Source organism: Nocardia stercoris (genome assembly GCF_003696265.1).
Taxonomy (GTDB): Bacteria; Actinomycetota; Actinomycetes; order Mycobacteriales; family Mycobacteriaceae; genus Nocardia; species Nocardia stercoris.
This window is the reverse complement of record NZ_RFFH01000014.1, coordinates 56,996-166,434: the sequence shown is the minus strand read 5'-3', so window position 1 is coordinate 166,434 and position 109,439 is coordinate 56,996. Positions and strand designations below refer to the sequence as shown.

The 109,439-nt window shown below is 69.8% G+C and carries 91 protein-coding genes and 2 tRNA genes (1 of these 93 cut by a window edge); 70 read left to right on the top strand and 23 right to left on the bottom strand.

Annotated elements, in window-relative coordinates; all coding sequences use genetic code 11:
- Positions 1-1,127, top strand: a 1,127-nt coding sequence (locus tag EBN03_RS26070) for an NlpC/P60 family protein (protein ID WP_147471710.1), incomplete at its 5' end; no start/stop codon positions are given.
- A gap of 10 nt (positions 1,128-1,137) precedes the next feature.
- Here the strand turns inward: EBN03_RS26070 and EBN03_RS26065 are convergent.
- The 3 genes from EBN03_RS26065 to EBN03_RS26055 all read right to left on the bottom strand — a co-directional run bounded on the left by EBN03_RS26065 (position 1,138) and on the right by EBN03_RS26055 (position 6,126).
- Positions 1,138-3,456, bottom strand: a complete 2,319-nt coding sequence (locus tag EBN03_RS26065; RefSeq protein WP_122190774.1) for a hypothetical protein — start codon at positions 3,454-3,456, stop codon at positions 1,138-1,140.
- A 402-nt stretch (positions 3,457-3,858) separates the two neighbouring features.
- On the bottom strand, positions 3,859-4,863 hold the full coding sequence (locus tag EBN03_RS26060; protein WP_122190773.1) for a transglycosylase SLT domain-containing protein: 1,005 nt from the start codon (positions 4,861-4,863) through the stop codon (positions 3,859-3,861).
- A 99-nt stretch (positions 4,864-4,962) separates the two neighbouring features.
- On the bottom strand, positions 4,963-6,126 hold the full coding sequence (locus tag EBN03_RS26055; protein WP_122190772.1) for a transglycosylase SLT domain-containing protein: 1,164 nt from the start codon (positions 6,124-6,126) through the stop codon (positions 4,963-4,965).
- Positions 6,127-6,302: 176 nt separating this feature from the next.
- On the opposite strand from EBN03_RS26055, the gene EBN03_RS26050 reads away from it, so the two are divergent.
- The 13 genes from EBN03_RS26050 to EBN03_RS25990 all read left to right on the top strand — a co-directional run bounded on the left by EBN03_RS26050 (position 6,303) and on the right by EBN03_RS25990 (position 21,498).
- Positions 6,303-7,031, top strand: coding sequence for a hypothetical protein (locus EBN03_RS26050; protein WP_122190771.1), 729 nt, complete (start codon positions 6,303-6,305; stop codon positions 7,029-7,031).
- Complete coding sequence (locus EBN03_RS26045) at positions 7,028-8,809, top strand: hypothetical protein (protein WP_122190770.1); 1,782 nt, start codon at positions 7,028-7,030, stop codon at positions 8,807-8,809. Before EBN03_RS26050 ends, EBN03_RS26045 begins: the two co-directional genes overlap by 4 nt.
- A 22-nt stretch (positions 8,810-8,831) precedes the next feature.
- A complete protein-coding gene (locus tag EBN03_RS26040; protein WP_122190769.1) occupies positions 8,832-9,191 on the top strand; it encodes a YbaB/EbfC family nucleoid-associated protein in 360 nt (119 codons plus the stop codon).
- 25 nt (positions 9,192-9,216) lie between these two features.
- Positions 9,217-11,148 carry a type VII secretion target gene (locus tag EBN03_RS26035; protein WP_122190768.1) on the top strand — a complete coding sequence of 644 codons (1,932 nt, stop codon included), beginning with the start codon at positions 9,217-9,219 and terminating at the stop codon, positions 11,146-11,148.
- A gap of 185 nt (positions 11,149-11,333) precedes the next feature.
- Positions 11,334-12,806, top strand: coding sequence for a PPE domain-containing protein (locus EBN03_RS26030; RefSeq protein ID WP_158675744.1), 1,473 nt, complete (start codon positions 11,334-11,336; stop codon positions 12,804-12,806).
- Positions 12,807-12,819: 13 nt separating this feature from the next.
- Positions 12,820-13,167 (top strand): YbaB/EbfC family nucleoid-associated protein, encoded by a 348-nt coding sequence (locus tag EBN03_RS26025; protein ID WP_233608645.1) that lies wholly within the window; start codon positions 12,820-12,822, stop codon positions 13,165-13,167.
- Positions 13,164-13,856 carry a hypothetical protein gene (locus tag EBN03_RS26020; protein WP_122190766.1) on the top strand — a complete coding sequence of 231 codons (693 nt, stop codon included), beginning with the start codon at positions 13,164-13,166 and terminating at the stop codon, positions 13,854-13,856. Before EBN03_RS26025 ends, EBN03_RS26020 begins: the two co-directional genes overlap by 4 nt.
- A gap of 7 nt (positions 13,857-13,863) precedes the next feature.
- Positions 13,864-14,217 carry a hypothetical protein gene (locus EBN03_RS26015; protein ID WP_122190765.1) on the top strand — a complete coding sequence of 118 codons (354 nt, stop codon included), beginning with the start codon at positions 13,864-13,866 and terminating at the stop codon, positions 14,215-14,217.
- 18 nt (positions 14,218-14,235) lie between these two features.
- Entirely contained in the window at positions 14,236-14,544 is a 309-nt protein-coding gene (locus EBN03_RS26010; RefSeq protein WP_122190764.1) for a hypothetical protein, read from the top strand.
- Positions 14,545-14,548: 4 nt separating this feature from the next.
- Positions 14,549-17,074: a hypothetical protein gene (locus EBN03_RS26005; protein ID WP_122190763.1), complete on the top strand. Its 2,526-nt coding sequence runs from the start codon at positions 14,549-14,551 to the stop codon at positions 17,072-17,074.
- A gap of 120 nt (positions 17,075-17,194) precedes the next feature.
- A complete protein-coding gene (locus tag EBN03_RS26000; RefSeq protein ID WP_122190762.1) occupies positions 17,195-17,524 on the top strand; it encodes a hypothetical protein in 330 nt (109 codons plus the stop codon).
- 113 nt (positions 17,525-17,637) lie between these two features.
- Positions 17,638-19,425, top strand: a complete 1,788-nt coding sequence (locus EBN03_RS25995) for a type VII secretion target (RefSeq protein WP_122190761.1) — start codon at positions 17,638-17,640, stop codon at positions 19,423-19,425.
- A gap of 42 nt (positions 19,426-19,467) precedes the next feature.
- A complete protein-coding gene (locus tag EBN03_RS25990) occupies positions 19,468-21,498 on the top strand; it encodes a hypothetical protein (protein ID WP_122190760.1) in 2,031 nt (676 codons plus the stop codon).
- 436 nt (positions 21,499-21,934) lie between these two features.
- Here the strand turns inward: EBN03_RS25990 and EBN03_RS25985 are convergent, their stop codons facing one another.
- Both EBN03_RS25985 and EBN03_RS25980 read right to left on the bottom strand, forming a co-directional pair.
- Complete coding sequence (locus EBN03_RS25985; RefSeq protein WP_456093818.1) at positions 21,935-23,863, bottom strand: WXG100-like domain-containing protein; 1,929 nt, start codon at positions 23,861-23,863, stop codon at positions 21,935-21,937.
- A 78-nt stretch (positions 23,864-23,941) separates the two neighbouring features.
- Positions 23,942-24,856, bottom strand: coding sequence for a C40 family peptidase (locus tag EBN03_RS25980; RefSeq protein ID WP_233608644.1), 915 nt, complete (start codon positions 24,854-24,856; stop codon positions 23,942-23,944).
- A gap of 176 nt (positions 24,857-25,032) precedes the next feature.
- On the opposite strand from EBN03_RS25980, the gene EBN03_RS25975 reads away from it, so the two are divergent.
- The 13 genes from EBN03_RS25975 to EBN03_RS25910 all read left to right on the top strand — a co-directional run bounded on the left by EBN03_RS25975 (position 25,033) and on the right by EBN03_RS25910 (position 40,675).
- Positions 25,033-26,232, top strand: coding sequence for a hypothetical protein (locus EBN03_RS25975; RefSeq protein ID WP_147471709.1), 1,200 nt, complete (start codon positions 25,033-25,035; stop codon positions 26,230-26,232).
- Between the two features lie 136 nt (positions 26,233-26,368).
- Positions 26,369-27,637 (top strand): hypothetical protein, encoded by a 1,269-nt coding sequence (locus EBN03_RS25970; RefSeq protein ID WP_147471708.1) that lies wholly within the window; start codon positions 26,369-26,371, stop codon positions 27,635-27,637.
- 1 nt (position 27,638) lies between these two features.
- Entirely contained in the window at positions 27,639-27,950 is a 312-nt protein-coding gene (locus EBN03_RS25965) for a hypothetical protein (RefSeq protein ID WP_122190755.1), read from the top strand.
- A 152-nt stretch (positions 27,951-28,102) separates the two neighbouring features.
- Positions 28,103-29,371, top strand: coding sequence for a hypothetical protein (locus tag EBN03_RS25960; protein WP_147471707.1), 1,269 nt, complete (start codon positions 28,103-28,105; stop codon positions 29,369-29,371).
- A 2-nt stretch (positions 29,372-29,373) separates the two neighbouring features.
- A complete protein-coding gene (locus EBN03_RS25955) occupies positions 29,374-29,673 on the top strand; it encodes a hypothetical protein (protein WP_122190753.1) in 300 nt (99 codons plus the stop codon).
- A gap of 151 nt (positions 29,674-29,824) precedes the next feature.
- Positions 29,825-31,585: a type VII secretion AAA-ATPase EccA gene (gene eccA, locus EBN03_RS25950; protein ID WP_122190752.1), complete on the top strand. Its 1,761-nt coding sequence runs from the start codon at positions 29,825-29,827 to the stop codon at positions 31,583-31,585.
- Positions 31,548-33,146 (top strand): type VII secretion protein EccB, encoded by a 1,599-nt coding sequence (eccB, locus tag EBN03_RS25945; RefSeq protein WP_233608643.1) that lies wholly within the window; start codon positions 31,548-31,550, stop codon positions 33,144-33,146. Before eccA ends, eccB begins: the two co-directional genes overlap by 38 nt.
- The gene (gene eccCa, locus EBN03_RS25940; RefSeq protein ID WP_122190751.1) at positions 33,143-37,141 is read left to right on the top strand and encodes a type VII secretion protein EccCa; all 3,999 of its coding nucleotides are present in this window, start codon (positions 33,143-33,145) and stop codon (positions 37,139-37,141) included. Before eccB ends, eccCa begins: the two co-directional genes overlap by 4 nt.
- 158 nt (positions 37,142-37,299) lie before the next feature.
- Positions 37,300-37,569: a hypothetical protein gene (locus EBN03_RS25935; RefSeq protein ID WP_122190750.1), complete on the top strand. Its 270-nt coding sequence runs from the start codon at positions 37,300-37,302 to the stop codon at positions 37,567-37,569.
- A 34-nt stretch (positions 37,570-37,603) separates the two neighbouring features.
- Positions 37,604-37,915 (top strand): WXG100 family type VII secretion target, encoded by a 312-nt coding sequence (locus EBN03_RS25930; protein ID WP_147471706.1) that lies wholly within the window; start codon positions 37,604-37,606, stop codon positions 37,913-37,915.
- Positions 37,916-38,139: 224 nt separating this feature from the next.
- Positions 38,140-38,466, top strand: a complete 327-nt coding sequence (locus tag EBN03_RS25925) for a PE domain-containing protein (RefSeq protein ID WP_158675743.1) — start codon at positions 38,140-38,142, stop codon at positions 38,464-38,466.
- Positions 38,467-38,529: 63 nt separating this feature from the next.
- Positions 38,530-39,729 carry a hypothetical protein gene (locus EBN03_RS34325; protein ID WP_158675742.1) on the top strand — a complete coding sequence of 400 codons (1,200 nt, stop codon included), beginning with the start codon at positions 38,530-38,532 and terminating at the stop codon, positions 39,727-39,729.
- A 43-nt stretch (positions 39,730-39,772) separates the two neighbouring features.
- Positions 39,773-40,675 carry an ESX secretion-associated protein EspG gene (locus tag EBN03_RS25910; RefSeq protein ID WP_122190746.1) on the top strand — a complete coding sequence of 301 codons (903 nt, stop codon included), beginning with the start codon at positions 39,773-39,775 and terminating at the stop codon, positions 40,673-40,675.
- A 108-nt stretch (positions 40,676-40,783) separates the two neighbouring features.
- On the opposite strand, the gene EBN03_RS34320 is transcribed toward EBN03_RS25910, so the two are convergent.
- Entirely contained in the window at positions 40,784-41,464 is a 681-nt protein-coding gene (locus EBN03_RS34320) for a hypothetical protein (RefSeq protein ID WP_158675741.1), read from the bottom strand.
- Positions 41,465-41,546: 82 nt separating this feature from the next.
- On the opposite strand from EBN03_RS34320, the gene EBN03_RS25900 reads away from it, so the two are divergent.
- The 8 genes from EBN03_RS25900 (at position 41,547) to EBN03_RS25865 (ending at position 54,544) form a co-directional block, all read left to right on the top strand.
- Entirely contained in the window at positions 41,547-42,884 is a 1,338-nt protein-coding gene (locus EBN03_RS25900) for an AAA family ATPase (RefSeq protein WP_233608642.1), read from the top strand.
- Positions 42,881-44,401, top strand: a complete 1,521-nt coding sequence (eccD, locus tag EBN03_RS25895; RefSeq protein WP_233608641.1) for a type VII secretion integral membrane protein EccD — start codon at positions 42,881-42,883, stop codon at positions 44,399-44,401. The genes EBN03_RS25900 and eccD overlap by 4 nt, the downstream gene beginning before the upstream one ends.
- 11 nt (positions 44,402-44,412) lie before the next feature.
- Complete coding sequence (mycP, locus tag EBN03_RS25890) at positions 44,413-45,822, top strand: type VII secretion-associated serine protease mycosin (RefSeq protein WP_233608640.1); 1,410 nt, start codon at positions 44,413-44,415, stop codon at positions 45,820-45,822.
- A complete protein-coding gene (gene eccE / locus EBN03_RS25885) occupies positions 45,819-47,495 on the top strand; it encodes a type VII secretion protein EccE (protein ID WP_122190743.1) in 1,677 nt (558 codons plus the stop codon). The genes mycP and eccE overlap by 4 nt, the downstream gene beginning before the upstream one ends.
- A gap of 15 nt (positions 47,496-47,510) precedes the next feature.
- The gene (locus tag EBN03_RS25880) at positions 47,511-47,864 is read left to right on the top strand and encodes a helix-turn-helix domain-containing protein (RefSeq protein WP_233608639.1); all 354 of its coding nucleotides are present in this window, start codon (positions 47,511-47,513) and stop codon (positions 47,862-47,864) included.
- Positions 47,865-47,965: 101 nt separating this feature from the next.
- Entirely contained in the window at positions 47,966-48,982 is a 1,017-nt protein-coding gene (locus EBN03_RS25875; protein WP_147471704.1) for a discoidin/SUN/FTP domain-containing protein, read from the top strand.
- Between the two features lie 2 nt (positions 48,983-48,984).
- Positions 48,985-49,680: a hypothetical protein gene (locus tag EBN03_RS25870; RefSeq protein WP_122190740.1), complete on the top strand. Its 696-nt coding sequence runs from the start codon at positions 48,985-48,987 to the stop codon at positions 49,678-49,680.
- A 115-nt stretch (positions 49,681-49,795) separates the two neighbouring features.
- The gene (locus tag EBN03_RS25865; RefSeq protein ID WP_122190739.1) at positions 49,796-54,544 is read left to right on the top strand and encodes an NAD-glutamate dehydrogenase; all 4,749 of its coding nucleotides are present in this window, start codon (positions 49,796-49,798) and stop codon (positions 54,542-54,544) included.
- A gap of 264 nt (positions 54,545-54,808) precedes the next feature.
- Here EBN03_RS25865 and EBN03_RS25860 read toward each other — a convergent pair whose 3' ends face one another.
- Positions 54,809-56,074: an SPFH domain-containing protein gene (locus EBN03_RS25860; RefSeq protein ID WP_233608638.1), complete on the bottom strand. Its 1,266-nt coding sequence runs from the start codon at positions 56,072-56,074 to the stop codon at positions 54,809-54,811.
- Between the two features lie 178 nt (positions 56,075-56,252).
- On the opposite strand from EBN03_RS25860, the gene EBN03_RS25855 reads away from it, so the two are divergent.
- Both EBN03_RS25855 and EBN03_RS25850 read left to right on the top strand, forming a co-directional pair.
- The gene (locus EBN03_RS25855) at positions 56,253-57,791 is read left to right on the top strand and encodes an amino acid permease (RefSeq protein ID WP_122190785.1); all 1,539 of its coding nucleotides are present in this window, start codon (positions 56,253-56,255) and stop codon (positions 57,789-57,791) included.
- Between the two features lie 144 nt (positions 57,792-57,935).
- Positions 57,936-60,326 carry a serine/threonine-protein kinase gene (locus EBN03_RS25850; protein WP_122190738.1) on the top strand — a complete coding sequence of 797 codons (2,391 nt, stop codon included), beginning with the start codon at positions 57,936-57,938 and terminating at the stop codon, positions 60,324-60,326.
- A 3-nt stretch (positions 60,327-60,329) separates the two neighbouring features.
- On the opposite strand, the gene EBN03_RS25845 is transcribed toward EBN03_RS25850, so the two are convergent.
- Positions 60,330-60,683 carry a DUF1707 SHOCT-like domain-containing protein gene (locus EBN03_RS25845; protein WP_122190737.1) on the bottom strand — a complete coding sequence of 118 codons (354 nt, stop codon included), beginning with the start codon at positions 60,681-60,683 and terminating at the stop codon, positions 60,330-60,332.
- A 179-nt stretch (positions 60,684-60,862) separates the two neighbouring features.
- On the opposite strand from EBN03_RS25845, the gene EBN03_RS25840 reads away from it, so the two are divergent.
- Positions 60,863-61,594 carry a MerR family transcriptional regulator gene (locus EBN03_RS25840; protein WP_122190736.1) on the top strand — a complete coding sequence of 244 codons (732 nt, stop codon included), beginning with the start codon at positions 60,863-60,865 and terminating at the stop codon, positions 61,592-61,594.
- Between the two features lie 6 nt (positions 61,595-61,600).
- Here the strand turns inward: EBN03_RS25840 and EBN03_RS25835 are convergent, their stop codons facing one another.
- Positions 61,601-62,125, bottom strand: a complete 525-nt coding sequence (locus EBN03_RS25835) for a hypothetical protein (RefSeq protein WP_122190735.1) — start codon at positions 62,123-62,125, stop codon at positions 61,601-61,603.
- 254 nt (positions 62,126-62,379) lie between these two features.
- On the opposite strand from EBN03_RS25835, the gene EBN03_RS25830 reads away from it, so the two are divergent.
- Positions 62,380-62,452: transfer RNA gene (locus EBN03_RS25830), tRNA-Asn, on the top strand.
- A gap of 193 nt (positions 62,453-62,645) precedes the next feature.
- On the top strand, positions 62,646-63,968 hold the full coding sequence (locus EBN03_RS25825) for a hypothetical protein (protein ID WP_122190734.1): 1,323 nt from the start codon (positions 62,646-62,648) through the stop codon (positions 63,966-63,968).
- 628 nt (positions 63,969-64,596) lie between these two features.
- Here EBN03_RS25825 and EBN03_RS25820 read toward each other — a convergent pair.
- The gene (locus tag EBN03_RS25820; protein ID WP_122190733.1) at positions 64,597-64,935 is read right to left on the bottom strand and encodes a histone-like nucleoid-structuring protein Lsr2; all 339 of its coding nucleotides are present in this window, start codon (positions 64,933-64,935) and stop codon (positions 64,597-64,599) included.
- A 412-nt stretch (positions 64,936-65,347) separates the two neighbouring features.
- Here EBN03_RS25820 and EBN03_RS25815 point away from each other — a divergent pair, with 412 nt between their 5' ends.
- Together EBN03_RS25815 and car are read left to right on the top strand one after the other, a co-directional pair.
- Positions 65,348-66,379, top strand: a complete 1,032-nt coding sequence (locus EBN03_RS25815; RefSeq protein ID WP_407671238.1) for an alpha/beta hydrolase — start codon at positions 65,348-65,350, stop codon at positions 66,377-66,379.
- Positions 66,380-66,421: 42 nt separating this feature from the next.
- A complete protein-coding gene (gene car / locus EBN03_RS25810) occupies positions 66,422-69,913 on the top strand; it encodes a carboxylic acid reductase (protein WP_122190731.1) in 3,492 nt (1,163 codons plus the stop codon).
- A gap of 141 nt (positions 69,914-70,054) precedes the next feature.
- Here car and EBN03_RS25805 read toward each other — a convergent pair whose 3' ends face one another.
- Positions 70,055-71,551, bottom strand: a complete 1,497-nt coding sequence (locus EBN03_RS25805) for a PucR family transcriptional regulator (RefSeq protein ID WP_122190730.1) — start codon at positions 71,549-71,551, stop codon at positions 70,055-70,057.
- 317 nt (positions 71,552-71,868) lie between these two features.
- Between EBN03_RS25805 and EBN03_RS25800 the strand changes: the two genes are divergently transcribed.
- The 10 genes from EBN03_RS25800 to EBN03_RS25755 all read left to right on the top strand — a co-directional run bounded on the left by EBN03_RS25800 (position 71,869) and on the right by EBN03_RS25755 (position 83,204).
- Positions 71,869-72,744 carry an FAD binding domain-containing protein gene (locus EBN03_RS25800; RefSeq protein ID WP_122190729.1) on the top strand — a complete coding sequence of 292 codons (876 nt, stop codon included), beginning with the start codon at positions 71,869-71,871 and terminating at the stop codon, positions 72,742-72,744.
- Positions 72,744-73,226: a (2Fe-2S)-binding protein gene (locus tag EBN03_RS25795; RefSeq protein ID WP_122190728.1), complete on the top strand. Its 483-nt coding sequence runs from the start codon at positions 72,744-72,746 to the stop codon at positions 73,224-73,226. The genes EBN03_RS25800 and EBN03_RS25795 overlap by 1 nt, the downstream gene beginning before the upstream one ends.
- Positions 73,223-74,584 carry an 8-oxoguanine deaminase gene (locus tag EBN03_RS25790; RefSeq protein ID WP_199742962.1) on the top strand — a complete coding sequence of 454 codons (1,362 nt, stop codon included), beginning with the start codon at positions 73,223-73,225 and terminating at the stop codon, positions 74,582-74,584. Before EBN03_RS25795 ends, EBN03_RS25790 begins: the two co-directional genes overlap by 4 nt.
- Positions 74,581-76,914 (top strand): molybdopterin cofactor-binding domain-containing protein, encoded by a 2,334-nt coding sequence (locus EBN03_RS25785; protein WP_122190727.1) that lies wholly within the window; start codon positions 74,581-74,583, stop codon positions 76,912-76,914. The genes EBN03_RS25790 and EBN03_RS25785 overlap by 4 nt, the downstream gene beginning before the upstream one ends.
- Entirely contained in the window at positions 76,907-78,052 is a 1,146-nt protein-coding gene (locus EBN03_RS25780) for an XdhC family protein (RefSeq protein WP_122190726.1), read from the top strand. Before EBN03_RS25785 ends, EBN03_RS25780 begins: the two co-directional genes overlap by 8 nt.
- Positions 78,053-78,239: 187 nt before the next feature.
- Positions 78,240-78,644 carry an SSI family serine proteinase inhibitor gene (locus tag EBN03_RS25775; protein WP_147471703.1) on the top strand — a complete coding sequence of 135 codons (405 nt, stop codon included), beginning with the start codon at positions 78,240-78,242 and terminating at the stop codon, positions 78,642-78,644.
- 92 nt (positions 78,645-78,736) lie between these two features.
- The gene (locus EBN03_RS25770; protein WP_147471702.1) at positions 78,737-79,171 is read left to right on the top strand and encodes a hypothetical protein; all 435 of its coding nucleotides are present in this window, start codon (positions 78,737-78,739) and stop codon (positions 79,169-79,171) included.
- Positions 79,172-79,276: 105 nt separating this feature from the next.
- Entirely contained in the window at positions 79,277-80,185 is a 909-nt protein-coding gene (locus EBN03_RS25765) for a metal-dependent hydrolase (RefSeq protein ID WP_122190723.1), read from the top strand.
- A complete protein-coding gene (locus tag EBN03_RS25760; protein WP_122190722.1) occupies positions 80,182-81,321 on the top strand; it encodes a PDR/VanB family oxidoreductase in 1,140 nt (379 codons plus the stop codon). The genes EBN03_RS25765 and EBN03_RS25760 overlap by 4 nt, the downstream gene beginning before the upstream one ends.
- A 50-nt stretch (positions 81,322-81,371) precedes the next feature.
- On the top strand, positions 81,372-83,204 hold the full coding sequence (locus EBN03_RS25755) for an SDR family oxidoreductase (protein WP_122190721.1): 1,833 nt from the start codon (positions 81,372-81,374) through the stop codon (positions 83,202-83,204).
- Positions 83,205-83,267: 63 nt separating this feature from the next.
- Here EBN03_RS25755 and EBN03_RS25750 read toward each other — a convergent pair whose 3' ends face one another.
- Positions 83,268-84,275 carry a TerC/Alx family metal homeostasis membrane protein gene (locus EBN03_RS25750; RefSeq protein ID WP_233608637.1) on the bottom strand — a complete coding sequence of 336 codons (1,008 nt, stop codon included), beginning with the start codon at positions 84,273-84,275 and terminating at the stop codon, positions 83,268-83,270.
- A gap of 247 nt (positions 84,276-84,522) precedes the next feature.
- Between EBN03_RS25750 and EBN03_RS25745 the strand changes: the two genes are divergently transcribed.
- The 3 genes from EBN03_RS25745 to EBN03_RS25735 all read left to right on the top strand — a co-directional run bounded on the left by EBN03_RS25745 (position 84,523) and on the right by EBN03_RS25735 (position 86,501).
- Positions 84,523-85,500, top strand: a complete 978-nt coding sequence (locus EBN03_RS25745; RefSeq protein WP_122190720.1) for a zinc-binding dehydrogenase — start codon at positions 84,523-84,525, stop codon at positions 85,498-85,500.
- Between the two features lie 160 nt (positions 85,501-85,660).
- Positions 85,661-86,020 (top strand): hypothetical protein, encoded by a 360-nt coding sequence (locus EBN03_RS25740; RefSeq protein WP_122190719.1) that lies wholly within the window; start codon positions 85,661-85,663, stop codon positions 86,018-86,020.
- A gap of 121 nt (positions 86,021-86,141) precedes the next feature.
- Positions 86,142-86,501, top strand: coding sequence for a hypothetical protein (locus EBN03_RS25735; protein ID WP_122190718.1), 360 nt, complete (start codon positions 86,142-86,144; stop codon positions 86,499-86,501).
- 21 nt (positions 86,502-86,522) lie between these two features.
- On the opposite strand, the gene EBN03_RS25730 is transcribed toward EBN03_RS25735, so the two are convergent.
- Positions 86,523-87,050, bottom strand: a complete 528-nt coding sequence (locus EBN03_RS25730; protein WP_122190717.1) for a hypothetical protein — start codon at positions 87,048-87,050, stop codon at positions 86,523-86,525.
- Positions 87,051-87,268: 218 nt separating this feature from the next.
- On the opposite strand from EBN03_RS25730, the gene EBN03_RS25725 reads away from it, so the two are divergent.
- Together EBN03_RS25725 and EBN03_RS25720 are read left to right on the top strand one after the other, a co-directional pair.
- Positions 87,269-87,342: transfer RNA gene (locus EBN03_RS25725), tRNA-Ile, on the top strand.
- A 124-nt stretch (positions 87,343-87,466) separates the two neighbouring features.
- On the top strand, positions 87,467-87,961 hold the full coding sequence (locus tag EBN03_RS25720; protein ID WP_122190716.1) for a DinB family protein: 495 nt from the start codon (positions 87,467-87,469) through the stop codon (positions 87,959-87,961).
- Between the two features lie 15 nt (positions 87,962-87,976).
- Here EBN03_RS25720 and EBN03_RS25715 read toward each other — a convergent pair whose 3' ends face one another.
- Together EBN03_RS25715 and EBN03_RS25710 are read right to left on the bottom strand one after the other, a co-directional pair.
- The gene (locus tag EBN03_RS25715; protein WP_122190715.1) at positions 87,977-88,435 is read right to left on the bottom strand and encodes a MarR family winged helix-turn-helix transcriptional regulator; all 459 of its coding nucleotides are present in this window, start codon (positions 88,433-88,435) and stop codon (positions 87,977-87,979) included.
- Positions 88,422-89,174 carry an alpha/beta fold hydrolase gene (locus tag EBN03_RS25710; RefSeq protein ID WP_122190714.1) on the bottom strand — a complete coding sequence of 251 codons (753 nt, stop codon included), beginning with the start codon at positions 89,172-89,174 and terminating at the stop codon, positions 88,422-88,424. Before EBN03_RS25710 ends, EBN03_RS25715 begins: the two co-directional genes overlap by 14 nt.
- 137 nt (positions 89,175-89,311) lie before the next feature.
- Here EBN03_RS25710 and EBN03_RS25705 point away from each other — a divergent pair, with 137 nt between their 5' ends.
- Complete coding sequence (locus EBN03_RS25705; protein ID WP_122190713.1) at positions 89,312-89,725, top strand: YjbQ family protein; 414 nt, start codon at positions 89,312-89,314, stop codon at positions 89,723-89,725.
- Between the two features lie 6 nt (positions 89,726-89,731).
- On the opposite strand, the gene EBN03_RS25700 is transcribed toward EBN03_RS25705, so the two are convergent.
- Entirely contained in the window at positions 89,732-90,355 is a 624-nt protein-coding gene (locus tag EBN03_RS25700; protein ID WP_233608636.1) for a TetR/AcrR family transcriptional regulator, read from the bottom strand.
- A 175-nt stretch (positions 90,356-90,530) separates the two neighbouring features.
- On the opposite strand from EBN03_RS25700, the gene EBN03_RS25695 reads away from it, so the two are divergent.
- The 10 genes from EBN03_RS25695 (at position 90,531) to EBN03_RS25650 (ending at position 99,436) form a co-directional block, all read left to right on the top strand.
- A complete protein-coding gene (locus EBN03_RS25695) occupies positions 90,531-92,135 on the top strand; it encodes an MFS transporter (protein ID WP_122190711.1) in 1,605 nt (534 codons plus the stop codon).
- Between the two features lie 209 nt (positions 92,136-92,344).
- Positions 92,345-92,896 carry a hypothetical protein gene (locus tag EBN03_RS25690; protein WP_147471701.1) on the top strand — a complete coding sequence of 184 codons (552 nt, stop codon included), beginning with the start codon at positions 92,345-92,347 and terminating at the stop codon, positions 92,894-92,896.
- A gap of 160 nt (positions 92,897-93,056) precedes the next feature.
- Entirely contained in the window at positions 93,057-93,479 is a 423-nt protein-coding gene (locus EBN03_RS25685) for a hypothetical protein (protein ID WP_147471700.1), read from the top strand.
- A 110-nt stretch (positions 93,480-93,589) separates the two neighbouring features.
- Positions 93,590-93,943 (top strand): ACT domain-containing protein, encoded by a 354-nt coding sequence (locus EBN03_RS25680; RefSeq protein ID WP_122190708.1) that lies wholly within the window; start codon positions 93,590-93,592, stop codon positions 93,941-93,943.
- A 111-nt stretch (positions 93,944-94,054) separates the two neighbouring features.
- Entirely contained in the window at positions 94,055-94,471 is a 417-nt protein-coding gene (locus tag EBN03_RS25675; RefSeq protein ID WP_122190707.1) for a hypothetical protein, read from the top strand.
- A 120-nt stretch (positions 94,472-94,591) separates the two neighbouring features.
- On the top strand, positions 94,592-96,076 hold the full coding sequence (locus EBN03_RS25670) for a glutamate decarboxylase (protein WP_122190706.1): 1,485 nt from the start codon (positions 94,592-94,594) through the stop codon (positions 96,074-96,076).
- 33 nt (positions 96,077-96,109) lie between these two features.
- A complete protein-coding gene (locus EBN03_RS25665) occupies positions 96,110-97,114 on the top strand; it encodes a hypothetical protein (RefSeq protein ID WP_147471699.1) in 1,005 nt (334 codons plus the stop codon).
- A 53-nt stretch (positions 97,115-97,167) separates the two neighbouring features.
- Positions 97,168-97,686 carry a hypothetical protein gene (locus EBN03_RS25660; protein ID WP_122190704.1) on the top strand — a complete coding sequence of 173 codons (519 nt, stop codon included), beginning with the start codon at positions 97,168-97,170 and terminating at the stop codon, positions 97,684-97,686.
- A gap of 47 nt (positions 97,687-97,733) precedes the next feature.
- Positions 97,734-98,789 (top strand): phosphotransferase family protein, encoded by a 1,056-nt coding sequence (locus EBN03_RS25655; protein WP_233608635.1) that lies wholly within the window; start codon positions 97,734-97,736, stop codon positions 98,787-98,789.
- A gap of 68 nt (positions 98,790-98,857) precedes the next feature.
- The gene (locus EBN03_RS25650) at positions 98,858-99,436 is read left to right on the top strand and encodes a DinB family protein (protein ID WP_122190702.1); all 579 of its coding nucleotides are present in this window, start codon (positions 98,858-98,860) and stop codon (positions 99,434-99,436) included.
- A gap of 21 nt (positions 99,437-99,457) precedes the next feature.
- On the opposite strand, the gene EBN03_RS25645 is transcribed toward EBN03_RS25650, so the two are convergent.
- Entirely contained in the window at positions 99,458-100,648 is a 1,191-nt protein-coding gene (locus EBN03_RS25645) for a serine hydrolase domain-containing protein (protein ID WP_122190701.1), read from the bottom strand.
- 45 nt (positions 100,649-100,693) lie between these two features.
- Between EBN03_RS25645 and EBN03_RS25640 the strand changes: the two genes are divergently transcribed.
- Together EBN03_RS25640 and EBN03_RS25635 are read left to right on the top strand one after the other, a co-directional pair.
- Positions 100,694-101,506 carry a serine hydrolase domain-containing protein gene (locus EBN03_RS25640; protein WP_122190700.1) on the top strand — a complete coding sequence of 271 codons (813 nt, stop codon included), beginning with the start codon at positions 100,694-100,696 and terminating at the stop codon, positions 101,504-101,506.
- A gap of 84 nt (positions 101,507-101,590) precedes the next feature.
- Positions 101,591-102,109 carry a DUF3145 domain-containing protein gene (locus EBN03_RS25635; RefSeq protein WP_122190699.1) on the top strand — a complete coding sequence of 173 codons (519 nt, stop codon included), beginning with the start codon at positions 101,591-101,593 and terminating at the stop codon, positions 102,107-102,109.
- 773 nt (positions 102,110-102,882) lie between these two features.
- Here EBN03_RS25635 and EBN03_RS25630 read toward each other — a convergent pair.
- The 6 genes from EBN03_RS25630 to aceE form a co-directional block, all read right to left on the bottom strand.
- Complete coding sequence (locus tag EBN03_RS25630; RefSeq protein ID WP_122190698.1) at positions 102,883-104,313, bottom strand: acyl-CoA carboxylase subunit beta; 1,431 nt, start codon at positions 104,311-104,313, stop codon at positions 102,883-102,885.
- Between the two features lie 100 nt (positions 104,314-104,413).
- Positions 104,414-105,664, bottom strand: coding sequence for a KasA/KasB family beta-ketoacyl-ACP synthase (locus EBN03_RS25625; protein ID WP_122190697.1), 1,251 nt, complete (start codon positions 105,662-105,664; stop codon positions 104,414-104,416).
- 11 nt (positions 105,665-105,675) lie between these two features.
- Positions 105,676-105,978 carry a meromycolate extension acyl carrier protein AcpM gene (gene acpM, locus EBN03_RS25620; RefSeq protein WP_122190696.1) on the bottom strand — a complete coding sequence of 101 codons (303 nt, stop codon included), beginning with the start codon at positions 105,976-105,978 and terminating at the stop codon, positions 105,676-105,678.
- A 112-nt stretch (positions 105,979-106,090) separates the two neighbouring features.
- Positions 106,091-107,005: an ACP S-malonyltransferase gene (locus tag EBN03_RS25615; RefSeq protein ID WP_122190695.1), complete on the bottom strand. Its 915-nt coding sequence runs from the start codon at positions 107,003-107,005 to the stop codon at positions 106,091-106,093.
- A 127-nt stretch (positions 107,006-107,132) separates the two neighbouring features.
- On the bottom strand, positions 107,133-108,404 hold the full coding sequence (locus EBN03_RS25610; RefSeq protein ID WP_233608647.1) for a PucR family transcriptional regulator: 1,272 nt from the start codon (positions 108,402-108,404) through the stop codon (positions 107,133-107,135).
- Positions 108,405-108,646: 242 nt separating this feature from the next.
- Positions 108,647-109,439 carry the 3' end of a pyruvate dehydrogenase (acetyl-transferring), homodimeric type gene (gene aceE, locus EBN03_RS25605; protein ID WP_407671237.1) on the bottom strand. Its footprint extends 2,084 nt past the window's final position, so 793 of the gene's 2,877 nt are visible here — the last part of the coding sequence; its start codon lies off the right edge, out of view; it ends in the stop codon at positions 108,647-108,649.

Below are 109,439 nucleotides of genomic sequence, written 5' to 3'. Positions count from 1 at the left end.
CGGCGCCCGCCGCCCCCGCCCCGGCGCCCGCCGCCCCCGCCCAGGCCCCGCCGAGCGCTCCGGCCGCCGTGGCTCGCGACCGCGCACCCGGAACCCACGATGCGGCACAACAACCGGACCAGCTGATCGCGCAGATGCTGCCGCAGCTGCTCCAATCCGGGCTGCTGATGCTGGCCATGCTGCCGCAACTGACCGGTTCACAGAACGGCGCCGACGGATCCGGCGGGACCGGCGGCCTGTCACCGCAGGCTCAGCGCACTCTGCAGGTCCTCGAACAGCTGAAGCAGGCGTACGGCAACGGGACCCTCGGCGGCCCCGACACCGGCGGCCTGGGCACCGGACAGGATTCCGGTGCGGACGGGGGTTCGGCTACGGCACAGGGGCTTTCGAACGCGCAGCTGTACCAGAAGATGAAGGCCCAGGCCTACGACAACCTGGACAACCAGCTCGCCCACTACCTCACCGGCATCGCCGGCTCGCAGGGCATCGATCAGAAGGCCATGAACCAGGTGATCCAGCAGGTCGATGTCGATCTGGCGCACCTGGGCACCAGCGTCTACACCAAACAGGGCGAGCAGCAGGTGCACGACATCCTCGCGGCCGCCCTGCAGAAGGCGCAGGGACTGATCTCCGGGTCCGCGGTGACCGCCGACGAGACCGCCGCCGCGATCGACGCGCTGACCGGGCAGTACCTGTACAACATTCACGGTCTGAGCTATCCGGGACCCTCGGACACCGGTTCGGCCGGTTCGACGGCGGGCAGCTCGGCGGCCGTGCAGCAGGCCGTCAACGTGGCGCTGTCCGAGATCGGCAAGCCGTACGTCCACGGCGGCAACGGTCCCGACGTCTTCGACTGCTCGGGCCTGACCTCCTTCGCCGCGCGCGCGGCCGGGGTGGAGATCCCGCGCACCGCGGCCGAGCAGTACCAGCAGCTGCCGCACGTGAACCCCGCCGACATCCAGCCGGGTGACCTGATCTTCCCGGGCGCCGAATTCAACGGCGGCGCACCGGGGCACGTCATGATGTACCTCGGCAACGGGCAGTGCGTGGCAGCCCCGTACCCCGGCCAGTACGTCCGGGTGGAGCCGCTGCCCTCCAGCTACGCGGCCAGCCGCTGGGCGGTCTGAGGACGACGGTTCAGCGCCGCCACGGCGGGGAGCCCGCGGTGGTGAGCGGGGCGTCCAGGTGGTCCAGCTTGGTGGCCGACAGGATCAGCTTGTGCCGGGTTTCCTCGATCAGGTGGGCCTTGGCCGGGTCCTCGACCGCCTCGGCGTACTCCTTGGCGAACGCTTGGTGCTGGACGGCGAGTGTGTTGCGAATGTGCAGGCGGGTGTCGCGGCCTGCTGCACGCCACTCGCTCGGTTTGATCGCCGCAACCGCGGAGTCGCTGTGTGCGGCCGCCATGACGCGCTCGACGAAGCGGTGGTTGATCTTGTTCGGGTTGGTCGGCAATGCCGAGTGCCGCCGGAAGTTGTCGGCTGCCACCGACGCCTGGGCCGCGAACGCGCCGAGCGGGTCGCCATCACGCAGGTGGTTCTGCACGGCGAACGCGGAGGCGATGGCCTTCTGTTGCGGCAGAAAGCCGTCCAGCGACTTCGACACACTGGCGTTCTGTACCGCCAGCGCGCGCTGCGCGTCGATGACCGACTGATGCTTGGCCTTCCCCGCTCGCAGCACACCCGCGACGTACGCGTCGGGAACCTTGCTGTCGCCGAGTCCGTCGAGCGCGTTCGCGACACCGAGCGCGGTGCCCATACCGCCCTTCCCGTCGGCGCGGGCGAGCGCCTTGAGCAGCCAGTTCGCCCGGCCCTCCTGATTCCACATGTGCGTTTCGTGGTTCATCGGCGCGATGCCGATGTTGTGCCGGTCCATCCGGGTGCGGCCGCGGGCCAGCGGATTGAGCGGGTTGATCACGCCGCCGGCGAGCCAGGCGGTCACCGGGTTGGCGTTGAACGTGTTCAGCAACGCCATCCGCGCGATCATGCCCTTGCTCGACATCGAGCCCGAGGCGCCCATGGTGCCCATGCCGATCGCGGTGCCGCCGCCACCGCCGCCGCCGGTACCCGACTTCGCCATCCCGTTCTGCACGGCCAGCGCGATGCGGTTGGCGACCCAGTCGTTGCCGCGAGTCAGGCTGGCGCTCAGGTGTTTCAGCTGCGAGATCGCGATCACCTCGACGGTGCCGGAGATGACGATCACCGGCATGACGTGGCCCTGCGCCTGTTTGAACAGGTTGCCGATGAACAGCATGTAGACCCCGAGGAACACGGTGAACAAGACCATTCGGCCGGCGGAGATCACGGTGTGCACCAGGTTTCGGATCAGGCCCGTCTGCGGAGCGCCGTAGATGAAACCGCCGGCGGCGAAACCGATGATGGTGCCGAAGGCGTGATAGATCGCGTCGAGCGCGCACTTGATGATCTTCACGGCCAGGTAGGCGGCGAAGACCAGTAGCACGGTGCTGCAGATGAGCAGGATCAGCCCGGTGGCGACCTGCCCCATGCTCGGATTGTCCACATGCGCTTTGGCCGCGGCGTCCCCGCAGCTGCGCAGCCCGTTCTTCACCTGGCCGTCGTCGTCGGCCATGATGCCGGCCGACCAGGCCGCGCGACAGGCCGGTGCGGTATCGACGACATGACCGAAGTTCCAGACCTGCAACGGAGTTCGGGCGAAGTTGTCGGCCAGACTGCCCTGCATGGTGGCGACCAGCTGGTTGGGGTTCGGGCTGGAGTCGCCGTTGAGACCGGCGGCGACCGCGATCCCCACATTGCGGCCCTGGGCGAGCAGGCCGTCGGCGGACAGCACGTCCGCCAGCGGCTCGGCCAGGAACAGCGGGCCGAGGATCGCGACCATGAGCATGGTGGCGACCTGGGTGGTGGCCTTGGCGTGGTAGCCGCGCAACCAGAACCAGGCCACGAAGAACGCCCCGATCGTGGCCGCGGTGAGCAGCATGATCGGCGTGGCGATCTGGCCGGTGAACGCCTTGGCGACCCCGTTGAGCGCGGTGCCGAAATAGCCCAGCCACTGGAAACTCAGGGCGTAGCCGATGAGCCAGATCGCGCTGATCACGATGACGATGTAGCCGACGAACTCCAGGCTCAGCAGCGTCCACAGCACCGTGGTCCACGGGCTGAAGATCCCGCCGTGGCTGGCCACGAACTGGTAGTTGGCCAGCGGCACGCCGGACGAGTCGCGCACGTTCATCCAGCTCAGGCCGTCGATCTCGGAGCTGCCGGTACCGGTGGTCGAGCCGTCGACCAGCGTGCTGCCGTTCTGCGCGGTCGCGACCACCCCGATGATGCCGGGAAAGACGAAGAGCGCGAACAGGATCAGCGCGGTCCAGCGCACCCGGCGGCGCAGCTTCGCGTCACCGGCACGGTCGGCGAGCCGGCGCAGCACCGGCGGCACGGACGGCAGCGCCGGACGCTTCTCGGCCGTCGACTCGACTGTGCCCATTGTTCGCTCCCTGCCCAGGCTCCCGGGTGGACCCGGCCACGGCCGGTCACCGGTCCAATACGTCCTCGTCGCTGTGAGTTTCGAATTCGGTAACCTGACGATAAGCGGGGGTTCCGGGGGCGCCCCTCTCATCGGTGGGAAGCCGGTCAGGGGCTCGCGCGCTACCGTTGGGGGGAGCGCATATTCGGCCGCTCGGAGCTCGTAGCGTCCGCCGGTCCGGTATCGATCGCGCCCGCCGATCGCCGCCCTGGCATAGCTCAGGGTTTGCGGGAGGGGAGCGGACGCGGCCCGAGCCGGCCGCTCGGGCGACGGCGATTATGCTGCCGCACTGCCTGTTGCGGTATGAGACCCGCTGCGTCGGCGGCGATCGGAATCGGCTCGCCCGTCGACGTGCCGCACAGGTCAGTAGCCGCGCGGGGACCGGCTGGGGTCCGCCTGCTGGACGTTCGAGGCGAGGTTCGCCCCGTCGCGGGAGACATGATAGGTGTGCATCACGTAATTCATGCTGGCCGCGATATTCGCCGTCGGATCGGTGATCACGTTCGACGTTCCGGCGACATGGTATTCGTTGAACGTGCTGGGAATGGTTTGGGTGAGACCCTGGGACGGATGCCCGGCGACAGCATTCGAATCGGTCAGGTTGATGGCCCCGACGTTGCCGCCCGACTCCCGCTGGATCAAGGTCAGATATCCGTCGATCCAGCGCTGGCGTGCGACCGGATCATCGATGTGGAGAGCGTCGAGCGCCGCTCGGATATAGCCGACGAGCTGGTAGGTGCTGAGCACCTGACGGGTGGTGCTGCCACTCACGCTCTGCACCTGCTGGGTGTAACTGCTGTCGTAGCCGCCCGAGCTGTCCACCGGAACGAAGCTGCTGGACGGCGCGGCACCCGACGTGACGGTGTCACCGAGGTAAGCCGGCGTGACTGTCGACGCCGCATGTGCGACGAACTGGTCGTGCGCGTCCGTCACTGTCGTGTCCGCCTCACCGATCGCCTTGTCGATGCTGTCGATGACCGCCCACTGCTGTGCCGGCGACGGTTTGTGGGGGGTGGCGTCGAGGATCGTGGTGACCCGATCGACGAGCGCGGTGATGGTCGATTGCGTCGTATTGGCGACATCCGCCGAATTCGTGGCGATCTCCGCGATCTTCTTGTCGAGGCCGTCGAGGTCGCCGTGATACTTCTGCACCACATCGGAGTGTTCGCCATAGCTTTTTGCCAGCGCGCCGTCGGCGGCGGTGATGGCCGAGGGCTGCATCTTGCCCAGGCTGCCGATCGAAACGGTCGAGGCGGTCCCGTCGCCGAGGGTGTCGACGAGCAGTTGCAGCGCGAATTCCACGTGACCGGCATACGCGTCCACGAACGGCGCGTCGGCGGGCCGCGGGAGCTTCACCGGGGTTGCCATGGGCCACCTTTCGAGCGCCGGGCGTGGAAGTTCCACCGGAACACCAGATTATCGGGGGCCTGCTGGGGTTCCCGTCGATGGGAAGCGGCTGGTCGCCGCTCAGTAGCCGACATACCCCTGACCCGAATGCAGGTGTGCGATTCCGGGAACGGCGTCGAGCGAGCCGTAGCGGTGGATCGCGTAGCGCACCCCGGCGATGATGTTGTCGACCGGATCCCAGATGTTCTGGTGGCCGGGCAATGCGTAGGCGTTGAACGTCGAATCGATGGTCTGCATGAGACCTTTCGACGGATGGCCCGCGGCCGCGTTGCTGTCCCAGTTGTTGATGGCGTTGGGATTGCCGGCCGATTCGTGCGCGATGATCGTCGCCACCGCTGCCGGGTCGAGCTGGCGCGGGTCGTATCCGTTGGCGGCCAGGATGTTCAGCGCGCTGCCGATCCACTGGCCGACCTGTCCCGACGGCCGGGTCAGCGGCGGGCCGCCGCTGTGGACGGTGGTCGCGGATTGCGGGTTGACCGCACCGGATTCGCGCTGGAACCGTTCGGCCAGGGCATTGATCTTGGCCGCCGTCAGCGCGGACCCCGCCTGCCCGTGATTCAGCACGGTTCCGGCGCGCTGTAGCGCCTGGTCGAGTGTGTCGATCAGCAGTTGCTTTCCGGCCGGGGTGTTCTGGATGGGTCCCAGCGCGGTGAGCGCGGCATCGACATCGGCGGTGATCGCCGCCAGGGTGGTCCGGCCGCCGACGGTGGCGTCGGCCGCACCGCCGAGCAGTTGCGCCAGTTCCGCATTCAGGTCGGACATGGCCGTGGCCCGCAGCGAGCTGCCACTGGCGGCGGCCGTGTAGCCGGTGCCCAGATGGCCGTCCATCTGCATCGGACCCGTCGGCCGGTCCGATCCGATCCACGGTGCCACGACCGGCTGCCCGGTGTCGGTCGAGGGGGCGTTGGTGCCCAGCTGCGCGGTCAGAGCCGAGAGCGCGGCGACCGCGGACACGGCCAGGCCGGCATCCGCGCCGGCACCGGCTCCCGACGCGGTGATGCGCGAACGATTCGGCGCGGCAGCGGCTTTCGTTCCGGCCTGGGTGTTCGCCGCACCGCTTCCAGCTTCGGCCTCGCCCGCCGCCCGTCGTCCGGTGCGCGGCGGGGTGGGGACCGGCTTCGCCCGCGCGGGAGTGGTGGTGGTCGTACCCGGACGGCTCGAGGTAGCCGCGCCGGCGAGCTGCTGCGGCGGCTGTCGTTTCGCTCGAGCATCCGAGTCGGTCATCAGGACTCCATGGTGCCGGGTAGTGCTCGGCGGCAAGGGAACCCACCTTCCCCACCGGTGGGAACACCAGAGAATTGGGTTGTCGTGGGCTCCAGCGGGATCGGACCAGTGCCGACCACCGCCGGCCCGCCCGGCGCGACGAGAGTTCCGGGCCGCACCGAAGAAGGGTTCTGCTGATGTGGGGTTGGCTCAAGAAGGCCGCGAGTGTCACCGTCAGCTTCGCCCTCCCGGCGGCCACGAGCTTCATCCTCCCGCCGCTCGGGGGCATGGTCGGTGGTGCGCTCGGTACGTACCTGGCCGACGGCATCGAGGGCAAGGGCTGGAACCCCGGGGACAACTGGAAGGACATCGCGCTGGGCGGCGCGATGGGCGGGCTGGGCGGTGGCGGCGCCGCCAAGCTCTTCGGCAAGACCCTCGGTGAGGGCAGTCTATTGTCGAAGTTCGCGCCGAAGGTATTCGGCAAGACGCCCTGGGGGAAGGCAGCCGCGGCGCAGGCGGACAAGGACCTGGCCGCTGCCGCGGCCAAGGTCACCCCCAACCAATTATCGAAAGCCCTTGGCAATCTGACCAAGGACGAGGTGAAGCAGGCGGAAAAGGAAGCGGCCGCCACGGCCGGCAAGTCATCCGGGAAAGCCTACGACAAGGCATTGAAGGACGCGAAAGAAGCTATCGCCAAGCAGAATGCCGCCAAAGCAAGAGTGGCGGCGGCCGCCGCGAAGAATGCGGCAAATGCGAAGCCGTGGTACAAGAACACCTTCGATTGGAGTACCGGCAAGGCACTGGGGGCCGGTGGGCTGACCGCTGCTGCCAATATGGGGCAGCCGGATCTTCCGGTTCCGGTCAGGCTGGTAGCCAGACCGGACAACAAGTACCCCTACAAGCCTGACGAGATCGAGGTCGCATGACCGACGACTCGCCGCTTCGGATGGTCATCCAGGACAACGGCAGTTCGGCCTGGCCGTACTACCTGGACCATCCGGACGATACCTTCCTCACCAATTCGGTCGACGCCACCTGGGCGCCGGACGGATCACCGCTGGGTCTGGCCGCGCTGGTTTACACCGACTGGCACAACCTCGGTAAAGGCGATCCCAAGGCGGTACCGAAGTCGTACACGTTCGAACAGGTCAGCCCCATCTCCGGCTCGGATAATTCGACCACGCTCGCGGAGTACATGCAGAAGGCGACCGCGCTCCGGGACGCTTTCAACGCGTTCCAGGGCAGCTACGCCACGATGGTGCAGACGGTCAGTGACACCGACACCAAACTGCAGCAGGCCAAGACCAATTATCGACTGTTCGTCGAATTCCTCAACGAACGCGCCAAATTCGCGCCGCCGGACGGTGACGAGCAGAGCTACATCACCCACTACGTCGGCGAAGCCATCCAATCCGAGGTCCAGGCAATGGGCACGCTCTCGGGGCAGGTGGACAACGGCAGCGGCGGTGTCGACAAGTCCGCGCAGGCACTCAAGGACGCCCAGGACAAGCTGAACGCGGCGAACGCCACCAATACGGACCTTTCCAATAAGCTTGATGCCGCGAACGCGGCCGCAAAAGCCGCGGCCGACAAGGCGGCCGCGGATCAGGCCGCCATGCAGAAGGAGATCGAGGCGCTGAAGAACGGGACGGGGAATCCCCCGGGTGTCAACCCGTTCACCCCCGGGCAGAACCCGTATCAGCCGAGTACGATCAACACCCCGAACAAGCCGGGTGCGTTCCCCTGGGATACCTCTGCGCAGAACGTGCCCAACACCACGGGCAACGACACCACGGGCAACGACACCACGGGCAAGAACACGATCGGTAACATACCTGGTTCCACCGCCGACGATCCCAACGCCTCACTGATCAAAGCGATCAACGATGCGGCCGGAACCGCGAGCCAGACCCCGAATCCGGCGTCGACCGCGGGCCTCGGGTCGTCGATGGGCGGGATGTCGGACCTGATGAACGGCCCGCTCGGCCAGATGATGATGATGAACTCGCTGGGCCGGCAGAACCAGATGGGCTACCCGAACCAGTACCAGGATCCCACCCGGCCACTGGGCACCCCGCTGACCGCACAACCGGCGGTGGCGACGACCGCCGCTCCGGCGGCCGCGCAGCCCGCGCAACCGGCACCCGCGCAGCCCGCGCAACCGGATTCCGGGCAACCGGCCGGCCCGAACAACCAGGCCACCTCGACGCAGCCCGCTGCGGCCCCCGGCCGGGTCCCCGACGCCGACGGCAGCATCACCTATCCCTTCCCGGACGGCAAGACGCAGAAGGTGTCACCGCTGGTCGCGCAGGCGCTGGATGCGGCATTCGGCGACCACAGCAAGACCGACGCGCAGTCCGCCTACGGCAAGACCACGGCGAAGTGGTCCGATACCAAGCACATCGGACCCAGGGTCGACCCGTCGCAGTTGATGACCGGTGACGTCGCGACCTGGCAGAGCGACGACGGCACCGACCACACGGCGATCCTGCGCGTGATCGGGTCCGGGCCCGATGCCACGCTCGACGTCGTGATCAACGGTGATCTGAAGCCGTTCGACCAGGTCCCGACCGACTTCGGCACGTTCGCCGGCTTCGCGCACCCCAAGGGCATCGAATTGGGTTCGGCGGGAAGCCAATCCGATACCGGGATGGCGTTGGCCGGCGACCCGTCGACCGCGGCGCCGTCGGTGGTGCCGACCTGACCACGGTGGATCGGAGGTTGTGATGGCCCGCGAAATGCATCCCGACGTGCTTCGGGCACGGATGGGTGCTCGGCGACTGCGCGACAAGATGATCGAGGTCCAGGAGCGGCTCGCCGCGATCCGCGCGCGCCGGCCCTCACCGAGCGGGGCGGTGGTCCCGGAGGTCGACGTGAAACGGCGATTGACCGGCCTGTACCTGGCTCCGGGCACGGTCGACCGGTTCGGCAACGCCGAGCTGGCGGCCGAGATCGTGGCGGCGATCCGGGAGAGCGTCGCCGATGCCCAGCGGCAACAGCGGGCGCTGTTCGCCACCGATCTGTGGGCCGCGGACCGGGCAGCCTGGGCCGAACTCGCAGATCGGTCCGAGTCGGAGCCGGAGTGACTGTGCGACAAGGAGTTCGGTGTAGGTGAATCCCACTATCCTCGATCCCGCCCTGCTGCGCCGGCTCGCCGCCGAGCACATCCGGGTGCAGGGTGCGCTCGAACAGTGGTCGCTGGTCCCCAAGGATTGGCTCGACGACTACAAAATCACCCGGGGCAAGATCGCCGACCAGCTCCACGCGTCGCTGGTCGACTATTACAACATTCGGCACGATGCCGGAATGGCGCTCGCGGCACAGCACAAGGAGACCGCTGACGCCCTGAACCAGGCCGCCGACGACATCGAGAAGGCCGATCAGGAGGGTGGCGCGGCGATCCAGAACCTGGGACTCGGCGATCACGGCACCACCCCGCGGCATCCGGCGCCGACCACACCCGGTCACCCGGTTCAGCCGCCCGGCCCGGTGACCACCGGTGGTCCGGAGCATCCGGTGGCCCAACATCATCCGGTCAGCGGTCCCCCGCCGAGTGCGGGTGTGCCGACCGGAGCCCCGCACGAGCCGGGAGCAACACCGGATGCCGGTGGCCCGGCGCAGGCGCGGCCCTCGGCGCCACTCGACGCCGGTCCGGTCGTGCAGCACGAGACACCGGCCCTCGGTCAGGTTCCGCCCGGCGGCGTGGTCGGGCAGCAATCCTGGCCCGGCAGCGTGCCCGGTATCGCGCCGGATATCGCCGGCCCGCCCGGTGGCGGCCCGGTGCCTTCGCTGCCCGGTGGACCGTTGGCAGCCGGTCCGAGCGTCGGCGATGTCCCGGCCATGGTCGATCCGTACGCGAACGCGGTCGCGCCGGGCGCGGCCGACGGTACCGCCACCGCGGACGCGACCGTCGACGCCGACTCGGACCTGGCGCTGGCGAAGGCGCTGCTCGGGGCGGTGCTGGCAGCGGCGGAGTCGCCGGTCGGCCTGGAGTGGGCGGTGTCGGCGATGCGTGGCCCGTTCGGGCTGCGGCTGTTCTTGACCTCGACCGAGGGCCGGGGCTGGCTGCCGGCGGGACTGCATGTGCCCCGGTCGGTGTCGATGCCGTGGCAGTGGGACGAGTTGCTGGGCAGCGGCCGGACGTCGGCATGGGAGGGAATCGCCGATCCCGCAAGGGTTCTCGCGGAGTTCGGGTTGGTGTGGGGGCCGCGGGTGCAGGGGCGGGTCACCGCGGTGGCGTCGTCCGCGCCGATCGACTCCGGCCTGGAACAGGGTCTGGGGGATGCCGCGGTCGCGGGCCTGGTCGGGCCCGCCTACGACCACGATCTGCGGGTCGCGACCGCGGGATCGGTGGACCGCCTCGGCCTGACCGGTACCCCGCAGGCGCTGGACAGTGTTGCCGCCGTGGCGGATTCGATGGTCGCGCCGGTGCTGCAGGCGCTGGCGGCCGATGCCCATGCCGCGGTGGGTGGTGCGGTGTCCACGCCCGCCGAGGCGCGGCCGGCGCGGGTCTTGCGCGAGCAGATCCTGACCACCCTGCAGGCGGGCATGGCGGTGCCGCGCCAGCTCTGGGACGACCTGCGGTCCTTGGACGAGTTGCTGGCCGCGGCCATGCTCTCGCGCCGGGTCGACGCCGGCCGGGTGGATCTGGGTGCGCTCACTGCCGACGAGGGCTCGGAGGTGTTGCGGGCCATGGTCTTCGAGCGTCGCTGTACCGAACTGGCCCTGCTGCTGGCCGGGGAGCCGGATCAGCAGAGCCTGCGCGACGCCATGTACGCCCACCAGCAGATCGCGGCGCATCCGCAGTTCGCCCCCGCCGAGGCCGGGGCGACCACCGAGATCGCCGCTCCCGGTGGAACTTCCGTGGCTCCCGCGACCGCCGGCGGTCCGCCCGGTGGCGTATCGGTCGCGCCCGCGGCTGACCGTGCACCGCGCCCGGCGCCGACCGGTGCCGTGGTACCGCCCACGATTTCGGTTGCACCGGCCGGAGTTTCGGCCCCCGCGACCGACCTGCCCCCGGCGGTGGTGCCGAGGCAGCACTGAAACGTGCCGGACCGGTGCCGCGTGCCGGTCCGGCACTCCGGCGGTCCCGGACATCGAATTCCCAGTCCTGGGAAGCTCGGACAATGATGGGGTCGACTGGTGCTCCGACCCGGGTGACAGATCGGGGTGATATCCGGACGCGGCCCGGAGCGTGCCGACAGGGAGAGGAGACCGTGGTGGCGGGGATGAACGTGGACCCGGGGGAGCTGGCAGCGCTGGCGTCGGCCCTGTCGGACCTCGTCCATGCCACGCACGGCGGACTTCCCGGCGGCTGGGTGCATCCCGCAGGCGCCGAACCACATTCGGCGTTCGCCGCGACCGCGCACAACGCCCGCGGCGCCGAACTGCTCAACCAGATGATCGACGCCTTCAACGGCCTGCACCCCAACGCCTACGACATCGGCGCCTCGGCATCCGATTACAGCGCCGCCGACGACGAGGGCGGCCGGACGATCGCCGGTGGCGGGGGCCCGATCCTGGTGAATCCGGTGTCGATGGTGCCGCAGTTCCCGGCCCGGCAGGCGCCGGCCCATCCGGTGGCCGAGATCTCGCCCGATCCACTGGTATTCGCCGAGCAGCTGCACTCCGGGCCGGGCACCGGACCCGCTCGGGCCTACGCCCAATCGCTGCGCCAGTTCCTCGCCGGACCGCACGCCGACGCTCTCGACGGCCTCGACTCGACCATCCAGGGACTACAGAGCTGGACCCCGGTCGGTGATCTGGCGGCCGCCAATATCGTCCAGCACCGCAACCGGCTCGCGGCCGCCGGTCAGGATCTCGGGGATCTGGCGACCTCGGTGGACGGCTACGCCGACGCCTACAACCAAGCGCGGGCGAAACATCCTACGCCGCAAGAGATCCAGGCCGCGCGCAAGAAGCTGCTCGCGGCGATGCGCTCGAAGAACCCGGCCGCCATCGCGGCGGCGATGAAGGAGTTCGAGGAGATCAACGCCCGGTCCCTGCAGACCGTCGGCGACTACACCACGACGGTCACCGACAACACCAAGAAGCCGGTGAAGACCGATCCGACCGATCCGACCGATCCGACCACCGGCAAGCCGACGAAGCAGAACGGCAGCACGGGGGACAGCTCGATGGCGCAGATGCTGCCCGCGCTGATGAGCATGATGAACCAGAACAGCCTCGCCGGGCAGAACCAGACCGGCCTGCAGGATCCGAACTTCACCGACGGCCAGTACCCGGACTACGGTCTGCCGTCCATTCCGTCGGTGGTGGGCGGCGGCGACCCGACCGGCGGGCTGCCCGAGATGCCCAGCGTCGAGACGCCCACCGTCACGGTCGGGGCGCTGCCGGCCGACGGTTCCATCGCGGCGGCCACCGCGGCCTCGCAGCTGCCGCGCACCCCGGTCATCGAGCCGTTGTCCTCGCCCTCGCTCGCCGCGGCGGCGGGCCGGGCCGGCGCTCCCGGTGGCGGCATGCCCTACATGCCGATGATGCCGGGCGCGCACGGCGCCGGCGCGGGCGGCGGCGGCGAACGCAACCGGGTCGTCGCCTGGCATCCCGACCGGTTGATGTATGTCGACGACACCCCGTATACCGAGGCGGTGATCGGCGAGAAGCCGACGATCGCGCCGACCGTCACCCCGCCGACGCCGGCCCCGCCCCAGCCCCCGAGCAACACCGGAGGAGCGGTATGAGAGAGCGTGCGCTGTGAGCTATGACATGCATCCCGATGTGAAGGCCGCGCTCGACGCGGCCCGCGATCTGCGGCACAAGATCGCCGATCTGCGCGAGCAGATCGACTCGATCCGGGCGCGGCGGCCGTCCCCGAGCGGCGCGGTCGTTCCCGAGGTCGACGCGATGGGCCGGCTGACCGCGCTGTATCTGGCGCCGGGTACCGCCGCGCAGTACGACAATCAGGAACTCGCCGCCGAGATCATGGCCGCGATCCGGGAGAGTGCCGCCGATGCGGGCCGCCAGTACCGCCATCTGATGGATGTGGACCCGTGGGCGGAGATGAAGGCCGAGGCGGAAGCCCGAGCGCAGGTGGAGCAATGACCGAACCCGGGGAGGTGACCTTCGCCGACACGGTGCGCTGGCTGCACGACGAGGGCCTGGTGCGCCTGGCGGCGGTGGGGGTCGGGGCGCCGAGCCCGATCGCGGCCTTCACCATCGAGATCGCCACCGGTACCGTCACCGCGTTCCCGGCGGCCACGGTGGGGGTCGGCTCGGACGTGCTGGAACTGGCCGCCGACGACCTGCCCGAACCGTCGGGCACGGCCGGCCGGCTGGTGATCGTCGGTGTCACGATGACCGATTCGGTGCTGGTCGTGAATCTCGCCGCGTGCCCGGCGATGTCGATCACGGCCGACCATCCGGAGCGGACCGCGCGCGCCTGGGTGCTGCAGTTGTTGCTCAACTCCGAGGTGTCGATTACCACCAACAGCGCGGCGTTGGCGATCGAGGCGGGGGATCGGTTGCGGCAGGCCTTCATTCCCGGTGGGACGAAACTGTTCTCGGTGGACGACCGGCATCCGCCGGTGGCGACGGTGAGCATGAATCCGGCCGTGGCCGGCGAGGATCGCCTCGACGTGATCGGTGACGGCACCGCCGACATGTATCTCGGCACCCGGTTCTGGCAGCTCGGGCACGCGCTCGACGTCGCCGACGCACGCTGGGAGGCGCTGACTGAGCAGCTGGAATCGGCTGTCGCCGAAGATGATCCGTACTCCACACCCCGAATCTAGGACTGTGATGAGTGATTACGACGAGCCCGACCTCGAAGACGCTGCGGTGCAGCCGGACTGGGCGACCCGGATCTACGAGGTCTTCAACCCCGACGAGACGGTCGGGGTGGCCTGCGACCGCAGCGGCGAGATCGTCGGGCTGCACCTCACCGACGAGGCGCGCGACAACGGGGACGAATGGCTGGCTGCCGAGATCGTGCGCCTGGGCAAACTGGCGCACCTGAAGTCCCGGGTCGGGTTGCGGGAAGAGATGCTGCACAACGGAACCCGCCCCTACACGGTCGACTCGTTCGGCCTGCCCACCGAGGCGGCCTACCGCGCCCAGGAGGCCGCGGAATTCGGTGGCACCAGCCACTTCTGACCGGATCGGAGTACCGCCATGGCCGACGCTCTCGACATAGACGCACCCGACGAGGTGATCAGCGCCTCGGGCCGGGTGCACGCCGCGGCCGGTGACGCGCGCGACCACGTCCACGGGGCGCTCGCCGCGATGACCGGTGGCGGCGCCGGCGGATCGCTGCTGGACCAGGAACTGGTCGACAAATTGCGTTGGATCACTTCGTCTTTCGGCCGGGCGGTGACCGCACACGCCGAGCGCTCGGAGGCACTGCACGATTACACGACGCAGGCCGCGCAGGATCTGCGTCAGACCGACATCGACGGCGGCGGCCCGACCGAGACCGTGTGACCCGATGCCGCTGGATCCGGAACCCGACGCACCGTACTGGCCCGATATCGTCGGCGACCGGTGGCCCACCCTCGGGCCCGACTACTGGTATCGCCTGGGCCACGCGGCGACCACCGGCGCCGACGCGCTCGACATCGGTTCGGTCGACACCGCGATGGCCGGATTCGATGCCAGCGTCCGGGTCAGCGCGGCGCTGGATCCGGTGAAGGCGGCACTGCTGACCCACCGAAATCGCTTGCAGGACTTCTCGGACGTGCTGCGGATCACCGGGGAGGTCTTCGACCGCTTCGGGTCCCTGGTCCACGATACTCAGAACGATCTGATGGACCTCTACGAGACCACGATCGGTCAGGTGAACGCCGTACCGGTCGCCGATCCCGAGGACGCGGCGGCGCGACAGCAGGCGGCGGACCGGATCCACGGCATCGTCGAGCAGGCGGCACACCGCGCGGACGGCATCCTGACCCGGGCTCGGGCCCGGCTCGGATCGTCGGAGTTCCGTGGGCTGCAGGCGATCGCGGATCTGCTCGGCACCGACGATCCCTTGAACCACCGTGCGAGCGGACCGGGCAACAGCGGCGGGCATCCGGGCCACCCGAGTGGGCGGTGGCCCGGCGGATCACCGCAACTGCCGCCGTATCCGCAGGATCTGGTGCTTCCCTTGATGATCCAGGCCGGATTCCGTGGTCTCGTGACCGACCCGACGGTGCCGATCCCGCTGCCGGGCCTGGCGGCGCTGGCGGACGCGCTGGGGCTCGGTCACCTGCCGGGCCTGCCCACCCTCGACGACCTGCCGGCTGGTCCGGGTGGTCCGGGCGGTGCGGTGCTGCCGCTCGGGCCGCCGTCCCACGCCGCCCCGGCCGGACCGGTCGGCGGATCACCTTCCACCGGTGGGACATTCGACGGTGCCTACCCGGGGGCCTTCGGTGCCGGGCCGCCGCCCGCCGGCAATCCGGGACCGGGCTGGCACGGCAGCGGGCCACCGGCGCACGACGACGGTCCGCCCTCGGATACGGCACCGGACAACGGGTCCCGGCCCGATCTCGGTGGCGACCCGACGGACGGATTCGGCGGCCCGGTCGGTGTCCACCGCAGCGGCGACGACGTGGATCAACCCGCGTCCGGCAGCCCGCTCGGCGGTACATCTGGTGTGCCGCAGTTCGATTCGGACGCCTCCGGGGTCGCGCTGGGCCATGTGGCCGGTGCGATCCCCGGACCGGATCCGGTGGCCGCGGCCGCCGCCGCGCTGGCCGTCCCGATGGTCACCGCCCCGCAAGCCGGTCCGGCACCCGCGATCTCGTCCGAAGGTGTTGCGGCGCAAGCGTCGTCACCGGCCCCCGGTGGTGCGGCCGGGCACGCCGGGTCGCCCGCGCCCGGCCCGTCGACCGCCGTTCCCCGGGTGAGTGTGGGCACGCCCGGGCATCCCGGACCGCCGGTGGCGGGCAAGCCGCCCGCGACTAACACGCAGCCGGAACATCACAGCGAATCCAGCGCGGACCTGGTCCGGGACGCGGTCGGTGCGGCGATGGCGGCCGCCACCCCGGCCTTCGTGCTGGGGGAGCGGGTCGACGGTGATCTGGTGCTGGCCCGAACCCTGTTGCGCAGCATGCTCGCCGTGGTCGACACCTCCCCGGTCGCGCCGGGATGGGCGGTGGCAGCCCTGCGCCATTCCCAGGGGGTGAGTGCCTTCCTCACCTCCACGGAGGGGCGCGGCTGGCTGCCGACGGGGCTGTATCTGCCGCGGGAGGCGTCGATTCCGTGGGTGTGGGAGGTGGCGCTGGAATCCGGGTGGGAGGGAGTGGCCGACCCGGCTCGCATTCTGGTGGAGTTCGGGCTGGCTTGGCGGGCCCAATCCGGGGCCCGGCTGTCGGCCGTGGTGTCGTCCCGGCCGCTGCAGGCGGGGCTGGCGGATCTGCTGCCCGGAGTGGCGCTGGAAGGCGACGTGACCGCCGCACCGGAACTCGACCTGTCCGCGCCCCGGCCGGGCCTGGTCGACCGGCTGGGCGTGGTGGCGGCGCCGCAGCTGCTGGAGCAGGTGGAAGCCTTTCCGGCGGAGCAGATCTCGGCGCGCTGCCTGGAGCTCGCCCTGACAGCGCACGGTTGGCTGAGCGCGTTGCCGGACGCGCTGGGCGTGGTGCCGCTGCGGGCCCGGATCCTCGCCGCCTTGCGGCAGCGCCGGCCGATCCCGGACGGCTGGTGGGCCGAGTTGCGCGACGCCGACGACCTGCTGGCCGCCACCGCGTTCCCGCTGTTGACCGACGCCTCGCGAATTCCGCTGCGGGAGTTGCGTTCCGCGGGCCGGGAGAACGCCGCGCTGCGCACGCTGCTGTTTCAGCGGCGTGGTAACGAACTGGTGCTGCTGCTGGCCGCCGAACCGACGCGCCAGGTGCTTCGGGACGTCACCTACACGCACGCCCATCTCACCTCGCATCCGGCGTTCGAGCGGGCTCCGGTGCCGCCGGAGCGGGGGCGCCCGGGACCCGGGCCGGGCGGGCGGCCGACCATCACGGCCGGACCGGACCGCCGCTGATCCACACTCGCACCATGTGATCCGCCGCACGGCTAGATCGTGCCGCTGAATAACGGTACAATATTTGGTGTCACGTCCGGCGCGTGAGTCCGCCGGATCCCTTGCGATTCAGGAGATGTCATGTTCGGAGAATCCGTCGCCACCCGGACCCGGCGCACACTGTCGGCGGTCTGCGTCGCGGCCGCGCTCGTGGTGCCCGCCGGGCTCGCTGCCACCGCGGCCGCCGACCCGATCGCGCAGGCCGACGACGTCCACGGGGTGTATCCGCGGCCGTGGTGCCCGCCGCAGTTCGGTGGCTGGCAGCCGCCGCCGCGCTTCGGTGGCTGGCAGCCGCCCGTATTCGGTGGCTGGGAGCCCCCGTTCTACGGCGGTGGCTACGACGACTGGTACGACGGTCCGCAGTACCCCGCGCTGCCGCTGATCGTGCTGGGTAGCGCGGCCCTGTCCTAGGCGCCGATCATGGTGTGGCCCCGGTGATCTGCCGTCCCAGGTGTGGGAAGGCTCGACAATGTCCTTGTCGGGGATACCCCCTCGTCGGGGTGCGGAGAGGAGTCGGAGACACCATGGCTGACGGCCTGAACCTGGACCCCGCGGAACTTCGCCGACGGGCCCTGGACCACCAGCGGATGTCCGAGCAGACCCGCGAGTGGTCGAAGCCGCCGTCGGCCTGGCTGGACGCGTTCCAGCACAACTACGGCACCATCGCCGAACCGGTCCGCGCCGCCCTGAACAACTACTACGACGCGCGGGAGCGGGCCGGGAACCATCTCGCCGACCAGCACGCGCAGACCAGTGCCGCACTGCATTCCGCGGCCGACGACCTGGAAGGTGTCGACCTGCAGGGCGGTTCGACGGTCAGCGGCTCCGGCGGTCAGGTGCCCGACGGCCCGACCCATGCCGGACCCGGCGGACCCGGCGACCCGGTCCCGGCCGGTGGGCCGACGACCGGCGATCCGGTCGATGCCGGACACACCGACACGCGGCTGGTCAACGCGACCACCGGCGCCGCACCGACGCTGTCGACGCCCATGCTGCCCGACTTCGGCAGCATGGGCGGTCACGGTGGCGACGGGGGTTCCGGCGGCGCCCTGCCCGGTGGCGACGGATTCACCGCGACCGGCGCCTTGCACGGCACCCCGAACCCCGACGACGCCCTGCTCGGGCTGCCCGGCGCCGGCGGCGACCTCTCATCCGCCGGGCAGCACAACGGCCAGCGCTCCGACGACCAGCCGCCGATGCTGGTGCCGCCGATGCTCAGCCCGTTCGCCAGAGCCGTTGCGGCGGCGAAGGATTCGGCCACCGAGACCGCGGTCGTGAACGGCGGGCCGGACGACGACCTGATCCTGGCCCGCACGCTGCTCGGCGCGGTGCTGGCGGCCGTCGACTCCCCGGCCGTCGGACTCGCCTGGGCGGTATCGGTGATGCGCGGGCCGTCCGGGGTCCGGGTGTTCCTCACCTCCACCGAGGGGCGCGGCTGGCTGCCCGCCGGACTGTTCCTGCCGCAGGAGGTTTCGACCCCGTGGCAGTGGGACGAGTTGCTGGGCGGCGATGCCGGTGCCGCCTGGGAGGGAATCACCGATCCCGCCCGGATTCTCGCCGAATTCGGCGCCGCCTTGGGACCACGGGACGATACCCGCATCACCGCCCTGGTGTCCTCCGCGCCGATCGACGCCGGCCTGAAGGTGAGCCTGCCCGACGCGTCCGTCGAAGGGATGGTCGGCCCCGCCTACGACCTGGACCTGCGGGTCAGCACCCCCGACACCCTGGACCGGCTGGGGCTGACCGGGACCGCGCAAGCCCTGGAAAGTGTCGCCGCCGTACAGGAGCCGGCGATCCGGCTCGGCTGCCTCACCCTGGCCGCCGACGCCCACGCCGCCGTCGGGCGGACGGTGCCCACGCCGGCCGAGGCGCTCTCGGCCCGCAACCTGCGCGAACGCATCCTGACCACACTGCAAGCGGGACAGTCCGTTCCGCGTCAGCTGTGGGACGACCTGCGCGACGCCGACGACCTGCTGTCGGCCGCCATGCTGTCCCGCCGCGTCGACGTCGGCCGGGTCGAGCTGGGTGGCCTGCGGCTCGACGACAACGCAGATGTGTTGCGCGCCATGGTCTTCGAACGCCGCTGCACCGAACTGGTGCTCCTGCTGTCCGGCGAGACCGACCAGCAGACACTGCGCGACGCCGTGTACGCCCACCAGCAGATCGCCGCGCACCCGCAGTTCGTGCCGCCGGTGGCACGCCCGGCGGCGACCGCGCCGGCCGCGGGCCCCGTCGTCACCGCCGGACCCCCGAGCGTGGCCGTGGCGCCGCCGGTGGACGCGCCGCCCGTCGTCGCACCGCTGTCGAACTGAGTGGCCGATGCGTGAAATTCGAACCTGGCGGCCGGAGATCTGATGGCCCCTACCGATCTAGGTCCGACGCTCAAGGCCGGGCAGACTCTCGGCGAGGGCCAGGAGCTGACCTCGCCCGACGGTTCGGGCTACAAGATGACGGTCGAGTCCGGGAACCTGATCCTGCGCGACTCGTCCGGCAACACGATCTTCGAATCGGGGACCGACAACAGTCAGGGCACCCTGGTCGCGACGGTCGACGGCAACAAGCTGGTTCTCAAGAACGGCGACAAGACGGTATGGTCCCGCGACTTCGCCGACACCAGCGGCCCCGGATCCAAGGCGGATGGGTTCGGGCTGACCAGCAACGGCATCGTCGTCGGATACGACGGGGTCCAGCAAGTCGGCAGTATCTTCCCGAACACCAGCGGTCACTGGTTCGTCGTCGATCTCATACCGTCACCCGGTTCACCGGAGGACAAATTATGGCCGGATGCGCTGAAGTTCGTGGTCGCGATGGCGCAATATAATCTCCAGGATATCGTCGACTCGATCGGCGCCCAGGCGGACCGGCCACCGAGTCTTTCTGATATGTCGCAACAGCTGGGCGGAACCGCGATCAACGGCTGGTCCGACATGCTGGACATGTACAAGAATGACAAATCGGTTCTGGAGCGGATCAGTTCCGCGCTCCAGAACGGGGACGGCAATGTCGGCGACATCAGCAGTGACGTCGCCGCGAAGCTCGCCGACACTCGGTACCGCGTTTCCATGGACATCAGTCAATTACATGACACGCTGTTCTCTCCCGCCTGGCACGCGCACCACGACGCCGTCCAGGCACTGGGCAATTACAACCGAAATGCGAAGAACGAGCTGTACGACACTCGTGACATGAGCCAGGCCGATGTCGACAAATTGAAAACCGATATCGACGACGGACGAAAGAAGCTGATCGCAGCGGAGGGGACGACGGCTGCCCTCGCGAACGACTTCACGAAGGACGGCAAGTACGGTCCGGACATCGTCAAGTACCTCGGCGACCAGATCATTTCGACCGTGACCTCGGTCTCGAACGAAGCGAAGGCCATGCACGACGGCATGGTGGACGCGAAGAAGTTCATCGACGGCAATGCGCCGACCTACAAGCCGAAACACAAGCCCGACCCAGGCGACGGTGAGAAGCCGCCACCGGGTGACGGTCAGAAGCCGCCACCGGGCGACGGTCAGAAGCCACCGCCGGGCGACGGCACGCCGCCGCCGGGCACCTCGAAGATCGGCGGCCACGTCGACTTCCCGAAACTGTTCGGCGACATGCTCGGCACCGACACCGGCACTGACGGTTCGACGACCGGTACCGGCAAGAACGGCAGCACCGGCGATCCGGTGCTCGACGCTGTCAATGCGGCGATCGACAAGATCAAGAACAGTGGTGCCGACGCGTCGAGTTCCGGCGGGGGCGGTCTGGGTGGACTGTTGCCGCTGTTGATGATCGGTGGAATGGTGCTGGCGCCGGTGATCAGCGCGTTCGCGCCCACGGTGCTGAAACAGCTGCAGCCCAAGGACGGCAAGGACGGCAAGGACGCTCAGGGGAATCCGGCCGATCCGAACGCCCCCGACCCGAACGCCGCACCGGCGCAGCCGGGTGTGGTCCCGGCCACGGTGACCGCGCCGAATGCCGGAACACCGCCGCCCACGGCCGCGCCCGCCGCGCCGGACCCGACCGCGCCGGTGGACATGAAGTTCGACGGCACCACCCAGAAGGTGCCCGCCGTCGTCGCGGACGCGGTGAGCCGGGAAGCCAACAACCCCAACGGAAGTGATGCCTCCGCCGCGTATCGCGGCACCGTCGCCGACGAACGCACGTGGGTGCACATCGACCCGTCCCAACTGCGCACCGGCGATGTGATGCGCTGGGATCATCACAGCGCTCTGATCGTCGTCGACCAAGCCGGTCCCCAGATGGTGGTCGACGGCCACCCGGTCAGCCTGGACACGTCGAACCCCCCGGACGGCCACGGCACCTACGGCCAGTTCCACGGCTACTTCCACCCCACCGGTCTCGACCCGAAGCCGGCCGGCACCACCGTCTGACCGGCCGGGGTTCAGGGGCGGCCGGTTCGCCGGAGGTGACTCGGCGTGATCACGGGCCGGTATGACGTCGCGGCCGCGTGGATCTCCGTGGTCGAGCCGGGCCGGGTCGTGGGCCACGTGTTCGGCGTGTGAGTCGGCCGCTCCCGCATCCGGTCACGCGGATCCGTGGCCGGGCCGGGGCGTCGACTGTGTGCTCGGCGCGTGCGCCGAGCGGTCGCGCATCCGGCCGCGCGGAGCTCCGTGGCCAGCTGGCTGTGTGCTCGGGGCGCGAGTCGGCTGGTCCGGTATCCGGCCGTGCGGAGCTCGGTGGCCGGGCCGGCCGGGGATGGCGCCCTCGGCGCGTGAGTCGGCCGGTTATGTACGTGAGTCGGCCGGTCATGTATCTGCCCGTGCGGATCTCCGTAGCCGGGCCGGGCCGTGGGCCGTGTTCGGCGCGTCAGTCGGGCGGTCCTGCATCCGGCCGTGCGGCGTCGGCCGGGCGCATCCGTTCGGCCGGTGCCTGGACGCGTGGTGGATTCCGGCGCGGAGTCGTCCGGCCAGGCGGAATCTCCTGCGTCGCAGTCGGTTCGGCGGCAGAGTCGAATACGGTGGCGGGTTGCGGGGCGTCGGCTGGGCGCAGGAGTTCGGCCGGCACCTGGACGCGCGGTGGATTCGGGGGCGGAGTCGCCGCGGCCCCGGGTGGAACGGTCTGCGTGGCGGTGGATTCGGTGTCGAGGGTGGTGGGGGAGCCGGTTGCCGGATCCACCGTGTCCGGTGGCGTGCCGTCGGTGGTCTGCGCCGCGATCCGGGGTCCGGGCTCGGCTGTCGGGGTGACCGATACCCGGGCGGGCGGTGCGGTGGTGGGTGCCGGACGGGACCAGGGGGTGGCGGCGGTGCCGCCCGCGGTGGGGGTGACCTCCGGGCGGCGGGGGCGGGCAGCCTTGCGCCAGGGGTTGGTGCGGCGGCGGCCGGAACGGCCGGGGATCGTGCGGGGCGGGCGCGGCGTGCTCGGGGATTCCGGATCCTGCTGCGGCGCGGTGGATCCCGTGGTTGTGCCGGTGCCGGTGGCGGAGTTGTGGTCCCAGGGAGTTCCGGAGTTCGGCGTCGGACCGTCCGACGCGGCCCTGACGGCCGGGTCGGCGCCGGTCGCGGAATCGGCGTGGTTCTCCGGTGTGCTGTGCGCCGGGTGGGCCGGGGTGCCGGTCGTCTCCGAACGGGGCGCGACAGGTGCAGCAGCATGCTGGTTCAGGTCCGTGGTGGTCGCCGCGGTGCCGGTAGAGTTCGGCGTTGTGGCGCTGGGGTTTTCGGTCGCCGCGTGCTGGTTCGCGGAGGTGAGGTCCGGTGCGGTGGCCGCGAGGTGTGCGGGGGCCGTCACCTGCGGGACGACGGGGGCGTGGGCACCGGGAGTGGGGCCGGGAACCGACTGTGCCGGTTGGTGGTCCGGGGTGGAGCCGTTCGTTCCGGACCAGGGGGAGTTCGTGGCGGCCGGTGTGCCCGCGTGTTGCGGATCGGCGGAAGGTATACCGCCCCACGGTGTTCCGGTGCGAGCGGACACGGTGTTCGCGGTCGGGGTGCCGGTATCCGTCGTCGGTGCCGGGTCCACGGACGGCAGCGGGTCCGGCGTGGCGCCGGAGGGCGGCAGTGTTCGGTCGGGGGTGGTGCCGGGGACGTCCGGTAGCGGCCGGTGGGGTGCCGGGCCCGGTTCGTCCGGCAGCGGCAGGTCGGCACCGCCGTGCGTCTGGAAGTCCAATGCGCCAGCGTCGGTAGCGAATTGATTCGCGTGCCGGAGGATGTCGTCGGCGTACTGGTCCAGCAGGCCGGCGTAGCGCAGGACCTCGTCGGGTTCGATGCGCAGCGGCAGGTCCGGGGAGGGCTCACCCAGCAGTTCGCCGGCGGCATGGTGGAGCGCGTTGTTCACCATGTTCGCCACCACATGCTCGAGCGGCGCGATCGCCTTGTCGATGACCTCGGTGGCCACGTAGGTGATGAGGGCCTGCTCGAGTGCGGTCACCAGCTTCTGTGCGGCCATGCGGGTCGCCTGGGCGATCATGAGCGACATGCCGTCGGTGACGGCGGTCGCGGCCATGGCGCTCGCGAACGTCGCTGCCTGGACCGCCAATTCGCTGAGCACCGCGATCTTCATCGTGGTGATGACCTCGGCGGCGACGTCGAGCGCGGTCGCCACCACTTTGCAGGCCGCGTCCAGGTCGGCCAGATGGCCCGCGCTCATGCGGCCCCACGCCGCCAGCAACTGCTCGTAGGAATACCCGGAATAGACCGCGTTCATATCCTTGACCGCACCGGTCGCCGCGGAATGGGTATCGGCCATATTGGTGGCGAAAGTCCGAACGTGCCGCCCTAATTCGCGAACATGGTCCTCGTTGATATCCGGGTACGGAACACCGACGTAGTTGAGGAACAGCGCGACGTCGTGTGGGATCTCGATCGGCAGACGATCACCTCCTCACAGCACGCGGACGACTATCGCATCGCGCGGCATTCGTGACATCTGGACCGTCGCACCGGAATGCGGAGCTTCGATGACCATACCGTTGCCCGCGGCCAACTGGACGTGTTCGGGTCCACGCGCACTGAACGAACTGGCGGGAAACACCAGATCGCCGGGCCGTACATCCTGTACTGGAATCCTTGTGCCGCTGTGGATTTGCTCGTAGGTAGTCCGCGGCAGCACCACGTGGCCGTCCGAGGCCTGCGCGATCGCGTACTGGGTGAGGCCGGAACAGTCGAAGCCGCCACCGGTCGGGCCGCCAGCCGTGCCGCCACCCCACACATAGGGCGTACCCAGCCACGCCCCCGCGGCCTGCACCGCGTTACCTCCGGCCGTGCCGTCGGTGACCGGCATGCCACGCCGCCGGGAACGCGGCCGCCGGCGCGGGCGGGTGTTGCGGCCGGTGATCAACGTCGGCGTCGCCGGCGGCATGATCCGGGCCGCCTGATGGGTCGCTGCGGTAGTGTCGGCGGCGACCTGCTGGGTGGTCTTGGTGATGGCGGTGTGGGCGGCGGCGAGGACGGCCGGGCCGCTGAGCCGGATGTCGGAGATCGTCGAGATCGCTTGCAGCTGGGTGCGGAAATCGTCCAGGTAGCCGACTACTTGGCGGCGCCCGGTGGCGGTGATGTCGGCCGAGGTGGCGACCGCCTCCCGGACCGCCGAATCGCGGTCGGAATGGGCTGTGGCCGTTGCGGAGTGCTCGTCGGCCCGGTCGCCGTACCGGTCGGCCAGTGTGCCGAGATGACCGTTCTGCGGGCCGACCCGGGCGAGGTCGGCCACGGCCTCGAGCGGATCGGGGTGGCCGGCGCCGTACAGGTCGAGCAGCGACTGCAGTGCGCGGTACGCGTCTGTGGCCTGTGTCTCGGCCATCCACCCCCCTGCCGTGCCCCTCAGGCTGCCGTACTCCATTTCCGATTCCCACCATTCTGCGGTCTCCGGGCACGGACCCATTCCCACTGCTGGTAGCCATAGTGCCGCGAAACGGGTTCCCACCGTGGAGAACACCGGACAATCGGAGGCACACGACAGGGAGGCAGGTGCTGGGCATGGCGGTCGGGACTGATGCCCAGGGTACGACGGACGGCCAGCCGATCGACCCGAACGCGGCCGGACCGCTGCCGGTCGATCCGGCCCAGGCCGCGGCTCTCTACGCCGCCGCGGCAGCGTCGGCGACCGGCCCGACGGCGACGGACGCCGAACTCGGCGACACCGGCCTGCCCAGTGCCTCCGATCTGCTGAATCCGCCGGCTCAGACGGCGTCCATCGACGGCAAACAGCACTTCTGGAACGTGCCGCAGCTGTTCACCCCGCCGGGTGCGTCGCCGCGGCTGAAGGCATACATCGTCAACGTGGACAAGGCCATCCAGATCGCGGTCGACCTACTGGGATTGGGCGTGTGCGAAGCGCCGCCGACCCCGGCCCAGCTGGATCTCCCGCCCGGCATGGAGTACGTCGACTCGTCCGCGGTCAGCAAGGGATACACCGCGGTGTCGGCTCGGTCGCGGGCCACTGCGGATTCGCTGGTCGCCGCACACGAGCAGATCGTCAAGGTCACCGATGCGGCGGCGGACGGAAAAGGCCAGGCGCTGATCAGGATTCAGGACGTGGTGTCGGTGCTGCAGTCACTGCTGCACTCGGTGGCCGCGATCCCGAAGCTGTCGGCGCCCGACGAGACCCAGCTGATGAAGATCCTGGGCGAGGCCGTGACCGCCATCTACGACAAGATCCAGAAGGTGGCCACCGACAACCAGACGATGGCCGGCACCGGCACCACGGACGGAACGGGTGGCACCACCGGCGGCACGGGTGGCACCACCGGCGGCACGGGTGGCACCGATTCCGGTACCGGCGCAACCGATGTCTCGGCCGGCACGAGCGCCGGTGGCGGTTCGGGGCTGAGCGGCATGCTCCCGCTGCTGCCGATGCTGGCCATGCCGATCGAGCAGGTGATCCAGTCGGTCCTGCCGGCGTTGCAGGGCAAAGACGGCAAGGACGGTAAGCCCGCCAAACCCGGCGATCCGCAACAGCCCGGCGTCCAGGCAACCGACCCGCAGATCCAGCCCTTCCTCGGCATGCAGACCATCACCCAGCCGGTGGACCACGCCCAGATCGTCGACGGCAGCCAGGTGGCACCGGCCACCGCGACCGTGGCGGCCCCCGCGGGGACCGTGGCTCCGGTCTCCGACCAGTCCGGCACCCAGCAGTCCACGGACCAGTCGCCGCCCGCGTCGAGCGTCCTGCTGTAGGCCGCCACCGCCCGTTTCCCAATGGTGGGAAACGGGCGGTTTCCGTACCTCTTCTAGCCTTTCGAATCAGGCAGTAGCGGAAGGGATTCAAGTTGTTCGTGGCGGGTGACGCCACGCCACCGCGTGGAGTGTCATCGTGGCAGAACCCTTGGTCCAGGACTTGGTCCGGGCGGCGGAACGTCTGGCGGCGGGCCTGGGCGACGGGGGCAACGTGCTCGCTGCGCGGGCTCGTGCGCTGGCCGAGGAGACCGGGGGGCACGCCCGGCGACTGCTGCTCGAGGATCGGCTGGCCGCCGAAGAGCGGTTCGCCCCAGCCTCTTCCGGCGTACACCCCGAACCGTTCGCGCCCGGATTCACCGCCGAGCACCTCGAGGACGGACTTCCCGATACCCGCAATACCTTCCTGTACGAGGACTACAAGCGGATGTACGAGCAGCGGCTCGGGCGTTCACTGACCGCCGCCGAGGACGGGACGTTGCGCGAGGGCTGTATCGGGATGACCCGGCTACGGCTCAATAATCCCGTGGCCGTGCCGATGCACGTGGCGATCGGCGATCCGGCCGCGCACGGGCTGGCTGCGGAGACCGAGCACTTGCTGGCCAAGGGTGAGGCGGCGGCGAAGGCGGCCGTGCACTACTACGACGGCTATATACGGACCCGGCAGCAGATCTACCAGCTGCGGCGAGCGATGGCCGACGGTCGGGGTGGGCGCGACGTGCTCGGGCGGATTCGTGCACTGGAGCAGACCTCGGATCGGTGGGAAGCGGCACTGAACACCAGCCGTGCCGAGGGCGCGCGGGCCTGGGCCAAGGTGGGTGAGCACCAGGCCGAGGCGCAACGGCTGCGGTCGATGGCGAAGATCGTCGAGGGCCGCCGCGGCTTCGAGCTCGCGTCCGGTTACGCCGAGCGCTACGACGCGATTCTGCGGTCCGGGCCCAGGGACGCGCTCGAGCTCCAGCAGCGCATCAAGGGCGACCCGGTGCTGTCCCGACTACGCAACGCCCACATGCCGATCCAGCCCGAAGTCCCCCCGTCGAAGCTGGAAACGGTGATCTACGCCAAGCACTTCTGGACCGGTCAGGAACTCACGGTCGACGCGGCGGGCGTGCAGACCCCGACGAGCTGGATCGAACCACGTCCGCTGCGGTTCGCGCCCGACCCGGCGACCGGGCAGGTCGACATGAGTCACGACTACTACCAAGGCAAGATCGGATACACCAACTTCGACTACGGCTGGTACGACCGCGGCTCGAATACCTGGTGGAACGCCAACCATCGGGTCATCCCGGAAGATCCCAGCCGGCCGATGCTGGTATACCAGAACACTCCCGATACGTTCTTCCGTAGCCACCACGACTTCGACGCGCAGGTCTTCGGGCTCGCCCTGGTAGAGAAAGTGATCTGAGATGTCCGTGCCCGGCCCCGTCCCTCCGGGACCGCTGGACCTCGCCGACTACGTCGGGCGGCCGGTCCTGCTTCTCGGTGTGGCCGACAATCTGCTCGCCGGTGCGATCCTGGTGTGCGGCAGGAATTCTCATGTCTATATCGACGGCCTGGATCGGTGGCCGGAGGAGCAGTGCAACCGGCCGTTCGAAGTGACCGGTGTGCTCGCCGAGCGCGACAGCGACGCCGATCTGCGCGGACCGGACGGCAGGCCGCGGCAGGGGATCGGCCGGCACTACGTGGTCCGCGACGCCACGTGGACACCGCTGCACTAGCTGTTCCGCCGAGGGCCGTCCGCCCACGGCTTCCCGCTGCTGGGAAGGCGCATGGTGGCGGCATCTCTTCTACCCTGTCGAATCAGGCGGTAGCGGAACGGGATCCGAGCTGCCGGCGGCGGGTGACCCACGCCACCGCGTGGAGTGTCATCGTGGAAGAACCACTGGTCGAGGAACTGGTCCGGGCGGCGGAGCGACTGAGCGCCGATCTGGGTGATGCCGGGGAGATCCTCGCGCGGCGGACCAGAGCGGTGGCGGCGGAAGCCGGTGGCACCGGTGCGCGAATGGGCGCGCTGGACCGCGAGATCGCCGCCGAGCCACGCTGGATCGGCGAATCCGCCCGCACCGCAGAGCCTTTCGCGCCCGGATTCGACGCGGAGACCTGCGACGCGCACGGACTGCCCGACACCACCCGCGTGTATTCGGCCGCTGCCTATCAGCGCATGTTCGAGGACCGGATCGGCCGGCGGCTCACCGATCAGGAGGAGGAACTGCTCGCCGACGGCTGCATCGGGATGACGGCCCTCCGGCTGGGGCTCACCGACACGTACCCGACGATGAGCTACGCCTTCGGCGATCCGAGCATCCACGCACTCGCCGCCGAGACCGAGCGTCTGCTGGCGCCCGGTGAGGTGGCCAACGAGATGCTGAACGAGCTGGCCTACGGAGCCCATACGCGCTGGGAGGAACTGACTCGACTGCGGGCCTTCGCCGAACGTGGCGCGGGTGGTCCCGACATCGCCGCGGAGATCCGGGCGGCCGAGGCCGAGCACAGCGAGTGGGCCAAGGCCACGGCCGAACAGCTGCGGCACACCCGGGACCTGTGGGCTCGGATCGGCGAGCACCGATCCGAGCTGGAACGGGTCCGGTCGATGGCGAAGATCGAGGAAGGCCGCCGTGGCTTCGCCCGGGTATCGGCCGTCGCGGACCGATTCGGCCGGATCCTGGCCGACGCGCCCGCGAACGAGCGCGAACTGCTCGCGCGGATCCGGGCGGACCCCGTCCTGTCCCGGCTGCGCCCGGAACCGCTGGAGATGACCCGCGGTGTGCCGCCCGCGCAACTGGAGCCGGTGATCTACGCGAAGCGCTTCTGGACCGGCCAATTCCCGAATCTCACGGGCGAGGGTCCGGAGACGCTGTCGATGGCCGAGCCCAATCCGTGGAGTTTCGCCCCGGATCCGGTGACCGGCCAAGTGGATATGACCGCCGACGATTTCGTCGGAAAATACGGTTACGGCAATTTCGACTACGGCTGGTACGACCGCGGATCGAATACGTGGTGGAATGCCGACCACGGTGTCGAGGAGGGATCGGATAGGCCGATGCTGGTGTTCCAGAAGAGTCCGGATGCGTTCTTCCGCAGCCAACCGGACTGGGATGCGCAGGTCTTCGGGTTGGCGCTGGTACGGAAGGTGTTCTGACCGTGAATCTTTCGTTATACGTCGGCCGCCCCGTCGTCCTGTGCGGTCTCGCGGAGAATGCGAAGTCCGGCGCGATTCTGGTGTGCGGCCCCCGATCCCATGTCTATGTCGAGGGTGTCCGGCGCTGGCCCGACGAGCACGTGCACCGGGCGTTCGAAGTGCGCGGGGTGCTCGACGAGGTAGGTGACGATGCCGCGCCGAGCGCACAGGGTGAGCGCCGCCACCGGCAGGGGGTGCGCCGGTATTTCATCGTGCGGGACGTCACCGTCGATCTTGTTCCGCGCCCGTCCGAGGGGCGGTGACGGGTCCGGGCCGGGCAGTCCGTGCCGTTGCCCAGCGGCGCGTGCACCGACGGCATGATCGTCGCGACCGCGCTTCCCATTGGTGGGAAGCGCGCCGTGTTCGTACCTCTTCTAACCTTTCGAATCAGGCGATAGCGGAAAGGGATCCGAGTTGTCAGCGGCGGAGGACGCGTTCTACACAGGAGTTCAGAGTCTCGGGCTGGTGGCCGGGAGTGGACGCAACAACCAGCATGCGCTGGCCGCGTTCCGGGCCGCGACCGACCTCGATCCGGATATGTGCGATGCCTGGCTCGGCCGGGCCATGGCCGGTGAGGTGAACGCGGAGGTCGTCTACGGCGCCTACCGCTCGGTTCACAATCTGTACCGGGATCAACAGCGCGCGGGCCTGCCCGACCGGTCGCTGTGGTGCCAGGTCGAGATCGGCATGTTCGGCCTGCAGGTCGCCATGGCCGACCGCGACCAGATCGCGATCGCCCAGGTCTGCCAGTACGCCGGTGACGGCGAATGGGACGAGGCGCTCGCCATCCTGGACCAGGTGCCACGCGACGACGTCGCCGAATTCGTCCGCATGACACTGTATTTCCGCACCCGCCGCTGGCCCGACGTGCTCGACGCGCGTGCCGCCAAGCCGCTGCTCGACGACGGGCTGCTCGACATCGCCGCCGAACTCATGGCCGCCCAGGCCCTGGCCCACCTGGGCCGGTTCGGGGAGGCCCTGCCGCGGGCACAGCGGATCGTCGAGGACAGCTCCTCGGGCAGCCTGTCCTACATCTGGGCCGACGCCCACTACCTGCTCGGCATGGTGCTGCGGCACAACGGCGACAACGAAGCCGCGGACCGAATCCTCAAGGGGCTGCAGGGATCCGCGCTGTACTCGCAGCGCCCCGACTGGCAGCGCGCGGTCACGGACAAGACCTTCAAGCTCGAGGTCACCACCAGCGAGGTGCTGGCCACCCGCACCGACCGCTGGGACCCGCGCTCGGGCGCCGACCCGGCCGAGGCCGCCGCCACCGCCGCCCGCACCGAACGCGAAACGCAGCTGGCCGAGGCCTCCGACCTGCTCGCCGCGCAGATCGGCATGGTGTCGGTCAAGGAACAGGTCGACCGGCTGAAGTCCGGTGTGCTGATGGACCAGGTCCGGGCCAAGCGCGGCCTGGCCGTCGACTCCCGCTCGCACCACCTGATCTTCTCCGGCCCGCCCGGCACCGGTAAGACCACCATCGCCCGCGTGATCGCGAAGATCTTCGCCGGTCTCGGCGTGGTGGAGAACGCCGACGTCATCGAGGTCTCGCGCAACGACATGGTCGGCACCCACCTCGGGCACACCGCGCCGAAGACCAACGCGCTCATCGACTCCGCGCTGGGCGGCGTGCTGTTCATCGACGAGGCCTACACCCTGGTGCAGGAGGGCCTGTCCGGTGGTGACGCCTTCGGCAAGGAGGCCGTCGACACCCTGCTGGCCCGGATGGAGAACGACCGCGACAAGCTGGTCGTGGTCATCGCCGGCTACGAGGACCAGATCGACCGGTTCCTGGCGTCCAACGACGGTCTGGCGTCCCGGTTCACCAAACGGGTCCGGTTCTCCAGCTACGAGGCCGACGAGCTGGTGCAGATCGCCGATCATATTGCGCAGAAGAAGGATTCGATCTTGTCCGACGGCGCCCGCGAGGTGCTGCGGGCCCGGTGCGAGCAGCTGTCGGGGCAGACCCGCAACGGCCGCCGCCTCATCGACCTGGCCGGCAACGGACGTTTCGTGCGCAACGTGATCGAATCCGCGGAAGCCGAACGCGACTACCGATTCACCCGCGACAACATCGACATCCTGTCGCTGAGCAACGAAGACCTGATGACGATCTCGGAGTCCGATATCGCCAGTGCCCTGGACGGTTTGGCTCCCACGGCAGCCGGCTGACCAGGTGGCGCGCTTCCGGGTGGTGACCAAACACCAGGTGTCGGGCTGGCGCTTCCTGTTCCGGCGCATCGATCACGCACTGGTGCGGCGCGACGCCTCCATGATCGACGACCCGCAGCGCGGCCGGTCCACCGCGCTGTCGGTGGGAATCGCGCTGGCCTGCGTCCTGGTGGCCGCCTCGGCGGTACTGGCCTTCTTCAAACCCGCCAAGCAGATCACCGACAGCACCCACATCGTCGCCGAACAGGGCACGGGCGCGCTGTACGTGTTCATCGGCGGTCGGCTGTATCCGGCACTGAACCTGACCTCGGCTCGGCTGGCGGTCGGGGATGCCGAGAACCCGACCAATGTCACGCGCGACGAGCTGGCCCGCTTCCCGCGCGGGCCACTGATCGGGATCTCCGGCGCGCCGGGTGTGGTCGCCGATTCGGGGGTGCGGGACTCGTCGTGGGCGATCTGCGACACCGCCACCATCGGCCCGGCCGCGCCGGTCGACCAGTCCACCGGCCTGCCCACCACCGGCCTGTCCTCGGTGCACACCACGGTGATCGGCACCCAGCTGCGCACCGACCCGGATTCGGTACGCCCGATCGCCGCCGGTGAGGCGCGGTTGCTGCGCGACGACGCCACCACCTGGCTCGTCTATCCCGACCGTGATCACGGGGTGGTCCGGGCCGCACTGAATCTCGGTGACTCCGCGGTCATGCTGGCGCTCGGAATCGACGCCACCGCACCCGTCGCCCCGGTGTCGAAGGGCCTGCTCAGCGCCATCCCCGAGGTGCCGCCGATCAAGGTGCCGGATGTGCCGGGCGCGGGCAGCACCGTGACCCTGTCCTCCGGTATGACGGTTCCGGTCGGCGCGGTGCTGGCCGTGTCGACCGTGGATCAGACCGCCGCGTACTACCTGGTGTCGCAATCCGGTGTGGTGCAGATCAGTTCGGTGCTGGCGGCGATGGTGCGCAACGCCGACGCGCACGGCACCATGACCACCATCGCCGTGCGCCCGGACGTGATCGCGGCCAACCTACGCCCGGGCGGCTGGCCCGGCACCGCGTCCTTCCCCGACCATTCCGTGCACATCGTCGACCCGGAACGGTCCGGCGTGACCTGTTTCCACTGGTCGCGCGCCAGCACCGACCCGAGCGCGGCCACCACACTGCTGGTGGGCCGGCAGCTGCCGCTCAGCGTGGAGGAACAGCGCCGGACCGTGCCGCTGGTGACCGCGCAGACCTCGCACGGCGCGACCGCCGACGCGGCCTACATGCCCAGGGACACCGGCAGATTCGTGCAGGTGACCGGCATGGACCCGGTGTCGCCGCGCCGCGAGACCCTGTTCTGGATCTCCGACTCCGGGGTCCGCTACGGCATCGACGCCAAACTGGGCGACAACGGCGACCCCACGCTGAACGCGCTCGGACTGAAGGTTCCGGTGCCGGCGCCGTGGAGTGCGGTGTCGCTGTTCGCGGTCGGGCCGACCCTGTCCCAGGCGGACGCGCGCATCCTGCACGAGGGGCTGCCCGTCGACAAGTCCGCCGTCGGGCTCCCGGGAGGAAACCCGTGACCACCACCAAGCGTTTCGTCCGCCCCGCGCGGGCCGTGCGCGGCCCGAAGGCGCCCGCCGTCACCGAACTGCGCCTGCAGCCACCGACCGAACTGCCGAAACCCGTTCCGCCGTCTCGGCTCAAGCTGATCATGCCGGTCGTGATGATGGCCGGTACCGGCGGCATGATGGTGATGATGTTCCGCGGTGGCGGTCAGATGTCGCCGATGTCGATGATGTTCCCGATGATGATGATCGTGTCGATGTTCGGCATGATGGGCGGCTCGATGGGCGGGGGCGGCTCGGGATCGCTCGACGAGGAACGCAAGGACTACCTGCGCAGCGTCGCCGAGAACCGCCGTACCGTGCGCGCCGCCGAGGTGGAACTGCACACCTACCTGCGCCACGCCCATCCCGGACCGGCCGAGTTGAGCCGCCTGGTCGGCGGCACCCGGATGTGGGAGGTGCAGGTCGCGGCCCAGCAGTTCCTGCGGGTCCGGGTGGGCCGCGGCCGGATCGCCAACCAGGTCCGGGTGATCGTGCCCGAGGCCGCGCCGCTGGCCGACCTGGACCCGGTCGGCGTGGTCGAGGTGACCCGGTTCGCGAAGGCCTACTCGACGGTGGGCGGCATGCCGGTGGCGATCAACCTGCTGTCCGCGCCCGAGGTCGGGCTCGACGGCGACGAGGTCGCCGTCGCCGGGCTGGTCCGCGCGATGCTCGCCGAGATCGTGGTGCTGCACGGACCGGACCAGGTCGCGGTTGCGGCGGTGGTGAACGACCCCGACGCACCGCAGTGGGCGTGGCTGAAATGGTTGCCGCACACCCAACATGCGAGCGACACCGACGGCGTCGGCCCGACTCGCATGGTGTACCGGAGCGTGGCGGAACTGCGCACCAAGGTGCTGGCCGGCCTCAACCGCGGCCCGTTCACCGCCAACAGCACGCCCAGCCTCGAGCGCAAGCACTTCATCCTGGTGGTGGCGGCCGGTGGCGCGGCCAACGACCGCGACATCTCCGGCCTGGACGGTGGCACCTGGCTGCGGCTCGGGCCCTCCGACCAAACGCTCCCGCGCGCGCTGAAATTCACCGTCGACGCGGATCGCACACTGCACGAGATCAATTCGCGCGGCAGCCGCCGGGTCGGGCTCGCCGACGCCATGACCGTGCCCGCGGTGACCGCGCTGGCCCGCTCGCTGTCGCCGTACCGGTTGTCCACCGTGATCGAGGCGGTGGTGGCCGACCAGGCCGGCGGCGGAACCACCTGGGAGGATCTGGTTTCGCTGACCGACCCGGGCAGTATCCGGATCGACCGGCAGTGGGCCCGGCGGCGCGACGCCGACCGGGCCCGGCTCAACATCCCGTTCGGCTACGACCCGGCCGGTGCCCCGGTGTACCTGGACATCAAGGAGTCGGCCGAGGAGGGCATGGGCCCGCACGGCATGTGCATCGGTGCCACCGGTTCCGGAAAGTCGGAATTCCTTCGCACCCTTGTGCTTTCGGCGGTCGCCACACACTCGCCGGATGTGTTGAACCTGCTGCTGGTCGACTTCAAGGGTGGTGCGACGTTCCTCGGGTTCGACCGGCTCTCGCACGTCACCGCGGTCGTCACGAACATGGAGGAGGAGGCCGATCTCGTCACCCGAATGGAGGACGTGATCAACGGCGAGATGGCCCGGCGTCAGCGCGTGCTGCGTGAAGCCGGGAACTTCGCCAGTGTCGCCGACTACGAGCGGGCGAGAGAGCAAGGCGCGCAGCTGGATCCGCTGCCGACCCTGCTGATCGTGCTCGACGAGTTCGCCGAACTGCTCGAACAGCACCCGAACTTCACCAAACTGTTCGTCGCGATCGGCCGGCTGGGCCGCTCGCTGCGTGTGCACCTGCTGCTCGCCTCGCAGAAGGTTCCGGCCAACCGGATGGGTGAGCTGGAGGCGCACCTGTCCTACCGGATCGCGTTGCGCACCAACCAGACCAGCGACTCCCGCGACGCCATCGGCACCGCCGACGCCTACCACCTGCCCAAGAAGCCGGGTGCGGGCTACCTGCGCGCCGGATCCGGTGACCTGCAACGGTTCCAGGCCGCCTACGTCGGATCCCCTTATGTCGCACCGCAAACGACCACCAACGCCGGTCCCGCGCGGTCCCGGCGGGCGGGCAGCGGTTACCGCCCGCCGCAGCTGTTCACCTCCGCGCCGGTCGCCGATCTGCGTCCCGCCGTCGTCGAACCGCAGCAGGCCGCGGTCACCGAAGCCGAGGCCGAGGGCGAACCGATCTCGGTGATGGAGACGGTGCTGCAGCAGCTGGCGGGCCGTGGCCGTCCGGCGCACAAGATGTGGCTGCCGCCGCTGAACACCCCGCCGACGCTGGACCGGCTGATCTCCGCGGTTCAGCCGGGGACACTGAACATTCCGTGGGCCCTGGTCGACCGCCCGGCCCAGCAGCGCCAGGACGTCTGGTCGGTGGACCTGTCCGGCGCGGGCGGGCACGTCGCGGTGGTCGGTGGCCCGCAGTCCGGCAAGTCGACCGCGCTGCAGACGCTGATTCTCGGGACCGCGCTGACCCACACCCCGGAGCAGGCGCAGTTCTACTGCCTGGACTTCTCCGGTGGTCTGACCGGAATTCGCAATCTGCCGCACGTGGGCTCGGTGGCCTCGGCCCGCGACGGCGACCGGGTGCGGCGCACCTTCGCGCTGATCACCAACCTGCTGGCGAACCGGCAGACGATGTTCGCCGAACTCGGCATCGACACCATGCGCGAGTTCCGCCGCCGCCGGGCTTCCGCGGCGGAGTCGGCGCAGCTGGCCGCGCGCGGCGACATCCACGGCGACGTCTTCCTGGTCATCGACGGATGGGACATCGGATTCTCGGTCAGCGGACCGTATTTCGACGACTACCTGTCGGTGGTGGAGTCGATCGCCCTACAGGGCCTCAACTACGGCATCCACCTGGTGCTGTCCAGCTCGCGGTGGGCGGCGATCCGGCCCGCCGTGAAGGACCTGCTGCAGACGCGCCTGGAGATGCGCCTCGGTGACCTGACCGACACCGTCTTCATGTCCAATCGCGCTGTGGTGGCGGCAATTCCGGCGAACCGCCCCGGCCGCTGTCTGTCGGTCGAGGGGCTGCACATGCTCACCGCGTTGCCGCGTGTGGACGGCAACGGCGACCCCGAATCGGCGGCCGCCGGACTGGCAGCGGCCACCGAACAGCTCAACCACACCTACCCGGGACGGCGGGCGCCGGAGGTCAAACTGCTGCCCGCTCGGGTCACGCTCGACGAGATCATCGCCGGCCGCCCGCATCCGACCACGCACGCGCAGCGCATGGTGCTGCCGTTCGGGGTGCGCGAATCCGACCTGAGTCCTGCCGCGATCGACTTCGGCGTCTCGACCCACCTGATCGTGGTGGGTTCGTCGGGGTCGGGCAAGTCGACGGTGCTGTCCGCGCTGATCGCCTCGGTCTGCCGGCAGTTCACCCCGGAACAGGCCCGCATCCTGCTCATCGACTACCGCCGCCAGCACATGGAGGCGGTGCCGCCGGAGATGTCGGTCGGCTACCTGAGCAGCGAACGCGACCTGATCGACAGCCTGCCCGACTTCGCCGGCCGGATGCGGGCCCGGCGCGCACCCGACGGGGTGACGCCCCAGCAGCTGCGGGAGCGCTCCTGGTGGTCGGGACCGGAGATCTTCGTGTTCATCGACGACTACCACATGGTGGCGCAGCGCGGCGCGATGAACCCGCTGGATCCGATCAAGGACATCATCGTCGACGGCCGCGACACCGGTCTGCACATCATCGCGGCCCGCAATATCGCGCAGGCGGACACCGCCATGTACGACAACGTGCTCGGCCAGATGAAGAACCTGAACTCCTCCGGATTCATCATGGACGGCTCGAAACTCGACGGCATCCTGATCGGTGACGTCAAGGCGACCAAACAGCCCGTGGGCCGTGGCATCCTGGTGGAACCGCTGCACAGCCGCCGAGACCTGGTGCAGGCAGCCTGGATTCCCGAGGCATGAATCAGTTCCCATGTGCGGGAATGACTTAGCGTTCTAAGTAACAGCGGGCCGGACGCACCCGGTGCCGGTGTCCTCCACGCTCGAGAAAGGGACCGGAAATGGCTACTAACGGCTACGCCGGTGATAGCGGCAGTATTCAAAGCTCACACGGCAATCTGATGACGGCCCATCAGACCAAGATGGGCCACATCTCCACCCTGCAAGGCATCCAGTCGGCGCTGAACGAGGCCTTCCAGAGCCCGATCGCCGCGGCGCGGGTGCAGGACGCGCTCAACAACTGCATCCAGTCCGGTCAGAAGCTCGCGCAGCGGCTGTCCGACCACGCCCAGGCGCTCAAGGACGCGGGTATCTCGATCGACAACGCGGACATGGAAGCCGCCGCGAAGGTCGAGATGAACTCGGGCAGCAAGATCACTCCGTTCGTCTGACTCGTCACCCGAACATCACGAAAGGAAGATGAAAATGGCAGGCGGAGGCATGATCAAGGTGCCGTTCGGTGTGGTCGACGACCACCTGGCGCACCTGGCCACCACGGTCGACGAGATGGTCGACAACCACACCTACGTGCAGGCCGTGGTCGACAAGCTGATCCAGAACGGTTACACCGGTGCCGGTTCCGACGCGCTCGACGTCGCCACCCGGGAGCTGAAGAAGGCCCTGGACGAGGACACCGCGAACCTGCTGGCCCTCAAGCAGGCCACGGCGTCGGTCGCCGGTTCCGGCGGTATGTTCCAGGTCTCCGACATCGCGAGCGGTAAGCGTTTCGTGCTGTAGGTGCCGCGGATCGCAACGGTAATCCGATCTTTCGCCGGGCCCTCGGGCCCGGCGAAAGTCGTTTCCGGGGCACGGTATCCGGCGCGCGCCGCGGCCCGCTCGAGCGGCTTCCCATGGATGGGAATGACCTAGCGTTCTTGGTATAGCAAGGCACTTCAGTGTCACTGCCGTGTCGGCGTCAGTTGTGAGGAGACAGTCCCATGGATGTTCCAGCCAACGATTCAATGGGTCTTACGGTAATTCCGAGTGAACTTCCGGGTGTGTGCGGTCAGCTCACCGTGCATTACACGAATCTGGTCGACGTCATCAAGAACACCGCGAACGCGGCGCTGTCGACCACCGCCATGGGCTCGGACCTGGTCAGCGGCAATGCCCGGGTCGCGTTCGGCAACCATGTCGTGAACTTCACCAGCCAGGCCGGCGACGGCGCGACGCACCTGTTCAACGGTGCTCAAGCCCTGATTCCGGTGAGCCAGGACTACGCCGACACCGACGGCAGCGGTGGCGCGGTGGTCACGCTGCCCGGGGAATCCTGCCGCGCGCACGAATAGGGCAGCGCGACAGGTAGCGGAGTCAACATGCGGATTTTCGACCCACCGGATCCGATCCCGGTCATGCCGAGGGATTACCTGAACGAACTGACCTCGGGTGCGGGCCGGTCGGGTATGGACGCCATCAGCAAGGCCTACTACGCACTCGGTGACGCGTTGTGGACCGCGGCGAACGGCTCCACCAACACCACCGACGGCATGTCGATGGTGTGGGAGAGCGACGCGTCGAACACCGTCAAGGCCGCGTTCGACGCGCACGCGGCGTGGCTCAAGTCGCACGCCATGGACTCCTTCGACGCGGGCTTCAACGCGAACCTGGTCGGGGACGCCTACGACGCGATCGTCGGCACGATGGGCGGACTCGAGAAGCTCCAGACCATGGTGGAGGTGGCCGAGAAGATCGCCGCTGCGGGTTCCGGGACGCCGGTCGGCGCCGGGATGGTCGCCGCGGCACCGGCGCTGAAGGCCGCCTTGGCCGGTGCGGCCGCCGTCGCCTACAGCGGCTACGGCACGACCGTCTCCGGGCTGACGACCGGGTTGCCGAGTCCGACGACGCCGGCACCGCCGATCGTCGCCCCGAACGGTCAGTTCGCCTCGCCCGAACTGCTCAGTGGGCCCGGCGGAGTCGTCCGAACGCCGGGATCGCCCGTGGTGCAACCGCCGTCGACGTCGGGTCCGCCGTCGTCGTCGGGTCCGGGACAGAATCCGAATCCCGGCCCCGGCCCGAATCCGAACCCAGGACCCGGCCCCGGCCCGAATCCGGAACCCGGCCCCGGGCCGAATCCCGATCCTGTCGGCAATCCGGTGAACCCGGCTGGGCAGGCCGACCCGCTCGGCAGTCTGCCGGGAGGCATGGATTCCGGTGCGACACAGAATGTTTCGCTGGACTCGGCCGGTGGCGGCGACTCCGCGGCCCTGGCGTCGGGTGCGCTGGGGTACGGCGGGCTCGGCGGAATGACGAACCTGTCGCTGGTGCGGGGTGGCATGGGATCCATGCCGGGCACGGCCTCCGGATTCCGGATGCCGGGCAGCTGGCAGAACGGCGGCAAGGCGTTCGGCGCCGGCACCGCCGTGGAGGAGCCGGAGCCGATCGCACCGCGTCGCGCGGTCAGTGTGACCGGCCCCCGCAACCAGCGACGCCGGGACCCCGAGAAGCGGTCGGGCAAGGTTATCGTGCCGGGCGAGCCCGAGGACGTGCCGGTGCTGGAGCTGCCCCCGGAGATCGGGGTGATCGGCTACTCCCTCGACGACCAGGAAGCCTGAACGGCTGTCCCGCAGGCGAAGACCTCCTGAAAGGAACACGAAGATGGCGGAAATCGGTGGCTTGGCCGCCACCGACCCCGCGTATGGTGCCGCCGGTTCCGGGCAGCCGGTGGCCATCGACCTGTCCGTCGACGGCGCGCGGTTGTTGCGGCGGCTGACCGGCATCGAGAGCTACCCGGCGATCCTGGAGATCTACCCGGACGTCTACTCCGACGCGGATCAGGAGTGGGTGGACGAGATCCTGACCGAGAATCTCACCGAGGCGGGCATCCTCGTCGACGGGCAGGTGGAACCCGTTGTCGCACAGTGGCTGTCGGTCCTCGACCGGCCCGATGTCGAACTGGCGGCGGTGATCTGGGATCCCGCCGCCGAGTACGAGGTCGCCGCCACTCTGCGGCTGTCGCTGGTCCGGGCCGACGAGCTGCACGTGCTCGCCGTCCGGTTCGGCGACGAGCTGGTGATCCAGCAGGTGTTCGCCGAGGACAACCAGCTCCAGACCGTCGGCGCGGCCCTGCTCGCCGCACTCGGGCCCTGTCCGCCACTGCACTTCGATGCCATGCGGGCCACCCGCACGGCGCTGCTCGAACTACCGGTCGACGATCCGGACGAGAAACGGCGCGCGCTGCTGGAACTGGGTGCCGCGCCCCGCACCGCGGGTGTGCTGTCCCGAGTGGGCTCGGACGTCGTGCGGCGCGCCGAGGCCGTGGTCACCCGCCACGAGGACGGTGTCGTCGCGCAACCCGACCTCGAACTCGCCGGTGACCCCCCGCCGGCGCTCCAGGTGCTGGATACGCCGGAGGGCCGGATCGTGGTCTATCCCCATGTGGCGGCCGACAGCGAAGTATGGGTGACTTATGTACCGGGCGACGACGCGGCGGTGCACGCCGGGATCCGAGCGTTGGCCGGCCTGATCCCGGGCGGCTGGTTCGGCACCCGCAGGGTGTGATGACGCGGCACGATTTGCTCGGCAGGATCTCTCGGAAGGACCAGTAACCATGGGCGATACGCCGACGCGGAACGGCAATTCCACCCGGTCCATCCGGTCCCAGGGTGGCTACGACACCTTCTTCGCGAAGCTCGACGAGCCCGAATCGGCCCCCGCCGCCGCGAGCAGCAGCTGGCTCGACACGGTCAGCCGTTCCCGCGCGGCGGCCGAGGAGAGCGCCGGGTCGGCCGTGATCGCGGCCGCCGAACCGACAGCGGCCGTCACCGAAGCCCCGGCGCAGGCGGACGAGCAGCGGCCGGCGGTGCCCGTGCCGGGTGCCGCGGTCGCGCCGGTCGCTACCGTCGGCGTGGTGCCGCCGGCAGCGGCCGCCGAGCCAGCGGCGGAGACGCCCATGGCCGGCTCGACGGAGGTTACCGTCGTGACGCCGCTGCCTCCGTTGAGCACGCTGCTGGAGAACCTGAAGGCCTCGCCCGCGCCCGTCGAATCGACCGATGCCGCAGGAACTTCGGGTTCCGCAGCACCTCCGACCACTAACGCGTCGTCGACCCCTGCCGCGTCGTCGAGCTCAGGCGCGTCGTCGACCCCTGGCGCGTCGTCGACTTCTGCCGCGTCGTCGACCCCTGGCGCGTCGTCGACCCCAGGCGCGCCGCCGTCCGCTGGCGCATCGTGGACCCCGGCCGCGTCGTCGACTACCGGCGCGTCGTCGACCCCGGGCGCGTCGTCGGCTCCTGCCACGTCGTCGTCATCCGGTGCGTCGTCCGTGCCGGTTGCGCCGTCGAGTTCTGCCACCTCGTCGACTTCTGTTGCGCCGCCGGCTCACTCCGCGCCGACCGGGGCCGTCCCGCCGTCTGTTGCCGCACCCGCGGTCGGCATGCCCACCACGCGGATGAGCGTCCAGCCCACTGCCGAACCGCTGTCGGGCGGCACTCCGATCCCGCTGACCGAGCCGACGTCGGCCGGCCCGGAGGCCGCGGCGCCTGCGGCGCAGCCGTATATCGCTGCCGCGCAGCCGTATTCGGTGGGTTACGCCGCCCCCGCCCAGGCGGCCGCGGCGGCGCAGGACCGAACTGCCGCGACACAGTCACAATCCGCCGCCGCGCAGGCGCAATCCACTGTGGCACAGCCGCATCCGGCGGCCGCTCAGGTCTATCCCGCCCAGCAGTACCAGCAGGCGTATGCTGCTGCGCCGCAACAGTATTCGGGCACCGTGGCGCAGCAGCCCGCGGCCGGTCAGTCGAGCCTGCTCAATCTCGCCCCGACCTCACCCGAACTGCTCGCCGAGATCGCCGCCACCAAGCAGGCCCATCTGCGCTCCACCCAGGGCATGCGCGGGGCGCTGAACAAGGTCGGCTTCTCGCTCGGGCTGTCGCCCGCCGAACGCCGGATCCAGGACCGCCGCACCCGGATCCGCCGCCAGCTCACCCGCAACTACCAGATCGCGGTGATCAGCGTGAAGGGCGGCGTCGGCCGCACCACCACGGTCGCCGCGCTCGGCTCCACATATGCCGAGTTGCGCGCCGACCGGGTGGTCGCCGTCGACGCCAACCCCGACTTCTCCGACCTGGCCAGCCGCACCAGCCGGCACCCGTACGGGCTGACGCTGCGGGACCTGGCGATGGCCCCGCAGCTGGACTCCTTCGCCGCGGTCCAGTCCTTCGCCTCGGTGAACAGCGCCGACCTCGCGGTGGTGGCGTCGCCGTGGAGCCCGGAGGCCGCCGCGCCGCTGACCGGCGCGGAGTACGTGGCCGGGGTCGGGATCCTGCGCCGGCACTACAACCTGCTCGTGATCGACTGCGGCACCGGTGTGCTCGACTCGGCGACGGCCACCGTGCTGCGCACCAGCGACGCGGTCGTGGTGGTGACCCCCGCGACCGTGCGCGGCGTGACAGGTGCGGTCGCTACGCTGCGCTGGCTCGACGCACACGGGCTTTCGCAGCAGCTGGCTGCGTCCATGGTGGCGATCGTGCATCAGCATCCGGCGCGTCCGACTGTGGAGGTGGACAAGATCGAGGAGCTGTTCGCGGCGGCCGAGCGGCCGACCCGGACCCTGCCCTACGACCCGCATCTGGCCGAGGGCGGGGAGATCGATCTGCGCCTGCTCCAGGAGGAGACCGCGGTCGCCTTCGAGGAATTGGCTGCCGCGCTGGCGGATTGGTTCCCCAGTCATCCCGCCGCAACCGCCTACACCGACCGAGGAGTCCATCGGTGAGTACCGCTTTCGCTCCGGCCGCGGCGGGAGCCGCTGCCGCCGCCCAACCAGCCGAGGTGGCCCGGGTCCGGGTCGCGGTCATGGTCGCGACGTATCAGGTCGACGTGGTGCTGCCCACGAAGTTCGCGATCGAGTCGTTCGTCGACGATCTGCTCGGCGTGCTGGCCGAGGCGATCGGAGACGACTCGGTCGATTTCACCGCGGCCGAAGGCCAGTGGACGTTGAGCCGCCCCGGTGAGCCGCCGATGCCGCGCTGGCGGACGCTCGAGGACCACGATGTGACCGACGGTGGTCTGCTCATGCTGTCGCTGGTGGAGTCGTCGGAGGTGTTCACTCCGGTCGTCGAGGACATCACCGACGCGCTGGCGCTGATCAACGAGCGAGAGTTCGCCGAATTCGACAGCACCACAGCGGCGGTCGCCGGACTGTCGGTGCTCGGTGTCGGCGGATTCGTGGCCGCGGTGCTGCTGTCCTGGTCGTGGATGCGCAGCGGCTCGGGCGTGTGGTGCGGGCTGCCGGCGCTGGCGCTCGGTGTGACCTGCTGGCTGGCGGCCGTGGTCGCGCGGCGCGGGTTGCCGCCGCGGGTCGCGCTCGGGCTGGCGCTGCCCTCGGTCGTGCTGCTGTTCGCGGGCACCGCCATGCTCGTGCCCCGGCCCTACGACCAGCCGGGCCCGTTCGCCGCGGCGAACATCGCCGCGGGCGCGATCGTGGCGGCCGCGGCGGCCGCCGCCATGATCCGGACCCTGCGCACCGGGGTCGCCACCCTGGTGGGGCTGACCGCGGTCGGGATCCCGGTCGCCGTGGCCGCCGGGATCACCGCGTTCACGGACCTGCCGGAGCGGCACGTCTACGGCGGCCTGGTCCTGGCCGGGCTGATCCTGCTGACCATGGCTCCGCGACTTGCGGTGGTACTGGCCCAGATTCGCCCGCCGGACCTGCCCGACCCCGGCAGCGACGTCTCCCCGGGCACCCTCACCGACGTGTTCGACACCGAGACCGCGCAGGCCGCGGCCGCGGACGCGGAGGATCCGGGTGCCGGCCCGGCGCTCGGTATCGAGCACCGTGCCCGCCGGGCCGTCGCCGCGCTGCGTGGCCTGCTGGCCGGATCCTGTGTGCTGCTGGGCGGTTCGACTGTGCTGGCGGCCGCCGCCGAGCCGGGCGGGGTCCGCGAGATCGTGCTGGGCGTGGCCGTGTCGGGCCTGCTCGTGCTGCGGTTGCGCTGGTTCCCGGACCGGGTGCAGGCGGTGTCGCTGCTGGTCGCCGCCGCGGTGACCGCGGCCGGTGAGGCGGCGGTGCTGGTGGGGGCGTACGCGTCGCCGCAGGCGCGGCTGGCCGTGGTCCTGGTGCTGGCCGCGGCCGCCACCGCGGGATGTGTTGCGGCGACGCGGCTTCCGGGTGTTCGGCTGTCGCCGGTGACCCGGCGCGCCATCGACCTGCTGGAGTACGCGCTGATCGTCGTGGTTCCGATGATCGCCTGCTGGATCGCCGGTATCTATACCGCCATGCGAGCGATCTGATGGGGTCGGCCGTGGCGTTCGCCGGGGCCCCGACCGCCGCCGGATCGTCCGCCGTGGCCCGGTTCGCCTGTCGGGCAACAGCTTTCGCGGGCGCGGCGCTGCTGGTGCTGTCGGCGGCGAGCCCCGCGCTGGCGGTGGCGCCGCCCGACGTCCTGGTCGGCACCGTGCCGCCGGACGGCCCGCCGGGACCGGAGCTGCCCACCAAGCAGGACAAGGGATGTCAGACCGCCGGTGTGCTGCCCAACAGCGACCTGGTGCAGGTGCCGCCGCCCGAGCGGGCCCTGGAACTGCGCCAGGCACGCGCGCTGACCCGCGGTGCCGGAGTCACGGTGGCGGTGCTCGACACCGGGGTGAGCCCGGATACGCGGCTGCCCAACCTGATCGGCGGCGGCGACTATGTGCAGGCCGGCGGGGACGGGCTCTACGACTGCGATGCGCACGGCACCCTGGTCGCTGGGATCATCGGGGGCGCGGCCGATCCCGCCGACGGGTTCACCGGCGTCGCACCGGACGCGCGGATCGTGTCGATCCGCTATCGCTCCGGCGCGTTCAGCCTGGACAACCCGCCGCAGAACTTCGATGCGGTGCAACAGGCTTCGCTCGACGTCCGGACCATGGCGCGAGCCATCACGCACGCGGCGAACCTGGGCGCGGGGGTGATCACGGTGTCGGTGCCGATCTGCCTGCCGGTCAGCACCCAGGTGGACCAGTCGATGCTGTCCCAGGCGATCGGCTACGCCGTCCACGTGCGCGGCGCGCTGATCGTGGCCGGCGCCGGGAACACCGGCGGGTCCGGTTGCGGTCAGAATCCCGCCATCGACCCGAGCCGTCCGTTCGATCCGCGCAACTGGGATGCGGTGAAGACGATCGCGACGCCGAGCTGGTACAGCACCGACGTGCTGACCGTCGGATTCACCACTGCCGCAGGGGAAACGATGGACGACTCGCTGACCGGCCCCTGGGTGTCGGTCGGTGCCCCGGGAACCGGAATCGAGTCTCTCGGACCCGGCGGCCCGAGCCTGATCAACGGTGTCGGCGCGGGCGACAAGCTGGTACCGGTCGGCGGCGCCTCGTTCGCGGCGGCCTACGTCAGCGGCGTGGCGGCCCTGCTGCGCTCCCGGTTCCCCAACGAGACCCCGGCCGAGATCACGGCCCGGTTGGTGGCGGGGGCGCACGCGCCGGCCCGCGGGGTCGACAATACGGTCGGCGCGGGGGTGATCGACGCGCTCGAGTCGCTGTCGTACCGGACTCCGCCGAAGCCGCCGGCCGACACCGCGCGCGGCGCGATGCTGGTCATGCCGCCGCCGCGGCGGCCGGTGGACTGGCGGCCGCGCACGGTGGTGGGCATCGTGTTCGGTGTTGTGATCTTGTTCTGGCCGGTGTCGGCCGGGTTGCGTGCGGTGTTCCGGAGGAAGCCATGAACGGTGTACGCGGGGTACGCCCGGGAGTGAACGGCGGCCCGCTCATCGCGTTCGTGGTCGTGGGTTCGATGCTGGCCGCGGGGATCTGGGCCCTGGCGGCCTGGTGGATCGCGGCGGGCGCCGTCGGCTTCGCGCTGCTGGTGGTCAGCGTCCCGCTCGGCGGCGTGACCGTGGCGGGCCGGCTGCGCGATGCGGCGGTGTTCGAGTTCGGGCTCGCCGCCCGGGCGCGGCGCCGCACGACGGCCGCGGACCTGCGCGACGTCGAGGTGAACGCCGGGACCTGTGGCATCCGGTTCACCGACGCGGCCCTGGTCGCCATGATCCAGTTGGCGCCGGACCTCGACCTGCCGACCGTCATCGCCGACAAGACGGTGTACACCGAGGACACGGTTCCGATCGAGGTGCTGCTGCCGCTGCGCCGCCAGTACGGCATCGACATCGAGATCGACATCGTCACCACCGGGCAACGGATCCGGTCGACCGGCGGCTACGGACTGCTCTACGACCAGCTGATCGGCCCGCAGGCGGTCGTCGGCGACCGGCTTACCTGGCTGGTGGTCCGGCTCGACCTGGAACGCAACCTGCCCGCGCTGGGCCGGCGCGGGCAGGTCGCGCGGACCGGGCCCGCGGCGCTGGCCGGCGCGGCGCACCGGATCGCGAACCGGTTGCGGGAGAGCGGGATCGCCGCCCACGTGCTGCCGGCGTCGGCGCTGGCCGAGGCCACCATGGTGCTGCACGCCGGGGTCGACCTGGCGGATCTGCGGGAGCGGCGCAACCAGCTGGAGTCCTCGGTGCCGGGGCGGTGTGTCACCACCTTCCGGATCGACTGGGCTCGGCTCGGTGACGCCGGCCTCGACGACTGCTGGAGCTGGAACCGCGGCCGCACCACGGTCGTCGTCGGGCTGGCGGGCAGCGCCGCCGGTCCGGCCGGGCTGGTGCGGTTCGTCGGCCCGCCGGCCACCGATCCGCTGCCCGGCTATCTGCGCCGCCTGCCCGGCAAGCAGTCCGAGGCCCTGCTCGCGACGCTGCCCACCGAGGTGTCGGCGCACGAGCTGGTGGGCGGCCGGGTCGACAGCGACTCGGCCGCGACGGTACTGTCCGAACTGGACATTCCGATCGGTCCCAACGGCCAGATCCTGGGTGCGCTCAACGGCCAGCCCCGGCATCAGCTGGCACTGCCGCTGTTCGACCCCACCCGGTACAACCCGCGGCAGCGCACCGTCGATGTGCAGGCAGCGCTGCCGGTCGCGCAACAGATCGTGTTGCGGGCCACCGCGGTCGGCGCCAACGTCCAGGTCCATTCGGCTCGGCCGCACCGCTGGCAGCAACTGGTCTCGGCCGTGGGCGATCCCGCTTCGCTGCGGCTCGCGGTGGACGCGGAGGGGACGGGCGGCGACCCGGCGCCCGGGGCCGGGGGCCGGCCGACCATCGAGGTGTTCGATCAGGTCCCGCCGCACGCGTCCGACGCGCCGACCACGGTGACGATCAGTGATCCGGGCGCGCCGCGGCGCCGCTCGGCGGATCTGACGATCCAGCAGGTGGATACGGCGACCGTGGAAGTGGGTATCCCGATGCGCACGGTCCGAGTGGATCTGATCGAGCCGCGCGGCGAGACCCGGTATCTCGAATCGGGTGCCGAACCCGGTGGCGCGATTGCGCGCGTCGAGTCTTGATGAAAGGAGATTGAAGTGTCCAGCAGTGTGTCGATGGAATTCGAACCTGAGAGCGTCGATTCGCGGGCGGTGGCCGACGGTGGTGAACTGACCCCGCGTCAGGCGGCGGCATCGATATTCTCCAGCCGGTTGTCGGCGTTGATCACCGAATCGATGGTGTCGACCGAGGACGGGGCTACCCGGTCGCTGACGTTGTATTCGCTGGCCCAGCATCTGGAGTTGGCGTATCCGGATGTTCCGGTGTCCCAGTCCGGTTTGTACCGGCTGATTCACGGTGACGCGATTCCGCGGCTCGACCTGATCATCGCGCTGGCCCGGGTATTCGACGTGCCGCCGGAGTTCTTCGTCACCGCTGACGCGAAACGCTGAGTCGCGGCGGGTATTTCCCGCTACCGGTGGCGCCGGGCATTCCCCACGGGCGGGAACAGGGAGGCGGCACAACGGTGTTCGCGCCGGATACCATCGCGGATATGCCCGATGGGGATAATGCAGACGCCTTTCTCCGGCATCGCGGTGCGGTGCTGGAGACCCTGCTGGCCGATCCCGCGGTAGGCGGTTCGGCGGCGCCCGAACCGGCCGAATCCCCGCTTCCCGCAACCGGTCTCGGATTACCGCTGCTGGAATCCGCCATGGGTTCGGGGGCTGATCCCGACGCGCCGCCCGCGCGGCCGCGGCCGCCGAGCGAGGGCGCGAAGGCGAGCGAGCGGATCCTGGCGCTGCTCAGCGGCGAGGGCGGTCCGTCCGCCGCCGAGCGTCCGGGGCAGTTCGCGGAATTCGACCCCGGCCGGCTGTCGGCCGAATCCGCCGCGCCGCCACCGCCACCGGAGCCGCCGGCCGCCGCGCCCGCCCGGCCTGCTCCGCAGGGCGGGGTGCTGCGGAAGCCGGTGGTGATCTTCTCGATCGGCGCGGTGCTGGTGCTCGTGGTGATCCTGGTGCTGGCGCTGACCAGTGGTGGCGGCAAGCATCAGGCCGACAACGTCGCGTACGTCACCGCGGCGCCCGGGCCGCCGACCTCGGCGGCCCAGCCGGTGACACCCACGGCGGCGGCCTCGAGCACGCTGACGGTGAAATCGGCGAGCTCGCACTGTCCGGCGGGCAGTACGCCCGGTATGGACGCGTTCGGCGGCCCGGGCAAGGCCTGGACCTGTGTGCGCGCGTACAAGGTCGACGGACAGGTGCTGACCCTCGATCTGGGACATACGTACCAGATCGATTCGATCGGGATCGTGCCCGGCTGGGACCAGGTCGGAACCGACGGTATCGACCAGTGGACCAAATACCGTACGGTGAGCCGGGTTTCGTACCAGTTCGACGACACCGACACCACCACCTACACCCAGCAGACCCTGGACCAGCGTCAGCTGGTGGTCACCAAGCTGAGCCCACCGGTCACCGCGTCGAAGATCGTGCTGACCGTGCTGGCGTCCAAGGGTGATCCGACGATCAACACCGTCGCCATCTCCTCCATCGTGATCACCGGGCACTGACCATGCTGACTCACCTGATCTGTGACTACTGTTCACACCGCACCCCGGCGGCCGAATCCCGATGCGGGCACTGCGGTGCGCCGCTGTCGGGTGTCGCGCGATCGCTGGAGGCCACGCGGTCCCTGGAATCGGATGTCGGGGGAGTGGTGCGGGGCGCGGTCGCGCTGTCCGGTGCGGCCGAGACGGTGGCGACCGAGGTGGCCACCGCGTCCGCCGAAGGCACCTCGCTGGTCCGGCAGTGGCAGGCGGTCGCCGCCGCACTGGCGGCGCTGGTGGCGATCGGTGCGCTGGTCGTGCACTGGGTCTCCGGTGCGGCGCCGGCCCTGGCGCCGCCCGGTCCGGCGGGTGTGGGTGCGCTGCCGGCCAATCTGCGGTCCGCGTCCTGCCGGACGGTGGGTGCGGTGGATCAGTGCGTGATCGCGCCGGACGATCCGTTGCTGGCCGGTGGTCTGGTGGCGGGCCGGGAGCTGCCGTTCTCCCGGCAGGTGCTCGATCCGAGCCGGTCGGCGGAGCAGTTGCGGAACTGGCGCGGCCAGCAGCCGTCGGTGGTGGTGGACGGTGCGGTGTTCGCCGCGGTGGGTCCGGCCGCGACGGTGTGGTTCGCCGATATCCGAACCGGATTGTGTATCGAGACCGGCACTTTCGTGGACCGGGCGGCGGCTCGGACCTTTCTGGTGCGTTCCGGCTTGGCCGGTTGAGCACACCCGCGTCACCGCCGCCTTCCCAGTGTTGGCGCGTTGTTAACGTAAATAATGTACCGTTAATCAACGGTACGTTACTCAGGTCAAGCGTGATCTCGGAAGGTGCGGGCCGATGACGGCGACAACCCAGCAAGTGATTCCCGGACCGTGGCCGCGGGACACCCGGTCCGGTGTGGAAGCGGTCTACTTCCGCTCGATGGGGTCCGGCGCGGTGACGCCCACCGTGCCGGACCGCACCGAGCAGGTGTTCGGCCGGCACCTCCAGCTCGCGGCCCGGCGGCTGCCGGGCACCGCGCTGGTCCGGGTGTACCGGCCCGAGGCCGACGGCGACCTCGGCCCGGCCGTCCAGCTCGTCACCGACGACATGCCACTGCTGGTGGACTCGGTCACCGCCGCGGTCCGCCGCTGGGGCGCCGACGTGGTCGCGGTGGTGCACCCGGTGATCGCGGTGATCCGGGACAGCGGCGGGCGGCTGACCGCCGTGGCCGAGCCCGGTGTCACCGCCGACCGGTCTGTCGCGGAATCCTGGATCCACCTGCAGCTCAACGCCGACGCCGGCCCGGCCACCCTGGACCGGATCGAACGCGGCCTGCCGCCGCTGCTCGACCTGCTGCGCCGCGTCGACGACGACACCCCCGAGATGACGGATTCCCTGCTGGCGCTGGCGGATACGCTCGGCGACGCCGAATCCGCCCGGCTGCTGCGCTGGCTCGCCGACGGGCACTTCACGCTGCTCGGGGCGGCCGGATATCCGGGGTCCGGCGATGCGGCACCGGGGCCGTGCTGGGGGATTCTGCGGGACCGGCCGGAACTGGCCGCGCTCGGTACGGCTGCGTCCGCCTCGGCAGCCGATGATGATGCCGCGCTGCGGCTTTCGCTCGGCTCGCTCGACGAGGTGCTGCCGGGCACACCCGACGGCTGCGTGATCACGGTGACCGTCGACGGCCGGCGGCACGTCTACATCGGTGCTTTCACGGTCACCGGCAGCCACGAGGACATCCTGTACATCCCGGTGGTGCGGGAACGGGTGCGGCGCGTCATCGAGCGCTCCGGGGCGAGCATGAACTCGTTCACCGGTCAGGCATTGCTCGAAGCGCTGCAGAGCTTTCCGCGCGCCGAACTGTTCGCCACCGACGCCGACCGACTGTTCGAGACGGTGTCGGTGGTGCCCGCGGCGGGGCAGCTGCGCGAGGTCCGGCTGTTCCTGCGCCAAGACGCGGGCGACGGCGCGGTCTACTGCCTGGTCTATCTGCCCCGGGACCGGTATTCGGCGGCGACCCGGACCCGGCTGCGGGAAGTCCTGCGCGCCGAGCTGGGTGGCGCCCAGGTCGACTACACCGCGCGGGTGACCGAATCCGAGCTCGCCACACTGTATTTCACCGTGCACCGGCGGCCGGGCGAGGTGCCGGCCGACCTGACGGAGCGCAATCGCGCCCGGATCGAGCAGTTGCTCACCGTCGCCGCCCGCAGCTGGGCCGACCGGGTGGTGGCCGCGGCCGCGCCGATGCCCGCGATCGGGCCCGACCTGGCCCACCGGTACGCGACGCTGTTCCCGGAAAGCTATCGGCAGGAACGGGAACCGGAACAGGCGCTGGCCGACGCGCTGCGGCTGCGGCAGTTGCCGGCCGGAGCCGTGGACAGCACCCTGTATCGCCGGCGCGACGCCGCGCCCGGCGAGTGGCGGTTCACCCTGTACGTGGCCGGTGCCGGGGTGTCGCTGAGCCGCATCCTGCCCGTGCTGCACAGTCTCGGCGTGGAAGTGGTCGACGAGCGTCCCTACGCGGTGGGCCTGCCCGACGGAATCGACCGCTGGATCTACGATTTCGGCCTGCGGCTGCCCGTCGACCTGCCCGGCGGCCGGGCGGCCGGCACGCTGCGCGACCGGGTGTCGGCGGCGGTGGAAGCCCTGTGGGGCGGTGCCGCGGAGGTCGACGGGCTCAACGAACTCGTCCTGCGGGCCGGCCTGGGCTGGCGGGTGGTCACGGTGCTGCGCGCCTACGCGAAGTACCTGCGCCAGGCCGGATTCGCCTACGGTCTCACCGGCATCACCCGGGTCCTGGTGGCGCACCCGGGGATCGCCGCACTGCTCGTCGAATTGTTCGAGGCCCGTTTCGATCCCGACCTGGACCGGCGCATCCGGTTCGAGCGGGTGCGGGTCCTGACCGCGGACCTACAGGAGCGCATCGACGCGGTGGCCGGACTGGACGCCGACCGGATCCTGCGCGCACTGCTCGACCTGACGCTGGCGACCTTGCGTACCAACTACTTCCGCGTCGACGCGGACGGACAGGCGCCGGCGTTCCTGTCGCTCAAGCTGGACGCGATCGGGCTCGCCGAACTGCCCGAACCCCGGCCGCGTTTCGAGATCTTCGTGTACTCGCCGCGGGTGGAGGGTGTGCACCTGCGCTTCGGTGCGGTGGCGCGTGGCGGTCTGCGCTGGTCGGATCGGCTGGAGGACTTCCGTACCGAGATCCTGGGCCTGGTGAAGGCGCAGGCGGTGAAGAACGCGGTCATCGTGCCGGTGGGTGCCAAGGGCGGCTTCGTGGTGAAACGGCCGCCCGTGGCGACCGGTGACGCCGCCGCCGATCGCGCGGCGGCGCAGGCCGAGGGGATCGCCTGCTACCGCACGTTCATCAGCGGGCTGCTCGACCTCACCGACAACACCGACCGCGGCAGCGGCGAGGTGCTGCCGCCGCCGCGGGTGGTCCGCTACGACGGTGACGACACCTATCTGGTCGTCGCCGCCGACAAGGGCACCGCCACCTTCTCCGACATCGCCAACGAGGTGGCCGCCCGGTACGGCTTCTGGCTGGGCGACGCGTTCGCCTCCGGCGGTTCGATCGGCTACGACCACAAGGCCATGGGCATCACCGCCAAGGGCGCCTGGGAATCGGTGAAGCGTCACTTCGCCGAACTCGGTATCGACACGCAGACAACCGATTTCACCGTCGTCGGGGTCGGCGACATGTCCGGTGACGTGTTCGGCAACGGCATGCTGCTCTCCGAGCACATCCGGCTGGTGGCGGCGTTCGACCACCGGCACATCTTCCTCGACCCCGATCCCGTTGCGGCGGTGTCGTTCCGGGAACGGCAGCGGATGTTCGCGCTGCCCCGCTCATCGTGGGCCGACTACGACACCGCGCTGATCAGCGCGGGCGGCGGGGTGTACGACCGCAGCAGCAAATCGATTCCGGTGTCACCACAGGTGCGGGCCGCGCTGGGCCTGGATGCGCGGATCGTGGCCCTCGCGCCGCCGGAACTGATCCGGGCGATCCTGCTGGCGCCGGTCGACCTGCTCTGGAACGGCGGGATCGGCACCTACGTGAAGGCGTCGACGGAGACCGACGCCCAGGTGGGCGACAAGTCAAACGACGCGGTGCGGGTGGACGCGATCAGCCTGCGGGCCAAGGTGATCGGCGAAGGCGGCAACCTCGGGCTGACCGCACTGGGCCGGATCGAGTTCGCTCGCGCGGGTGGCCGCTGCAACACCGACGCGGTGGACAACTCCGCCGGGGTGGACTGCTCCGACCACGAGGTGAACATCAAGGTGCTGCTCGACGGCGCGGTCGCCGCCGGCGAACTGTCGCCCGCCGAACGCAACGACCTGCTGGCCGCGCAGACCGACGAGGTGGCCGCACTGGTGTTGCGCGACAACATCTCCCAGAACCGCCGCCTGGGCCTGTCCCGCTCGCACGCGGCGCAGATGGCACCGGTGCACCGGCGGCTGCTCGCCGAACTCGAATCCCGCACCGGTCTGGACCGGCGGCTCGAGGCGCTGCCCGACGAGGCCGAACTGAAGCGCCGGATCGCCGCCGGGACCGGCCTCACCTCACCGGAACTGTCGAACCTGCTGGCGCACGTGAAACTCGCGCTCAAGGACGATCTGCTGGCCGGCGGCCTGCCGGACAGCCCGGCGTTCGGCGCGGTCCTGCCGCAGTACGTCCCCGCACCGCTGCGCGAACGTTTCGCCGCCGGCCTGCGCGCACATCCGTTGCGCCGCCAGATCATCGCCACCGAGGTGGTGAACCGCATGGTCGACAACGGCGGCATCACCTATGCCTTCCGCCTCGCCGAACAGGCCGGCGCCACCACCGAGGACGCGGTCCGCGCCTACACCGCCGTAACCGAGATCTTCGACCTCCCGGCCCTGTGGCAGCGAATCCGCACCGCGGCGGTACCCGCCGCCCAGGCGTACCGCCTCGAACTGGAAACCGACCGCACCCTCGACCGTGCCTCCCGCTGGCTCCTGGCCCACCGCCCTCAGCCCATCGCCGTCGCAGCCGACATCGCCCGCTACCGCGACGGGGTACGTGCCCTCGGTCCGCGCGTGGACCGCTGGCTCGCCGAGCGGCCGGCCGCCGAACGGCTCGTGAGCGCACAGGCGCCGGGTGCGGAGTTCGATAGTGCGGCAGGCGAACTGGTGCGTGAAGTGTCAGCGCTCATCCATCACTACGCGCTGCTGGACGTGATCGACATCGCCGAGATCGCCGACCGTGACCCGGAGGAAGTCGCCGACCTCTATTTCGCCCTCGACGACAACTTCGGCATCCAGAGCCTGCTCGACGCCGTCACCGCCCTCGATCGCGGCGACCGCTGGCACGCCCTGGCCCGCCTGGCGGTGCGCGACGACCTGTACGGCTCCCTCCGCGCCGTCACCCTCGACGTGCTCCAGGCGACCGCCCCGGAAGACAGCCCCGCCGCCAAGATCGCAGACTGGGAGTCCCGCAACCGAACCCGCCTGACCCGCACCCGAGCCACCCTCACCGAGCTCGCAGCAGCGGACACCCTCGACATGGCCGCGCTCGCCGTAGCAGCCCGCCAACTGCGCACCCTGGCGGGCACCCCGACACCGAAACCCTGAATCGCCCACGCCTCTCACCTTCGTCGTATCCCTTTCGACGGAGGTGAGAGGCAGCGAAGGGGATGTGCACTGTCTCGGCACGGAAGCGCCGGACGTAGCGGCAGGTGCGGTTCGCGTTCAGCTCCGGAACTCACGCGTAGTGGCCGACGTCGAAGGCCCGCTGCACCCGCCCGTGCGCCTCGGCACCCGAGAGCATCGCTGTCTCGAAGTGGTTGTGGCCCTGGATGTTTGCGGCGGGTCTCCCGGCTCGGGTGACCGGAACGGTCAGCTCGGTACCGGGGATCCGCAGTCGATGCAGAAGCGGGCGGTGGGGGTGAGTTCGGCGCCGCAGTCGGTGCAGTGGGTGGGTGGGGTGGTGAGGCGGGTGCCGCAGTGCATGCAGAAGCGGGCGCCCGGTGGGTTGATCGTGGTGCAGGTGGTGCACTGCGGGCCGGTGTTCGGTTGGGCAGGGCGCTCTTCCGTTGCGGGAGTCGGCTGGGTGGCGGAGGTCGGCTGCGCAGCTGTAGTCGGCTGTGCAGGCGTGGCCGGTTGCGTGGTCGGAGTCGGTTGCGCGCCTGGTGCGACGGTGGCCGGGGGAAGGGCCGTGGCAGCCGGATTCGCCTCGGCGGGAACCGGATTCGGTACCGCGAGCGACGGATTCGCGACCGGTGATGCCACGATCGGCGGCCCTGGATTCGGCGCCGGGGTGCCCTGCATGTCGGGATACAGGGCCCGCAATCCCAGTGCGGCGCCGAGGAATCCGCCTTCGCCGCCGGCGCCGTGGGCGAGGCCCTGGCCGGCGCCGAGTGCCATTTCGCCTGCGGCGTAGCGCTGGAAGTCGCCGGTGAGGCGGATGTAGGTGACGTCCTTGGCGAGTCGTTTGAGGCGGTCGGCGTCCTCGGGGGCGAGGCTGATGTCGACGTTGCCGAGGCGGGCGACGCGCAGGCCGTATTCGTAGAGGGTCAGGTTGACCTGGTGGACGACGGCGGCGTCGATGTCGGGCAGGTGGGCGGGCAGGCCCAGGATCGGCCACTCGCCGCGGGAGACGCCCTGGGTGACGGCGATCTTCATCGACTTGAGCAGCAGGTCGGAGGCCCAGCTCGACACCGCGGCGGGGTCGCGCAGGTTCGCGGTCCCGGCCAGCGAGGTGATCAGTTCGGCGGGATCCCGGACGGCCAGGGCGAATTCGCCGAACGCTCGCAGGGTGACGACCTGGGCGCTGACCGGGTCGGTGATATCGGCCAGTCGGCCACCGAAGCGGATCCCCGAATGTTCCCGGGTGGAGACGAAATACAGCTCGGCGCGGTAGGAGTTGCCGCCGGTGAGCGTGTCGACCAGTGCGCCGATGACGGGCAGCTCGTCGGCGTCGAGCCGGTGCCGGCCCGGGCCCAGCACGCCCAGCACCCGGCCGGTCTTGACGAAGACGGCGATCTCGTCGGCGTTGACCACCGCGCGGGAGTACCGGCGGATGTTCACGTCCGGCCATTTGTAGACCAGCTGGTTCTTGTGGGTCTCGGGGACCGCGATGAATTCCCGTTCCAGCCAAGCCATCTGCTTGCACCCCCGTCGATCGGTGACTGTTCGAGCGTCCCGTCGTATGACGGCAATGTCAACTGCGGCCCAGATGCGTTGCGCCGGTGTAAACCTCGCGAATCACCCATTGATTGCGCCGCTACTTAACGGTACATTAATTGCAGATATGATCCAGGTCACGGGAAAGGACTTCACCATGACGACCGTGCGACCCCCAGCCGACTCCGCGCCGGCGGACGTGCTGCACGACGAGGACGCCGGCTATCACAAGTCGTTGCACCCGCGGCAGCTGCAGATGATCGCAATCGGCGGCGCCATCGGGACCGGCTTGTTCCTCGGCGCGGCCGGCCGGCTGCACTCGGCAGGCCCCGGCCTGTTCCTCGTATACGGAATCTGCGGCATCTTCGTCTTCTTCATCCTCCGGGCACTCGGCGAGCTGGTACTGCACCGCCCCTCCTCCGGCTCGTTCGTCTCCTACGCGCGCGAGTTCTACGGCGAGAAGCTGGCCTTCGGTGTGGGCTGGATGTACTTCTTCCACTGGTGTATGACGGGCATCGTAGACATCACCGCCATCGCCACCTATGTCCACTATTGGGGGGCGTTCCGCGCCATACCGCAGTGGACCATCGCCCTGGTCGCGCTGGCGCTGGTGGTCAGCGTCAACCTGATCTCGGTGAAATGGTTCGGTGAGCTGGAGTTCTGGGCCGCGCTGATCAAGGTGATCGCCCTGGTGACCTTCCTGGTCGTCGGCACGGTGTTCCTGGCGGGCCGGTTCAAGCTGCAGGGCGAGGTCACCGGTCCCAGCGTGATCGCCGACCACGGCGGATTGTTCCCGGTCGGCCTGCTGCCCTTGGTCACGGTCACCACCGGTGTCGTATTCGCCTATGCCGCAGTGGAACTGATCGGCACTGCGGCCGGTGAGGCGGAGAACCCGGAGAAGATTATGCCCCGGGCCATCAACTCGGTGATCGCCCGGATCGCGCTGTTCTACGTCGGTTCGCTCGTGCTGCTCGGGATGCTGCTGCCCTACACCACGTTCAAGTCCGGCGAGAGCCCGTTCGTCACCTTCTTCGACAAGCTCGGCGTGTCCGGTGCCGGATCGATCATGAACATGGTGGTGCTCACCGCCGCGTTCTCCAGCCTGAACGCGGGTCTCTACTCCACTGGCCGCATCCTGCGGTCGATGTCGATGAACGGCAGTGCCCCGGCGGTGGCGTCGCGGATGTCCAGCACCGGCGTGCCCTACGTCGGCATCCTGGCCACCGGGTCGATCGCGCTGATCGGTGTCGGCCTCAACGCGGTGATCCCGGGCAAGGCGTTCGAGATCGTGTTGAACATGTCCGCCCTGGGCACCATCGCCGCGTGGACCGCGATCATCCTGTGCCAGCTGCAGCTGTGGCGTTGGTCGAAGATCGGGAAGGCGACCCGGCCGTCGTTCCGCCTGGTCGGCACCCCGTACACCAGTGTGGCCACGCTGATCTTCCTGGCCACGGTGGTGGTGCTGATGGCCACCAGCGACGACGAGGTGCAGCGCGGTGCGGTGATCTCGATGGTCGTGGTGGTGGCGCCGGCGTTCGTGGCCGGCTGGTTCCTGGCCCGCAAGCGGGTCATGCGGATGGCGGCCGAGCGGGTCGGCTACACCGGGCAGTTCCCGGTACTCGCCGAACGGCCGCTGGCCGATCACGCCGAGGCCCATCCGGCTCAGCCGGCCGAGTCAGCCGAGGCGCCGGAGTAACCCGACGAGTAACGCACGTCACCGAATACGCCCGCCGGATATCCGGCGGGCGTATTCCCAAGGCGGGGAACATATTATGCGCGCCACATCGCGCCCCGGCCCGACAATGACCTTTCGGAGCAACAGCGGGCTCGAGAGGTTCCCATGCCGGACCAACCCAGCGCCGCGGACCCGGCGCAGCCGCATCCGTGGTCGAACAAGCGGATTCGCGGCGCCGAGCCGGCGGGAGCGTTCCGGCACCCCTGGGCGACCCGGCGTTCCGGCGCCGGCGATCCGCTCGGATCAGCGTGGCCCGCACCGCGAATGGGCGCCGCGCGGCTCGCGCCGGAGCGCCTGTCCGCGGCCGAGCTGGGCGACCTCTCCGTGCTGGTCGCCGCGCTGGCCGGCGACGGTACCGCGGCCGCCGAGCGGGAGACCCGGTCCCGGCCCAGCGTCCGCCGTCTCGGCGACGGCCTCGTCCCGCTACCGGTGGTGACGACGGTGGACCCGCGCTCGGTGGTACTCGACGATCCGGTGGTGCCGGAGTCGAAGCGCTTCTGCTGGAACTGTTCGCGGCCCGTAGGTCGCGGAACCGACGGCGCCGCAGCACAGGACGCCGGCACCTGCCCGAACTGCCGCTCGCCGTTCAACTTCCGGCCCGCGCTCGCGGTCGGCGAGGTGATCGGCGGCCAGTACGAGGTGCAGGGCTGCCTGGCCCACGGCGGCCTGGGCTGGGTGTACCTGGCCATCGACCGCAATGTCAGCGACCGCTGGGTGGTGCTGAAGGGCCTGCAGAACCCGCAGGACTTCGAAGCCAATATCGTCGCCCTCGCCGAACGCCAATTCCTCTCGGAGATGGCGCATCCGGGCATCGTCAAGATCTACAACTTCGTCCGGCACCGCTCCGCCCGCGATATCGCCGACGGCTACATCGTGATGGAGTACGTCGGCGGCCGGTCGCTCAAGACCATGCTCGACCACAGCGGGCCGCACCGGATGCCGGTACCCGACGCCATCGCCTGCCTGATGGAAGTGCTTCCGGCACTGGACTATCTGCACTCCTACGGCCTGGCCTACAACGACCTCAAGCCCGACAACATCATGGTCACCGAGGACGAGGTCAAACTGATCGATCTCGGCGCGGTCGCCGCCATGGACAGCTTCGGCAGCATCTACGGCACCCCCGGCTACCAGGCCCCGGAGATCACCGAGACCGGTCCGACGGTCGCCACCGACATCCACACCGTCGGAATGACATTGGCCGCGCTGGTGCTGGATCTGCCGCGGGGTCCGGACGGCGACCGCCTGCTCTGCCTGCCCGAGCCGGAGAACCAGCCGGTGCTGCGCCGCTACCCGGCCCTGTACCGGCTGCTGCGCCGCGCCACCGACCCCGACCCGCGGCGCCGGTTCCCGTCCGCGTACGCCATGTACTGCCAGCTGGCCGGTGTGCTGCGGATCGTGCTGGCCGCCGACACCGGCCGCGAGCACATCCAGGTGTCCACCGAATTCGGGGCGCTGCGTGGCGATTTCGGCGTCGACACGGTACTGGGCGCGATCGAGGGCATGCTGGACGGCGTGCCGCGCACCGCGACGCTGGATCCGGCCGACATTGTCGCCGCCCTGCCGGTGCCGTTGATCGACAGCGAGGACCCCTGCGCGGAACTGCTGACCCCGCTGCTGCACTCCGAGGCCCGTTCGGCCCTGGACGCCCTGCAGCGCGCCAACGACCGGATCCGGTCGGGCAGCATGGCGGCGCCCGCCACCTACGAGCTGGAGGCATCCCTGACCGCGGTGCGCGCCCACCTCGATCTCGGCGACACCCTGAGCGCCTGCCGGCTGCTGGCCGAACTGCGGCCGGACTACCGAACCGATTGGCGCATCGAATGGTTCATGGGCATCGCGGCCCTGTTGGACGGCTTCTCCGACCGCGCCTACGAGCATTTCGACGAGGTCTGCGGCATGGTGCCGGGGGAGATCGCGCCCGCCCTCGCACGGGCCGCGGCGGCCGAACTCGTGCTGCGGTCCGGCACCGGCGCCGACCCGCGCAAGTGGGAGGCCGCGGCCGCCGACAGCTACCGGACCGTGTGGCAGACCAACCACGGCGCGGTGAGTGCCGCATTCGGCCTGGCTCGCCGGCTGGTCGCGGCCGGCGACGCACCGGGTGCGGTGGCGGTCCTGGATGCGGTCCCGGCGGCCTCGCGGCACTTCGGAGCCGCCCATCTGACCGGCTGCCTGCTGCTGGTGTCGCAACCGGTGCACGAGATCAGCGCGAGCGATCTGGCGACCGCCGCCGGCCGGCTCGCGGCACTGCCGGGGGAGCGCTGGTTCGCGCCGCTGCGCGTGGTGGTGGTCGGTGCCGCACTGGAATGGATCCGGATCGGCGGTGTCCCCGCGGGAGCCCGGCCGGAACTGCTGGGTTTCGCGATGACCGAGGCCGGGTTGCGGGAGGGCCTGGAGACCAGCCTGCGTGCGCTCGCCCGCCTGGCCACCGATCCGTGGCACCGGTACCGGCTGATCGACCTGGCGAACCTGTCCCGCCCGCGCTCGCGCTGGTAGCACTCAGCGCGGCCGGAACCGGCGTGCGGCGAACACGGCCGCGGCCGCCGGCAGCAGCAACCAGAGCCACTGGCCGCTGTAGGCCGCCAACACGATCGCGCAGCCGGTGACGCCGGCCAGTGCGACGGCGAGCCGGGGGAGGGCACGACGCGGAGCGGGGGGTTCGGGGGCGGCCCCGACGGCGGGCAGATCGACGAACAGCGCGGCGAGTTCGTCGCGGGTGGTGGCCGCCGCTACCCGGGCACTGCGTTCACTGAATTCGGTCGGATCCAGCCGGCCGAGGCCGAAATGCCGCGACAATTCGGTGAGTGCCCGCTCCCGCTGGTCGGTACCGATCCGGTTGCCGAACTGCTCCACGGGGTCAGCATAGTTCGCGGCGCGGGCACCCGAATCGCCCGAATTTCCATGGTTGGGAACCGTTTCGGCGGTCCGGTAGCCATCGATACGCCGAAGTGTGCCGGGCGGCGCGACGGTACGTTGTCGAATGCGACACCACGCGGGGCGAAAAGGCGATTCGGTGTGGTTTCCTTGTAGATATGGCTGGTGGTGTCGAGTACACGATCGACGAGCTCGCACGTGAGGCGGGTACGACGGTCCGCAGCGTGCGGGTGTATCACGAGCGGGGTGTGCTACCCCCGCCCGCGGTCAAGGGTCGCACCGGTTTCTACAGTCCGCAGCACCTCAACCGGGTGCGCACGATCAGTCGCCTGCTGGATCGCGGAATCAAGCTCAACGGCATCAAGGAACTGCTGGCCGCCTGGGACCGCGGTGACGACCTGGGCGACATCCTCGGTGTGGAGGAGTTGGCCGAGCCGCCCGCGGCCGCGGCCGCGGGCGAGACCATCAGCGCGACCGAGCTGTCGGATCGGTTCGGTGCCGTGCCCAGCGGTTTGGCCCGGGTGGTCGCGGCCGGGTTGTACGAGCCGGTCGACGCCGCCACCTACCGGGTCGCCGACCGGGAGCTGGCGTACTTCGCCGACCAGCTGATCGGCGCGGGTGTTCCGGTGGCCGAGGTGCTCACCGAGCTGGAGAAGCTGCGCACCGACTGCGACCGGATCGCGCGCCGGGTCGCGGACCTGTTCGGTCGCACGGTGTGGGAGAGCTTCCGGCAGGCCGAGCGTTCCTCGGTCGGTGACGCCGAGTTCACCGAGCGTGTCGAGCTGGTGCGCTCGGCCCCCGGCCGGACCGCCGCCGACCTGGTGAACAGGTTCGTCGGGCGGTACCTGGCCGAGGACCCGGAACTCGCGGAGCTGCTGCCCGGCGAGTGAGCCGGTTCAGGAGAGCGCGCCGTCGCTGCACATGCTCGAGCTCCGCCACGAGTTGGCCGGGGGCTGGACGCCGGCGTCGAAGGCCCACAGGTCGACGAATCCGGCCGGGCGCCACAGCAGTGCGCCGCCGACCTGCTGCACCTGATAGATCGATTCGCTGCCCTCGATCAGCTGGTTGCCGACGCAGTAGTCCATGTAGTCGGAGCCGGGCTGGATCGCGCCGACGCTGAACTGTCCCCAGGGTCCGGCGACGGCGCCCGGGTTGGGGACGCTGCTGGGGTTGCGGGTCGGAGTGTGTGACCAGTCGGCGGAGAACAGGGTGGTGTGGCAGCGGAACTCCCAGCCGCCGGCGTCGATCGTCTGGTCGTTGTGGAAGCTCTGGCCCGCCCACAGGCAGGACGGGCCGAGGTCGGCGTCGGCCGGTGCGACGGCGGCGTAGGCGCATCCGGCGAACGTGATCGCCGCCACCATCGTCTTGGCTACCGCGGCCCGCAGCCGGTTCGTACTCTTGCGGCTGTTGGTCGTGCTCATGTCGTGACCTTCCCTCGCTTCTGTGTGCCGTGCCCACCGGCCATCACGCCGAGTAACGTACCGCTGTTTGACGGCACGCTCTGTGCGTAGTATCACCGGGGGTGGGAAGTGCCATCGGCGCACATGCGCCGGAGCCTGAGGCAAACCCCGCCGAAATCGCCACATTCCCCCAGGTAGGAGCGCGATTTGGGAAGTAAACCGGGCATGCAGTAAAGTTTCTCCTCGGTCGGCCCGACAGGGCAGACCGGGAACAATCCCCTATAGCTCAATTGGCAGAGCAGCCGACTGTTAATCGGCAGGTTTCTGGTTCGAGTCCAGATGGGGGAGCAGGTCCGAGGCCCCTGCCGGTGCGATACCGGCAGGGGCCTCGTTCGTTGTGTGCGCGTGAGCACGGTGGCGAGCCGGGTCGGGCAGAATAGATAGCCTGATGGTTGCTGAACGGCCGCGCCGCCGTCGATCGCACCGTACCGGCCGAGACTCGACTGCGGCCGGTACCGCGGTGCTTCGTAGCCTTCCCGTCGTGGTCCTGACCGCCACCGCGCTGGCCGCCACCCTGCTGGCCGGCCAGGCCATCATCCTCCCCGTCGGGCTGCCCTCCGACCACGAGGTGTCCGAGGCCACCCGCACCGTGACGATCTTCGCGCTGCCGCAGTCGACGGCCGCGGGGATGAGCACCGCCCTGGGCGTCTCACTGATCCTTGCGAACCTGCAACGGGCGCTGATCGCCTGGGCGACGTCTATCGGGGGAACAGTCCTCATGCTGCTCGCGCACACCGTGTTCGCCAAGGGGACGATGGGTACCTCCCTGACGAGCCTGAACTATCTGGACGCCATCGCGGGCGGACTGCTGTTGGCCGGTGTCTCGATCGGTATGCGACCGGGCCGGCCGCAGTTCGTCGGCTGGGTGGTCGGCGCGCTGGGCGTGATCACGGTGGGCGGATCGCCGCCGGGCACCCACGTGGTGAACCCGAGTCACGCACTGCGGCTGGTGGATTGGTCCACGGGGGAGTCGCCGCCGCTCTGGCTGATGCTGGCGACGCTGCTCCTGCTCGTGATCGTCGCCTGGTGGGACCGCCTGCGCTCGGATCTGCCGCCGCTCGTCTACGAATTGCCGGTAGCGCCGGTGCTGTCGTGTGCGGTGATCGTGGTCGAATCGATGACGCTGCCGGACTGGGTGAGTCATCACGGCCGCTCCCTGCTGGTGATCGCCCTCGCGGTGGCCGGTGAGGCGCTCACGGCGCTGGTCGCGGCCCTGCTGTTGCCGGGGCGGGACGGCGCTCTCGTCCTGGTCGTCGCGGCGGTCGGGGCGGTCGGGCAGGCCGCGCAGGCGCCGGTGGTCTCCGGGAGCGCGGCCGTGGTATTCGCCGTGCTCGTCTCGGTCGGTGTGCTCCTGGCGCTGCGCCGGCAGAATCCGAACCGGGCAATCATCGGCGTGCTCGTGGTGGCCGTTTACGCCGTGCTCAGCTATCGAACCTCGGCGGACGATCGCTGGCACGCGATCATCCAGGGAATCGCCCTGGCTCTGGCCGGCGGCTACACATTCGGATCCTGCCGGATCACTTACCGCCCGGTCCGGGTCATCGCGCTGGCGATGCTCTATACACCGTCGGTTACTCGCGGTCTCCGGGACGCGCGGCGGCCGATTGTAGACCCGCGTTCGCTGAATCCCGATAAATGGTCCATCGCGGGCCCGGCGCCGGCCGACTCGTTCGCGCCGGCAGTTGCCGCGCTGGTCGTCGCGATCGGTTGCTGGTTGGGCTTGCTGCTGCTGCGGCATTTGCGGCCGGACGGGCCTGGAGCGCGGAAGGCGCCGGATGTGCCGAGCGACGAAGCCGCAGGATGATCGGCGGGCGCCGGCCCGAAAGCTAGCTGAGGTGCCAGCTGAGGATATCGGAGATGGATCCGGTGATGTTCGAAACGATGTTGGTGATCTCTTGGGTGAAATCGACAGCGGCGGAACCCAAGTTGAACAAATCTGCGCTCATGGAAATATCGTCCTGACAAGTCGAGAAGATTCTGACCTGGGCACCGTACCAAGATATTGCTTCTGAACGGAAATTATGTGGCCTGCTTCACGTGTGGTTGCCGAGAATGAACTGAGTCTCATCGGTGAGCCCGCGGATGTTCACATGGCCTGTTCGTAAGGCAATGTCCGAATCGAACATCGGTTTGCCGCACGGGTGAATTGTCTTCTCTGTACTCGCGGACTGCCGCCCCATCGGACTACCCGGAGAGTGTTTCGATTCTCGGTTCGGACTCGTCCCGGATGTCCGCTTCGGGTGGACTGTTCCGACTCGGACTCCGATGGCCGATCTGCGCCCGGTGACTCGAATGGGCCGCGGGGCGCCGGCGCGAACATACGGCCGGATCGATTACCGGATGTGCGGTCTCGGGGGCGCGAAAGCGACGATGGCGGTACCCCCGGAAAGGGGACACCGCCATCGCCCGCGCGCGTGCGCGAAGTTCGGAGATTACTTCTTGGCCTTGTTGTAGGCATCCATGATCTCGGAGGGGATGCGACCCCGAGACGAGACCTGGTGCCCCTGCTCACGGGCCCATTCGCGGACGGCGGCGGTCTGCTCGGCGTTGGCGGCGGACCGAATCCGGCCCGACCCCGCCTTGCGGCCCGAACGGCCGACCTTCCGTGCGCTGTTCATCCACGGCTCCAGCAATTCACGCAGCTTGCCGGAGTTCTTCAACGACAGGTCGATCTCGTAGTCCCAGCCGTCGACGGAGAAAAATACGGTCTCGTCGGCTTTGGACTTGCCGTCATAGTCGTCGACGAGGGTGACGGTCACCTTCTTCGCCATTCGATCGGTCCTCTCGCGTTCATTGAAGGCTGATAACCGAATGTTAGGTCATGTCCGGAGTGGTGATCAATTCGACCCTCGAAATTTCTTCACATCGACGCTCGAGATGCGATCACCGGATTCCGTGACTGCTCGTCCCGGCGAATTCCCGCGGATCTGTGCCGCGCGGAAACACTGTGAACTCGGCTGTGTCGGAGTGGGTTTCGGGCCTTCCCGGGACGTATCGGCCGGCGTCGCCGGGCGCGTGTCGTTCGAGGCGAGTGGACCCGGTAAATCGGGCGAACGGGATGCCGGTTTTCCGGTCGGCCTACCTACCGGTCGGGTAACGTGTCGCCCCGGTGCGTCGGTCGTCGGCGTCCAGAGCAGGTTAGGTTCGAAGTTGGTTCTCAATCACAGGGTTCGGACTGCGGCAGTGGCGACTGCCGCCGCGCTGTGTGCCGCCCTTCCCGTGACCACCGCGCAGGCCGACCCCGCCGACCCGGTCATCTCGGCCCACCGCCTGGCCGCCGACCCGGTCGCGGCGGACGGATCCCGCATCACCGACGTCACCTACGACAGCGACCGCCACCTCACCATGAAGGTGTACTCGGCCGCGATGGACAAGGACGTCACGGTCCTGGTCCAGCGTCCGGCCGACACCTCGGTGCCGCGCCCGGTCCTCTACCTGCTCAACGGCAACGGAGGCGGCGTCGACCTGGTCAGCTGGGAGACCAACACCGACGTCCTGCAGTTCCTCAACGACAAGAACGTCAACGTCGTCACCGCCATCGGCGGCGCCTCCAGCTACTACACCGACTGGCAGAAGCCCGACCCGGTGCTGGGCGTCAACAAGTGGAAGACCTTCTTCACCGAGGAACTGCCGCCGCTGATCGATGCCGCGCTGGCGACCGACGGGACCAACGCGATCGCCGCCATCTCGATGACCGAGACCTCGATCCTGCAGCTGGCCGAGGCCAAGCCGGGGCTGTACCGCGCCCTGGGGGCCTACAGCGGTTGCGCCGGCACCAGCGACCACTACGGCCGGGATTTCGTCAAGACCGTGGTGGAGTTCTACGGCGGCGGCGACGTGCGCAACATGTGGGGCGAGGACGACGACCCGATGTGGCAGGCCAACGACCCGCTCCTGCACGCCGAGGGCCTGCGCGGAATGAAGCTGTACTTCTCCACGGGCACCGGGATGCCCGGGGTGCACGACAACATCCAGGACGATCACATCGCCGGCCCGGTCGGTCACGACCCGGTCATGCTCGCCGACCAGATCGTGATCGGCGGCCTGATCGAGGCCGGCGTGAACTGGTGCACGCACAACCTGCAGACCACGCTGGGCCAGCTGAACATTCCGGCGACCTTCGACTTCCAGCCCAACGGGACCCACTCGTGGGGCTACTGGGAAGATGAGTTCAAGAAGTCATGGCCCGTGCTCGCCGACGGACTGGGCATCTGACCCTGTCGTTCGAGGGGGCGCGGCCGGCTGAAAGGCACGGTCATGATCGAGGACAAACGGGCGGCGCGGGCTCGGCGGATCGCTGAGCTCTTCGCCGACGAACGGCTCCGCGCGGCGGCGCCGGACATGGCGGTCATCGAGGCGCTGCGGACGTCGACGCTGCGGCTGGTGGAGCTGGTCGACGTGGTGATGACGAGCTACGCGACCCGGCCCGCCTGCGCCGAGCGGGCCACCGAGTCGGTGGTCGACGGGTCCGGCCGGCGCAGCCGCCGCCTGCTGCCGGGTTACCGCACGATCAGTTACGCCGAGTTGTGGGCGCGGGCCGGCGCCGTCGCGGCGGCGTGGCAGCACGACGATCTGGCCCCGGTCGCGCCCGGCGACTTCGTGGCCACGCTCGGTTTCACCTCCGCCGACTACACCGCGATCGATCTGGCGTGCCTGCGGGCGGGCGCGGTGAGCGTGCCCATGCCGACCACTGTGCCGGTGGCGCAATGGAATTCGATCCTCGCCGAGACCGGGGCGCGGATCTGGCTGGTCAGTCTGGAGTCGCTGCGGGCCGCCGCGGAGGGGCTGCAGGCCGATTCGCCGGTGCGCACCATGGTCGTGTTCGACTACCACCCGGACGACGACGGCGACCGTGAGGTGGTGGAGGCGGCCCGCCGGGCCCTGGTGGCGTCGGGCGCACAGGTCCGGCTGACGACGCTGGAAGCACTGGTCGTGCGCGGTCGCGAATTGCCCGCGCCGCTGGTGGTTTCCGACGACCCCGACCCGCTGCACCTGCTCATGTACACCTCGGGCAGCACCGGAACGCCCAAGGGCGCCATGTACACCGAGCGCCTGGCCGCCGGATTCTGGCGGGGCGCAGGCACATTCACCCAATCCTCGCGTGCCTTGTCGCCGGCCATCGGCCTGCACTACATGCCGCTGGGTCATCTCATGGGCCGGGGTGTGCTGCTGGGCGCGCTGGCCCGCGGCGGCACCGCCTATTTCTCCGCCGGCAGTGACGTGTCCACGCTGCTCGAGGACACCGCGCTGGTGCGCCCGGTGGAGCTGTTCCTCGTACCCCGGGTCTGTGACCTGTTGTATCAGCGCTATCTCGGTGAGGTCGACCGCCGGATCGCGGTCGGGACCGACCCGGCGACGGCGGCGGCCGAGGCGCTGGCCGAGGTCCGGGACCGGGTCCTCGGTGGGCGAGTGGTCACCACCATGTGTGGTTCGGCGCCGCTGACCACGGCCATGCGGCAGTTCATGGAGCGGCTGCTGGGCATCGACATGCACGACGGGTACGGCTCGACCGAGGCCGGCGGGCGGATCATGCTCGACAACCGGATCCGGCGCCCACCGGTGCTGGAATACAAACTCGTCGACGTGCCGGAGCTGGGCTATTTCGCCACCGACCGGCCGCATCCGCGCGGCGAACTGTTGCTCAAGTCCACCCTGATGATCCCCGGCTACTTCAAGCGGCCCGAGCTGACCGAGCAGATCTTCGACTCGGACGGCTTCTATCGCACCGGCGATATCGTGGCCGAGATCGAACCCGATCACCTGGTGTACGTCGACCGGCGCAACAGCGTGTTGAAGCTCGCGCAGGGCGAGTTCGTCGCGGTCAACCGGCTGGAGGCGCTCTTCGTCGCGGCCCCGTCGGTGCGGCAGATCTACCTGTACGGCAACAGCGAGCGGTCGTATCTGGTCGCGGTGGTGGTGCCGACGCCGCAGGCGTTGGCGGCGCGAATCACCAAGGGGGAGATCGCCGTCGAACTGCGCGGGATCGCGCACGAGGCCGAACTGAATTCCTACGAGATCCCGCGCGACTTCCTGATCGAGCCCGAACCCTTCACCGCCGCAGGTGGTTTGCTGTCGTCGATGGGTAAACCGTTGCGGCCCAAGCTCGCCGAGCGCTACCGCGAGCGGCTCGAGCAGCTCTACGCCGATCTGGACCGGCGCCGCAGCGAGCAGCTGGCCGAACTGGCCCGGGAGGCCGAGAGCCGCCCGGTCCTGGCGACGGTGTGCCGCGCCGCCGAGGTGCTGCTCGGTACCACCGCCCTGCCCGATCAGCAGTTCACCGATCTGGGCGGCGATTCACTTGCCGCCCTGTCGTTCTCGCAGTTGCTGCACGAGATCTTCGGGGTGTCGGTCCCGGTGGGCGCGATCACCGGACCCGATACCGACCTGCGCCGGATCGCCGCTTATGTGGTGGCGGAACAGAATACGGCGGATCATCGCCCGACCGTGGCCTCGGTACACGGCCTGGGCTCGCGGCTGGTGGCCGCCCATCTGCTGCTGGACAAATTCCTCGACCCGGCCACGCTCGCGATCGCGCCCACCCTGCCGCGCGCCCCGCATCCGCCGCGGACCGTCCTGCTGACCGGCGCGAACGGCTATCTGGGCCGGTTCCTCACGCTGGAGCTACTGCGGCAACTCGACCCCGCCGGGACACTGATCTGCCTGGTGCGCGGCCGCGACGCCGAATCGGCCCGGGCCCGGCTGGACGCGGCGTTCGACGACGGCGCCGCGCTGCACGCGGACTTCCGGATCGACGCGGCCGGGCGGCTGCGGGTGGTCGCCGGTGACGTCTCGGCGCCGAATTTCGGTCTGCCCGAATCCGATTGGCAGGAACTGACCGAATCGGTGGACCTGGTCGTGCACGCCGCGGCCCTGGTCAACCACGTCCTGCCGTACGCGCAGTTGTTCGGCCCCAACGTGGTCGGCACCGCGGAAGTCATCCGCTTCGCGCTCACCACCACGATCAAACCGATCGCGTTCCTGTCCACCGTCGCGGTGGCCGGCCAGGCCGGTCGCGATGCCTTCGACGAGGACGGGGACATCCGCCGGGTGAGCCCGGTCCGGGCGATCGACGCCGGGTACGCGAGCGGCTACGGCAACAGCAAGTGGGCCGGCGAGGTGATGCTGCGCGAGGCGCACGAGCTGTGCGGGCTGCCGGTGACGGTCTTCCGCTCGGACATGATCCTGGCCCATCCGGACTATCCGGGGCAGTTCAACGCGGGAGACATGTTCAGCCGCTTGCTGTTCAGTGTGCTCGCGACCGGGTTGGCACCGAGCTCGTTCTACCTCTCCGACCCGGCCGGTGGCCGTCGGAGCGCGCACTACGACGGGCTGCCGGTCGATTTCACCGCGGCCGCGATCACCACCCTGTCGCTGGCGATCGACACCGGGTTCCGCACCTACGACGTCCTCAACCCACACGACGACGACATCTCCCTGGACACCTTCGTCGACTGGCTGATCGAAGCCGGGGAGCCGATCGAACGGATCGACGGCTTCGACAACTGGTCGGACCGTTTCGAAACCGCGCTGCGGGCGCTGCCGGACAAACAGCGGCAACAGTCGGTGCTGCCCTTGCTGCACGCCTTCCGGCGCCCCACGCAGCCACTCCCGGGCTCACTGCTGCCGGCGGGCAAGTTCCGGGCCGCGGTGCAGGAAGCGGGTGTGGGCCCGACGGGCGACATTCCGCACTTGACCCGGGAACTGATCCTCAAATACGCGGCAGACATACGCCTGCGCGGCATGTTGTGAATGCCGACGTGACAACTGATTTCGTGCGGTCCGGGTAACTCGCCGGGTACGCCCGGAACCGCCGTGCATTCATGCCGCCGCCGAGCGTGCCGGACGCCGACGGCACCTGGCTGTGCCGAAAAACTCGGAGAGGCGGGGAGCTCAGCGCAGCGCCAACGCGAGGAAGAAGTCCACGCGGTCGGCAAGTCGGGACAGGTCGCGGCCGGTGAGTTCCTCGATGCGGGCGATGCGGTAGCGCAGCGTGTTGACGTGCACGTGCAGCAGTTCCGCGCTGCGGGTCCAGGAACCGTTGGCGTGCAGGAAGGTGTGCAGCGTGTGCACCAGATCGGCGCCGTTGTCGGCGTCGTAGCTGGTGAGCGGGTCCAGTAGCCGCAGCCGGAACATGTGCCGCACCTCGTCGGGGACCCCGGCCAGCAGCAGCATGTGGGTGGCGAGTTCGTCCTGGCCGACGACACTGGCCCCCTGGTTCCGCCCGGCCGCCATCCGGCGGGCGTAGCGGGCCTCCTCGACGGCCCCGCGCAGGCCGTCGGCGTCGACCGCGCCGCTCACTCCGATCGAGAGCCGGGTCCCGGTCAAGGCGGGGGCCAGCACGTCGAGCGCCTCCTGGACGACGGCGAGCGGCGGGTGGCCGGTCGGTACCAGGGCGATGGTCTCGCCGTCGACGACTCCGGTGGCGGCGGCCGTGCCAGCCAGGATCTCGCGGACCAGGGCGCGAACTTCACTGGGCCGCAAGCCTTCCGCCGCGGCGGCGGCGATCGCCACATACGGTCCGCTGCCGATGCCGGTGAGGTTCAGGCGCGCGACGATATCGGCCGGGCGGGCGTCGGAGACGACCAGGTCGATCAGTTCTTCGGCCAGGCGGCCCTGGGCGCTCTGCCGGTCGTCGCCGCGGGCCCGTTCCAGCGACACGATGGCGGCGAGTTCGCCGACCATGGCCCGTCGTTCGGTGGCCCAGTCGTGAAAGTTCCCGGCGAACACCAGGAACCAGTCGGCGGCGCGGGAGGTTCCGTGCTCGTCCACCGCGAAGATCGAATATGGCTGTCCGGCAACGGTACTCAGCGCGGGCAGCCGACCCTCGGCCAGGCATGCGGTCCGCACCTGCGGTGGCGGGCCCGGGTGCGGGCCGGCCAGTGCCCGCCCGGTCGCCGACACCACCCAGCCGCGCAGCCCGAGGTCGCGTTCGACGAGGTCGAGAACCGAGCCGACCCCGGTGCCGGCCACCAGCTGCCGGTGCCGGTCCAGCAACGCGGCCACGTCCGAGGCTCGTTCGGCCGACAGTGCCCGCATGATGCGCTCGGTGATCGTCGAGAATGCCACCTGTTCGGGCACTCGGAACAGCGGGATCCGGTGCCGCCGGCAGGCCTGCACCAGATCGTCGGGTGGCGCCCCCAGCCGTGCGTCACCCGCGGCCAGCCCCGCCACCCGCGCGCGGGCCAGCGCCGCCACGAAGGTCTCGCTGTCGGCGGCGTCGCGGTGCCAGGCCAATCCGGTGAGCACGAGCTCGCCACCGGACAGATAGCGGCTCGGATCGACCAGGTCCTGGGTCACCACCCAGCGCACGAACCGATCCAGCTCGGCCTCGCCGGTCACGAGTTCGAGCCCCAGTTCGGGCAGGGTGGTCAGGGAACGCAGCCGCATGGTCCTCGAACGCTAGCAACTATCGGGCCCGGACCGGAGTCGGCAAGCCGGACGAACCGACCTCGGCCCCCCCGGACGATTACCGAGCCGGCGCGGGGTCGTCGGTCAGCGGGTCGCTCGGACCCGCGAGAAACGTGAATGTCACCCGGGAAGTCGCCGGTAACGCGGCCGACATCCGGTTTGGAGGTTCCTACGAATTCCGCCCGGATCCGGGCCCGACAGTTCGGAGTTCCGGGCGTGGCCACGGCGAACACGATGCGGGTTGACTGGCGGTGACAGGCGTGCGCGAGCTGGACCTGCGACGAAAGGGGCGGCCGATGCGATTCCTGCGGCCACACAGCTGGGCGGAGGCGCTGGACCTGCGCGCCGCGTACCCGGACGCGACGGTGATCTGCGGGGGGACCGATGTGATGGTGGAGCTCAACTACGATCGCCGCCGCCCATCGGCGCTGCTGGATCTGACCGGCTGCCCGGAACCGGCCGTCGTCGAGCGGGCAGGCGACGGCGTGGTGCGGCTGGGTGCGGCGGTGACCTACACCCGGATCGTGCGGGAGCTGTCCGAGCTCACGCCGGGGCTCGCGCAGGCCGCCCGAACCGTCGGCTCGCCGCAGATCCGCAACCGCGGCACCGTGGGCGGCAACCTCGGGGCCGCGAGCCCGGCGGGGGACAGCCATCCGCCGCTGCTGGCCACCGGTGCGGTGGTCGAGGCCGAATCCGCCGCGCGCGGGATCCGGACGATCCCGATCGACGACTTCTACGCCGGTCCCAAACGCCACACCCTCGCCGCCGACGAGCTGATCCGCGCGATCCGCGTGCCGGTGGCGGCCGGACCGCAGTACTTCGCCAAGGTCGGCACCCGCAACGCCATGGTGATCGCGGTGTGCTCGTTCGCGCTCGCCCTCGACCGCACCACGCGGACCGCCGGCACCGGCATCGGCTCGGCCGGCCCCACCCCGCTGCGGGCGACGGCAGCCGAAGACTTCCTCGCCGCGGCCCTGCCCTGGAACGATCCGGCGCCGCTGCCCGAATCGGTGCTGCGCGAGTTCGGGTCGCTCGTCGCATCGGCGGCCCGGCCCATCGACGACGTGCGCGGCACCGCCGACTACCGCACCCACGCGCTCGCGGTACTGGCCCGCCGCACGCTGACCTGGGCCTGGGCCGACCACCGGACATCGAACAGGAGGGCAGCGTGATGCGAATCCAGTTGCGAGTCAACGGGATCGAAGAGACCGTTGACGACGTCTGGCCGGGCGAGAGCCTGCTCTACGTGCTGCGGGAGCGACTCGGCCTGCCCGGCGCCAAGAATGCCTGCGAGCAGGGTGAATGTGGTTCGTGCACAGTGTATCTGGACGGCGCGCCAGTCTGCGCGTGCCTGGTCGCGGCCGGGCAGGCCGAGGGCGCGGCGGTGCGCACGGTGGAGGGCCTGGCCGCCGGTGACACACTCGATCCCGTACAGCAGGCCTTCCTGGACTCCGGCGCGGTGCAGTGCGGATTCTGCACCCCGGGACTGATCGTGGCCGTCCACGACCTGCTCGAACGCCGGCCGCGCCCCACCGATCCGGAGATCCGCGAGGCCCTGGCCGGAAACCTGTGCCGCTGCACCGGATACGAGAAGATCCTCGACGCGGTCCGGCTCGCCGCGCGGCGCCGCATCGAACCGGCAGGTGCGGCATGACCGGCCCCGCCGCCCCGATCCTGCTCGAAAACGCCTGGATCGCACCGGTCGTCGGCCCGGAGATCCAATCCGGCTGGCTGAGCGTGGCACAGGGCCGGATCACCGGGATCGCCCCCGGCCCCGCGCCGCGGATCACGGGCGCGCACCGGATCGACGCCACCGGCTGCCTGATCACTCCCGGCCTGGTGAACACCCATCACCACCTGTACCAGTGGGCGACCCAGGGCCTGTTCCAGGACGCCACCCTGTTCGAATGGCTCACCGGCCTGTACCGGCTGTGGGCCCGGATGGACGCCGAGGTCGTGTACGGCGCGGCGAGTGCCGGGCTGAGCTGGCTGGCGCTCACCGGCTGCACCACCTCCAGCGACCACCACTACGTCTTCCCGGCCGGTCGCGGCGACCTGTTCGACGCCGAGGTCCGGGCCGCCGCCGAGGTGGGGTTGCGGTTCCATCCCTGCCGGGGCTCGATGGACCGCGGCGTGTCCGCCGGTGGCCTGCCCCCGGACGAGGTGGTCGAGGACCGCGACACGATCCTCGCCGCGACCACGGAAACGATTCTGCGCTACCACGATCCGGCCTTCGACTCGATGCTGCGGGTCGCGGTCGCGCCGTGCTCGCCGTTCTCGGTCACCGAGGAGCTGATGCTCGAGTCGGCCGCCCTGGCCCGGTCGGCGGGCGTGCGGCTGCACACCCATCTGGCCGAGACGCTCGACGAGGAGAAGCACTGCCTCGAGCAGTTCGGCCGCACCCCGGTCGAATACCTCGACGATCTGGGCTGGCTGGGGCCCGACGTCTGGTTCGCGCACGCGGTGCATTTGCACGACAAGGACATTCGCCGCTTCGCCGAGACCGGGACCGGCACCGCGCATTGCCCCGGCTCCAACGGCCGGCTCGGCGCCGGGATCGCCCGGGTGACCGAACTGCTCGCCGCCGGCGCGCCCGTCGGGCTCGGCGTGGACGGCTCGGCCTCCAGCGAACTCAGCTCGATGGCGGGGGAGATGCGCCAGGCCTTGCTGTTCCAGCGCGCGGTGCACGGCCCGCAGGCGATCTCCGCGCGGCAGGTTCTCGAGCTCGCGACTCTCGGCGGCGCCCGGAATCTGGGCCGCCACTTCGAGATCGGCAGCCTGGAGGTCGGCAAGCTCGCCGATGTCGCGGTGTGGCGGATGGACGGGTTCCGGTCCGCGGTGGTGGATCCGGTGTGGGCGTTGGTCTTCGGGCCGACCCCGCCACTGGCTCGGCTGCTGGTCGGCGGCGCGACCGTGGTGAGCGACGGCGAATTACGCACGATGCCACAGGATGCGGTGGCGCGAGCGGGCCGCATCGCGCACGCGCGGCTGGCCGGATCGGAGTCCCGATGAGTACGGTGCGGCTTCCGGCCCACGTCACCAGCGCGGGTCGCGGCGGGGTCGGTGACAGCCCGCCGCGACCCGACGGCCCACTGAAGGTGAAGGGCGAGTTCGCTTTCTCCTCCGACCTGTGGCTGGCGGGCATGCTGTGGGGCGCGACGCTGCGCAGCCCGCACGCCCGCGCCCGGATCAACCGGATCGACACCTCGGCCGCCGCGGCCATGGCCGGTGTGCACGCGGTGCTCACCCACGCCGACGTGCCGGGCGAGAAGTACTACGGGCTCGATCAGCGCGACCAGCCGGTGCTCGCCGTCGACCAGGTTCGCCACCACGGGGAACCCGTGGTGATCGTGGCCGCCGACCATCCCGAGATCGCCCGGCGGGCGGTGGCCGCGGTCGAGATCGACTGGGAGGTGCTGCCGCCGATCACGGATCCCGTTGCCGTCGTGGACGACCCGGTCGGCAATCAGGTGCAGCCGCTCGGCGGGATCGTGCGGCATCAGCCGGTTCGGACCGGCGACGTCGACGCCGCCCGTGGCCGCGCCGAGGTTGTCGTCACCCGCGAGTTCGAGATCGGGATCCAGGATCAGGCATTCCTGGGGCCCGAATCGGGTCTGGTGGTACCGGCCGACGACGGCGGCCTCGAATTCTTCGTGGCGACCCAGTGGATCCACGTCGACGTCACCCAGATCGCGCCGTGCCTGGGCCTGCCCGAGGCGGCGATCCGGATGACCATGGCCGGGGTCGGTGGGGCGTTCGGCGGCCGGGAGGACCTGTCGATGCAGATCCACGCCGGGATGCTGGCGCTGCGCACCGGGCGCCCGGTGAAGATGGTCTACGACCGGCAGGAGTCGTTCTTCGGGCACGTCCACCGGCATCCGGCCCGGATGCGCTACACCTACGGCGCCACCCGCGCCGGGCAGCTGGTGTTCGCCGAGGTCCGGATCGTGCTCGACGGCGGCGCATACACCTCCTCGACGGTCAATGTGGTGGCCAACGCAGCGTCGCTGGCGGTCGGGCCCTACGTGTTCCCGAACCTGCGGATCGACGCCTACGGGGTGTACACCAACAATCCGCCGTGCGGGGCCATGCGTGGATTCGGTGCGGTCCAAGCCTGTTTCGCGTCCGAATCGATGCTGGACGAGCTGGCCGGCGAGCTCGGCACGGATCCGGTGCGGCTGCGGCAGCTCAACGCGGTGTCGCAAGGATCGGCGCTGGCCACCGGGCAGATCCTGCACGCGCCCACGCCGGTCGCCCCGATGCTGGACCGGATCCGGACCCTGCCGCTGCCGAAACCGCTGGACCGCAGCGATATTCGGCACCTGCCCGGCGGTGTCGCCCAGACCACGCACGGCGAGGGCGTGTACCGGGGGATCGGATACGCGGTGGGGCTCAAGAACATCTGCTTCTCGGAGGGGTTCGACGACTACTCCACCGCTCGGGTTCGGCTGGAGGTGATCGCGGGCGAGCCCGTCGCCCTGGTGCACACCGCGGCCGCCGAGGTCGGGCAGGGGCTGGTGACCATCGCCGGGCAGATCGTGCGCACCGAGCTGGGCATCGAGCAGGTCACCATCGCGCCGGCGGACAACCGGGTCGGCAACGCCGGTTCCACCTCCGCCTCCCGGCAGACCTATATGACCGGCGGCGCGGTCCGGGCCGCCTGCCTGGCCGTCCGCGACGAGGTGTTGGAAATCGCTGCGGCACAGGGATATCCGGCCACTGCGATGGCGGGCGGCAAGGTGGTGTCCGACACCGGGGAGGTCCTCGCCGCCCTCGCCGACGTGCTCGGTGACCGGGTTGCGGAACAGACTCGCGAATACCGGCACCGCCCCACCACCAAGCTCGATCCGCTGACCGGACAGGGAGATTCGCATGTGCAGCTCGCGATCTGTGTGCACCGGGCGGTGGTCGACGTGGACGTGGAACTGGGCCTGGTGAAGGTGGTCGCCCTCGACGCCGTGCAGGACGTGGGCCGCGTCATGAACCGGCAGGCACTCGAGGGCCAGATCCACGGCGGCGCGGTGCAGGGCCTGGGGCTGGCGGTGATGGAGGAGATCCAGGTCAGCGACGGTATCGTGCGCAATCCGTCGTTCACCGACTACCTGATCCCGACCGTTCTCGACACCCCGCCGCAGCTGCTCGACATCCTGGAGAACCCCGATCCACGCGCGCCCTACGGCCTGCGCGGTGCCGGTGAACCGCCTACCCTGTCCGCCACCCCGGCCGTGGTCGCCGCGATCCGCGACGCCTGCCGGGCCGCCGGCGGGAACGGGCGCATCACCCGGGTTCCGGTGCGCCCCAACGATATTCTCGCGGCGGCGGGCGGTGCCTGGCATGCGTGAGCTCGCCGCCGCACTGCTGGCCCGCCACGTGGCGGACCGCGACTACGCCCTCGCCACCGTGATCTCGGTGCGGGGCAGTGCCCCCTGCGCGCCCGGCACGTCGATGGCCGTCGACACCACCGGCGCGGTGGTCGGCAGCCTGTCCGGCGGCTGCGTCGAGGCCGCGGTGCACGAGCTGTGTGTCGAGGTGCTCGCGACAGGTGTGCCGGTGCGGGAAACGTTCGGGTACAGCGATTCCGACGCCATCGCCGTCGGTCTGACCTGCGGCGGTGTGCTCGAGGTGTTCGTCCACCGGGTGGACGCGGCAGCCCGCCCGGCGATCGAGGCTGTGCTGACGGCTGCGGGGCCGGTCGCTCTCGTGCGCGATCTCCGGACGGGAGCGGCCGGCGCGCTGGTCGAAGCGGACGAGCCCGCCGCATCGACGGCAGACGTCGGCCAGGCTGCCGCCGAAACTGCTCGGCCGGTGGGAGATTCGGACTGGCTGGGCGCCGCGTTCTCGCCTCGGGTTCGGGCCGAAGTGCGCGACATGCTGGCCGCGGGTTGCATCGGAATCCGCCGGATCGGTTGCGGCGCAGACGAATCGGAGCTGTTCGTCGTGTCCTACCGTCCGCCGCCGCGGCTGCTCGTGTTCGGGGCCGGTAACTTCTCCGCCGCGCTGGTCCGAATGGGCAAGTACCTGGGCTATCACGTGACGGTGTGCGACGCGCGGCCCGTATTCACCACGCGCGACCGGTTTCCCGAGGCCGACGAGGTCGTGGTCGAATGGCCGCACCGCTACCTGGAATCCACTGTTGTCGATGCCCGCACGGTGATCTGCGTGCTCGCGCACGACGCGAAATTCGAAGTCCCGCTGCTGGAACGGGCGTTGCGGCTGTCGGTGGCGTTCGTGGGTGCCATGGGGTCGCGCCGCACCTGCGCGGACCGGGCCGCCCGGCTGCGCGCGGCCGGGCTCACCGAGCGCGAGCTGTCCCGGTTACATGCCCCGATCGGCCTCGACCTGGGTGCCCGCTCGCCGGAGGAGACCGCGGTGGCGATCGCCGCCGAGATCGTGGCCGCCCGCACCGGCAGCACCGCCCAGCCGCTCACGACGACGCCGGGCCCGGTGCACGGGGGCGGGATCGCCGTCAGCGCCGGGTGAGTCGGCGTTCGGCGGGCGGGTCGGCGTCCGGCGGGCGGGTCGGCGCGCGGCGGGGCGGGACGGCGCGCGGCGGGGCGGGACGGCGTGCGGCGGGTGAGTCGGCGCGCGGCGGGCGGGACGTGAAACAGTGGGTGCCGCGTAGGCGATCGAATGGTGTCGAGTGGTCGTGACTCACGGAGGTGGACCGATGCGGTTCTCGATAGTGACGGCGGTTGCGACCGCGCTGCTGGCGGCGGGCGTCGCGACGGTGCCGGCGCAGGCGCAGGGCGTGCCCGCGTCGTTCCTGATCCTGCGTGTGGCGCAAGGCGATTCGATCGACGGCGGTGCAGCCGAGCGGATGGTGCTGCTGGCGTGCGATCCGGTGCGGGCGGGGACGCATCCCGATTCGGCCGGGGCGTGCGCGGAGCTCGCCGCGGCCGGCGGGTCCTTCGGGCAGCTGCGCGGTGGACCGATGCGGATGTGCACCTTCATCTATCAGCCGGTGACCGTCGCCGCGGACGGCCTGTGGGAGGGCACACCGGTCAGCTACCGGCAGACTTTCGGAAATCAGTGCATGGCCGACAACCACAGCACTACCGTGTTCCACTTCTGACCCACCGCAGGTCCGCGGCTGAAATGCCGCTTAGTATCGACGGTGTGTCGGTCGTCAGGCCGTAGGTCCGGAAGTGGGGAGATGCTGTGGCGGTGCGTTCCAGGAGCAGGTGGGCGATCGCGGGTCTGTCGGCCGCGGCCCTCGTCGTGGCACTGAGCGCGTGCGGCCCGGACGACTCGACGGTTCCGGTGGGTGCGTCCGCCACCGCGACGGCGCCGGCGGGACCGCAGTTGATCGACTGCGTGACGCACAAGCCGGTGGTCCGGCCCGACCGTATCGCGTTCGCGTGCGCCGACATGGGATTGACGGTCGACGGCATCACCTGGACCAGCTGGGGCCCGGACAAGGCCGAGGGCGACGGGACCGAACACCGGAATCTGTGCGAGCCGAACTGTGCGGCCGGTAAGTACGTCACCGAGCCCGCGCACGTGGTGTTGACGCAGGTCAACCAGGACGGATTGTTCACCCGGGGCAGTGCCACCGGGTCGGACGGCAAGCCCGCCGAGTTCCCGATGATGACCCGCTGACCCTCGAAATTTTACTATTACCCCAAGTTGCATCAATCGTCGGAATTCTTGCTACGCTGGTGAAGAATATGGCGGCCAGCGCTGCCGATCACCACAGGAGTACCGATGAAGTTGCTTCCGTTCCGAGGGCGCCGCCCCGCGCACGAGCCCGGCGGAAACATTGCGCTACGGGCCCGGAACGTGCAATTCGACTGGCGGCACACGCCGCTGGTCTGGATGCCCGCCGAGCCGATCGCGTCCCATCTGATCAACGCCCTCAACATGCTGCTCCCCGAGGGTGAGCGCATGTTCTGCCAAGCCTTCGGTGAGGCACTGCCCTACGTGCACGACGCCCAGCTGCGCGAGGACATGCTCGGCTTCATCGGCCAGGAATCCATGCACGCCGAGACCCACGGCACCGTGCTCGACGAGGTCTTCACCGCCAACGGCATCGACCCGCAGGCGTACGTGGCCCAGATGGAGTACCTGTTCCGCAAGTCGCTCGGCCCCGGCGACGGCACCGACGCCCGCGCCGACTACCAGCGCCTGGTCGACCGCATCGGCCTGATCGGCAGCCTCGAGCACTTCTTCGCCTTCCTCGGCGACTGGATCCTCAACGCCGACCTGGAGCGGTTCGGCGCCGACCCGCGCATGCTGGACCTGTTCCGCTGGCACGGCGCCGAAGAGGTCGAACACCGCAACGTCGCCCACGACGTCGCCGAGTACTTCGGAGTCGGTTACGTCCGCCGCGGCGCGCTCATGCTGATCGTGTTCCCCGTGTTCCTCACGCTGCTGGTCCGCGGCACCCGCTTCATGGTGCACGCCGACCCGAACCTGCCGGACCACGGCTACCCGGTTCTGATCGGGAAGGTGTTCGGCGCCATGTGGCGCGGCGCGCTGCCTACGATCCCGGCCCTGCTGTGGAGCGCGCTGTCGACCTTCCAGCCCGGCTACAGCCCCGAAGGTGTCGGCTCCACCGCGCAGGCCATCGCCTACCTCGCCAAGTCGCCCGCCGCACAGCGGCTCGCCTCGTGACCGGCACGCCCGTCCCGGTCCGCTGGCCGATCCCACAGGAACCGCCCGCCGACCTGTTCGCCCGCCCGCGCCGCGACCGCACCCTGCGGTTGGTGGCCGCCGTGGCCGAGGCGCGGATCCGCTGGTCGGCGTTCGTGAATCGCGGCACCCCCGCCGGCCGGGTCGACGACCACGCGATCACCGTGGTGGTCGGCGCGCGGCGCGTCGAGGCCCGCGAAACCGATGTCTGCTCGATCGAATTCGTGGCGCCCGACGGTGGCCGGCTGCCGCGCTGGTATCCGGGCGCACACCTGGACGTGGTGCTCCCGTCGGGCAAGGTCCGGCAGTACTCGCTGTGCGGCGACCCGTCCGACCGCTACCGCTACCGCATCGCGGTGCGGCGCATCCCGGACGGCGGCGGCGGTTCGATCGAAGTGCACGACGCCCTGACCGTCGGCCGCACGGTGACCCTGCGCGGTCCGCGCAACGCCTTCCCCTTCGTGCTGCCCGGCCACGGTTCGACCGCGACCCGGCTGCACTTCGTGGCGGGCGGCATCGGGATCACCCCGATCCTGCCCATGATCCGGCTCGCCGACCGGCTCGGCGTGGACTGGTCGATGGTGTACGTCGGCCGCAGCCGCGCCACCATCCCGTTCCTGGCCGAGGTCGAGAGCTTCGGCGCCCGGGTGACCGTCCGCACCGACGACGAGCACGGCATCCCGACCGGGGCGGATCTGCTGCCCGGCATCGGTCCCGACACCGCCGTCTACTGCTGCGGCCCGGTCCCGATGACGGCGGCGATCGCCGCCCGGGTGCGGGAACTCGCGGCGGCACCGCGCGCCGCGATCGAACTGCATTCCGAGCGGTTCTCCGCGCCGCCGGTGGTCGACGGCCGGCCCTTCACCGTCGAACTCGCGCGCAGCGGCCGGACCGTCGAGGTGCCCGCCGATCGGTCCGCGCTCGAAGAGGTGCTGAAGGTCCGCCCCGACACCGCCTACTCCTGCCGGCAGGGTTTCTGCCGCACCTGTGTGGTGAAGGTGCTCGACGGTAGCCCCGAACACCGCGAGACCGTGCTCACCGCCGACCAGCACGCCGCCGGTGAGATGCTGTTGTGCGTCTCGCGCTGTGCCGGCGAGCGGCTGGTCCTGGATCTGTAGCCATCCCTGTCCGAACTGTCCGCCGGGCCACCGGCATCGAGGAGTTCCCAGTGACCGATCAGCTCGTGACCGCCGAACGGGTGGTCCGCAACGGTGAATTCGACCTGGCCGTCTACGAATACGGTGATTCGTCCGCAGTTTCCCGTCAGGGGCCGGAGGCGGTAGCGGAGCGTGACCACGCAGGCCCCCGGGAAACTGCGCATGGAGACCGGGAAACTGTTGTGCTGGTTCATGGTTGGCCCGACGACCACCATCTGTGGGACCGGGTGGTCCCACTGCTGGCCGACCGCTACCACGTCGTCACCTACGACACCCGCGGCCACGGCCGCTCCACCCGGACCGACCGCACCGCCGACTACCGGATCTCCGAATACGCGAACGACTTCTTCGCCGTCGCCGACGCGGTGAGCCCGGACCGGCCGGTGCACGTGCTCGCCCACGACTGGGGTTCGGTGCAGATGTGGGAGGCGGTGTGCGAGGACCGCGCCGACGGTCGCATCGCCTCGTTCACCTCGGTATCGGGTCCCAACCTCGACCACCTCGGGCAGTGGATCCGCGACAAGATGGCGCGCGGCGCGGCCTGGGGGCCGATCACCCAGCTGGCGTCGTCCTGGTACACCTTCCTGTTCATGACCCCGGTCGTGGGGAAGGTGGCGTTCACGCCGCTGTCGCCGGCCCCGGTGTGGAAGCGGTTCGTCGGCCTGATCAACGAGACCTCCCCGGACAACATCAAGCTCGGCCCCGAATTCCACCGCGACTTCTTCGACGGCATGCGGATCTACCGGGCCAACATCCTGCAGCGCCTGACCGGACCGCGTGAGCGGCACACCCGGGTTCCGGTGCAGCTCGTCATCGCGCGCCGCGATATCGCCGTTCGCCCGGCGAGCTACGAGGACACCCCGCGCTGGACGCGCACCCTGTTCCGGCGCGAGGTCGCCGGTGGCCACTGGCTGCCCTATTCGCACCCCGAACTGCTGGCCACCGCGACCCGCGAGCTGATCGACGGCCTCGCCTCCGGTGAGCTGCCGCGCACGCTGCGCCGCGCCGAGGTGGGCCCGCGGCGGCGGTCGTTCGAAGACCAGCTGGTCGTGATCAGCGGCGCCGGTAGCGGGATCGGCCGCGAGACCGCGCTCGCCTTCGCCCGTCGCGGCGCGGAGCTGGTGCTCTCCGACATCAACCTCGATGCCGTCAAGGAGACCGTCGACCTGGTCGTGGCCGCCGGTGGCACCGCGCACGCCTACGCCCTGGACGTGGCCGACCGGGACGCCGTCGCCGAGCACGCCGCGACGGTGCTGGCCGCGCACGGTGTGCCCGACATCCTGGTCAACAATGCCGGGGTCGGCCAGGCCGGCGGCTTCTTCGACACCACGCCGGAGGAGTTCGACCGGGTGCTGGGGATCAACCTCGGTGGCGTCGTGAACGGTTGCCGCAGTTTCGGTTCCGCGATGGCCGAGCGCGGCTTGGGCGGTCATATCGTGAACCTGTCCAGCATGGCCGCGTACACCCCGCAGCGGGACTTCAGCGCCTATTCGACCAGCAAGTCGGCGGTGTTCATGTTCTCCGACTGCCTGCGCACCGAATTGGCCGGCAAGGGCGTCGAAGTCCACACCATCTGCCCCGGCATCGTGCACACCAACATCGTGTCCAACACCCGGTTCGCGGGCCTGTCCGCGGACGACGAGGCCGCCAAGCAGCAGCACTTCGACAAGCTGTACCGGGCGCGGCGCTACGGGCCGGAGAAGGTCGCCGAACATATCGTGCGGGCCGTCGAGCGCGGCCGCGACATCGTGCCGGTCACTCCGGAATCGCACCTGCAGTACCGGGCGCAGCGGTTCGCGCCCGGCGTGGTGCGGGCCGTAGCGGCCCGGGTCAAGCTGATCTGAGCCGCGGCGACCGTTCGACGGTCGCGGGCGCGCGCCCACGACCGTCGAACGGTCGGCATCCGATCAGGCGGCGGGTGCGCGCTCGGTGTCGCGGGTCGACCACATACTGGTGGCGGTGACCACCGCCAAGGTGACGACGATGACGAGCAGTGAAGCGGCCGTCGGGATTTCGGGCACGCCGGACCAGATACCGTGCGCCCAGTGCAGGACCAGCTTGACGCCGATGAAGCCCAGGATCACCGCCAGGCCGTAGGCCAGGTGCACCAGCCGCGACAGGGCCGCGCTCAGCACGAAGTACAGGGCGCGCAGGCCCAGTAGCGCGAACGCGTTGGTGGCGAACACCAGGTACGGGTCGCCGGTCACGCCGTAGACCGCGGGGATCGAGTCGACGGCGAAGACCACGTCGGCACCCATCACGGCGGTCACGACCAGTGCCAGCGGGGTCAGTGCCCGGGCGCCGCCGACGCGGGTCAGCATCCGGGTGCCCTGGTAGTCGTCGGTGACCGGCATGAGCCGGCGCAGGAGCTTGACCGAGCGCATGGACGAGATGTCGACTTCCGGGCCGTGGCCGCCGACCGCGTCCCGGGCCAGTTTCACGGCCGTGACCAGCAGGATCCCGCCGAACAGCAGGAACGCGAAGTCCAGGCTCTCCAGCGCGGCCGCGCCCAGTGCGATGAAGATCGAGCGCAGGATCAGCGCACCCGCGATCCCGAACAGCAGGACGCGCTGCGCCAGCCGCGCGGGCACGGCGAACGCGGTCAGCAGCAGCATGAAGACGAACAGGTTGTCCACCGACAGCGACTTCTCCAGCAGATAGCCGGTGAGGAACTCGGACGCGGCCGTGCTGTGGTGCATCCGCCACAGCAGCAGCGTGAACGCCAGCGGCAGCGCGATATAGAAGGCCGTCCACCCTATAGCCTCGCGCATCGATACCTCGTGCGGCCGGCGGGTGACCAGGAAGTCCAGCGTCAGCAGGATCAGCACGCCCACGATGGTGGCGGTCCACAGCCAGGGGCTGCCGATCGTGTGCAGGCTGCCGGATTCGGCGGCGGCCAGGGTGAACGATGTCAACGATGCTCCTCGGGTACGACGAATGACCCGAGGTCTCTTTCACCCGAAGATTTCGGGGGCCGTCCCGGGGCCGCCGCCGTTGGCGACCGTGTTGACCGGGATGACGTTCGGGAAATACTCCCCTCGATAGGTCAACGGTAGCCCAGCGACGTCGTCGAACGCCAACTCAGGGCGGTCTTGACCTCAACCTAGCTTCAGGTAGCAGGGTGGTCTCCGGAGGGCGCTACACACCTGAGGAGAAGTGGAAATGCTTGCAGTGGAAGCACAGTCGTTCGGTGGACCCGACGTCCTGACCGTCGTCGAGGCGGCCGACCCGACGCCCGGCCCCGGGCAGGTGGTGATCGACGTCGCAGCCGCGGACGTCATGTTCCTCGACACCCGGCTGCGGTCGGGGTGGGGTACGCAGTTCTTCCCGGTCGCGCCGCCGTACGTGCCCGGCGGCGCGGTGGCCGGTGTGGTCGCGGCGGTCGGCCCGGACGTGGACCCCGCGCTGATCGGGACCCGGGTCGCCGCGCACACCGCCGCGAGCGGAATCGGCGGCGGCGTCCCGACCGGCGGTTACGCCGAGCGCGCCCTGGCCGTGGCGGACGATCTGCTCGTGGTGCCGGCCGAACTGGACTTCGTCACCGCCGCCGCGCTCATCCACGACGGGCGCACCGCCATGGCCGTCGCACAGGTCGCGGCCGTGCGTGCGGGGGAGCGGGTGCTGGTGACCGCCGCGGGCGGTGGTCTCGGCGCGCTGCTGATCCAGCTGGCGGCGGCCGCGGGCGCGACGGTGATCGCCGCGGCGAGTCCGGCCAAACTCGAACTCGCCCGGGAGCTCGGGGCGGCGCAGGTCGTCGACTACACCGTGCCGGGCTGGGCCACCGAGATCGGTGCTGTCGACGTGGTATTCGACGGCGCCGGCGGTGTCGTCGGCAAGGAAGCCGCGGCGATCGCCGGGTCCCGATTCTTCGGATACGGCAATGCCGCAGGCGGTTTCGCCGCCGTCGATCCGGCGGACGCGGCCGCGCGGGGCCTCGCTGTCACATTGTTGCCGGACATGCTCGCCGGCGACCTGGACTGGCCCGCCCTGGGCGCGTCGGCGATTGCCGCCGCGGCGGCCGGAAACCTGAAAGTTACTGTCGGGCAAATATTCCCGATGGAAGCGGCGGCACAGGCCCACGCCGCCATCGAATCCCGGACGGCCGTGGGGCGGACAGTGCTCACCGTCGGCGCGCACTGAGGCGCGGCGAGCGGCTGACCACTCGTATTCCAGCACTGGAAGGTTCGATATGCTGATGTTTCGTGAAAATTGTCCGGAACGGATCCGCTCCGTCGGACAATGATCGCGACTTGCGACTGGCCGGCGGTCGCTTGGGGGGTGGCTTGTGAGGAGGATCCCGGTGGCGTTGCTCGCCGAGAGCATTCGTTCGGTAATCATCGACGGCGGCCGTGTGTCGACGGTCGCCGAGGCGCTGGCGTTCGCCAACCGGGTGGCGGCGCTCCAGGACCAGGTCGATAACGCCGATCTGCCGGAGGACGAACGGCCCAGTGTCTGCGCCGGCATGGAACGTGCCGTGGAACTGGGCCGTTCGGCTCTCGCTCGCACCATCCTCGGTAGTTGTCCCGGCGTGGACGCCACCGCCCGCGCCGACGCGGCCGCCCTCCAGCGCGAGCTCGCCGCCATCGGCCGCCGCTACCGCATGGCGAAGGTGGTCGTCCCGTCGGCCCGCAACACCTGGGGTAAACGAACCGTGTACTGAGCACCCTGTCGAGGCCCCTGTTCGCGAATGCAGGGCGAACTCCTCCGCGCGAACCGGGTAACGCGGACACTGTACGGACACCGGGGATTCGTGGCCCCGGGCTCACCGGTAGGGGAACCGCATGGAGTCGCTGGAGCAACACATTCGGGACGCAGTAGCCGCAGGCCACCGGGCGGTGACCGCCGACGACGCCCTGGCCCTGGCCACCCGCGTCGTGGCCGTACAGGAGGAACTGTCCCACACCACGCTGTCCACCTCGAACCGGGCACTGCTCACCGAGGAATTCGACACGGTCGTGGACCTCGCCCGAAAGGTGCTGTCCCGCAACGTATTGATCGGCTACACCAGTGCGGTCGACGACTCCCGCCGCGCGCAGGCAGCGCACCTGCAACGCGCACTGGCCGAGATCGCCCGGCGAGATGTGTTGCTACTGCGGGAAATCGGGGTCACGGACCCGTTCGTGGAGCTGCCACTGCGATGAGCGCGCCTGCCCGTAGTCGACTCAGCTGAGGCCGCCGAGCCCGAGCGCGGTCACCCATGGACCGATGATGGGAGTGCCGGCCGCGCTGCCGACAGTGGACTGCGTGCACCCGCCGACGTATGGCGTAGTGCTGTGTTCGAGGACGCTGATCTTCAGTGGGCCGACCTTGGCGCCGTTGTCCAGGGTGCCCGTGATCGTGTGGTCGCCGAGTGTCGCGGCCCAAGGCACGGTCAGCGTGAACCCTGCCCCACCCGCCGTGTGGCCGAGGTCGGTTGTGGTTCGAACTGCCGGGCCGCCGTTGACGACGGCCTCGACGGTGTCGACCAATTCGACGCCTACCCCCGGCTGAGTGGCGACGGTGATGGGCACCGGCCCGGGCGTACCCGGCGTTGCGTCGGGACCGACGACGATCGGGCAAGTGGGCGCGGCCAGGCCGTTCGCGGTGACATCGGCGACCGCATTGGGCGCACCTGCGAGGACGGCCGCAGTGGTGGCGGCAGCGAGGCCGAGTTGGGTGGTGCACTGCGTGAGACGGGCGCGTTCAATCATGATCTGAAGTATTGACGTTCCTGATTCGTGATCTCAAGTCGTGCGAGTCCTCACCCCGGGTGATGCATACTGCGGCAATCGAATTGCGCATCGACGTGACTGACCCGAACCCGCCGCCCTGGCTGATCGGTGCCCCGATCAATATGCCAGGAAACCGTCGTCCGGTGGCCGTCGACAATTGGCCCGGCTATTGTTGCCTTGGTAATCTGCCCGCGCACGCCCCTGTAGCTCAATCGGTTAGAGCCGCTGACTCATAACCAGCTGGTTGCCAGTTCGAGCCTGGCCGGGGGCACTGTGCACCCTCTCCCGTTGGATGACGACGGGAGAGGTCCGCCTTGTGTCGGAACTGTGGTGAGGTCGTCCTGCGCGCTCGGTGGGGTTGCGGAAGGCGACGGCGGCAGGGGGAGGATCGGGTAATGGCAGGACCGGCACGGATCACCGATGGGCCCGAGCGGGCGCTGGTGGAGAACATGCTCGACCGGAATCGGGCGGCGTTGATCGAGACTGCGAAAGGTTTGTCGGAGAACGAGTCTCGTCGGCAGCTGGTGGTGTCGGCGACGACGCCGATCGGGTTGGTCAAGCATGCCGCGGTGGCGGAGCGGTTCTGGTTCCAGCGGTTTCTGTCGGGGCTGAGCGAATCCGAGTGTGACGGTTCCGCGAGTCCGGGGACGGAGAGCTTCGCGGTCGCGGACGACGAGACGCTCGAGAGTGTGATCGCCGAGTTCGAACGGGCCTGCGCACGGTCGCGTGAGATCGCTGCCGGTATGGAACTCGATGACACCAAGCCGAATTCGCGTGGTGAGGCCGTGAGTCTGCGGTGGGTCTACCTGCACATGATCGAGGAACTCGCGCGGCACGCGGGGCACGGGGACATCCTGCGTGAGCAGATCGTCGCCGAGCGCACCCGGTAGCGCTCGATCAGGGTGTCATTCGTCGTCGAGGCGGCGGGCCAGTGCCTGGCCGGAGGGCAGGTCGTCGACGAAGCTGTGGATGAAGTTCAGGAGCGCGTCGGTGTCGTGGCCTTCGGCGACCGTATCGATCATGGCGTAGAGGTTCTGCTCGATCTCGGCGACAGCGGTGGCGACGCGAACGCCCTCGGGGGTCAGGGTGACCTCGATATGGCGGCGGTCTTCGGCCGCGGTGCGGCGGTCGACCAGGCCGAGGCCGACCATGCGGTCGACCAGCCGGCTGGGGCTGTTGCCGCTCTCGCAGACCAGCAGCTGGCCGATTCCGTTGAGCGACAACGGGCCTCGTTGTTGCAGCAGGCGTAGCACCTCGGCTTGCGACGGGGTGACGCCGAGCGGTTTGAGTGCCTGGGCGAGCGCTCTATTGCCCTCGCGTTGGGCGGCCAGGATCGCGAAGCGGAGGTGTTCAGCGCGCCGCATCGCCCGGCATCGCGTCGGTGAGGGTTTCGGTGAGGAAGGTCTGCACCACGCCAGCGTAGGTGGCCGGATGGGAGAACCGGAACATGTGGCCGGTGCGCGGCAACACCACTTCGCGCGAATCGGGGATGCCCGTGCGCATGATCGCGGCGGCGTCCGCGCCGACGAGTTCGTCGTGCTCGGGGGTGAGGATCAGGGTGGGCACCTGCACGCGAGGCAGGGCGGCGATGTAGTCGGCGTGCAGTACCGCGGCGACCCGGGCGCCGAACGAAGTGTCGGGAGTGTTGTCCAGGAACAGCTTTCGGCTGTCGGCCGCTGTCCACGGGGTCTGCCCCTCGCCGTCGAAGGGTGAGGTCAGCCGGTGTGCGTGGACCCGCAGCACCAGTTGCCGGTAGATCGGCCCGCGCAGATTGCGCATGCCGCGCATGAGCACCTTCCACGGTGCCGAGACCGGGTTGGCGGCGAAGCCGCCCGACATCACCAGCGCGCGCAGGCCCGCCGGCTGTCGCACGGCCAGCGCCAGGGCGACGTTCGCGCCGAACGAGTCGCCGACGAGCACGTAGTCGTCCAGGTCGGCCACCGCCGCGGCGACATGATCGGCGTATTCCTCCATGTCGGAGATGCCTTCGGGTAGGCGCAAGGTACGCGCCGGCAGGTCGCCGTACGGGGCCAGTTGATCCGCGCTCCAGGGGGCGCCGGAGAAGCAGGGGATGAAAACGAGGGTGGGTTGGGAGTTGGTCATGGCAATAGGTTACACGACATATATGTCGTGTAACATAACGTTCGGGTCGCAGTCGTCCGGTAGGTCCGATCGACTCGGTCGGGCCCGCTCGGTGCGTCGGGGACAGCTCCCGGCAGCCGCGCGGGGACGATGGGTCCATGCAGAGCACCCTCATCGAAGTGACAACCGGCCGCACCGAGGTCGTCCACGACTTGACGGCACGGTGTTCGGGGTTCCTGCGGGCGGTGGCGGAGGGGCGCGACGGTCTGCTGCACGTGTTCGTTCCGCATGCCACCGCGGGAATCGCGTTGATCGAACTCGGCGCGGGCAGCGACGACGACCTCCTGGCCGCCTTGCGGGATCTGCTTCCCGCCGACGAACGGTGGCGGCACGCGCACGGGTCGCGCGGGCACGGACGCTCGCACGTCATGCCCGCGCTGATCGCCCCGTACGCGAGTATCCCTGTGCTGCAAGGTGATATGGCGTTGGGCACCTGGCAGTCGGTCGCGCTGGTCGACCTGAACGTCGACAAACCCGTGCGTCAGGTGCGGCTGTCGTTCCTGGCCGGCTGAAGACCCCTAGCGCGGGGCGATCGATTCCGCCGCGAACCGCCCGGCCGTGTGGAACGTGGCCGGGAAGTCGTGGTCGGGGGTGTGGCGCCAGTCGCGGATGGTCGACATGTAGATGGCGGCGACCATTTGGGCGAGGAAGTCGGGGGAGTAGTCGTCCCGGATCTCGCCGCGGGGGACACCGGCTTCCACGATGCGGCGGATCTGGGAGATGAAGGCGCGGTTGCGGGCGGCGAACAGCTCGGACGGATTGGAGATGCGCTCGATCTCGGTGGTGACCGCACGGATGTAGCCCGGGTTCACCTCGGAGGCGGTGGCGAAGTCCACGAACAAGGCCAGGATGCGCTCGGTGGTGGTGAGATCGCGGCGCAGAGCCGAGTCGACGACGTGGGTGAAGGCCGCCATGTGCCGGTCGTACAGGGCGGTGAGCAGGTCGTCCTTGCTGGGGAAATAGTTGAAGAACGTGGCGCGGGAGACGTCGGCGCGTTCGGCGATCTCCTCGACCGTGCTGGCCGAGCCGGTGGTGCCGAGCAGGTCGTGGGCGGCGTCGAGCAGCCGTTCCCGGGTGCGGGCCTTGTTGCGGGCGCGACGGCCGGCGGGTGCCTCATCGGTGGTAGTGATGGCGGCCTCCAAGGCGGTCGTGCGGTCTGGTTGCCGACGGACTCGGGCCGGTCCGGCGGCGATCGGATTGTTCGATCGTAGTAATCCTCGCATTCTGCCGCGCAATGAAGACCTCGGCTCTATTTTTGGACTCACAGTCCATAAACGGGTGAACCACCCGATTGCTCAACTCTGAACAGGACGCCACATGTCCACACCTTCCACGCCGACGATCGTCGACGACACCGATACCGGCCGGCTCGACGGCGCCTCTCGCCTGCGAATCTTCTCCGTACTGGCAGTCATCGTGTTGTTCACCGAGGTTGCCCCGCTGCAGTACACGATGATTGCCGCTGCATTGCAGAAGATCGCGCCGTCCTTCCCGCAGGTGGGCGCCAACATCACCTGGGCGATCATCGTTTTCGGCCTCGTCGGCGCCGCCGCCTCGCCGCTGGTCGGCAAGATCAGCGACGTCTGGGGTAAGAAGCGAACCTTCCTGCTCTGCGGCCTCATCTTCCTGATCGGCTGCGTGATCGACGCGACGACCAACAACTGGGGAATGTTCCTGTTCGGGCGGGCGCTACAGGCCATCGCGATCGCCACCCAGGTCGTGGCCTACGGCCTGATTCGAGACCTGTTGCCGCGCAAGTACGTTCCGCTCGGCCTGGGTGTCACCGCGACCGGTCTCGGCTTCTCCGCGCTGCTCGCGCCGATCGTCGGCGGCTGGCTGCTCGAGCACCACAGCTACCACGCGATCTTCTGGTTCCTCGCCGCGTTCATGCTGGTGATGACCCCGTTCGTCATCGTCGTGGTGCCCGAATCCAAGCTGCGGGTCAAGGAATCGGTCGACATCGTCGGCGCCGCGCTGCTGGCGGCAGGTGTCACGCTGACCCTGATCTACCTCGACAAGGGTCAGGACTGGGGCTGGAGCAAGCTGGGCACCCTGGTCTGGCTGTTCGGCGGGCTCGCGCTGCTGGTCGTGTTCGTGGTGGTGGAGAACATCGTGTCGACGCCGATCATGGACATGAAGCTGCTGTTCACCCCGCGCGTCGGAATGGTGCTGGTGCTGGCGCTGTTCGCCTCGTTCATCATCGGCATCCAGGGGTACGCGACCGGTTACATGACCCAGACGCCCGACGCCGCGAATATCAAGGCGACGATCGTCGATCAGGCACAGGCCGGTGTGGCCGCGATGACCGGGCATCCCATCCCGGCGTCGATGATCCGCGTGACGCTGGATCCCGAATTCACCTACGGCAGTGGATTCAGCCTGCTGCAGTACGCCTGGCACATCGCGGTCGCGACCGCGCTGGCCGCCATGATCGTCGGCGCGATCGGCGGTGCGCTGACCCGCCGGACCGGTGCGCGGCTCCCGCTGATCGTGGGCCTGCTGATCTTCACGGCGATCGGGGCGATCTACGCGGTCGCGCCGTACAGCGTGCCGAGTTATCTCCTGCTGGGTATCGCGTTCGGTACCGCGCTCGGTCTGTACTACGCCACCGCGCCCAACCTCATCGTCGAGGCGGTTCCGCAGGAGCAGCAGGGCATCAGCGTCGGCATGCTGGGCGTGATGAACAGCATGGGCACCGCGATCGGGCTGGCTGTGGTGACGGCCTTCGTCAATTCGAATCCGGTGCAGGCGACCGTCGAGGTGATGGGCACCAAGCGGACCGTGCCGGTTCCGTCGGTGTTCGGTGACCACGGCTACGCGCTGGGCTACTGGTTCGCGGCGGGCGGCTCGGCGGTGGCGCTGGTATTCGCCCTGGTGATGCGGCACGGCCGGACGCCGGCCACGGGCGGTACCGCTCACTGAGACGGCGAAACCGGAGCCGGTGTGCCCCTTTTCGGGCGATCGGCTCCGGTTTCATTTGTGCGGCTGCGGATCTCGGCTGCCGGATGGTGTCACTGACTCGAACGAGATTGTGACTTTTCGTGCCAAACGCCCCGGGTGATTGTATGAAACGTCTACATTTCTGACTGTTCGCCCATTTTTCTGGACGAGCGACCAAGAGAGGTAGCGCTATGACGAAGACCCAGCGGGCCGTCCCGGCCCGTCGAAAGCTGACAACCACGCTGGCGGGGGCCGTGGCGGTCGCGGCGGTTTCGATCCTTTCGGCCCCGTCGGCGAACGCCGTCATCATCAATCTGCATATTCCCGACATCCTTCCGGTGCAAGGCTGCACCTACACCCTGTCGGCGACGTCGATCGCGCCGATGTCGCCGGTGACCTTCCTGGACAACGGCACCGTGCTGGGCACGGTCACTCCGACCAACGCCAACCCGACCGTGACCGTGCAGTGGACGCCGCAGGGGCTCGGTATCCATCAGGTCCAGGCGATGGACGCGCTCGGCATCAACGGCGTCACCACCTACGTCAACGACGGCTCGCTGGGGACGGGCTCGACGGGCACCGCTTCCGGTCTGGGATCGGCGGGTATCAGTGGCGCGACCGGCTCGGCGGGCTCGGCCGGCTCGCCGTCCGGCGCGCTCAGCGGCGGTGGCACAACTGGAACCGGTGGCACCACCGGAACCGGCGGTGCGAACTGCGGCGGCGGGATCGCCCTCAGCTCCTGACCTTCGGGAAAGGGTCGTTTCGTGCGTTCGGGATCGGCGTAATGGTGAAACGAGTTTCACTTCGTTGCGCAAAACGGCCCGCCGGCATCTGTGAAACCCATATATTTCACTTCGTTTCGGGTCAAAGCCGATGCACAGGCACCATGAGAGGTAAGACAAGATGGGGATGAGCAAGAAGGGTGGCTTCGGCCTCACCGCCTTCGGCGCGATGGCCGCGGTCGCGGTTGTGGCCGCTCCGAACGCCAACGCCGTCGTGCAGTACGTGACCGTCACCAACAGCACGGGCACGCCGCCCACCGCGTTCATGGTGGGCTGCACGTACAAGGTCACCGCGAACGTGGACGCGAGCAACCTCATTGCGCCCGTGACCTTCACCGACAACGGTGTCAAGTTCAACGAGATCAACTCCACCATCGGTGCCGTGTCGATCTCGGTCAACTGGACCCCGACCACCGCGGGTGCGCACAACATCGTCGCGTCGGCCTGGTTCAGCTCGGCCCAGCAGACCGTGACCGTGGCCGACCGCGGCCCGCTGTCCTCGCTGCTGCCCGCCAGCAGCGCGATCGGCGGCTGCACCGGCTAAATCGTCGTCGACGATAGGTAGCGAGACCCTCGGCGCGAATCGCGCCGAGGGTCTTCGCATTTCCGGCCGTATTCGCCGGACCTGTCGGACCCCCGCCCTACGATGACCGCATGAAAGTTTCGCGGGTGCCGTCGCAATTCGAGGTGCAGCATCTGGCGGGCAGCACCTTCCCTGAGGACGACGAATGGATCGCCCTGGTCCGCGCGCCCGAGGGGCTGACCGTGGTGCGTGAGGTCCCGCCGTGGGCCGAGGCCGACAGCTGGGTCGGCTTCTACGCCGGCGCCGGCGCACCCGACCGCTTCGGTTCCGCGGCACTGGCTGCCCTGGTCGGACCGCTGGGGGAGGCGGGGATCCCGACCTTCGTGGCGTCCACCCACCACGCCGATCTGGTCCTGGTCCCGCACCACTCCGGCGTGGCGGCGAGTGACATACTGCGAGCGGCCGGACACACCGTCGTGGACTGATCCGCATTTGTCCTGTCGAAAACCGCATCGTGCAGCCTGTGAAACTACTATATTTCACTCACCTTGGAGTTAATCCGGGTAACAGGTATCACCACGAGAGGTTTGGACAACATGCGCAAGACCAAGGCCGGCGTCGGTCTCACCGCGTTCGGCGCTATCGCCGCTGCCGCCGTTCTGGCGGCCCCCGAAGCCGGCGCCGCGATCACCGGCGTGACGGTAGCCTCCAACGGAGCTCCGATCGTCGGCTGCCAGTACAAGGTGGTCGCCTCGGTGGACGTGCTCAGTGAGCTCACCAGCATCACCTTCTACGACAACGGGGTCCAGTTCGCCACCGCCACCCCGCAGATCGCCTTCTCCCAGGCGGTCGCGCTCTGGTCGCCGGCCACCGCCGGTACCCACACCATCCTGGCCAAGGGCATCATCTCCAGCAACCAGACCCAGGTCACCGTCAACGCCCAGAACCCGCTGGCGTCGGCGTTCGGTGCCCTCAGCTCGAACCTGAGCTGCCCGATCAGCCCCACCATCTGATCCCACGCGCACCCCAGTTCGCGACCACACCCCGGCCGGTGATCCCGGCCGGGGTGTCGTGTGCCGGGGTGCGGCCGTACCGCAGGGCATGATGGCAGGGTCGCCGTCAAGGAGGTTGCCATGTCGGGCAATTCGAATTTCGATGATCTCTTCGCCATGCACCAGCTCGACCGCCCCGCGCCCGCGGCCGCCTTCCCGGCCGGGGCCATGCCACCCGACCTCGCCTACGAGATCGTGCACGGCGAACTGCTGCTCGACGGCGTCTCGCGGACGAACCTGGCCACCTTCTGCACCACGCTCGTCGACGACCAGTCCAAGCGGCTGATGCTGGAGAACCTCGACAAGAACATCGTCGACAAGGACGAATACCCGCAGACCGCGGAGATCGAACGCCGCTGCGTGCACATGATCGCGGACCTGTGGCACGCACCCGATCCCGCGACCACGCCCGGCACCTCCACCACCGGATCCAGCGAGGCCGCCATTCTCGGTGGGCTCGCGGCCAAGTTCCGCTGGCGGGCCCGCGGCGGCAGCGGCGTACCCAACCTGGTCGCCGGGCCGGTCCAGGTCTGCTGGGAGAAGTTCGCGCGCTACTTCGACGTCGAGCTGCGGCAGGTCCCGCTGCGCGGCGACCGCTACGACCTGCATCCCGACGACCTCGCGCAGTACTGCGACGAGAACACCATCATGGTGGTCGCGACCATGGGCCAGACGTTCACCGGTTTGTACGAGGACGTGGCCGGGATCTGCGCCGCGCTCGACGAGCTGCAGGCGAGTACCGGCCTGGACATCCCGGTGCACGTCGACGCGGCCAGCGGCGGATTCCTGGCACCGTTCACCGCGCCGGATGTGGAGTGGGACTTCCGGTTGCCGCGCGTGCGATCGATCAACGCCTCCGGGCACAAGACCGGCCTGGCGCCGCTGGGGTGCGGCTGGGCGATCTGGCGCGACACCGCCGCATTGCCCCGGGAACTGATCTTCGACGTCGACTACCTCGGCGGCAGCATGGCCACCTTCAATCTGAACTTCTCCCGGCCCGGTGGCCAGGCCATCGTGCAGTACTACGAATTCATCCGCCTCGGCCGTACCGGCTACGACCGGCTGCAGTCGATGCTGTACCGGGTCGCGCAACATCTCGGCGCCGGCCTGGTGAAACTGGGCGGATTCGAACTGATCCACGACGGAGATCCCGCCCGCGGTGTCACCGCGGTGTCCTGGCGGCTGACCGAGCCGACCGACTTCAACCTCTACGACCTGTCCGAACGGCTGCGCGCCCGCGGCTGGCTGATCGCCGCCTACCCGCTGCCCGCCGGCCGGCAGGACGAAACGATCATGCGGGCGGTGATCCGGCGCGGCTTCACCCGCGACATGGCCGATCTGTTGCTCGCCGACACCGAACGGGCGCTCGAGGGTCTGCGCAAACATCCGGTGGCGGTCTCGCTCACCCGCGCCGAGGTCGGTGGCTTCACCCACAGCGCGCGGCCGGCGGTGGCGGCGGTGCCGACGATCGCGCAGGCCCAGGACACCGCCGTGTCGGAGCTGGAACACACCGTCGTATCCGGGGTGGAGCACACGGTGGACTCGGAGCCGGGGACCAAGGGCTGACCCTTTTGCCCCACTGCGGCTACGGTATCCGCTATGGCCCGGAGTTCCGCAGTGGTGATCGTGTTGGCCGGCGTGGTGACGGCCGGGTCCGTTGCGGGCTGCGCGTCCGGTCCGGACGCGAGAACCGCTGCCCCGCAATCGCTTGCCGCTTCGTCGCGGGCCCTGGCCGATCTGCCGATCTGCGACACGGTCGCGGCGCAGGAGTGCCGGCTCGGTGAAAAGATCGGCGGCGCAACACTTGTCGTGCATCCCGGCGCCACCGGGACGGTGCAGCTCGACGTGATCGACGACGCCGGCACCGACAAGCAGACGCTCACCGAAATGGCCGGCGCCGCACCGGGTACGCCCCGGCTCGAGGACCTCACCGCCGACGGGCGCCCCACCCTGGTCGTGCCGCTGGACGTCGGCCCGGTGAACACCCACTACGCGGTCTACCGGACCGACAAGGCCGGCCGGTTCGTGCGCGCCGGGGAGGCGGGCGGAACCGACTTCGCGCGCACCGACTCCGGATACATCACCATCACCGCCGGGCAGGGGCCCGCCGACTGGTCGGTGGCGTTCTTCCGGATGCCCGACACCCAGCTGCTGCCGGTGGCCACTGTGCGCGTCCACCTGCATCCGGAGGCGCCGGGCGGCATCGACTGCACCGTCACCGACGGCGGCGGCCCGGTGCGCTCCGGCCTCACCGATCCGCAGACGACCGCGCAGTTCTGCGCCGAGCCGGCGGTCCACGCCGCGGCCACCACGCCGCCGCGATCCGACCGCGGCGGGAAACCCGCGGCCGCCACCACGACGGTCTCGTCGACCACGACGGTCTCGGCCACCCCGACCACGACGGCCACCACGACGACGACCACCACGGTCGCGGCGCAACCCACGACCACGACGCCCGAGCCGGTCCACGCGACGACGACGCCGGAGACCACCTCGGCACCGGAGACCTCGGCCACCAGCGCCGACTCGGCCGGCGCCGACACCGCCGACACCGCTTCCACCACCGCCGCCGACAGCAGCGACACCACCGATACCCAGCGCTGATCCGCCACCCGCGCCGCCACCGGACCGGCAGCCCGGCGTGGCACAGTGGGGTCATGACGAATCCGTCCGAGCCCGGCCGGAAGGGGAACCCCGCCCGGGTTCCGGGTGCCGGTGACCTGCTCGCCGCCGCTCAGGCGGCCGTCGGAGCGGCGCAGGCGATCGCCGGTCAGGCGCTGGATGCGGCCGGTCAGGCCAAGGACGCGGCCGGTCAGGCCCTCGACGCGGCACAGCTCACCGCGGGTGCCGCCTTCGACACCGCGGTCCGGCTGCCGCCCTCGACGGTGCAGCTGGCCGCGCAACTGCCCGCGCTGATCGACAATCTGACCGCTTCGGTCGATCGCCTGAACAAGACCCTCGACCGGCTCGACCGCACCCTCGCCCTGGCAGATCCGGCGTTCTCCGCCTACGACCGGCTGCTGCCGCGGCTGGAAGCGGTGGTCGCGCTCGGCGAGGACGTGCTGTCGAAGATCTCGCGGCTGCCCGGCGTTTCGATGATGGGCCGGTTCATGGGCGGTGGCGCGCCGCCGGAGCCGCCGGATCCCGGCCGGCGGTCGCGGTTCCGGCGCGGGTAGCAACGTAGTTGCCCGGCGCCGGCGCGTGCTGCGGCACAATGGCCGACATGTCCGAAGTGCAGCCCGCCGGTATCGATCCGGCCGTCGTCGATTTCCGGGCCGTCGCCGCGTGGATGGACGGGCACGACCTGCCCGGCGGCGCGATCGAGGCGGTGACGCCGCTCGGCGGCGGCACCCAGAACGTGATGCTGCACTTCCGCCGGGGCGGGCGCGACTACGTGTTGCGGCGCGGCCCGAAGCACCTGCGCCCCAAGAGTAACGAGGTGATCGGCCGGGAAGCGCGGCTGCTCGGCGCGCTGACCGGGACGTCGGTGCCCGCGCCGCGGGTGATCGCCGCGTGCACCGACGACGCGGTGATCGGCGCGGTCTTCTACCTCATGGAACCGGTCGACGGCTTCAACCCGCAGAACGAACTGCCGCCGGCGTATCAGGCCGATGCCGGATTCCGCCGTGAGATGGGGCTGTCCGCGGTCGAGGCGATCGCCCGGCTCGGCGCGCTGGACTATCAGGCGCTCGGGCTCGCCGACTACGGCAAACCGGACGGGTTCCTGGAACGTCAGGTGCCGCGCTGGCTCGCGGAACTGGAGTCCTACAACGGATTCGAGGGCTACCCTGGCCCGGACATCCCCGGCCTGGACACGATCGCCGACTGGCTCGAGCGCAACCGGCCCGCGCAGTGGCGGCCCGGGATCATGCACGGCGACTGCCATCTGGCCAACATCATGTTCCGCTACGACGCCCCGCGAGTCGCGGCGCTGGTCGACTGGGAGATGTCCACCATCGGTGACCCGCTGCTGGACCTGGGCTGGCAGATCGCGACCCGGCCGGAGCCGGGCATGACACTGTCCGCGCTGCTCGGCCCGCTGGGGGCCGCCGACGGTCTGCCGACCCCGCGGGAGATGGTCGCGCACTACGGCCGGTTCACCGATCGCGATCTCGGCGCGGTGACCTGGTACACGGTCCTGGCCTGCTTCAAGCTCGGCATCGTGCTCGAGGGCACGCACGCCCGGGCCATCGCGGGCAAAGCGCCCAAGCAGACCGGGGACTTCCTGCACGCCATCACGCTGGAGTTGTTCCAGCGGGCGCACAAGCTGGTGGATTGACCGGATCTTCGGGCAGTTCGGCAGGATATCGGTGGAGATCGAATTTCTGCCGAACTAAGGTCGTCGTCATGGCGATCATCCCCGAAGACAAGGACTGGACCTGGGCGCTGGAGAAGCGTTGTGACGAATGCGGTTTCGACGCGCCGGCCATCGAGTACGAGCGGGTACCGGAGCTCACCCGGGCCGCCGCGGCCCGGCTCGCCGCCGCGCTGGATCGCCCGGATGTCACTGTGCGCCCGAACGATTCGACCTGGTCGCCGCTGGAGTACGTGGCGCACACTCGGGACGTCAGTCGCCTGTTCCGGCACCGGCTGCACGTCGCGCTGACCTGTACCGCCGCCGACCCGGCGCCCGACGTGGTCGGCCACGACCCGACGGTGACCGTCCTCGACGGGCTGCCCGCCTTCACCAACTGGGACCAGGACGCGACCGCGGTCGCGGCCCGCTACAACGAGTCCGCTCCGGCGAGCGTCGCCGCCCAGCTCGTGGCGGCGGCGGACGATGTCGCGGCCGACTTCGCCGCGGTACCCGAGGCCGACCGGAGCCGGGCGGCGCGCCGGGACAACGGTTCCCTGTTCACCGTCACCGAGATGGCCCGCTACTTCCTGCACGACCTCGTCCACCACGTGCACGACATCCGCGCCTGACCCGCCCCCTCGGGGCGCGGCTCAGACGCAGGCGCGCAAGGACTTTCGCAGGGCGCGGGCACGCGCGTCGTCCAGTACCGCGGTCCCCAGCCGGTTCATGACATAACCGAAGCCCAATCCGGTTGCGGGATCGGCGAATCCGAACGAACCGCCGTAGCCGGTGGTGCCATAGGCGGCGCTGTCGGAGCCGAAACGGAAACTGCCGCAGGACTTACGGAATCCGAGATGGTAGCGGCTGTCGGTGAGCAGCACGAGGTCGGCCGCGGGCACCTCGGCGGGGACGTCCCGCGCGGCGATCCGGTCGAGCAGCCCGGCGTCGATCGGGAGTTCCCCGGTGCGGCCCGCCGCGGCACCGTAGACCCGGGCCAGGGACCGGGCGGTGCCCACACCGCCGGCCGCCGGGTTCTCCACCGACACGAACTCGCGGCGGGACGCACGGGCCGGCGCACCGAGATTCGGGCTGCTCAACGCCCGGTAGGACAGCCCGCGGCGGCTGTACACCTGAGCGGCGATCCGGACCGGCACATCACGTTCGTAGCGCAGGACGTCCCAGCCCAGGGTGGCCGACAGCTCGGCGACCCGGTCCATCGGCACCTCGGCGGGCATCCCGATATGGAAGTCCAGGCCCAGGGGCGCGGCGAACTCCGCGGCGAAGATCGCGCCGATGGTCCGGTGCTGCGGATCGGCCCGCCGCATCAGCTGGTTCTGGTAGAGCCCGGCGGTGATCGGGTGATAGCCGTGCCGGGTGCCCGGCCGCCACAGGGGACGCTGCTCGGCCAGCGTCTCGGCGAGCGAGTCCAGGTCGGTCAGGTCGGGGAGCCGGACGGTGCGGTCGAGGGCGGCGAGCCCGGCCTGATGGTCCAGCAGCTGCCGGACGGTGATCGAATCCTTGCCGTTGGCACCGAATTCCGGCCAGTACGCCGCGACCGGCGTCTCGTAGTCGAGCACGCCGCGCGACACCGCGGCCGCGAACACGAACGCGGTCATGCCCTTGGTGGAGGAGAACACCGGAACCAGGGTGTCGCGTGCCCAGCGTTTGCGCCGCTGCCGATCCCGATACCCGGCCCACAGGTCCACAACCGGGCGGTCACCGTCGTACACCGCGACGGCGGCGCCGATCTCGCCGCGTTCCGAGAAGTTGCGCCGGAAGGCGTCGGCCACCGGGCCGAAACCGTCCGCTACCTCGCCGTTGATGGTGGGTCCCTTGCTCATGATGTCGTCGACCCTAACGTCAGGGTGCCGCGTAGGCTGCACGGCGTGCGTGCGTTGGAGCAGATTCACCGGTGGCCTGTCCGGAATGTCGCGGCCGGGGTGGTCACCGCCCGTGGCGGCACCGATTCCGCGGGTGACCTCGATCGGGAATTCGCGCTCGCCTCGGTGACCAAGCCGCTGGCCGCCTACGGGGTGCTGGTGGCGATCGAGGAGGGAGCGATCGAACTCGACCAGCCCGCCGGGCCGCCCGGATCCACGGTGCGGCACCTGCTGGCGCACACCTCGGGGCTGGCGTTCGACTCCACCGCGATCCTGGCCGAGCCGGGTAAGCGGCGCATCTACTCCAGTTCCGGTTTCGACGTACTCGCCGACTTCGTGGCGGCCGAGACCGGGATCGCGTTCGCCGATTATCTGCACCAAGCGGTGTTCGAGCCGCTGGGCATGAAGGCCTCGGTGCTGGCCGGGTCGGCCGGGTCCGCCGCCCGGTCCACCGCCGGGGACCTGCTGCGCTTCGCGCGGGAACTGTTGCGCCCCACGCTGATCGCGCCCGAGACGCACGCCGAGGCGATCACCGTCCAGTTTCCGGGGACCTCGGGCGTGCTGCCCGGCTACGGTTCGCAGCGGCCCAACGACTGGGGGCTGGGGTTCGAGATCCGCGACCACAAGTCGCCGCACTGGTCGGGGGCCGCGAACTCGCCGCGCACCTACGGCCACTTCGGCCAGGCCGGCACCCTGCTCTGGGTGGACCCGGTGGCCGAGGTCGCGTGTGTCGCGCTGGCCGACGAACCGTTCGGTGACTGGGCCCGCGCGGCCTGGCCGCCGTTCAACGACGCGGTACTCGGCGAGTTCGCCGAGTAACACCGGTCCCTCGAGTAGACTCGGCTCGGCCAGCCGACGGGCCCGTTGGGGAAGACGGTTCCACGTCGACGCTGGAGGTGCTGGGTGCGCGGTTCGATGCAGTTCGCGGAAGCGACATCGGGTGTCGTCTACATCCACTCGTCGCCTGCTGCGCTGTGCCCGCATATCGAATGGGCCCTCGCCGCGACCTTGCGTACCCCCGCCGGACTGCGCTGGCTGAGCCAGCCCGCCGATGCGGGCCGGTTGCGGGCCACCGTCGACTGGGTCGGCCCGGTGGGTACCGGCGGCCGGCTCGCGAGCGCGCTGCAGGACTGGCCGCAACTGCACTTCGAGGTCACCGAGAATCCCAGTGAGGGTGTCGACGGTGAGCGGTTCAGTTTCGTGCCCGGTCTCGGCCTGTGGCGCGGGGCCACCAGCGCCAACGGGGATGTCGTGGTGGGGGAGATGCGATTGCGCGAGATCATCCGTGGTTGCTCCGATGTGACGAGCGTCGCGGCCGCCGTGGACCGGGCACTGGGCACGGTCTGGGACACCGCGCTGGAACCGTACCGGGCGGCCACCGCAGCGGCCCATCTCACGCCGCTGCGCCGCGACGTCGGCTGACCGTCCGCCGAACGTTGTTGATCAGCAAAGTCCTTCGGTTGATCACTGGATATTTGCGTGCTCGTACCCCCGAGGGGTGTATCGAAATACATTGCCTCGATTGACATGTCGGGCGAATATTTTCCGGAACCAGTACGACACAATTCCTGTTAACGCGGAATCCATTGTGCGCGATACTCATTGCGTAGGCCAGTTATCTGGATTTACGCGAAGGAGATTTCCATGATTCCCGTCATCATCGACACCGGTAGCGCTGCTTTGAACGGCGTGATCAACACGGCCAGCGCGGCCTGGCACGGCCTCCTCGACACCCTGTGGACCGGTTCGTTCGGGGGCTGATAGTTAAAATCGGGTGTTCAACATTTGTGGGCCGGTCGGAGGTATGGCGCCTCCGTCCCGGCCCGCTTTACTACTACGTCTCGTAGCTCGTAACAGTTGAATATGTAATCGACCTCACAATGGCACAGATCTTGATAACGGAAAATTAGCTGGCGTCGATAGACTCGCCGTAAGCCAGTTCTACTGGGAATCCGAAGGAAGAGTTTTTCGTATGATCCCCGTCGTCATCGACACCACCATTGCCGCCATCAACGCCACCCTGACCACCCTGGGCACCGGTTCGGCCGGCCTCGGTAACACCCTGTGGACGGGTTCGTTCGGCGCCTGATACGCGCGTGTGAGGTAATCACACCCAAAAGGACCGGCTCGGGGCGATGCCCCAGCCGGTCCTTTGTGTCGGTACCACGGGTGGGCCCGAAGGGGGCCCGGGCCACCTACAGCGGGATGTTCTTGTTGTGCGCGGCGACGGCCGGCACCGCGGCCAGCGCCGCGGTGAGCACCGAACGGGTCTTCGCCGGATCGATCACCGCGTCCACCACGCCGATCGACATCGCCCGCGCGACGCCCCCGGCCAGCTCCTCGTGCTCGGCGGTCAGCCGCTCCAGCATGGCCTCGCGCTCGTCGTCCGGCGCCGCCGCCAGCGCCTTCTTGTGCAGGATGCCCACCGCGGCCTTCGCGCCCATCACGGCGACCTCCGAGCCCGGCCACGCGTACACCGCGGTGGCGCCCAGCGCCCGGGCGTTCATGGCGATGTAGGCGCCGCCGTAGATCTTGCGGGTCACCAGGGTCACCCGCGGCACCCGGGCCTCGGCGAAGGCGTGCAGCAGCTTCGCGCCGCGGCGCACCACACCCTCCCACTCCATCGAGACACCCGGCAGATAGCCGGGCACATCGGTGACCACCACCAGCGGGATGCCGAAGGCGTTGCACAGCCGCACGAACCGGGCCGCCTTCTCGGCGCTCTCCGAAGTCAGGCAGCCGCCCATCCGCAGCGGATTGTTGGCCAGCACACCGACGGTGCGGCCGGCCAGCCGGCCCAGGCCGGTGACCATCGAGCGGGCGTACCCGCCCTGCAGTTCCTCGAACGTGCTCTCACCGTCGACGTTGTCGAGCAGTTCGTGCACGACCGGCTTGACGTCGTAGGCGCGCCGCGGCGACTCCGGCAGCATGGCCTGCAGGTCGACATCGCCGTGCTCGGCGGCGACCAGGTCGAACTCGCCCTGCTCGGCGAACATCGACACCAGTTTGCGGGCGCGGTGCAGCGCGTCACCCTCGCTGTCGGCGACCACATGGCAGACGCCGGACTTCTTGCCGTGGGTCTCGGGGCCGCCCAGGGTGGCCATGTCGACGTTCTCGCCCGTCACCGAGCGGACGACGTCGGGACCGGTCACGAAGACGCGGCCCTCGGGAGCCATGATCACCACATCGGTCAGGGCGGGGCCGTAGGCCGCACCGCCCGCCGCGAAGCCGACCACGACCGAGATCTGCGGGACCTGGCCGGACGCGCGAACCATGGCCTCGAAGACCAAGCCGACCGCGTGCAGGGCCTCGACCCCCTCGGCGAGCCGGGCACCACCGGAATGCCAGATGCCGACGACCGGCAGCTTCTCCTCGATCGCGGTGTCGATGGCGGTGACGATGTGCTTGCAGCCCTCGACGCCCATCGCGCCGCCCATCACGGTCGCGTCCGAGCAGTAGGCGACGGTACGGACACCGTCGACCTCACCGACGGCGGCCAGCACGCCGGACCGGTCGCGCGGCATCAGCGGCGCCACGGTTCCCGGGTCGAAGAAGCGCTGCAGACGAGACAGCGGATCACGGGAATCGGTCGAGGCTGCCGGCGAGACGGGGGCCATGGTGGTCATCGCGTTCTCCTTGCACGGAGCGAAAAGCGGTAAATGCCGGGTTGTTCGGGAGAAAAAAGTGCGGTCGCCGTGGAGGTTCACGGCGACCGCACCGGGTCGATCAGTACCGGCCGAAGGCCAGCGCCACGTTGTGGCCACCGAATCCGAACGAGTTGTTGATCGCGTACCTGATGTCCTGGCGGCGCGCCTCGTCGCGCACCACATCGAGGTCGATTTCCGGGTCCTGGTTGTCCAGGTTCAGCGTGGCCGGGACGATGCCGTCGCGGATGCTGAGGACCGTGAGCACCGACTCGAGGGCGCCGACGGCACCGATCGAGTGGCCCAGGGCGGACTTCGGAGCATAGACCGAGGCGTGCGCGACGCCGGCCTTGTGGATCGCGTTCGCCTCGGCGGTGTCCCCGATCGGGGTGCCGGTGGCGTGCGCGTTGACGTGGGTGATGTCGGAAGCCGTCAGACCTGCTGTCTGCAGCGCTCGCGTGATCGCCCGCGCCGCTCCGCTCCCTTCCGGGTCCGGAGCCACGAGATGGAACCCGTCGGAGGTGACACCGGCGCCCAGCAGACGGGCGTGGATGGTGGCACCACGGGCCTTGGCGTGCTCCTCGGTCTCGAGCGTGAGCAGCGCGCCGGCCTCACCGAAGACGAAACCGTCACGGTCCCGGTCGAACGGGCGCGACGCCGCCTTCGGGTCGTCGTTGCGGGTGCTCATCGCGCGCATCATGGAGAACGCCGCGATCGGCACCGCGTCGATGAAGCCCTCGACGCCACCGGTGACGACCATGTCGGCGTCACCCATGACGATCATTCGCCACGCGTTGGCGATGGCTTCGGAGCCCGACGAACACGCCGAGACCGGAGTGACCACTCCCGCTTTCGCCTTGAGCTCGAGGCCCACGACGGCGGAAGGTCCGTTCGGCATGACCATCTGAACGGCCAGCGGGGAGATCTTGCGATATCCACCGGCCTTCAGCTTGTCGACCGAGTCGATCAGCGCGTCACCGCCGCCCAGTCCGGTACCGATCGCGACACCGAGTCGCTCCGGGTCCACTTCCGGGCTGCCGGCGTTGCGCCACACTTCGCGGCCGAGGATGGTCGCGAGCTGTTCGACGTAGGCCATACGGCGACATTCGACCCGGCTGAGCAGGGTCTCGGGTTTGACCTTCAGGTGACCGCCGATGCGGACCGGCAGGTCGAATTCCTCGATGAAGGAATCCTCGAGCGTGTCGATACCGCTTTCGCCGTTGAGGAGTCCCTTCCACGTCGCATCGACGTCGCCCGCGATCGACGTGGTCGCCGCCAGACTGGTGACGACGACGTTGGGGAAATTGCCGTTCAGGGTGGAGGGAGTGGTCACGGTGCGACCCTTTACTGGTCGGCGCCGAACTTGGCCTTCAGCTCCTGGGCCGCGTCGGCGTTCTCGGCTTCGAGCTTCTGGATGTAGGACACCGCGTCACCGACCGTCTTCAAGCTGGCGAGGTCCTCGTCCGGGATCTTGACGCCGTACTTGTCCTCGGTCTGCACCGCGATCTCGACCATGGACAGCGAGTCGATGTCCAGGTCGTCGACGAAGGACTTCTCGATGGTCACTTCGGAGGGCTCGATACCGGTCACCTCTTCGATGATCTTCGCGAGCTCTTCGACGATCTGTTCCTGGGTCAAAGCGGCCACTTCGTGGCTCCCTTCTTACTTTCCGTAGGTGCTTGTTGTTATTTCGGGAACGAGCGCCCGGAGGTTACCGGGCACCCGCTCACGGCCTGCGCCGTTGCAGGCCGTGAGAAAGCTAACCGGTAGCCGAGTACAGGGCTACCAGGGCAGAAATGTCTTCGGGGCTCTTCAGTGCCAGGTTCGGCGTGCCCTTGAGTTCCCGCTTCGCGATACCCACCAGGGTGCCGGCGGGGGGCAACTCCGCCACGGCGGTGACGCCGGCGGCACGAACGGTCTCGGTGCACAGATCCCACCGAACGGGCCTGGTCACCTGAGCTGCGAGCTTCTCGATGGCGTCCTTGCCGGAGCTGACCGGCCGACCGTCGTAGTTCGACAGTAGAACACATGACGGCTCATCGGGAGTGATCCGGGAGATGGCCCGGGTCACAGCCTCCTGCGCGGGCGCCATGAACGCGGTGTGGAATGCGCCCGCGACGGGCAGGGCGCGCACGCGGGCCTTCTCCGGCGGGGCGGCCGCGAGCTCGGCGAGCGCGTCCAGCCGGCCGGCGGCCACGATCTGGCCGGCGGCATTGCGGTTGGCGGGGACGAGTTCGAGTTCCGCGAGGCGGGCCAGGACCTCGGCTTCGTCGCCGCCGAGGACCGCGGACATGCCGGTCGGCTCGAGCGCGCAGGCCTTGGCCATCTCGGCGCCGCGGATGGCGGCCAGCTGGACCGCGTCGTCGGCGGTGATGACGCCCGCGACGGCCGCGGCGGCGAGTTCGCCGACGGAATGTCCGGCCACGAAGGTGTCGGACGGCAGCGTGGCGGGTACTTCGGCGAAGGCGAGCAGCGCGGCGGCGACGACCAGAGGCTGGGTCACGGCGGTGTCGGTGATCTCCTCCGCGGTGGCCGTCGTGCCCAGCCGGAGCAGATCCAGGCCGGCGGCCTTGGACCACAGTTCGAGTCGGTCACGCGCACCGGGGACTTCGAGCCACGGCGTCAACATGCCGGGTGTCTGGGAGCCCTGTCCAGGGGCATACAACGCGATCACGTCTCAAGACAACACTGTGACGCGGCTCTCCGGTGATGTCGGCGCGAATGAAGCTTGCGGACAGCTTTTGTGCGGTCCCCACAAACGGCCATGTGGATTGCGACGATCGACCGAGTGCCGCTGTCCGTTACACCCGGTCGTTGTCGAATGTCGCTGCCGGGGTCTGAGAGGCTGATGCCGATGATTCGTTACGGGTTCGTGACAGCCTGCCTACTGTTGCGGCGATCCGGAGCACGTAGGCATCCCGCGGATTGAGGGGATCACGGCCCGTGATGTCGGCGATCCGCTTGAGCCGGTAGCGGACGGTATTTGGATGAACGTACAGCTGACGGGCGCAGGTCTCGACCGCGCCACCGCCGTCGAGGTAGGCGTCCAGCGTCTCCGACAGCGAGGATCCGGCATTCGCCAGCGGAATCACCAGGTTCTCGTTCAGCGCGTCCACGGCCGCGCGGTCGCCCAGCAGCGCCCGCTCCGGCAACAGTTCGGACGCGTGCACCGGCCGCGGCGCGCTGCGCCAGCCGACGACGGCCTCCATCCCGGCCATCGCCTCCACGGCACTGTGGTGGGCCGCTGTCAGCGTGCGGGTGGTCGGGCCGATCACCACCGGCCCGGCGGAGAACGCCTCCGACAGCAGCTCGGCCAGGAACGTCGAGGGATGCATCGGGTCACCGACCCGGCCGCTGACCACGATCACCAGCCGCGAACCCTGCACGACCGCGAGCGCGGCGTGCCCGTGCCGGGCGGCCACGGCGTGCACCGCGCCCACACTGGCCACCTGGTCGGCGGGCGGGGTGCCGACCAGCACCGTCGCCGGGGCCGTCGCGTCCCAGTTGAGAGTGGCTGCGCGCGAGAGCATCTCGGGCCCGGTGTCGCCGCGGACCACCGCGTCGACCACCAGCGCCTCCAACCGGGTGTCCCACGCACTGCGCGACTCCGCCGCACTGGCGTAGACCGACGCCGCCGCGAAACCGAGTTCCCGGCCGTACCGCAGCACCGCCTCGGTCAGCGCCACCAGCTGCCGGTCGTTGCGGGCCAGCGCGGGCAGCCACTGCTCGAAGAAGTCCATCGCGACCCGGACCATGTCGACGGTCTCGCGCAGTGTGAGCCGGCGGGCCAGATCCTGGGGGATGACCTGGAAGGCGTCCATGCTGAACCGGATGTCGCTGTCGGGATCCTGCAGCCACTCCAGGAAATTGACCACCGCCGTCTGCACCAGCATCTGGACACCGGCACGCTGGGCGGCGTCGAGGTCGCCGAAGAACGGCAGCCGGTCCTCCATCGAGGTGATGGCCTCGGTCGACAGCCGCCCGGAGAACTGTTTCACCCGTTTGAGCAGGGTGTCCGGCAGCGGGTCGCGGCTGTTCCGGTTCGGTGTCAGCGCCCCGGTCGGCAAGTACAACTCGTGTTCGGAGGAACCGTCGTTGATCCGGCGCGGCCGTGGGGGTTTTCGATCCACCCTGCGATTCTGCCCCTACTGGCCGGATGCTGCGCTGGACCCCGGATACCCGGGCGTGGTGGGGACCGGCGAAACCGGTATCGGCGCGGGCGCGGCGGCGCCGGTGGGAAACGAAACCGGCGCCGCCGGGCAGGCCGCCCATGGGCGACTACCCGGCGGCGCCGGTGGTTCGGGCCGCGGGAGCGTTACTCCGCGTCGTCCCCGTCGTAGCGAGGTGCGGCGTCCACGTCGTCGATGCGGTACCGCTGCGCGGCCTCGGCGGCCTTCGCGGCCGGGATCGTGCCCGCCCGCCCCAGCGCGGCCAGCGCCGCCACCGTGATCGACTCGGCGTCGACGTTGAACACCCGGCGGGCGGCCGGGCGGGTGTCGGAGAAACCGAACCCGTCGGTGCCCAGGGTGACGTAGTCGCCCGGCACCCACGGCCGGATCTGCTCGGCGACCGAGCGCATCCAGTCCGAGGCCGCCACGAACGGGCCCGTCCCAGCTGACAGCGCCTCGGTCACGTACGGGACCGCGGGCGTGGCGCCCGGGGCCCGCAGCGCCTCGATGTCGCCGGCCAGCGCCTCCCGGCGCAGCTCGCTGTAGGAGGTGACCGACCAGACGTCCGCGGCCACACCCCATTCGGCGAGCAGCTCCTGCGCGCGCAGACCGGCCGGCACCGTCACACCGGACACCAGCAGCTGCGCGCGCACCGCGCCCTCGCCACCGCGGCGGTAGCGGTAGATCCCGCGCAGCAGGCCGTCGACGTCGAGGTCGTCCGGCTCGGCCGGCTGCTGATACGGCTCGTTGTAGAGGGTGATGTAGTAGAAGATGTTCTCCCCGCCGAACTCGCCCAGACCCGGGTGGGCCTGCATGCCCGGCAGCACCGTGGCGTCCGGCGTCGGCTGCCCGCCGCCGTACATGCGGCGCAGGCCGTCCCGCACGATGTGCGCGATCTCGAACGAGAACGCCGGATCGTAGGCCACCACAGCCGGATTC

Coding starts and splice junctions, on each gene's coding strand:
- EBN03_RS26015 (WP_122190765.1), top strand. CDS start 13,864: ATGAGTGATTACGACGAGCCCGACCTCGAAGACGCTGCGGTGCAGCCG.
- EBN03_RS26005 (WP_122190763.1), top strand. CDS start 14,549: ATGCCGCTGGATCCGGAACCCGACGCACCGTACTGGCCCGATATCGTC.
- EBN03_RS25745 (WP_122190720.1), top strand. CDS start 84,523: ATGCTTGCAGTGGAAGCACAGTCGTTCGGTGGACCCGACGTCCTGACC.
- eccE (WP_122190743.1), top strand. CDS start 45,819: ATGAACGGTGTACGCGGGGTACGCCCGGGAGTGAACGGCGGCCCGCTC.
- EBN03_RS25710 (WP_122190714.1), bottom strand. CDS start 89,174: ATGACCAACTCCCAACCCACCCTCGTTTTCATCCCCTGCTTCTCCGGC.
- EBN03_RS25720 (WP_122190716.1), top strand. CDS start 87,467: ATGGCAGGACCGGCACGGATCACCGATGGGCCCGAGCGGGCGCTGGTG.
- EBN03_RS25695 (WP_122190711.1), top strand. CDS start 90,531: ATGTCCACACCTTCCACGCCGACGATCGTCGACGACACCGATACCGGC.
- car (WP_122190731.1), top strand. CDS start 66,422: ATGATCGAGGACAAACGGGCGGCGCGGGCTCGGCGGATCGCTGAGCTC.
- EBN03_RS26000 (WP_122190762.1), top strand. CDS start 17,195: ATGTTCGGAGAATCCGTCGCCACCCGGACCCGGCGCACACTGTCGGCG.
- EBN03_RS25685 (WP_147471700.1), top strand. CDS start 93,057: ATGGGGATGAGCAAGAAGGGTGGCTTCGGCCTCACCGCCTTCGGCGCG.
- EBN03_RS25865 (WP_122190739.1), top strand. CDS start 49,796: ATGACGGCGACAACCCAGCAAGTGATTCCCGGACCGTGGCCGCGGGAC.
- EBN03_RS25650 (WP_122190702.1), top strand. CDS start 98,858: ATGGCGATCATCCCCGAAGACAAGGACTGGACCTGGGCGCTGGAGAAG.
- EBN03_RS25780 (WP_122190726.1), top strand. CDS start 76,907: ATGCGTGAGCTCGCCGCCGCACTGCTGGCCCGCCACGTGGCGGACCGC.
- EBN03_RS25705 (WP_122190713.1), top strand. CDS start 89,312: ATGCAGAGCACCCTCATCGAAGTGACAACCGGCCGCACCGAGGTCGTC.
- EBN03_RS25715 (WP_122190715.1), bottom strand. CDS start 88,435: ATGCGGCGCGCTGAACACCTCCGCTTCGCGATCCTGGCCGCCCAACGC.
- EBN03_RS25785 (WP_122190727.1), top strand. CDS start 74,581: ATGAGTACGGTGCGGCTTCCGGCCCACGTCACCAGCGCGGGTCGCGGC.
- EBN03_RS25670 (WP_122190706.1), top strand. CDS start 94,592: ATGTCGGGCAATTCGAATTTCGATGATCTCTTCGCCATGCACCAGCTC.
- EBN03_RS25995 (WP_122190761.1), top strand. CDS start 17,638: ATGGCTGACGGCCTGAACCTGGACCCCGCGGAACTTCGCCGACGGGCC.
- EBN03_RS25975 (WP_147471709.1), top strand. CDS start 25,033: ATGGCGGTCGGGACTGATGCCCAGGGTACGACGGACGGCCAGCCGATC.
- EBN03_RS25980 (WP_233608644.1), bottom strand. CDS start 24,856: ATGGCCGAGACACAGGCCACAGACGCGTACCGCGCACTGCAGTCGCTG.
- EBN03_RS25630 (WP_122190698.1), bottom strand. CDS start 104,313: ATGACCACCATGGCCCCCGTCTCGCCGGCAGCCTCGACCGATTCCCGT.
- EBN03_RS25870 (WP_122190740.1), top strand. CDS start 48,985: ATGCTGACTCACCTGATCTGTGACTACTGTTCACACCGCACCCCGGCG.
- EBN03_RS25665 (WP_147471699.1), top strand. CDS start 96,110: ATGGCCCGGAGTTCCGCAGTGGTGATCGTGTTGGCCGGCGTGGTGACG.
- EBN03_RS25860 (WP_233608638.1), bottom strand. CDS start 56,074: ATGGCTTGGCTGGAACGGGAATTCATCGCGGTCCCCGAGACCCACAAG.
- EBN03_RS25875 (WP_147471704.1), top strand. CDS start 47,966: ATGCCCGATGGGGATAATGCAGACGCCTTTCTCCGGCATCGCGGTGCG.
- EBN03_RS25835 (WP_122190735.1), bottom strand. CDS start 62,125: ATGAGCACGACCAACAGCCGCAAGAGTACGAACCGGCTGCGGGCCGCG.
- EBN03_RS25655 (WP_233608635.1), top strand. CDS start 97,734: ATGTCCGAAGTGCAGCCCGCCGGTATCGATCCGGCCGTCGTCGATTTC.
- EBN03_RS25690 (WP_147471701.1), top strand. CDS start 92,345: ATGACGAAGACCCAGCGGGCCGTCCCGGCCCGTCGAAAGCTGACAACC.
- EBN03_RS25910 (WP_122190746.1), top strand. CDS start 39,773: ATGGCGGAAATCGGTGGCTTGGCCGCCACCGACCCCGCGTATGGTGCC.
- EBN03_RS26060 (WP_122190773.1), bottom strand. CDS start 4,863: ATGGCAACCCCGGTGAAGCTCCCGCGGCCCGCCGACGCGCCGTTCGTG.
- EBN03_RS26010 (WP_122190764.1), top strand. CDS start 14,236: ATGGCCGACGCTCTCGACATAGACGCACCCGACGAGGTGATCAGCGCC.
- EBN03_RS26050 (WP_122190771.1), top strand. CDS start 6,303: ATGTGGGGTTGGCTCAAGAAGGCCGCGAGTGTCACCGTCAGCTTCGCC.
- EBN03_RS25675 (WP_122190707.1), top strand. CDS start 94,055: ATGCGCAAGACCAAGGCCGGCGTCGGTCTCACCGCGTTCGGCGCTATC.
- EBN03_RS25680 (WP_122190708.1), top strand. CDS start 93,590: ATGAAAGTTTCGCGGGTGCCGTCGCAATTCGAGGTGCAGCATCTGGCG.
- EBN03_RS25930 (WP_147471706.1), top strand. CDS start 37,604: ATGGCAGGCGGAGGCATGATCAAGGTGCCGTTCGGTGTGGTCGACGAC.
- EBN03_RS25900 (WP_233608642.1), top strand. CDS start 41,547: ATGCCCACCACGCGGATGAGCGTCCAGCCCACTGCCGAACCGCTGTCG.
- EBN03_RS25990 (WP_122190760.1), top strand. CDS start 19,468: ATGGCCCCTACCGATCTAGGTCCGACGCTCAAGGCCGGGCAGACTCTC.
- EBN03_RS25965 (WP_122190755.1), top strand. CDS start 27,639: ATGTCCGTGCCCGGCCCCGTCCCTCCGGGACCGCTGGACCTCGCCGAC.
- EBN03_RS25820 (WP_122190733.1), bottom strand. CDS start 64,935: ATGGCGAAGAAGGTGACCGTCACCCTCGTCGACGACTATGACGGCAAG.
- EBN03_RS25855 (WP_122190785.1), top strand. CDS start 56,253: ATGACGACCGTGCGACCCCCAGCCGACTCCGCGCCGGCGGACGTGCTG.
- EBN03_RS25765 (WP_122190723.1), top strand. CDS start 79,277: ATGAAGTTGCTTCCGTTCCGAGGGCGCCGCCCCGCGCACGAGCCCGGC.
- EBN03_RS25800 (WP_122190729.1), top strand. CDS start 71,869: ATGCGATTCCTGCGGCCACACAGCTGGGCGGAGGCGCTGGACCTGCGC.
- EBN03_RS25645 (WP_122190701.1), bottom strand. CDS start 100,648: ATGAGCAAGGGACCCACCATCAACGGCGAGGTAGCGGACGGTTTCGGC.
- EBN03_RS25805 (WP_122190730.1), bottom strand. CDS start 71,551: ATGCGGCTGCGTTCCCTGACCACCCTGCCCGAACTGGGGCTCGAACTC.
- EBN03_RS25935 (WP_122190750.1), top strand. CDS start 37,300: ATGACGGCCCATCAGACCAAGATGGGCCACATCTCCACCCTGCAAGGC.
- EBN03_RS25795 (WP_122190728.1), top strand. CDS start 72,744: ATGCGAATCCAGTTGCGAGTCAACGGGATCGAAGAGACCGTTGACGAC.
- EBN03_RS25775 (WP_147471703.1), top strand. CDS start 78,240: ATGCGGTTCTCGATAGTGACGGCGGTTGCGACCGCGCTGCTGGCGGCG.
- EBN03_RS25840 (WP_122190736.1), top strand. CDS start 60,863: ATGGCTGGTGGTGTCGAGTACACGATCGACGAGCTCGCACGTGAGGCG.
- EBN03_RS25790 (WP_199742962.1), top strand. CDS start 73,223: ATGACCGGCCCCGCCGCCCCGATCCTGCTCGAAAACGCCTGGATCGCA.
- EBN03_RS25730 (WP_122190717.1), bottom strand. CDS start 87,050: ATGATTGAACGCGCCCGTCTCACGCAGTGCACCACCCAACTCGGCCTC.
- EBN03_RS25850 (WP_122190738.1), top strand. CDS start 57,936: ATGCCGGACCAACCCAGCGCCGCGGACCCGGCGCAGCCGCATCCGTGG.
- EBN03_RS26040 (WP_122190769.1), top strand. CDS start 8,832: ATGGCCCGCGAAATGCATCCCGACGTGCTTCGGGCACGGATGGGTGCT.
- EBN03_RS26030 (WP_158675744.1), top strand. CDS start 11,334: ATGAACGTGGACCCGGGGGAGCTGGCAGCGCTGGCGTCGGCCCTGTCG.
- EBN03_RS26020 (WP_122190766.1), top strand. CDS start 13,164: ATGACCGAACCCGGGGAGGTGACCTTCGCCGACACGGTGCGCTGGCTG.
- EBN03_RS26055 (WP_122190772.1), bottom strand. CDS start 6,126: ATGACCGACTCGGATGCTCGAGCGAAACGACAGCCGCCGCAGCAGCTC.
- EBN03_RS26045 (WP_122190770.1), top strand. CDS start 7,028: ATGACCGACGACTCGCCGCTTCGGATGGTCATCCAGGACAACGGCAGT.
- EBN03_RS26065 (WP_122190774.1), bottom strand. CDS start 3,456: ATGGGCACAGTCGAGTCGACGGCCGAGAAGCGTCCGGCGCTGCCGTCC.
- EBN03_RS34325 (WP_158675742.1), top strand. CDS start 38,530: ATGCCGAGGGATTACCTGAACGAACTGACCTCGGGTGCGGGCCGGTCG.
- EBN03_RS25925 (WP_158675743.1), top strand. CDS start 38,140: ATGGGTCTTACGGTAATTCCGAGTGAACTTCCGGGTGTGTGCGGTCAG.
- EBN03_RS25660 (WP_122190704.1), top strand. CDS start 97,168: ATGACGAATCCGTCCGAGCCCGGCCGGAAGGGGAACCCCGCCCGGGTT.
- EBN03_RS25735 (WP_122190718.1), top strand. CDS start 86,142: ATGGAGTCGCTGGAGCAACACATTCGGGACGCAGTAGCCGCAGGCCAC.